This window comes from Paraburkholderia dipogonis (assembly GCF_042680985.1).
GTDB classification, from domain to species: Bacteria; Pseudomonadota; Gammaproteobacteria; order Burkholderiales; family Burkholderiaceae; genus Paraburkholderia; species Paraburkholderia phytofirmans.
The window spans coordinates 268,974-382,969 of record NZ_JBHUFR010000018.1; the positions used below are offsets into that span (position 1 = coordinate 268,974).

106 protein-coding genes and 6 tRNA genes (1 of these 112 only partly in view) are annotated in these 113,996 nt (G+C 62.9%); 58 read left to right on the plus strand and 54 right to left on the minus strand.

Annotated elements, in window-relative coordinates; translation table 11 throughout:
* The 4 genes in view from ACFSNN_RS24865 to ACFSNN_RS24880 are tightly spaced (at most 14 nt apart) and all read left to right on the plus strand, a layout consistent with a single transcriptional unit that may run on beyond the window.
* Nucleotides 1-289, plus strand: the 3' portion of a protein-coding gene (locus ACFSNN_RS24865; RefSeq protein WP_134458114.1) for an NAD(P)H-dependent oxidoreductase subunit E. Its footprint begins 197 nt before the window's first position; 289 of the gene's 486 nt are visible here — the last part of the coding sequence; the start codon falls outside the window, past its left edge; it ends in the stop codon at nt 287-289.
* Complete coding sequence (locus tag ACFSNN_RS24870; RefSeq protein WP_134458113.1) at nt 286-1,848, plus strand: formate dehydrogenase beta subunit; 1,563 nt, start codon at nt 286-288, stop codon at nt 1,846-1,848. Before ACFSNN_RS24865 ends, ACFSNN_RS24870 begins: the two co-directional genes overlap by 4 nt.
* A gap of 14 nt (nt 1,849-1,862) precedes the next feature.
* Complete coding sequence (fdhF, locus tag ACFSNN_RS24875) at nt 1,863-4,811, plus strand: formate dehydrogenase subunit alpha (protein WP_134458112.1); 2,949 nt, start codon at nt 1,863-1,865, stop codon at nt 4,809-4,811.
* Between the two features lie 8 nt (nt 4,812-4,819).
* The gene (locus ACFSNN_RS24880) at nt 4,820-5,071 is read left to right on the plus strand and encodes a formate dehydrogenase subunit delta (protein WP_134458111.1); all 252 of its coding nucleotides are present in this window, start codon (nt 4,820-4,822) and stop codon (nt 5,069-5,071) included.
* A gap of 30 nt (nt 5,072-5,101) precedes the next feature.
* On the opposite strand, the gene ACFSNN_RS24885 is transcribed toward ACFSNN_RS24880, so the two are convergent.
* The 3 genes from ACFSNN_RS24885 to ACFSNN_RS24895 form a co-directional block, all read right to left on the minus strand.
* Nucleotides 5,102-6,826: an FAD-dependent monooxygenase gene (locus tag ACFSNN_RS24885; RefSeq protein WP_134458110.1), complete on the minus strand. Its 1,725-nt coding sequence runs from the start codon at nt 6,824-6,826 to the stop codon at nt 5,102-5,104.
* A 147-nt stretch (nt 6,827-6,973) separates the two neighbouring features.
* Nucleotides 6,974-8,080, minus strand: a complete 1,107-nt coding sequence (locus ACFSNN_RS24890) for a cation diffusion facilitator family transporter (RefSeq protein ID WP_134458109.1) — start codon at nt 8,078-8,080, stop codon at nt 6,974-6,976.
* Complete coding sequence (locus ACFSNN_RS24895; RefSeq protein ID WP_134458108.1) at nt 8,077-8,436, minus strand: ArsR/SmtB family transcription factor; 360 nt, start codon at nt 8,434-8,436, stop codon at nt 8,077-8,079. Before ACFSNN_RS24895 ends, ACFSNN_RS24890 begins: the two co-directional genes overlap by 4 nt.
* Before the next feature lie 137 nt (nt 8,437-8,573).
* Here ACFSNN_RS24895 and ACFSNN_RS24900 point away from each other — a divergent pair, with 137 nt between their 5' ends.
* Nucleotides 8,574-10,421, plus strand: a complete 1,848-nt coding sequence (locus ACFSNN_RS24900; RefSeq protein ID WP_134458107.1) for a tetratricopeptide repeat protein — start codon at nt 8,574-8,576, stop codon at nt 10,419-10,421.
* Nucleotides 10,422-10,534: 113 nt separating this feature from the next.
* On the opposite strand, the gene tcuC is transcribed toward ACFSNN_RS24900, so the two are convergent.
* On the minus strand, nt 10,535-11,836 hold the full coding sequence (gene tcuC, locus ACFSNN_RS24905) for an MFS transporter (protein WP_134458106.1): 1,302 nt from the start codon (nt 11,834-11,836) through the stop codon (nt 10,535-10,537).
* A gap of 303 nt (nt 11,837-12,139) precedes the next feature.
* On the opposite strand from tcuC, the gene ACFSNN_RS24910 reads away from it, so the two are divergent.
* Complete coding sequence (locus ACFSNN_RS24910; RefSeq protein WP_134458105.1) at nt 12,140-12,664, plus strand: GNAT family N-acetyltransferase; 525 nt, start codon at nt 12,140-12,142, stop codon at nt 12,662-12,664.
* Nucleotides 12,665-12,900: 236 nt separating this feature from the next.
* Nucleotides 12,901-14,073: a hypothetical protein gene (locus ACFSNN_RS24915; RefSeq protein ID WP_377764947.1), complete on the plus strand. Its 1,173-nt coding sequence runs from the start codon at nt 12,901-12,903 to the stop codon at nt 14,071-14,073.
* 87 nt (nt 14,074-14,160) lie between these two features.
* Here ACFSNN_RS24915 and ACFSNN_RS24920 read toward each other — a convergent pair whose 3' ends face one another.
* From ACFSNN_RS24920 to ACFSNN_RS24930, 3 genes are all read right to left on the minus strand, one after another.
* Complete coding sequence (locus ACFSNN_RS24920; protein WP_134458103.1) at nt 14,161-14,895, minus strand: DUF2968 domain-containing protein; 735 nt, start codon at nt 14,893-14,895, stop codon at nt 14,161-14,163.
* A 523-nt stretch (nt 14,896-15,418) separates the two neighbouring features.
* Entirely contained in the window at nt 15,419-16,918 is a 1,500-nt protein-coding gene (locus ACFSNN_RS24925; RefSeq protein WP_134458102.1) for a type 1 glutamine amidotransferase, read from the minus strand.
* 150 nt (nt 16,919-17,068) lie between these two features.
* The gene (locus ACFSNN_RS24930; RefSeq protein ID WP_134458101.1) at nt 17,069-18,826 is read right to left on the minus strand and encodes a cation:proton antiporter; all 1,758 of its coding nucleotides are present in this window, start codon (nt 18,824-18,826) and stop codon (nt 17,069-17,071) included.
* A 206-nt stretch (nt 18,827-19,032) separates the two neighbouring features.
* Here ACFSNN_RS24930 and ACFSNN_RS24935 point away from each other — a divergent pair, with 206 nt between their 5' ends.
* From ACFSNN_RS24935 to guaD, 10 genes are all read left to right on the plus strand, one after another.
* Nucleotides 19,033-19,722, plus strand: a complete 690-nt coding sequence (locus tag ACFSNN_RS24935; protein ID WP_134458100.1) for a DUF2848 domain-containing protein — start codon at nt 19,033-19,035, stop codon at nt 19,720-19,722.
* A 7-nt stretch (nt 19,723-19,729) separates the two neighbouring features.
* Entirely contained in the window at nt 19,730-21,079 is a 1,350-nt protein-coding gene (locus ACFSNN_RS24940) for an MFS transporter (protein ID WP_134458099.1), read from the plus strand.
* Nucleotides 21,080-21,225: 146 nt separating this feature from the next.
* Nucleotides 21,226-21,906 carry a GntR family transcriptional regulator gene (locus ACFSNN_RS24945; RefSeq protein WP_134458098.1) on the plus strand — a complete coding sequence of 227 codons (681 nt, stop codon included), beginning with the start codon at nt 21,226-21,228 and terminating at the stop codon, nt 21,904-21,906.
* Between the two features lie 88 nt (nt 21,907-21,994).
* Nucleotides 21,995-23,371, plus strand: coding sequence for an amidase (locus ACFSNN_RS24950; RefSeq protein ID WP_134458097.1), 1,377 nt, complete (start codon nt 21,995-21,997; stop codon nt 23,369-23,371).
* A gap of 123 nt (nt 23,372-23,494) precedes the next feature.
* A complete protein-coding gene (locus ACFSNN_RS24955; RefSeq protein WP_134458096.1) occupies nt 23,495-24,004 on the plus strand; it encodes a disulfide bond formation protein B in 510 nt (169 codons plus the stop codon).
* Nucleotides 24,005-24,392: 388 nt separating this feature from the next.
* Nucleotides 24,393-25,940, plus strand: coding sequence for a xanthine dehydrogenase small subunit (xdhA, locus tag ACFSNN_RS24960; RefSeq protein ID WP_208949504.1), 1,548 nt, complete (start codon nt 24,393-24,395; stop codon nt 25,938-25,940).
* Nucleotides 25,940-28,333: a xanthine dehydrogenase molybdopterin binding subunit gene (xdhB, locus tag ACFSNN_RS24965; protein ID WP_134458094.1), complete on the plus strand. Its 2,394-nt coding sequence runs from the start codon at nt 25,940-25,942 to the stop codon at nt 28,331-28,333. The genes xdhA and xdhB overlap by 1 nt, the downstream gene beginning before the upstream one ends.
* A 96-nt stretch (nt 28,334-28,429) precedes the next feature.
* Nucleotides 28,430-29,446, plus strand: a complete 1,017-nt coding sequence (gene xdhC / locus ACFSNN_RS24970) for a xanthine dehydrogenase accessory protein XdhC (protein ID WP_134458093.1) — start codon at nt 28,430-28,432, stop codon at nt 29,444-29,446.
* A gap of 83 nt (nt 29,447-29,529) precedes the next feature.
* Nucleotides 29,530-30,582: an adenosine deaminase gene (locus ACFSNN_RS24975; protein ID WP_134458092.1), complete on the plus strand. Its 1,053-nt coding sequence runs from the start codon at nt 29,530-29,532 to the stop codon at nt 30,580-30,582.
* 105 nt (nt 30,583-30,687) lie between these two features.
* A complete protein-coding gene (gene guaD / locus ACFSNN_RS24980; RefSeq protein WP_134458091.1) occupies nt 30,688-32,061 on the plus strand; it encodes a guanine deaminase in 1,374 nt (457 codons plus the stop codon).
* Between the two features lie 83 nt (nt 32,062-32,144).
* Here the strand turns inward: guaD and ACFSNN_RS24985 are convergent, their stop codons facing one another.
* On the minus strand, nt 32,145-33,389 hold the full coding sequence (locus tag ACFSNN_RS24985) for an NAD(P)/FAD-dependent oxidoreductase (RefSeq protein ID WP_134458090.1): 1,245 nt from the start codon (nt 33,387-33,389) through the stop codon (nt 32,145-32,147).
* A 136-nt stretch (nt 33,390-33,525) separates the two neighbouring features.
* On the opposite strand from ACFSNN_RS24985, the gene ACFSNN_RS24990 reads away from it, so the two are divergent.
* Nucleotides 33,526-34,254 carry a class I SAM-dependent methyltransferase gene (locus ACFSNN_RS24990; RefSeq protein ID WP_134458089.1) on the plus strand — a complete coding sequence of 243 codons (729 nt, stop codon included), beginning with the start codon at nt 33,526-33,528 and terminating at the stop codon, nt 34,252-34,254.
* A gap of 141 nt (nt 34,255-34,395) precedes the next feature.
* On the opposite strand, the gene ACFSNN_RS24995 is transcribed toward ACFSNN_RS24990, so the two are convergent.
* The 19 genes from ACFSNN_RS24995 to ACFSNN_RS25085 form a co-directional block, all read right to left on the minus strand.
* Nucleotides 34,396-34,839 (minus strand): excinuclease ABC subunit A, encoded by a 444-nt coding sequence (locus ACFSNN_RS24995; RefSeq protein ID WP_012434019.1) that lies wholly within the window; start codon nt 34,837-34,839, stop codon nt 34,396-34,398.
* A gap of 60 nt (nt 34,840-34,899) precedes the next feature.
* Entirely contained in the window at nt 34,900-35,322 is a 423-nt protein-coding gene (locus ACFSNN_RS25000; protein WP_134458088.1) for a signal peptidase, read from the minus strand.
* Between the two features lie 37 nt (nt 35,323-35,359).
* A complete protein-coding gene (locus ACFSNN_RS25005; RefSeq protein ID WP_134458087.1) occupies nt 35,360-36,601 on the minus strand; it encodes a beta-ketoacyl-[acyl-carrier-protein] synthase family protein in 1,242 nt (413 codons plus the stop codon).
* A complete protein-coding gene (locus ACFSNN_RS25010) occupies nt 36,598-37,824 on the minus strand; it encodes a beta-ketoacyl-ACP synthase (protein WP_134458086.1) in 1,227 nt (408 codons plus the stop codon). Before ACFSNN_RS25010 ends, ACFSNN_RS25005 begins: the two co-directional genes overlap by 4 nt.
* A complete protein-coding gene (locus ACFSNN_RS25015; RefSeq protein WP_134458085.1) occupies nt 37,824-38,549 on the minus strand; it encodes a 3-ketoacyl-ACP reductase FabG2 in 726 nt (241 codons plus the stop codon). The genes ACFSNN_RS25010 and ACFSNN_RS25015 overlap by 1 nt, the downstream gene beginning before the upstream one ends.
* Entirely contained in the window at nt 38,546-39,031 is a 486-nt protein-coding gene (locus ACFSNN_RS25020; protein WP_134459118.1) for a hotdog family protein, read from the minus strand. Before ACFSNN_RS25020 ends, ACFSNN_RS25015 begins: the two co-directional genes overlap by 4 nt.
* A gap of 20 nt (nt 39,032-39,051) precedes the next feature.
* On the minus strand, nt 39,052-40,233 hold the full coding sequence (locus ACFSNN_RS25025; RefSeq protein WP_134458084.1) for a beta-ketoacyl-[acyl-carrier-protein] synthase family protein: 1,182 nt from the start codon (nt 40,231-40,233) through the stop codon (nt 39,052-39,054).
* Entirely contained in the window at nt 40,230-42,647 is a 2,418-nt protein-coding gene (locus tag ACFSNN_RS25030; RefSeq protein WP_134458083.1) for an MMPL family transporter, read from the minus strand. The genes ACFSNN_RS25025 and ACFSNN_RS25030 overlap by 4 nt, the downstream gene beginning before the upstream one ends.
* Nucleotides 42,647-43,324 carry an outer membrane lipoprotein carrier protein LolA gene (locus tag ACFSNN_RS25035; RefSeq protein WP_134458082.1) on the minus strand — a complete coding sequence of 226 codons (678 nt, stop codon included), beginning with the start codon at nt 43,322-43,324 and terminating at the stop codon, nt 42,647-42,649. The genes ACFSNN_RS25030 and ACFSNN_RS25035 overlap by 1 nt, the downstream gene beginning before the upstream one ends.
* The gene (locus ACFSNN_RS25040; RefSeq protein ID WP_134458081.1) at nt 43,312-43,743 is read right to left on the minus strand and encodes an acyl-CoA thioesterase; all 432 of its coding nucleotides are present in this window, start codon (nt 43,741-43,743) and stop codon (nt 43,312-43,314) included. The genes ACFSNN_RS25035 and ACFSNN_RS25040 overlap by 13 nt, the downstream gene beginning before the upstream one ends.
* On the minus strand, nt 43,740-45,335 hold the full coding sequence (locus ACFSNN_RS25045; protein ID WP_134458080.1) for an HAL/PAL/TAL family ammonia-lyase: 1,596 nt from the start codon (nt 45,333-45,335) through the stop codon (nt 43,740-43,742). Before ACFSNN_RS25045 ends, ACFSNN_RS25040 begins: the two co-directional genes overlap by 4 nt.
* Nucleotides 45,322-47,046, minus strand: coding sequence for a glycosyltransferase family 2 protein (locus ACFSNN_RS25050; RefSeq protein ID WP_134458079.1), 1,725 nt, complete (start codon nt 47,044-47,046; stop codon nt 45,322-45,324). The genes ACFSNN_RS25045 and ACFSNN_RS25050 overlap by 14 nt, the downstream gene beginning before the upstream one ends.
* Nucleotides 47,046-48,749, minus strand: a complete 1,704-nt coding sequence (locus ACFSNN_RS25055; protein WP_134458078.1) for an ApeI family dehydratase — start codon at nt 48,747-48,749, stop codon at nt 47,046-47,048. Before ACFSNN_RS25055 ends, ACFSNN_RS25050 begins: the two co-directional genes overlap by 1 nt.
* A complete protein-coding gene (locus ACFSNN_RS25060) occupies nt 48,746-49,408 on the minus strand; it encodes a COG4648 family protein (RefSeq protein WP_134458077.1) in 663 nt (220 codons plus the stop codon). Before ACFSNN_RS25060 ends, ACFSNN_RS25055 begins: the two co-directional genes overlap by 4 nt.
* A complete protein-coding gene (locus ACFSNN_RS25065; RefSeq protein ID WP_007180827.1) occupies nt 49,408-49,659 on the minus strand; it encodes an acyl carrier protein in 252 nt (83 codons plus the stop codon). The genes ACFSNN_RS25060 and ACFSNN_RS25065 overlap by 1 nt, the downstream gene beginning before the upstream one ends.
* A gap of 3 nt (nt 49,660-49,662) precedes the next feature.
* Nucleotides 49,663-49,962, minus strand: a complete 300-nt coding sequence (locus ACFSNN_RS25070) for a phosphopantetheine-binding protein (RefSeq protein WP_106283313.1) — start codon at nt 49,960-49,962, stop codon at nt 49,663-49,665.
* Nucleotides 49,937-50,731: a lysophospholipid acyltransferase family protein gene (locus ACFSNN_RS25075; protein ID WP_134458076.1), complete on the minus strand. Its 795-nt coding sequence runs from the start codon at nt 50,729-50,731 to the stop codon at nt 49,937-49,939. The genes ACFSNN_RS25070 and ACFSNN_RS25075 overlap by 26 nt, the downstream gene beginning before the upstream one ends.
* Complete coding sequence (locus ACFSNN_RS25080; RefSeq protein WP_134458075.1) at nt 50,715-51,497, minus strand: beta-ketoacyl synthase chain length factor; 783 nt, start codon at nt 51,495-51,497, stop codon at nt 50,715-50,717. Before ACFSNN_RS25080 ends, ACFSNN_RS25075 begins: the two co-directional genes overlap by 17 nt.
* A 691-nt stretch (nt 51,498-52,188) precedes the next feature.
* Nucleotides 52,189-52,893: a DUF4136 domain-containing protein gene (locus ACFSNN_RS25085; RefSeq protein ID WP_134458074.1), complete on the minus strand. Its 705-nt coding sequence runs from the start codon at nt 52,891-52,893 to the stop codon at nt 52,189-52,191.
* Between the two features lie 227 nt (nt 52,894-53,120).
* Between ACFSNN_RS25085 and pepN the strand changes: the two genes are divergently transcribed.
* The 5 genes from pepN (at nt 53,121) to ACFSNN_RS25110 (ending at nt 58,043) form a co-directional block, all read left to right on the plus strand.
* Entirely contained in the window at nt 53,121-55,817 is a 2,697-nt protein-coding gene (gene pepN / locus ACFSNN_RS25090; RefSeq protein WP_134458073.1) for an aminopeptidase N, read from the plus strand.
* A 203-nt stretch (nt 55,818-56,020) separates the two neighbouring features.
* On the plus strand, nt 56,021-56,302 hold the full coding sequence (locus tag ACFSNN_RS25095; protein WP_012434039.1) for a type II toxin-antitoxin system RelE/ParE family toxin: 282 nt from the start codon (nt 56,021-56,023) through the stop codon (nt 56,300-56,302).
* Nucleotides 56,303-56,318: 16 nt separating this feature from the next.
* Nucleotides 56,319-56,774 carry a HigA family addiction module antitoxin gene (locus ACFSNN_RS25100; protein ID WP_106313856.1) on the plus strand — a complete coding sequence of 152 codons (456 nt, stop codon included), beginning with the start codon at nt 56,319-56,321 and terminating at the stop codon, nt 56,772-56,774.
* Between the two features lie 121 nt (nt 56,775-56,895).
* Nucleotides 56,896-57,912: a class 1 fructose-bisphosphatase gene (locus ACFSNN_RS25105; RefSeq protein WP_106283319.1), complete on the plus strand. Its 1,017-nt coding sequence runs from the start codon at nt 56,896-56,898 to the stop codon at nt 57,910-57,912.
* A 55-nt stretch (nt 57,913-57,967) separates the two neighbouring features.
* Nucleotides 57,968-58,043: transfer RNA gene (locus ACFSNN_RS25110), tRNA-Thr, on the plus strand.
* A 109-nt stretch (nt 58,044-58,152) separates the two neighbouring features.
* Here the strand turns inward: ACFSNN_RS25110 and ACFSNN_RS25115 are convergent.
* On the minus strand, nt 58,153-58,353 hold the full coding sequence (locus ACFSNN_RS25115; protein ID WP_134458072.1) for a hypothetical protein: 201 nt from the start codon (nt 58,351-58,353) through the stop codon (nt 58,153-58,155).
* A gap of 239 nt (nt 58,354-58,592) precedes the next feature.
* Between ACFSNN_RS25115 and ACFSNN_RS25120 the strand changes: the two genes are divergently transcribed.
* Nucleotides 58,593-61,280, plus strand: a complete 2,688-nt coding sequence (locus tag ACFSNN_RS25120; protein ID WP_134459116.1) for an excinuclease ABC subunit UvrA — start codon at nt 58,593-58,595, stop codon at nt 61,278-61,280.
* A gap of 18 nt (nt 61,281-61,298) precedes the next feature.
* Here ACFSNN_RS25120 and ACFSNN_RS25125 read toward each other — a convergent pair whose 3' ends face one another.
* Nucleotides 61,299-62,210: a LysR family transcriptional regulator gene (locus ACFSNN_RS25125; protein WP_208949503.1), complete on the minus strand. Its 912-nt coding sequence runs from the start codon at nt 62,208-62,210 to the stop codon at nt 61,299-61,301.
* Nucleotides 62,211-62,337: 127 nt separating this feature from the next.
* Between ACFSNN_RS25125 and ACFSNN_RS25130 the strand changes: the two genes are divergently transcribed.
* The 3 genes from ACFSNN_RS25130 to ACFSNN_RS25140 all read left to right on the plus strand — a co-directional run bounded on the left by ACFSNN_RS25130 (nt 62,338) and on the right by ACFSNN_RS25140 (nt 64,999).
* Nucleotides 62,338-63,453: an aldo/keto reductase gene (locus ACFSNN_RS25130; protein ID WP_134458070.1), complete on the plus strand. Its 1,116-nt coding sequence runs from the start codon at nt 62,338-62,340 to the stop codon at nt 63,451-63,453.
* 512 nt (nt 63,454-63,965) lie between these two features.
* Nucleotides 63,966-64,115, plus strand: coding sequence for a hypothetical protein (locus ACFSNN_RS25135; protein WP_007180815.1), 150 nt, complete (start codon nt 63,966-63,968; stop codon nt 64,113-64,115).
* A 287-nt stretch (nt 64,116-64,402) separates the two neighbouring features.
* On the plus strand, nt 64,403-64,999 hold the full coding sequence (locus tag ACFSNN_RS25140; protein ID WP_134458069.1) for a chorismate mutase: 597 nt from the start codon (nt 64,403-64,405) through the stop codon (nt 64,997-64,999).
* A 132-nt stretch (nt 65,000-65,131) separates the two neighbouring features.
* On the opposite strand, the gene ACFSNN_RS25145 is transcribed toward ACFSNN_RS25140, so the two are convergent.
* Nucleotides 65,132-66,283, minus strand: coding sequence for an exonuclease domain-containing protein (locus ACFSNN_RS25145; protein WP_134458068.1), 1,152 nt, complete (start codon nt 66,281-66,283; stop codon nt 65,132-65,134).
* Nucleotides 66,284-66,631: 348 nt separating this feature from the next.
* Nucleotides 66,632-66,835, minus strand: coding sequence for a cold-shock protein (locus ACFSNN_RS25150; RefSeq protein ID WP_134458067.1), 204 nt, complete (start codon nt 66,833-66,835; stop codon nt 66,632-66,634).
* A gap of 415 nt (nt 66,836-67,250) precedes the next feature.
* On the opposite strand from ACFSNN_RS25150, the gene ACFSNN_RS25155 reads away from it, so the two are divergent.
* Together ACFSNN_RS25155 and ACFSNN_RS25160 are read left to right on the plus strand one after the other, a co-directional pair.
* On the plus strand, nt 67,251-67,499 hold the full coding sequence (locus ACFSNN_RS25155) for a hypothetical protein (RefSeq protein WP_134458066.1): 249 nt from the start codon (nt 67,251-67,253) through the stop codon (nt 67,497-67,499).
* Nucleotides 67,500-68,029: 530 nt separating this feature from the next.
* Entirely contained in the window at nt 68,030-69,175 is a 1,146-nt protein-coding gene (locus ACFSNN_RS25160; RefSeq protein WP_134458065.1) for a porin, read from the plus strand.
* A gap of 116 nt (nt 69,176-69,291) precedes the next feature.
* Here the strand turns inward: ACFSNN_RS25160 and greB are convergent, their stop codons facing one another.
* Nucleotides 69,292-69,861 (minus strand): transcription elongation factor GreB, encoded by a 570-nt coding sequence (gene greB / locus ACFSNN_RS25165; protein ID WP_134458064.1) that lies wholly within the window; start codon nt 69,859-69,861, stop codon nt 69,292-69,294.
* 120 nt (nt 69,862-69,981) lie between these two features.
* Here greB and ACFSNN_RS25170 point away from each other — a divergent pair.
* Together ACFSNN_RS25170 and ACFSNN_RS25175 are read left to right on the plus strand one after the other, a co-directional pair.
* Nucleotides 69,982-70,058: transfer RNA gene (locus ACFSNN_RS25170), tRNA-Arg, on the plus strand.
* Nucleotides 70,059-70,137: 79 nt separating this feature from the next.
* A tRNA-Arg gene (locus ACFSNN_RS25175) sits at nt 70,138-70,214 on the plus strand.
* Nucleotides 70,215-70,327: 113 nt separating this feature from the next.
* On the opposite strand, the gene ACFSNN_RS25180 is transcribed toward ACFSNN_RS25175, so the two are convergent.
* The 5 genes from ACFSNN_RS25180 to ACFSNN_RS25200 all read right to left on the minus strand — a co-directional run bounded on the left by ACFSNN_RS25180 (nt 70,328) and on the right by ACFSNN_RS25200 (nt 75,341).
* Nucleotides 70,328-70,837, minus strand: coding sequence for a phage protein NinX family protein (locus ACFSNN_RS25180; RefSeq protein ID WP_134458063.1), 510 nt, complete (start codon nt 70,835-70,837; stop codon nt 70,328-70,330).
* A gap of 108 nt (nt 70,838-70,945) precedes the next feature.
* On the minus strand, nt 70,946-73,303 hold the full coding sequence (locus ACFSNN_RS25185; RefSeq protein ID WP_134458062.1) for a RelA/SpoT family protein: 2,358 nt from the start codon (nt 73,301-73,303) through the stop codon (nt 70,946-70,948).
* A gap of 151 nt (nt 73,304-73,454) precedes the next feature.
* A complete protein-coding gene (gene rpoZ, locus ACFSNN_RS25190) occupies nt 73,455-73,658 on the minus strand; it encodes a DNA-directed RNA polymerase subunit omega (RefSeq protein ID WP_006025620.1) in 204 nt (67 codons plus the stop codon).
* Between the two features lie 60 nt (nt 73,659-73,718).
* Nucleotides 73,719-74,399, minus strand: a complete 681-nt coding sequence (gene gmk, locus ACFSNN_RS25195) for a guanylate kinase (RefSeq protein ID WP_134458061.1) — start codon at nt 74,397-74,399, stop codon at nt 73,719-73,721.
* Between the two features lie 18 nt (nt 74,400-74,417).
* A complete protein-coding gene (locus ACFSNN_RS25200; RefSeq protein WP_012434053.1) occupies nt 74,418-75,341 on the minus strand; it encodes a YicC/YloC family endoribonuclease in 924 nt (307 codons plus the stop codon).
* Between the two features lie 210 nt (nt 75,342-75,551).
* Here ACFSNN_RS25200 and rph point away from each other — a divergent pair, with 210 nt between their 5' ends.
* The 7 genes from rph to ACFSNN_RS25235 all read left to right on the plus strand — a co-directional run bounded on the left by rph (nt 75,552) and on the right by ACFSNN_RS25235 (nt 80,720).
* A complete protein-coding gene (gene rph / locus ACFSNN_RS25205) occupies nt 75,552-76,292 on the plus strand; it encodes a ribonuclease PH (RefSeq protein WP_012434054.1) in 741 nt (246 codons plus the stop codon).
* On the plus strand, nt 76,285-76,932 hold the full coding sequence (rdgB, locus tag ACFSNN_RS25210; protein ID WP_134458060.1) for an RdgB/HAM1 family non-canonical purine NTP pyrophosphatase: 648 nt from the start codon (nt 76,285-76,287) through the stop codon (nt 76,930-76,932). The genes rph and rdgB overlap by 8 nt, the downstream gene beginning before the upstream one ends.
* Nucleotides 76,929-78,158, plus strand: coding sequence for a radical SAM family heme chaperone HemW (gene hemW / locus ACFSNN_RS25215; protein WP_134458059.1), 1,230 nt, complete (start codon nt 76,929-76,931; stop codon nt 78,156-78,158). The genes rdgB and hemW overlap by 4 nt, the downstream gene beginning before the upstream one ends.
* 55 nt (nt 78,159-78,213) lie before the next feature.
* A tRNA-Ser gene (locus tag ACFSNN_RS25220) sits at nt 78,214-78,303 on the plus strand.
* A gap of 579 nt (nt 78,304-78,882) precedes the next feature.
* A complete protein-coding gene (locus ACFSNN_RS25225; RefSeq protein WP_134458058.1) occupies nt 78,883-79,101 on the plus strand; it encodes a hypothetical protein in 219 nt (72 codons plus the stop codon).
* Nucleotides 79,102-79,652: 551 nt separating this feature from the next.
* The gene (locus ACFSNN_RS25230) at nt 79,653-80,210 is read left to right on the plus strand and encodes a PAAR domain-containing protein (RefSeq protein WP_134458057.1); all 558 of its coding nucleotides are present in this window, start codon (nt 79,653-79,655) and stop codon (nt 80,208-80,210) included.
* Nucleotides 80,211-80,276: 66 nt separating this feature from the next.
* Complete coding sequence (locus ACFSNN_RS25235) at nt 80,277-80,720, plus strand: T6SS effector amidase Tae4 family protein (RefSeq protein WP_244322815.1); 444 nt, start codon at nt 80,277-80,279, stop codon at nt 80,718-80,720.
* An 877-nt stretch (nt 80,721-81,597) separates the two neighbouring features.
* Here the strand turns inward: ACFSNN_RS25235 and ACFSNN_RS25240 are convergent.
* The 3 genes from ACFSNN_RS25240 to ACFSNN_RS25250 all read right to left on the minus strand — a co-directional run bounded on the left by ACFSNN_RS25240 (nt 81,598) and on the right by ACFSNN_RS25250 (nt 83,749).
* On the minus strand, nt 81,598-82,002 hold the full coding sequence (locus ACFSNN_RS25240) for a RidA family protein (protein ID WP_134458056.1): 405 nt from the start codon (nt 82,000-82,002) through the stop codon (nt 81,598-81,600).
* 176 nt (nt 82,003-82,178) lie between these two features.
* On the minus strand, nt 82,179-82,409 hold the full coding sequence (locus tag ACFSNN_RS25245; RefSeq protein WP_012434062.1) for a hypothetical protein: 231 nt from the start codon (nt 82,407-82,409) through the stop codon (nt 82,179-82,181).
* A gap of 119 nt (nt 82,410-82,528) precedes the next feature.
* Nucleotides 82,529-83,749: a Bcr/CflA family multidrug efflux MFS transporter gene (locus ACFSNN_RS25250; protein WP_134458055.1), complete on the minus strand. Its 1,221-nt coding sequence runs from the start codon at nt 83,747-83,749 to the stop codon at nt 82,529-82,531.
* A 258-nt stretch (nt 83,750-84,007) separates the two neighbouring features.
* Here ACFSNN_RS25250 and ACFSNN_RS25255 point away from each other — a divergent pair, with 258 nt between their 5' ends.
* The 8 genes from ACFSNN_RS25255 to ACFSNN_RS25290 all read left to right on the plus strand — a co-directional run bounded on the left by ACFSNN_RS25255 (nt 84,008) and on the right by ACFSNN_RS25290 (nt 91,440).
* Entirely contained in the window at nt 84,008-84,475 is a 468-nt protein-coding gene (locus ACFSNN_RS25255; protein WP_134458054.1) for a hypothetical protein, read from the plus strand.
* Between the two features lie 156 nt (nt 84,476-84,631).
* On the plus strand, nt 84,632-85,915 hold the full coding sequence (gene hemL / locus ACFSNN_RS25260; protein ID WP_134458053.1) for a glutamate-1-semialdehyde 2,1-aminomutase: 1,284 nt from the start codon (nt 84,632-84,634) through the stop codon (nt 85,913-85,915).
* 69 nt (nt 85,916-85,984) lie between these two features.
* On the plus strand, nt 85,985-87,136 hold the full coding sequence (gene ribD, locus ACFSNN_RS25265) for a bifunctional diaminohydroxyphosphoribosylaminopyrimidine deaminase/5-amino-6-(5-phosphoribosylamino)uracil reductase RibD (RefSeq protein ID WP_134458052.1): 1,152 nt from the start codon (nt 85,985-85,987) through the stop codon (nt 87,134-87,136).
* 15 nt (nt 87,137-87,151) lie between these two features.
* Nucleotides 87,152-87,766: a riboflavin synthase gene (locus tag ACFSNN_RS25270; protein ID WP_134458051.1), complete on the plus strand. Its 615-nt coding sequence runs from the start codon at nt 87,152-87,154 to the stop codon at nt 87,764-87,766.
* Nucleotides 87,767-87,967: 201 nt separating this feature from the next.
* Nucleotides 87,968-89,104, plus strand: coding sequence for a bifunctional 3,4-dihydroxy-2-butanone-4-phosphate synthase/GTP cyclohydrolase II (gene ribBA, locus ACFSNN_RS25275; RefSeq protein WP_134458050.1), 1,137 nt, complete (start codon nt 87,968-87,970; stop codon nt 89,102-89,104).
* Nucleotides 89,105-89,153: 49 nt separating this feature from the next.
* On the plus strand, nt 89,154-89,660 hold the full coding sequence (gene ribH, locus ACFSNN_RS25280) for a 6,7-dimethyl-8-ribityllumazine synthase (RefSeq protein WP_006050161.1): 507 nt from the start codon (nt 89,154-89,156) through the stop codon (nt 89,658-89,660).
* Complete coding sequence (nusB, locus tag ACFSNN_RS25285; RefSeq protein ID WP_012434069.1) at nt 89,657-90,091, plus strand: transcription antitermination factor NusB; 435 nt, start codon at nt 89,657-89,659, stop codon at nt 90,089-90,091. The genes ribH and nusB overlap by 4 nt, the downstream gene beginning before the upstream one ends.
* 152 nt (nt 90,092-90,243) lie before the next feature.
* Nucleotides 90,244-91,440 (plus strand): pyridoxal phosphate-dependent aminotransferase, encoded by a 1,197-nt coding sequence (locus ACFSNN_RS25290; protein WP_134458049.1) that lies wholly within the window; start codon nt 90,244-90,246, stop codon nt 91,438-91,440.
* Nucleotides 91,441-91,547: 107 nt separating this feature from the next.
* On the opposite strand, the gene ACFSNN_RS25295 is transcribed toward ACFSNN_RS25290, so the two are convergent.
* Nucleotides 91,548-92,729, minus strand: a complete 1,182-nt coding sequence (locus ACFSNN_RS25295) for a transglycosylase SLT domain-containing protein (RefSeq protein ID WP_134458048.1) — start codon at nt 92,727-92,729, stop codon at nt 91,548-91,550.
* A 601-nt stretch (nt 92,730-93,330) separates the two neighbouring features.
* On the opposite strand from ACFSNN_RS25295, the gene ACFSNN_RS25300 reads away from it, so the two are divergent.
* Nucleotides 93,331-94,899 carry a UbiD family decarboxylase gene (locus ACFSNN_RS25300; protein WP_134458047.1) on the plus strand — a complete coding sequence of 523 codons (1,569 nt, stop codon included), beginning with the start codon at nt 93,331-93,333 and terminating at the stop codon, nt 94,897-94,899.
* A 53-nt stretch (nt 94,900-94,952) separates the two neighbouring features.
* A complete protein-coding gene (locus ACFSNN_RS25305; protein WP_134458046.1) occupies nt 94,953-95,630 on the plus strand; it encodes a LysE family translocator in 678 nt (225 codons plus the stop codon).
* Nucleotides 95,631-95,712: 82 nt separating this feature from the next.
* Here the strand turns inward: ACFSNN_RS25305 and ACFSNN_RS25310 are convergent, their stop codons facing one another.
* The 3 genes from ACFSNN_RS25310 to ACFSNN_RS25320 form a co-directional block, all read right to left on the minus strand.
* On the minus strand, nt 95,713-96,678 hold the full coding sequence (locus ACFSNN_RS25310; RefSeq protein WP_134458045.1) for a threo-3-hydroxy-L-aspartate ammonia-lyase: 966 nt from the start codon (nt 96,676-96,678) through the stop codon (nt 95,713-95,715).
* A 248-nt stretch (nt 96,679-96,926) separates the two neighbouring features.
* Nucleotides 96,927-97,226 (minus strand): hypothetical protein, encoded by a 300-nt coding sequence (locus tag ACFSNN_RS25315; protein WP_012434075.1) that lies wholly within the window; start codon nt 97,224-97,226, stop codon nt 96,927-96,929.
* Nucleotides 97,227-97,599: 373 nt separating this feature from the next.
* A complete protein-coding gene (locus ACFSNN_RS25320) occupies nt 97,600-97,761 on the minus strand; it encodes a hypothetical protein (protein ID WP_007180743.1) in 162 nt (53 codons plus the stop codon).
* Between the two features lie 237 nt (nt 97,762-97,998).
* Here ACFSNN_RS25320 and ACFSNN_RS25325 point away from each other — a divergent pair, with 237 nt between their 5' ends.
* From ACFSNN_RS25325 to ACFSNN_RS25335, 3 genes are all read left to right on the plus strand, one after another.
* On the plus strand, nt 97,999-98,937 hold the full coding sequence (locus ACFSNN_RS25325) for a Rossmann-like and DUF2520 domain-containing protein (protein ID WP_134458044.1): 939 nt from the start codon (nt 97,999-98,001) through the stop codon (nt 98,935-98,937).
* A gap of 77 nt (nt 98,938-99,014) precedes the next feature.
* Nucleotides 99,015-99,335, plus strand: coding sequence for an EthD family reductase (locus ACFSNN_RS25330; RefSeq protein WP_134458043.1), 321 nt, complete (start codon nt 99,015-99,017; stop codon nt 99,333-99,335).
* A 229-nt stretch (nt 99,336-99,564) separates the two neighbouring features.
* Nucleotides 99,565-100,128 carry a YggT family protein gene (locus ACFSNN_RS25335; protein WP_106313896.1) on the plus strand — a complete coding sequence of 188 codons (564 nt, stop codon included), beginning with the start codon at nt 99,565-99,567 and terminating at the stop codon, nt 100,126-100,128.
* A gap of 69 nt (nt 100,129-100,197) precedes the next feature.
* Here ACFSNN_RS25335 and ACFSNN_RS25340 read toward each other — a convergent pair whose 3' ends face one another.
* Entirely contained in the window at nt 100,198-101,088 is an 891-nt protein-coding gene (locus tag ACFSNN_RS25340) for a hypothetical protein (RefSeq protein WP_134458042.1), read from the minus strand.
* Nucleotides 101,089-101,726: 638 nt separating this feature from the next.
* On the opposite strand from ACFSNN_RS25340, the gene ACFSNN_RS25345 reads away from it, so the two are divergent.
* Both ACFSNN_RS25345 and trmB read left to right on the plus strand, forming a co-directional pair.
* A tRNA-Gly gene (locus ACFSNN_RS25345) sits at nt 101,727-101,800 on the plus strand.
* Between the two features lie 650 nt (nt 101,801-102,450).
* Nucleotides 102,451-103,233, plus strand: a complete 783-nt coding sequence (gene trmB / locus ACFSNN_RS25350; RefSeq protein ID WP_134458041.1) for a tRNA (guanosine(46)-N7)-methyltransferase TrmB — start codon at nt 102,451-102,453, stop codon at nt 103,231-103,233.
* An 80-nt stretch (nt 103,234-103,313) separates the two neighbouring features.
* Here the strand turns inward: trmB and ACFSNN_RS25355 are convergent, their stop codons facing one another.
* From ACFSNN_RS25355 to ACFSNN_RS25365, 3 genes are all read right to left on the minus strand, one after another.
* A complete protein-coding gene (locus tag ACFSNN_RS25355) occupies nt 103,314-104,150 on the minus strand; it encodes an undecaprenyl-diphosphate phosphatase (protein ID WP_134458040.1) in 837 nt (278 codons plus the stop codon).
* An 81-nt stretch (nt 104,151-104,231) separates the two neighbouring features.
* Nucleotides 104,232-104,825 carry a DUF1439 domain-containing protein gene (locus ACFSNN_RS25360; protein ID WP_134458039.1) on the minus strand — a complete coding sequence of 198 codons (594 nt, stop codon included), beginning with the start codon at nt 104,823-104,825 and terminating at the stop codon, nt 104,232-104,234.
* A 107-nt stretch (nt 104,826-104,932) separates the two neighbouring features.
* On the minus strand, nt 104,933-105,268 hold the full coding sequence (locus ACFSNN_RS25365; RefSeq protein ID WP_134458038.1) for a YkgJ family cysteine cluster protein: 336 nt from the start codon (nt 105,266-105,268) through the stop codon (nt 104,933-104,935).
* Nucleotides 105,269-105,491: 223 nt separating this feature from the next.
* On the opposite strand from ACFSNN_RS25365, the gene hemN reads away from it, so the two are divergent.
* The 5 genes from hemN (at nt 105,492) to ACFSNN_RS25390 (ending at nt 108,966) form a co-directional block, all read left to right on the plus strand.
* On the plus strand, nt 105,492-106,877 hold the full coding sequence (hemN, locus tag ACFSNN_RS25370) for an oxygen-independent coproporphyrinogen III oxidase (RefSeq protein ID WP_134458037.1): 1,386 nt from the start codon (nt 105,492-105,494) through the stop codon (nt 106,875-106,877).
* 106 nt (nt 106,878-106,983) lie between these two features.
* Nucleotides 106,984-107,068 (plus strand) — tRNA-Leu (locus ACFSNN_RS25375).
* A gap of 86 nt (nt 107,069-107,154) precedes the next feature.
* On the plus strand, nt 107,155-107,709 hold the full coding sequence (locus ACFSNN_RS25380) for a DUF6538 domain-containing protein (RefSeq protein WP_134458036.1): 555 nt from the start codon (nt 107,155-107,157) through the stop codon (nt 107,707-107,709).
* A 28-nt stretch (nt 107,710-107,737) separates the two neighbouring features.
* A complete protein-coding gene (locus ACFSNN_RS25385) occupies nt 107,738-108,604 on the plus strand; it encodes an AbiJ-NTD4 domain-containing protein (RefSeq protein ID WP_134458035.1) in 867 nt (288 codons plus the stop codon).
* A gap of 89 nt (nt 108,605-108,693) precedes the next feature.
* The gene (locus tag ACFSNN_RS25390; RefSeq protein WP_244322814.1) at nt 108,694-108,966 is read left to right on the plus strand and encodes a tyrosine-type recombinase/integrase; all 273 of its coding nucleotides are present in this window, start codon (nt 108,694-108,696) and stop codon (nt 108,964-108,966) included.
* 6 nt (nt 108,967-108,972) lie between these two features.
* Here ACFSNN_RS25390 and ACFSNN_RS25395 read toward each other — a convergent pair whose 3' ends face one another.
* From ACFSNN_RS25395 to ACFSNN_RS25420, 6 genes are all read right to left on the minus strand, one after another.
* Entirely contained in the window at nt 108,973-109,887 is a 915-nt protein-coding gene (locus ACFSNN_RS25395) for a hypothetical protein (protein ID WP_134458033.1), read from the minus strand.
* 327 nt (nt 109,888-110,214) lie between these two features.
* Nucleotides 110,215-110,574, minus strand: coding sequence for a hypothetical protein (locus ACFSNN_RS25400; RefSeq protein ID WP_134458032.1), 360 nt, complete (start codon nt 110,572-110,574; stop codon nt 110,215-110,217).
* Between the two features lie 214 nt (nt 110,575-110,788).
* Nucleotides 110,789-111,712 carry a DUF4344 domain-containing metallopeptidase gene (locus ACFSNN_RS25405; protein ID WP_166799277.1) on the minus strand — a complete coding sequence of 308 codons (924 nt, stop codon included), beginning with the start codon at nt 111,710-111,712 and terminating at the stop codon, nt 110,789-110,791.
* 175 nt (nt 111,713-111,887) lie between these two features.
* On the minus strand, nt 111,888-112,472 hold the full coding sequence (locus ACFSNN_RS25410) for a recombinase family protein (RefSeq protein ID WP_134458030.1): 585 nt from the start codon (nt 112,470-112,472) through the stop codon (nt 111,888-111,890).
* Between the two features lie 903 nt (nt 112,473-113,375).
* Nucleotides 113,376-113,651, minus strand: coding sequence for a hypothetical protein (locus tag ACFSNN_RS25415; protein WP_134458029.1), 276 nt, complete (start codon nt 113,649-113,651; stop codon nt 113,376-113,378).
* A gap of 3 nt (nt 113,652-113,654) precedes the next feature.
* Nucleotides 113,655-113,951: a hypothetical protein gene (locus ACFSNN_RS25420; RefSeq protein WP_134458028.1), complete on the minus strand. Its 297-nt coding sequence runs from the start codon at nt 113,949-113,951 to the stop codon at nt 113,655-113,657.
* Nucleotides 113,952-113,996 lie beyond the last annotated feature (45 nt).

Consider the following 113,996-nt stretch of genomic DNA (forward strand, 5'->3'; position numbering starts at 1 on the left):
CCGCACCCAGCCGCCCGCGCCCGTCACGGTGCAACTGTGCCGCGCGGAAGCCTGCCGCAGCATGGGCACCGAAGCGCTCGCGCAACATATCGAGGCGCACACGGGTTGCCGCTTCGACGGCGAACATCAGCACGGCGCGGCGGTGGAACTGGAATCGGTGTACTGCCTCGGCCAATGCGCGCTGTCGCCGGCGCTGATGCTCAACGGCACGCTGCACGCCAGAGTCACGCCGCAAAAGTTCGACGCGATCTTCGCGGCCGCCAGCAAGTGCGTGGAGGTGACGGCATGACACGCATCTACGTTCCCCGCGATTCGTCGGCGTTGGCGCTTGGCGCTGACGCGCTCGCACAAGCAATTGAAAACGAAGCAGCACGCCGCGGCCTCGCCATCGAACTGGTTCGCAACGGTTCGCGCGGCTTGCTGTGGCTCGAACCGCTCGTCGAAGTTCAGACCTCTGAAGGCCGCATCGGCTACGCCAATATCGAAGCCGGCGATGTCTGTGCGCTGTTCGACGCCGGTTTCCTGGAAGGGGGCGCGCACGCAAACCGCGTCGGCGTGGTCGACGAGATTCCGTATCTGAAGAAACAGCAGCGCCTCACGTTCGCCCGCATCGGCATCACGGATCCGCTTTCCATCGACGACTACATCGCCCACAGCGGCCTCGAAGGCTTGCGCAACGCGCTGCAAACCGACGGCGACGCCGCCTGCGAAGCGTTGATCGAATCCGGTCTGCGCGGCCGCGGCGGCGCGGCCTTCCCCGCCGGCATCAAATGGCGCACGGTGCGCGGCGCCAAGGCGGCGCAGAAGTACATCGTCTGCAACGCGGACGAAGGCGATTCCGGCACATTCTCCGATCGCCTCGTGATGGAAAGCGATCCGTACGTGCTGATCGAAGGCATGATCATCGCGGGTGTCGTGACGGGCGCGACGGTCGGCCATATCTACGTGCGCAGCGAGTATCCGCATTCGATCGCCATGCTCGAAGCCGCCATCGCCAAAGCGCGTGCCGCCGGCTGGCTCGGCGACAGCGTCCTCGGCTCGACGCATCACTTTGAACTGTTCGTCGCGAAAGGCGCCGGCGCTTACGTATGCGGCGAGGAAACGGCACTGCTCGAATCGCTGGAAGGCAAGCGCGGCATCGTGCGCGCCAAGCCGCCGGTGCCGGCGCTCGTCGGCCTGTTCGGTCAGCCGACGGTGATTAACAACGTCATCACGCTCGCTACGGTGCCGATCATCTTCGCGCGCGGCGCGGCGTTCTACAAAGACTTCGGCATGGGCCGCTCGCGCGGCACGCTGCCGTTCCAACTCGCGGGCAATGTGAAGCAAGGCGGACTCGTCGAACTGGCGTTCGGCGTGACGCTGCGCGAACTGCTCTACGACTACGGCGGCGGCACGGCGAGCGGCCGGCCGGCGCGCGCGGTGCAAGTGGGCGGTCCGCTCGGTACGTATCTGCCGGAAAGCCAATGGGACATTCCGATGGACTACGAGGCGTACGCGGCAGTCGGCGCAGTGGTGGGCCACGGCGGCCTCGTCGTGCATGACGACACCTCGAATCTCGCCGAACTCGCGCAGTACGCCATGCACTTTTGCGCGCTCGAATCGTGCGGCAAATGCACGCCGTGCCGGATCGGCTCGACGCGCGGCGTCGAAGTGATCGGACGGATTCGCAATGGCGATACGTCCACACGACAGGTGCAGTTGCTGCGCGATCTGTGCGACACGATGGTGTCCGGTTCGCTGTGCGCGATGGGCGGCATGACGCCGTTCCCGGTGTTGTCCGCGCTCGATCATTTCCCCGAAGACTTCGGTCTCGCCGACGTATCTCATCACACGCCGAAAGCGGCCTGACCCAGGAGCCCACCATGTCCGACGTGCTCAACTCTCCCACTGGCGGCTGCGGCTCCGGCAACTGCGCGTGTAAATCGCAGGCGCAGCAACAGCGCGCGCCCCGCTCCTTCTTCGACGACACCGATTTCGGCACGCCCGAGCGTCACGCCGATATCGACATCACGCTGGAAATCGACGGCCAGTCCGTCACCGTTCCCGCCGGCACCTCGGTGATGCGCGCCACCGTCGAAGCGGGCGTCAACGTACCGAAGCTCTGCGCGACGGATTCGCTGGAACCGTTCGGCTCGTGCCGTTTGTGTCTGGTGGAAATCGAAGGCAAGCGCGGCTATCCCGCTTCGTGCACGACGCCGGTCGAAGCCGGCATGAAAGTCCGCACGCAAACCGATCGTCTGCAGTCGCTGCGCCGCAATGTGATGGAGCTGTATATCTCCGATCACCCGCTCGACTGCCTCACCTGCCCCGCCAACGGCGACTGCGAACTGCAGGACATGGCCGGCGTCACGGGCCTGCGCGAAGTTCGCTACGGCTTTGACGGCGCGAATCACCTGAAGGACAGGAAAGACGAATCGAATCCGTACTTCACCTACGACGCGTCCAAGTGCATCGTCTGCAATCGCTGCGTGCGCGCGTGCGAGGAAACGCAAGGCACGTTCGCGCTGACCATTGCAGGACGCGGTTTCGAATCGCGCGTGGCGGCCAGCGAGAACGTGCCGTTCATGGAATCGGAATGCGTGTCGTGCGGCGCGTGTGTGGCCGCGTGCCCGACCGCTACCTTGCAGGAAAAGACCGTCATCATGCTCGGCCAGGCCGAGCATTCGGTCGTCACCACCTGCGCGTATTGCGGCGTCGGCTGCTCGTTCAAGGCGGAGATGAAAGGCAACGAGGTCGTGCGGATGGTGCCGCACAAGAACGGCCAGGCCAATGAGGGCCACGCGTGCGTGAAGGGCCGCTTTGCCTGGGGCTACGCGACGCACAAGGACCGCATCACCAAGCCGATGATCCGCGCGAAGATCACCGATCCGTGGCGCGAAGTCAGCTGGGAAGAAGCGCTCACGTATGCGGCCTCGGAATTCCGCCGCATTCAGGCCAAACACGGGCGCGATTCGATTGGCGGCATTACGTCGTCGCGTTGCACGAACGAAGAAACGTATCTGGTGCAAAAGCTCGTGCGCGCCGCGTTCGGCAACAACAACGTCGACACCTGCGCGCGCGTTTGTCACTCGCCGACTGGGTATGGACTGAAGACCACGCTCGGCGAATCGGCGGGCACGCAGACTTTCGCGTCCGTGGATAAAGCCGACGTGATCATGGTGATCGGCGCGAATCCGACCGACGGCCATCCGGTGTTCGGCTCGCGTCTGAAGCGCCGCGTGCGTGAGGGTGCGAAGCTGATCGTCGTGGATCCGCGCCGCATCGATATCGTCGATACGCCGCATGTGAAGGCGTCTCATCATCTGCAATTGCGGCCGGGCACCAACGTGGCCGTCGTGAATGCGCTGGCGCACGTGATCGTCACCGAAGGCCTCGTGAACGAAGCGTTCGTCGCCGAGCGCTGCGAAGCGCGCGCGTTCGAGCAATGGCGCGACTTCGTCGCGCTGCCGGAGAACGCGCCGGAGGCAACCGAGGCCGTGACCGGCGTGCCGGCTCAATTCGTGCGCGAAGCCGCCCGCATCTATGCGACCGGCGGCAACGCCGCGATCTACTACGGCCTCGGCGTCACCGAACACGCGCAAGGTTCGACGATGGTGATGGGCATCGCCAACCTCGCGATGGCGACGGGCAACATCGGTCGCGAAGGCGTCGGCGTGAATCCGCTGCGCGGCCAGAACAACGTACAAGGTTCGTGCGACATGGGCTCGTTCCCGCACGAACTGCCGGGCTATCGTCACATCAGCGACACGGTCACGCGCACGCTGTTCGAAGACGCCTGGAACGTCACGCTGCAGCCGGAACCGGGCCTGCGCATTCCGAACATGTTCGACGCCGCCGTGCACGGCACCTTCAAGGGCCTGTACTGCCAGGGCGAAGACATCGTGCAGTCGGATCCGAATACGCATCATGTGTCGGCGGCGTTGTCGTCGATGGAATGCATCGTCGTGCAGGACATTTTCCTGAACGAGACCGCCAAGTATGCGCACGTGCTGCTGCCGGGTTCGTCGTTCCTCGAAAAGGACGGCACGTTCACCAACGCGGAGCGCCGCATCTCGCGCGTACGCAAGGTCATGCCGCCGGTGCCGGGCTACGCCGACTGGGAAGTCACGGTACTGCTCTCGCGCGCTCTCGGCTACGAGATGGACTACACGCACCCGTCGCAGATCATGGACGAGATCGCGCGCCTCACGCCCACTTTCCACGGCGTTTCGTACAAAAAGCTCGACGAGATGGGCAGCATTCAGTGGCCTTGCAACGAAGATGCGCCGGACGGCACGCCGACCATGCACATCGACAGTTTCGTGCGCGGCAAGGGCAAGTTCGTGATCACGAAGTTCATCGCGACGCCCGAGAAAGTCACGCGCAAATTTCCGATGCTGCTCACGACGGGCCGTATCCTGTCGCAGTACAACGTGGGCGCGCAGACGCGCCGCACCGAGAACTCGCGCTGGCACGACGAGGACCGGCTGGAAATCCATCCGCATGACGCCGAAGAACGCGGCATCAAGACCGACGACTGGGTCGGCATTGAATCGCGCGCGGGACAAACCGTGTTGCGCGCGAAGGTGACGGAGCGCATGCAACCGGGCGTCGTTTATACGACGTTCCACTTCCCTGAGTCGGGCGCGAACGTGATCACCACCGATAGCTCGGACTGGGCGACCAACTGTCCGGAGTACAAGGTGACCGCGGTGCAGGTGATGCCGGTCGAACAGCCGTCGCAATGGCAGCAAGACTATTCGCGTTTCAACACCGAACAGCTCGATCTGCTGAAGCAGCGCGAGCTGGCCAACGCGACATCGGGCAAGTGAGGGCGGCCATGGACAATCAGAACCTGATCGACATGGCCAACCGGATCGGCGACTTTTTCGATTCGATGCCGGACCGCGAGGAAGCGCTCGCCGGCATCGCCGACCATATCCGCCGTTTCTGGGAGCCGCGTATGCGACGCGCGTTGCTGGCTTCGCTCGATGAGCCGGATGCGGGCGGCATCGAGATGTCGGCCATCGTCACGGAGGCGCTTGTTAAACACCGCGAGCAATTGACGCCGGCGGCGCCGACGACAGTGTAGCCAGGGCGCGGCTGCGCAGCCGCAGCCGCATCACAACGCCGCCTGTTCCGGCAGCTCGCCATTCACCGTGAACCACGCTTCGCAATGCCGCAACAGGCCGTGCAAATCGGAGCCGGTGCGTCCGCGCGCGCTGATGTAGCCATCCGGGCGCACCAGATAAAACGACGGCCGCGTGCGCCCATACGATTCGGAAAGCGCCGGGCCGCCATCGCCGTTGGTATCCGTGATGCGCCAGATGCGCACCGCGCCCGGCAGCAATCGCTCGACCTCGGCCGCCACGCGTTCCATTTCCGGGTCCGGCGGCGGCGCATGCTTCGCTGCGGGATCGAGCGGCGTTTCGTCGACGGGCAGCGGCGGCACCAGCAGGAACAGCGAGAAGAACGCCGGATCGTGCAGATCGAAAATGCAGCCGACGCCGGGCGCGCGGCCAAGCGGTCCGTCCACCACATGCACCAGCGCATCGGGCGCGCGCTCACCGGCGCGCGGTCCGCCATCGAGCACGCGTTCGAGCGTCAGCGGACTGCGCCGGTACTGGATCGACAGTTCGCTGATCGTGGCGCGTGCCGCATCGCGCAGCGGACCCAGCGCGGCGAGCACCGGCATCACGCGTTCGCGCAAAAGCTTGAGCGGTCCGTGATCGGCCTCGGCCATCTGGGTGATGAAGCCGGTCTGCCGCAACACGTCACGTTCGATCGGATGACGCTCGGTGTGATAGGTGTCGAGCAGCCGATCCGGCGCCGCGCTCTTCATGACGCGCGCCAGCTTCCAGCCGAGATTGAACGCCTCCTGAATGCCGGTGTTCATGCCTTGCGCGCCGGCCGGACTGTGCACATGCGCGGCGTCGCCCGCGAGAAAGATGCGGCCCACGCGCAGCCGGTCCACCATGCGACTGTTCACATGGAAATACGCGGACCACGCCAGATCCGACACGTCGACGCGCTCGCGCACGCGCCGCGCGATCAGCGCCTTGCACTCTTCGAGCGACGGCGCCGGCACCTTGTTCAACGGCGGTTCGCCCAACACCGCAGGCGTCGCGGCAGGCGCGAGCGCGGCAGGCTCGACCGCATGATCCGCAATCAGGCGATGCCGGCCGTGGCCCATCGGAAACAGCGCCACCAATCCTTCGCCAGACGCGAAGATATGAAACTCGTCTTCGGGCCAATCGGTTTCGGCGTGCAGGTCGGCGAGCAGGAACGTCTGCTCGAAGGTCTTGCCTTCGAAGCCCAGACCCAGCCGGTGGCGGATCGCGCTATGCGCGCCGTCGGCGGCGATCATGTACGACGGCCGCATCGTCTCCGTGTGACCGTCCGCGCGGCGCAGCGTCGCCTGAATGCTGGCGGAGCCTTGCGCGAACATGGTCAGTTCGACGCCGCGTTCGACCGTCACGCCGAGCGTCGCAAGATGCTCCGTCAGCAAGCGCTCGGTCACGGACTGATCGACAAACAGCAGATACGGATAGCGCGTGTGGAGCGGATCGAAATCGAGTTGCGCAAGACGCATGCCGTTCGAAAACAGATTGGCGATGCGCGCGCGATGGCCGAGTTCGAGAAACGGTTCGACCAGCCGATGCTGCTCGAGCAACTCGAGCGTGCGCGCCTGGATGCCGATCGCCCGCGAACACGGGTTCGGTTGCATGGCTTTGTCGATCAGACGCACGGGGATGTGGGCACGCGCCAGACTCATGGCCGCGGCGAGCCCGGTGGGGCCGGCACCGACGATCAGCACCGGCGACGCATCGTTTGCGGCAGCGTCCATGCGGAACTCCGGAAACAACAATGCGTTCTAGTGTACGCCCGCAGGAACTCGCCTTGGAGCGCCGCCGGCAAGCCGCTGACGGTGCGCTGCATCAATCATGCGATTGGCTTGCGCTTGCCCCACGCTTGCTGCGCGTGCCAGTTTGCCTCAATGCGCGTGCGGCGCATGATCCATTGCGCACCGATGGTTCGTGGTGCCAAGGTCGACTTGCAGCGTCGCGTGCTGCATCGAAAAGCGCTCGCGCAGTATGACGACGATGGCGTCGAGCGACTCGTCGCCGGGGTGGCCGGCCGGCATCACCAGATGCGCGCTGAGCGCATTGCCGGTGGTCGACAGGGCCCACACGTGCAGATCGTGCACATCGACGACGCCGGGCTGCCCCGCCAGATAATCGCGGATACTTTGCAGATCGACGCCGGGCGGCACGGCGTCGAGCGCGAGGCGCACCGAATCGCGCAACAGGCCCCACGTGCCGACCACCACGACCGCCACCACGAGCAGGCTCATGATCGGGTCGAGCCACGTCCAGTTGGTGTAGAGAATCACGAGACCGCTCACCGCGACCGCCGCCGAGATGCCGGCATCCGCCGCCATATGCAGGAAGGCGCCGCGAATGTTCAGGTCTTCCTTCTGCCCGCGCATGAAGAGCCACGCGGAAATACCATTGACCACCACGCCGACCGTCGCGACGACGAACACCGCGAGTCCCGCCACTGGCGCGGGATTCATCAGCCGCCCGATGGCTTCGGCGACGATCACGCCGCACGCGAACAGCAGCAGCCCGGCATTGACGAGCGAGGCGAGGATCGACGAGCTGCCGTAACCGAACGTGTAACGCGCCGACGGACGGCGCGTGGCGAGCCACGACGCGCCCCAGGCGAGCAGCAGCCCGAGCACATCGGAGAGATTGTGGCCGGCATCGGCGAGCAACGCGGTGGAATGCGCGAGAACGCCGTAGACGGCTTGCGCGATCACGATGGCGATGTTCAACACGACCGCGAGCGCGAACGCACGGCCGTGGCCTGCGACGGGAGCATGGGCGTGGTGGTGGCCGGCGTGGCCGTGGCTGTGGCCGTGGCCGCTGTGACTGTGGCCGCTGTGCGTGTGGTTGTGCCCACCGTGGCTGTGGCTGTCACCGTGGCTGCTTTCGCTGTGGCTGTGTACGCCTTGCGCCTGACCAACCTGGTCAGCGTGGCCCGAAGTGCAATCGTGGCGGTCTGCCGCGAGTGCGTTTGGAGTTTCCGGTTTCTTCATGACGGTTCCAGTGAATCATCGCCGGCCGGTTCGGCCACGTGTTCGAGCATGCCGGCCAGCATCGCGCTGATGTGGCGGTCGGCGGCGAGATAGAAGACCTGCTTGCCCTGCCGCTCCGCGCGCACGATCCGCGCCGCGCGCAGCAGCCGCAAATGATGGCTTACGAGCGACGACGACAAACCCAACGCCTCAGCAATCGCCCCGACGGCGCGCCGCTCGTCGCGGCAAGCCAGCACGATGCGCAAGCGCGTGGGGTCGCCGAGCAGACGAAACAGATCGGCCAGCGGCACGATCGTGTCGACCGAGCGATCGTCAAAGCTCGCAAACAACGAGGTGGAAGCAAGGGAAGAAGCCATGGCGGGCGGCGCTGCGGAAGAACATATGAATATGTATTCATATGTTACAGATATCGAGACAACCGGTCAAATCGGAGCGCGGTCCGGCGAGTGTGGGAAAATGCGGCCTCTGCCTCACCTGAATGCCATCCCGCGTCATGCAACCTGTATTTGACCGCGCTTTCGCGGCGCATCGTGACGGCCGCCTCGACGACGCCGAGCGCGGCTACCGCGCGACGCTCGACGGCAATCCCGCGCACGTCGACGCGTTGCACCTGCTGGGCGTCCTGCGCCACCAGCAGGGCCAGCACGCCGAAGCCGCCGAGCTCGTGCGGCGCGCGGTGAACCTGCGTCCGGAAGACGCCGCGCTGCAACTGAATCTGGGCAACGCGCTGAAAGCGCTGGGCCAGATCGACGACGCCATCGAACAGTTCCGCAACGCGCTGACGCTCGCGCCGTCGTTCCCGATGGCGCACTACAACCTCGGCAATGCCTACGCCGCCGCGGGCCGTCATGAAGACGCCGCCGATGCGTTCGAAAAGTCGTTGCGGCTGCAACCGGACGACGCTTCGTCGCACAACAATTTCGGCAACGCACTGCACGCGCTCGGGCGCCACACGGAAGCCATCGCCGCGTTCCGGCGCACGCTCGAACTGCGTCCCGGTCACGCCGGCGCGCTCAATAACATGGGCATGTCGCTGAACGCGCTCGGTCGCGCGGAAGAAGCGATCCCGTGTTTCCAGACGGCGTTGGCGGCCGAACCGCGCTTCGTCGCCGCGCACTTCAATCTCGCCAACACCTTCGACGCCACCGGCCGCCATGCCGAAGCCGTCGCGTCGTTCAAGGCGGCGCTGGGGTTGCAGCCGAACCTGCCGCCGGCGATCTTCGGCATGGGTAACGCGCTCGCGGCATTGGGACGCCACGCCGAGGCGCTGCCGTATCTCGAACGCGCCGTCGGTCTCGATCCGCAATTCGCGCTCGCGTGGCTGAGTCTGGGCACCGCGCATCAGGCGCTGGGCGCGCATGGCCCCGCCGTGCGTGCGCTGGATCAGGCGCTGCGTCTTCGTCCCGATCTCGCCTCCGCGCATATGAACCGCGCGCTCGCGTGGCTCGCGCTGCGCGATTTCGCGCGCGGGCTGCCGGAATACGAGTGGCGCCTGCAAACCATGGCGCAGCCGGTGATCCAGACGCTGCCGCGTTGGCACGGCGAGCCGATCGCTGAACGTACGCTGCTGGTTCACGCCGAGCAGGGTTTCGGCGATACGGTGCAATTCGTGCGCTTCGTTCCGCTGGTCGCGCAGCGAGCGGCGCGCGTCGTGCTCGAAGTGCAGCCGCAACTGCTGCCCTTGCTGACTCCGGCCGCGCAAGCCTGGCGCGTGACGCTGATCGCCCAAGGCGCGCCGCGTCCCGCCGCCGATCTGCAATGTCCGCTGCTGAGCCTGCCGCTCGCACTCGGCACGACCTTCGACACCATTCCGCAGCGCACGCCCTACCTCAGCGTGCCACCCGCCTACGGCCGCAAATGGCGCGGCTCGCTCGGCGGCCAGGCCAAGCGCAAGATCGGCATCGCGTGGTCGGGACGCATCCAGCAAAACGAAACGCGTTCGATGCCGCTCGCCGCGCTCGATCCGTTGTTCGCACTCGAAGGCATCGACTGGATCGTGCTGCAGCCCGAGTTGAGCGCCGAGGAACGCATGGCGCTCGACGCGCATCCGCGCGTGGCGTCGATTCATCGCTTCGACAAGCGGATCGGCGACTTCGCGGACACGGCGGCGATCATCGAACGGCTCGACGCGGTGGTGTCGATCGATACGTCTATCGCGCACGTTGCCGGCGCGCTGCGCAAGCCGCTGTGGTTGATGCTGCCGTTCGCGGCGGATTGGCGCTGGTTTGCCGGCGAATCGCGCAGCCCCTGGTATCCGGGCGCAACGCTGGTGCGTCAGCCGCAACCCGGCGCGTGGGGCGATGTCGTCGGCGCCGTGGCGAACGCGTTGCGCAAGGGCTAGCGCACAGGCCGCCCGGCGATGTCAGCCGTTGCCGCCGGGCACAAAACAAAAACCCCGCGTTCCCGAGAACGCGGGGTTTTTTACTTGCCCGAATGACCCGAAAACGGTGAAGCTCAGGCCGTCCGATATTGATTGCGCGATTCCGGCGTGCGATACAGCACCAACGTCGCGATCAACCCGCAAATCGCCGCCGCACCCAGGAACAGACCCGGTGCCGCCTTGTTGCCGGTCGAGTGAATCAACAGCGTCGAGATTGCCGGCGTGAAGCCGCCGATCGTCGTGGCGAGGCTATAGGCAAGCGAGAAACCCGCGGTCCGCACTTCGACCGGCATGACTTCGGTCAGCGCCACGACCATCCCGCCGTTATAGCTGCCGTACAGGAACGACAGCCACAGTTCGACTTCCAGCAGACGCGCGAACGACGGGTCCGCCACCAGCCACTGCAGCGCCGGATACGCGGTGACGATGGTCAGGATAGTGAAGGCCAGCAGCACCGGACGGCGGCCGATACGGTCGGACAACGCCCCCGCGAGCGGCAGCCAGATCAGGTTCGACAGACCGATGCAGACCGTAACGATCAACGTATCGATCGACGACAGCTTCAACACTTCCTTGCCGAAGGTCGGCGTGTACGCAGTGATCATGTAGAACGACACGGTGGTCATGATCACCATGCCCATGCCGCCGAGCACGATGCCCCAGTTCGCGGCCATCGTCTTCATGATCTCGCTCATCTTCGGATGGTGCTTGCGTGCCTTGAATTCTTCGGTCTCCTGCAACGAACGGCGGATCAGGAACAGGAACGGCACGATCAGGCAGCCGATCAGGAACGGCACGCGCCAGCCCCAGGCGGTCATCTGATCAGCCGGCAACAGCTTGTTCAGGAACACGCCGATCAGCGCGGCGAACACCACCGCGACCTGCTGGCTGCCCGACTGCCACGAGCAATAGAAGCCCTTGTTGCCCTTGGTGGCGATCTCCGACAGATACACCGACACGCCGCCCAGTTCGACCCCAGCGGAGAAACCTTGCAACAGCCGGCCGCCCAGAACGAGCACTGGTGCGAGCAAGCCGATCGTCGCGTAACCTGGAATCGATGCGACCGTGAGCGTGCCGAGCGCCATCAAGCCGAGCGTGAGGATCAGGCCTTTGCGCCGGCCGTGATGATCGATGTACGCGCCGAGGACGATCGCGCCGAGCGGCCGCATCAGGAAGCCCGCGCCGAATACCGACAGCGACAGCATAAGCGAGGCGAATTCGTTGCCGCTTGGAAAGTAGGTCTTGGCGATCGCCGAAGCGTAATAGCCATAAACCATGAAGTCGTACATCTCAAGGAAGTTGCCGCTGACGACGCGGAAGACTGTCTTGACTTTGGATTCTTGCGATGTGGAAGTAGCGTGTGTCGCTGTAGACATGACATTCTCTGATGAGCCTGTCGCCACGCGGGAATCGGCGACGGCAGGCAGTTGAAACGATCCACCACGTTTTGGCAGGCGGATGCCTCGGACGGCTGCAAGAGAACGCGCCCGGGGGCGCTGCATTTTCATGCTGAACGCATTCTCGCGGTATCAGGGTAAACGTTGGGACTCACGCGGTGGCCGCTCCACGTAATGTTACCGATGAAGTCGCTGTCGCGAAATGCATACAGTTTCCTTACATAGAATGGCCAGTCGTCGCGATAACATTTGCAGTCAGGCATTCCGTTGATTACTACCCCGATGCGAACCACCCCCGCTCTTTCGCTGCGCCCCGCCACTTTCGTGGATGCCGCGCTCATTGCTTCGATCCACAGCACCAGTTGGCAGGCCACCTATCGCAGCCTGTTACCCGACGCATTTCTCGACGGCGAAGTCACGCGCGAACGCGCAGCCTATTGGGAAGCACGCCTGAGCGCGCCCGGCGGGGAACGCCGCATCGTACTGATCGCCGAACTTGCGGGCGAGCCGACGGGTTTTGTGTGCGTCGAACGTCAGCCGGAGTCCGCGTGGGGCGTGCTGCTCGATAACCTGCACACGCTGCCGGACTATCAGGGCATCGGCGTCGGCAAGCTGCTCATGCAGGCCGCCAAAGACTGGACTCGCGCGCAGGGCGAAGCGCAACTCTATTTGTATGTGCTCGAAGGGAATGCACCCGCGATCGGCTTCTATGAGCGGCAAGGTTGGCGGTTCGTCGGCGCCGAACCGGACCATATGGGCGGCGTGGATATTACAGCGTTGCGCTACGTCTACAGGCTCGATCGATAGGATAAGTGCCATCTGCCTGATCGTTGTCCAGGGTTGACCGATCCTGGACCTATCGACATGTCTTTTCGGAACCGTCCGATCCCGAGGTCGGCGGCGTCCTGGCATCATCCCCGCACCCTGCTGGCTTCACAGTGACCCGCCCATGCGCCCGTGTGCTTTTCCAGAGTACAACGCGGTGTTCGGCGGCGACATACGGCGTGCATGTCTGGCGTTTCACGCGCATCGCACCGAGGCCCGTGGCCCCGCAGATTCCGGGACCGCCGAACGGCGGCCCCTTTAAGAGGCGCTGGAAACCGATGTCCACCATTCCTTTCACCCCGATCCAGGGCTACCTGGCCATGCCGCGCCTGCGTCCGCTGGGTCATGTGCCGGCGTCCTTCGGCCGGGACTGGGCACTGCTCCCGCCAGGTTATAGTTTGCGGGCGGAACTCAAGGCACTTTACGCAGCCATGCTGCGCACGTTTTGCATGAGCGATCAGGCCATTCGCTCGCTTTGCCGATGGTCGCCGTCGGTAGAACGGCGCGCGACCGAGGCACCGGCTCCCGTGTTTGAAAAGCGCGTCGACGCGGCCGCGCAAATCGCCGCAGCCGCTGCGGCCGTACCGCCGATTCTGCCGCGTGTACCCGCAACCGGGGTACGCGGGCCGGGCCATCATTGGAGTGCGTTGGCAGGCGGCGCCTGCGTACTCGGCGGCACTGCGATGCTTGGATGGATCGGGTTCGATCATCTGATGCATCGCGACACCGCCACTCATATGGACTTCGCGGGCAAGGTCTCGTACGAACAAGATTCGCGGTCGGCGAAGGCTCTGCCGCTGGCCGCAGTCACCGCCCGCACGGTGGATAACGCAGCGGCACGCACGTCTGCGGCAGTCGCGGCATCAACGCCCGCGTTCTCGAATGCGGCGCCTGAGTTTGCGCGTGCGTCTCGTCCCGCGGCGGCATCGGTGCCGGTGCCTGCTTCGAATTCAGCGACCACATTGCGCTTCGCTTCGGCCCATGTCGTCGCCGATAAAACCGTCTCACATCGCCGCCAGCCCGTCCGCGAGGAAAGCCGCAAGCAGGTCGAACAAATTCATCCGCGCACGGCGCGGTTAGCCGTCGCAAGCCAATCGCCGCACGCGACGACCAGTGGCACTCAGGTGCAACGCAGCGCGCCCCCAGAGGTTGCAGTAAATGCGTCGCCAAAGCTTTCGGCTGCCGGAGCCTATTCGCCGGTCGCTCCGGCTCGACTCGGCGTCGACGAATACGCGGGCGTATCCATGTTCGCCGCGACACACGTCCGCGACATTGCGCCAATGCCGCGCACCAGTTCGTCAAACAATTCGTCCAGCGCCAGCGGGACTGAATGGATGAACCATCTTTCACAACGACGCCTGACCGATGTTCCGGATCAGTTTGCGAAGTAAGCACGACACGATCACATAGACGTGGCGTAGTACAAAAAAAGCGCGGCCATTCACCCACGAATGGCCGCGCTTTTTGCGTTCATGCATTTACTTCTGAACCGGCAATCCAATTTCAGTTTGCCGCTGCAGTTGCATCACTTCGCCCTGCACCTGGCGCAACTGCGCTTGCGCTCTTTCCTTCTCAGCATGCAGCGCAACCGCTTCGCCTTGCGTTTGACGTTGATAGTCGTTGACCTTGGCCTCTTGCGTGCGAGCCACGTCAAGATCGGCTTGCAGGCGTTTCGCGCGATCTTCGGACATTGCAATCACGTCTTCGATATACGCCTTCTGCGCCTGCAACTGCGTGCGGCGAATCTCGACATCCGCGAGTTGCGCTGTCTGCTGGGCAAAGCCCGCATAGATCGCTTCTGCGCGCGCCATGTCCTCGGTCTTGATCACACGCCAGAAATGCTTGTCCTGAAATAACGCGATGTAGTACGTCATTTCCCGCGGATGGAAAAACAGACTGGCGCCGTAACTGCCGTTATACGTGGTGCGCAGTTCGCTCAGCTTCGCGTCGTGAATCATCTGCATCAGTTCGGCGACATTGCCTTGCGCATCGCTGGCCGTGGGCGAGGTGGGCGACGTCGTCGACGCTCCTGATGCAGCGTTGCGCAGCGCGTCGGCGACGGGTTGCGGCGTCAGGGTATTGATGGCCGGCCGTGTGCCAACCAGCGGCGCGGCCTCGTCGGCTTGTGCGGCCACCACGAACCCGCCCTGCTGCAATAGCGCACACGAGGTCGCGAGCAGCATGGCGCGCCGTATTAATAAGGGATACTTCATACGCGCATGCTCCATGCAAATCCAAAACAGCCGCAGATTATCGCGCGGATTCGCCTTTAAGCGAAGCATTCCAATGTCACGCTGACAGACTTTAAATCGAGATAAATAGCTGACGATTGATTTGACCAAGCCGGCGCGTCATCGCGAAATAAACGCGTGCGGATGAGACGAAAACGCGATGTTCCGTCTCGTGCGGATGGCTTTGAATTTAGGTGCGGGTTATGCGAACTCAGCCGTAAGCAGATTCGCAATATGGAGATAGAGCGCCGTGCAGTGAGATACGCGCAGTTCGGTCAAGAAAAAACTCGCATTCCTGATTATCCATCTCGATAACGAGCTGTTTCCGACTTCAAAAACTGGTGCTGCCGCATGGATCGGCAAGCCGATGCGAAAGTCGAGCGAGAAACGAATCGGAAAACAGCAAGAGAAAAACGCAAGAGGCGCACCGTTGCAAACCACAACGGTGCGCCTCCAACAAACTGCCTGCCCGGCCATCCAATCCCGACTTGCCAGCCAGCGCGTGTTAGAACCGCGTCTCGCGCGCGACACGCAGGAACGTATCGAGCAACGGCGTGCAGTCGAGCAACTCCGGCCCGCCCGCGCGATGAAACTCCGGGTGCCACTGCACGCCCATCACGAACGGCGCGCGCCGGTAGCGCACGGCTTCGATGATGCCGTCCGACGCCGACACCGCTTCGATATTGAGATCGCGGCCGAGCGTCTTGACCGCCTGGTGGTGAATCGAGTTGACGATCGCATCTCGCCGGCCTGGGAACATGTTGGCGAGCGTCGAACCGTCGGGGAAATGAATGCCGTGCCGATGCTGATCGTAGTTCTCGTTGACGTGCGTGGCCGCGGTCGGCACGTCGGTGGCGATGTCCTGATACAAGGTCCCGCCGAACGCCACGTTGATCAGTTGACAGCCGCGGCACACGCCGAGCACCGGCTTGCCCGACTCGACGAACTCATGCAGCAGTTCGAGCTCGTACATGTCGCGCACGCGGTCGCCAGGCCATTCGTGACTGGTAGCCTGTTCCGCGTAGGACTGCGGCGAGACGTCGGCGCCGCCTTGCAGCAGCAGGCCGTCGAGATGCTTCGCGTAGTCGCGCAAGCGGATATTGCTCGGATGCAGCATGCCCTGATGACCGACCGTCGGAATCATGAACACCAGCACGTCGCGCGACATCACCCAGTGCGCGATCGATTCCTCGAGATACTGCAAGGTCTTGCCGCGCAGTCCCTTCGCGCCCGGCTCGGGATGGAAAATACGCGCCGATACGCCGATGCGCAGCGTGCGTTGCGTGATCCGCTGGCCCGCGCGATCGAAAATCTGGCGCGCGCGCGCCGCGACGATGCGGCCAAACACGGTCCACGCCGAATCGTTGTGCTTCAGATAGCGCGGCGGCGACGGCGGCAAGGCGTTGGGCGGCGGCGGGTTCGAGGCCGTGAAGTCAGGCGCCGCGCCGAACCCGGGTGGCGGCGAGCCCGCCCGGCGCTCGGTGGAAGCCGGGATCTCTTCGTTCACTGTCACGTCTTCGACGGCGCCGACCAGTTCGCCGTCCACAGGTTCGCTGCCGCCGACAGTCGGCGACGGTCTCATTGCATGGACGCCGGCGCGGCGCGCGTCCCGTTCATGAACCTCCGCTTCCTGCTTCGCGGTGGATGCGGCGGCGGAGGTGCGTGCTTCGGCGGCATCGCGCTGCCGCGCCTTTTGCGGATCGGTGGGCGTGACCGCCGACGCGCTGTCGGGATCGTCCGTCGACGATCGCACGGCGGCTTCTTCCGCAGCCGGCGTTGCGGTGGACGCAGCGGACGTCGAGGTGGAAGCAACATCCGGCGGCGTCACGTCCTTGATCGGCGACTGGATGGCATCTTCGTGCGAGAGGGGTAGCGAGGCCGCCGGATCGGGCGGCACGGAGCCGGCTATCGACGCGCCGGGCGGAGTGCCGGACGGCGCGGGCGACGCCGAAGGCGGCGTGGAGTTGCCGGGCTTGCCGGCATTTTCAGGTTTGTTTTCGCTCATGACAGTCAGACAGGCGCCTTCCACGCGAACGAATGAATATGCCCTGATTATCCGCTAGCGGGCCAAGCGCCGCAAACCCGCACACAATTGCTCACATTGTTGCGGGCGTCGCGCGGAACTCGATTCGGCGTACTGCGCGGCAAGTCCGACTCAAGGATCCGGCTGCTCTTCGAAAGTTTCACGCAAGGCGATCTGCATGGCCGCGTGGATTTTCACGCACCAGCGCCACACCAGCGCCAGCAGCAACGCGGCGCAAACCAGCACCGCGGCGAGCAGGCCGGTCGGCGGCAGGATGCCGCCGGAAAGCGCCGCGACCAGCAGAAACACGCCGACCATCGAGACCACCGGCACCAGATCGGAAATCGCGTAGCGGATCGCGCTCGTGAAGCGCCCGGCCGTCGCCGGCTGCACGCTGACTTCGGCGAGCAGCAAGGCAAGCGACTTGAGCTTGCGATACACGGCGACGAGAAACGGCAGCGACACGACCAGCGCGGCGCTCCATAACACCACGCGCTGCATCGGCTCGGAACTCAACCAGTGAGCGAGCCACGCGCTGGTATAAGGCGCGCTATACGACACGATCAGAAAAATCGCGGCGACCAGCGCCAGATTGACGGCGATCTGCAGAATGATCCGCCGCGTCATGCTGAACAGCGTGGGTTCGCCGCTTCCCGTGCTCAGGCTGCGCAACCATTGCCCGTACATGCCGAATACGTTTGCGAGCGTGCGCGGCATCGCGTGACCGAGGCGCTGCGTCAGCGGGTCGGCGGCGCGAATCAGATATGGCGTGAACAGCGTGGTCAAAGCGGACACCGCCACCGCGATCGGATACAGAAACGCGCTCGTCACCTTCAGCGTCAAGCCGAGCGACGCGATGATGAACGAAAACTCGCCGATCTGCGAAACGGTCATGCCGACGCGCATCGCCGTGCGCCCGTCCTTGCCTGCGAGGAAGGTGCCGAGCCCGCACGACACGATCTTGCCGACGATCACCGCCACCGTGATCACCGCGATCGGCCACGCGTAGTCGACCAGCACGGCCGGGTTCAGCATCAAACCGATCGTCACGAAGAAGATCGCGGAAAACGCGTCGCGCAGCGGCGCGATCAGATGCTCGATCCGATGCAGATGGCGCGATTCGGCCATGATCGCGCCGATCAGAAAGGCGCCGAGCGCGATGCTGTAATCGAGCTTCACGACCAGCAGACAGAAGCCAAAGCAGAAGCCGAGCACGGAGACGAGCAGCATCTCGTCGCTCTTCGCCCGCGCCACATAGTTCAAGGCGCGCGGGACGAGCAAAATGCCGACCACCAGCGACACCGTCATGAACAGCAGCAGCTTGCCGAGCGTGACCATGGCGACGCCCGCGCTCAACTGCCCCGTCTGCGCGATGCCCGACAGCAGCACCAGCATCGCGATGGCGAGAATGTCCTCGACGATCAGAATGCCGAACACCAACTGCGCGAAGCTCTCGCGCTTCAGGCCCAGTTCGGAGAGCGCCTTGACGATGATGGTGGTCGACGAGATCGCGAGGATCGCGCCGAGGAACAGCGAATCCATCGAACTCCAGCCAAACGCGCTGCCGATCTCGTAGCCGATCCATAGCATCAGCACGATCTCCGAGAGCGCCGCGACGATCGCCGTCGCGCCGACCTTGAAGAGCTTGCGCAGGCTGAATTCGAGGCCGAGCGAAAACATCAGGAACACCACGCCGAGTTCGCCGAGTGTCTGGATGGTCTGCTCGTCGTGGATCAACTGGAACGGCGGCGTGTATGGCCCGATGATCACACCGGCCGCGATGTAGCCGAGCACCACCGGCTGTTTCAGGCGATGGAACAGCACGGTGACGACGCCGGCGAGCGCCATCACGACCGCCAGGTCCTGAATGAAGCCGATGCCATGGTGCATGAATACGTCCCTTACAAAAAGTAATCTTGAAAACGCAGTTTAGCAAACGAACGCGACAACCCGCCTCGCGTCGACGTTCGGAGGACATGGCGCTGCCGCCAAGCCGCGCATCTCCCGCGCGCCTTCCGGAAGAATGTTTTTGACACGCTGGACTCATGTGAAATATCACAATAATATTTGTTGCATATTTTCTTTGGAGTCGAGCAATGCAGCAGGTGTCCTTCAACGTTGTAGACCGTTCCGGCGGCAGCCGCGCCGAGATCGCCGAGGTGAATCGCCTGACCATTGCCGGCTGGGCCGGCCGCGATCAGGCCGCGATCGAGCATCACATCGCCGAATTGGCCGAACTCGGCGTGAAACGGCCCTCCACCACGCCGTTGTTCTACCGCCTCGGCGCGGAACTGCTGACGCAGGCCGAGCAGATCGACGTGGTCGGCGTGAAGTCGAGTGGTGAAGCTGAATGCGTGCTGGTGCAGACAAAGGAGGGCTTGCTCGTCACTGTGGGCTCGGATCACACCGACCGCGAAGTCGAGGCCTACGGCGTGACTGTTTCCAAACAGGTCTGCCCGAAACCCTTGGCCCGCGACGCCTGGCGTTTCGACGATGTCGCCGGCCACTGGGATCAGCTCGAGCTACGCGCTTTCACCGTCGCCAGCAACGGCGAGCGGCGTGTCTATCAGCAAGGCAGCGTGGCATCGCTGCTGCCGGCCGCCGATCTGCTGACACGCGCGCCGCTCGCGCCGGGCGCGGCAATGTTCTGCGGCACGCTGGCGGTACAGGGCGGCATCGTCGGCATGGCCGACGGCGACGCGCTCGAACTCGAATTGCACGATCCCATCCTGAACCGCACGCTGCGCCACGCCTATCGCGTGCGCGCGCTACCTATCGTCGAATGAGGCATCCATGAACTCCCCTTCGCTATCCGCCGCCGACGCGTCTTCCGACGCGTGGCTCGAAGCCGCCGCCTTGCGCAAGATCACGTGGCGCATCATGCCGTTCCTGTTTCTCGTCTACGTGCTGTCGTATCTGGACCGCGTCAACATCGGTTACGCGAAGTTGCAGTTCACCGGCGACCTCGGCCTGACGAACGCGGCGTACGGACTCGGCGCGGGGATCTTTTTCTTCGGCTACTTCGTGTTCGAAGTGCCGAGCAACCTATTGCTCAAAAAGTTCGGCGCGCGCGCCACGATTGCCCGCATTACGATGCTGTGGGGCCTGCTGTCGTGTCTGATGATGTTCGTGCGCACGGAAACGACGTTCTACGTGCTGCGCTTTTTCCTGGGCGTCGCCGAAGCCGGCCTGGTGCCGGGCGTGGTGCTCTATTTGACCTTCTGGTTTCCGTCGGACCGCCGCGCGCGCATGGTGGCCGTGTTCATGGCGGCGATTCCGGTGGCCGGCATTATCGGCGCGCCGTTGTCGGGTTTTCTGATGTCGGCGCTGCACGAAGCGCACGGTTTGCGCGGCTGGCAGTGGATGTTCCTGATCGAAGGCATTCCGTCGATTCTCGCCGGCTTCTGGGCGCTCGCCGTGCTGCGCAACACGCCCGCCGAAGCCGCCTGGCTCACCGACGACGAGAAGCGCGTGATCCTCGGCCGTCTTGCGCGAGAAAACACCGCGGCCGCGGCGGCCGGCGCTGAACATAGCCTGGCCGTGGCGTTGCGCTCGGGCCGCTTCTGGCTGCTCACGCTGATCTATTTCTGCCTCGTTACCGGCAATGCGGGTTTCTCGTTCTGGTTGCCGCAAATCGTCAAGGATCTCGGCGTGACGAACCTCGTCACCAATGGGTTCGTTACCGCGATTCCGTATCTGGCGGCGGGCATCGGCATGATCCTGATCGGGCGTTCGTCGGACATCACCGGCGAGCGGCGCTGGCACTATGCCGTGTGCTGCTTCATCGGCGCAGCGGGCCTGCTCGGCAGCGCCTCGGTGACCAACTCGATTCCGCTCGCCGTCACCGGTTTGTCGATCGCGTATATCGGCATCCTCGCGGGCTTCGGCATTTTCTGGTCGATGTCGACCACCTTCCTGCAAGGCACGGCCGCCGTCGCCGGAATAGCGGTGATCAACTCGATCGCGAACCTCGCCGGCTATGTGAGCCCGTATGTGCTCGGCATCGTCAAGGACGCGACGCATAGCGTGACGTTCGGGCTCGTGCTGATCGCGGGAGCGCTGATCGTCGGCGGGCTGGTCACGCTGATGATGCCGCGCGTGAAGGTGCAGCATGCGGCGGCGGCCGCGCCGAGCCGCGCCTGACGGACGGCGACAGTGACGCAACGCGCCGCACGGTGCGCGAGCCGGAGCCGATGCGGGTCGATCACCCGCTGCCTGCCCGACCCGCGCCGCTATGTGCGCAAAACCTTGCTCTACAATGCGGACGACATCGTCCGCTGCCACTTCACATGACGCTTTTGCAGACCGCCCGCCCTTCCCCGCCCGCCCGCGCGACCGCCGCCGCGAGTCTCGCCGAGCAGGCGTATGCGTTCGTCAAGCGCGAGATCATCACCATGCGCCTGCGGCCGAGCGAGGTGCTCAACGAAGCGGAACTGATGGCGCTGACCGGCATCGGCAGGACGCCGGTTCATCAGGCGCTGCACCGCCTGGTACACGAAGGCATGCTGACCATCATGCCGCGCAAGGGCATCATGGTCCGCCCGGTTTCGCTCGACGACGTGCTGGCGATCATCGACGTGCGTCTCGTCAACGAAAGCTATTGCGTCGAACTGGCCGCGCGCCACGCGCAACAGCACGACTACGACGCGATGCAGGCGCTGCTGGACCGCTCGGCCGTGTGCGTCGCGGCACACGATATCGAAGGCATGATGGATATCGACCGCGAGTTTCATCTGGCGATCTCGGCCGCGTCGCGCAACCCGGTGCTCGCCGACATTCTGCGCGGGCTGCACGAGCGCTCGCTGCGCTTCTGGTTCATTTCGCTGTCCGAGCCGCATCATCTGGAAGACGTGCACGAGGAACATCTCGAACTGTTCGGCCTGCTGCGCGAACGTGACGCCGAAGGCGCGCGCCAATCCGTGCAAAAACATATCGAAGCGTTCCGCGCCACACTCTTCAATCGTATCTGATCGACCGCATTCAAGCCCGCCCATCCAGGCTCACGCATTCAGCTCACCGACCGGCTTCGCCGGGTTCAACCGGACTTCTACCGACATCATGGCCACTGAACTCACGCCCTTTCCGCCACTAGCCCAACTTGCCGCCGACCTCGCCGCCGGACGCACCACGAGCCGTGCGCTCGTCGAGACCGCGCTCGAACGGATCGCCGATCCGGCCGGCCAGGGCGCGGCCGTCTTCATGCACGTCGACGCCGACAGCGCCCGCAGCGCCGCCGACGCTCACGACCGTCTGCGCGCCGCCGGCACTGTGCTTTCGCCGCTCGCCGGCATTCCGGTGTCGGTGAAAGACCTGTTCGATATCGAGGGCCAGCCGACTCGCGCCGGTTCCACCGTGCTCGCCGACGCCCCCGCCGCCAAGGCGGACGCCGTCGCGGTCGCGCGTTTGAAGCGCGCGGGCGCAGTGCTCGTCGGCCGGACCAATATGAGCGAGTTCGCGTTTTCCGGACTGGGTCTAAACCCGCACTACGGCAATCCGCTGTCGCCGTACCAGCGCGGCGTGAAAGGCGACGAGCGGATCTCGGGCGGCTCGTCGTCGGGCGCCGCCGCTTCCGTCGCGGATGGCATGGCGGCCATCGCGCTCGGCACCGACACCGGCGGCTCGATCCGCATTCCGGCGGCGCTGTGCGGCCTGACCGGCTTCAAACCGACCGCCGACCGGATTCCCAAACAGGGTGGCGTGCCGCTTTCGTCGACGCTCGATTCGTTCGGGCCGATCGGCGTTTCCGTGGCCTGCTGCGCGTTGGTCGACCGTATGCTGGCCGGGCTCGAGCCGCGTATTCCGGCCGCCCGTCCGCTGGAAGGCGTGCGCCTCGGCGTGCTGACCAATTTCGTCACGGACGGCGTCGAACCGGCGGTCGCCGCGGCAATCGACACGGCGCTCAAGCATCTGGAAGCGGCCGGCGCGATTGTCACCGAAGTGCGTTTCGCACCGCTCGACCGTTTGCCTGAGATCAACCGCTTCGGGTTCTCGCCGATCGAGGCGTACGCGTGGCATCGTCCGCTGCTGGAAAAGCATCGCGACCAATACGATCCGCGCGTGCTGGTGCGCATTCTGAAGGGCCAGCCGGCCAGCGCCGCCGACTATCTCGACCTGCTCGCCGAACGCGAGGCGATGTTGGCCGAAGCCGCCCGCACGCTGTGGCAACGTTTCGACGCGGTCGTGGCGCCTACGGTGCCGGTTGTGCCGCCGCGCGTCGCCGACCTGGTCGACGACGACGCCTTCGGCCGCACCAACGCGTTGATCCTGCGCAACCCGAGCGTGTTCAACTTCCTCGACACCTGCGCGCTGTCGCTGCCGTGCCATCTGCGCGGCGACGCGCCGGTCGGCCTGATGCTGGCCGGCGCGCCGCACGCCGACGACGCCCTGCTGGCCATCGGCCGCGGCGCCGAAGCGGTGCTCAAGGCGATTCGCTGATCAAGGGACGCCAACGCGCTAGATCGGGAAATACGCCGTAAAAGCAGGATAAGCGGCGGGGCGGGGGTTCGCGCTAGAATCGCGGGCACCCGCCCTTTCCGTTTCGAGACAGCCACACGATCCATGAATAACGACACTGCAATGCTGCGCCGCGAGCGCTCCCTGCTGGTTCTGCTTGGCCTGATCTGCGTCGCCCTCGTGGGTGGCGCGCTGTATCTGCAGTATTTTCTGCACGAAGACCCGTGCCCGTTGTGCATCATCCAGCGGTATTTCTTCCTGCTGGTCGCGATCTTCGCGTTCCTCGGCGCGCGTTTTAACAACTGGCGCGGCGTGCGTCTGCTGGAAGTGCTGGCGGCCTTGTCGGCGCTGGCCGGTATCGTCACGGCCGTGCGTCACGTGTATGTTCAGGCCAATCCGGGCTTTAGCTGTGGCTTCGACGCACTGCAGCCGTTGGTCGACAGCTTGCCGCCCGCGCATTGGCTGCCGGGCGTGTTCAAGGTCGCCGGCCTGTGCGAAACGGCCTATCCGCCGATTCTGGGTCTGACGCTGCCGCAATGGTCGCTGGTCGCATTCGTGGTCGCTTTCATCCCGCTGGTGCTGACGCTGGTTCGCAACCGTCGCCGGATCGCCTGACGGGGTTCTGCCGCCCCGCGTTCGCCACGCTGAACAAGAAACGCCGGATTTCGTCCCGCCGAGTGCGGCGGCGCAAAATCCGGTGTTTTTTCGTCCCGAAGCCCCGCCGTTGCTGGTTTCTGGTCCGCCAGACCATCCATCTCCCCCGTAGCGCCCGGCCCCGTCTGGCTTCTCCTCTTCCGTCCCGATTCACGCAACTTCCCGCCGTAGCGCGAATCGTACTTATCTCATGACCGCTTCCGAATAAGCTTCATGCGACACGGGAAATCTTTTTGGGACAAGGTAATGCTATCTTCGGAACTGGATGGCGATCTACGTGCGCGAGGCCGGCTTTGGCGCGACCCCATGCGTAACGCGCGCCCGGTCCGCAGTGTCTTCTGGATTCGCCATGACAACGCAAACCATCCGCTTTTATCACCAGGGAGCCGTCCGTGAGGTCGCGGGCGTTCCTGCGTCGCGCACCGTGCTCCAGCACCTGCGCGAAGATCTGCATTGCACCGGCACGAAGGAAGGCTGCGCGGAGGGCGACTGCGGCGCCTGCACGGTCGTCGTCGGCGAACTGGACGCGCACGGCGGCCTCGCTCTGAAAGCGGTCAATGCCTGCATCCAGTTTCTGCCGACGCTAGATGGCAAGGCGCTCTTCACCGTCGAAGACCTGCGCGCCGCCGACGGCGCCCTACACCCCGTGCAACAGGCCATGGTCGACTGCCATGGTTCGCAATGCGGCTTCTGCACGCCCGGTTTCGTCATGTCGATGTGGGCGCTGTATGAAAATCAGCCGGCCGCCGCCGGTCTGCCCACCCGCGATGAAATCAACGCCGCCCTCTCCGGCAATCTGTGCCGCTGCACCGGCTACCGGCCGATCGTCGAAGCTTCGCAGAAGATGTTCGACTATCCGAAATACCCGCGCGTAACGCTCGACCGCAAGGCCGTCGTGGATCAGTTGCGCGAACTGCAACGGCGCGACACCTTCGAATACCGTGCGCCCGACACGCGCGGCGCGGCGTTCGGCTCACCCACCTTTCATGCACCCGTCTCGCTCGACGCATTCGCCAAGCTCCGCGCCGATCATCCGCAAGCGCGGCTGCTCGCCGGCAGCACCGATGTCGGCCTGTGGGTCACCAAGCAATTCCGCGATCTCGGCGACATTCTGTATATCGGCAACGTCGCCGAATTGAAGACGATCGAGCGCGACGCGCAGACGCTGACGATCGGCGCCGCCGTCACGCTCGAAGATGCGTATGCGGCACTCGCCGTCGACTACCCCGAACTCGCCGAACTGTGGACGCGTTTCGCGTCGCTGCCGATCCGCAATGCAGGCACGCTCGGCGGCAACGTCGCGAACGGCTCGCCGATCGGCGATTCGATGCCGGCGCTGCTCGCGCTCGGCGCCGAAGTCGTGCTGCGTCACGGTCCGAAAACGCGCACGCTGCCGCTCGACGCGTTCTACCTCGGCTACCAGAAAACGGCGCTCGCGGCCGGCGAATTCGTCGCGTCGCTGCGCGTGCCGCGGCCGGTCGGCAACCTGCGTTTTCGCACCTACAAAGTGTCGAAGCGTTACGACCAGGACATCTCCGCCGTGTGCGCGGCGTTCGCGCTGCACCTCGGCGAACACGGGGTCATCGAGCAAGCGCGCATCGCGTTCGGCGGCATGGCGGCCACGCCGAAGCGGGCCGCGCAAACCGAAGCCGTCCTGAACGGCGCAAGCTGGGACGAAAGCACCGCGCGGCAGGCCATGAATGCGCTCGTCGCCGATTACCAGCCGCTCACCGACATGCGCGCGTCGAGCGCGTATCGATTGAAGGTAGCGCGCAATCTGCTGTGGCGCTTTCACCTCGAAACGCGCGATGACGCGCCGCTCGCCCTCTTCGACGTGAATGCGTTCGCGTTCGAAGCCGGCGCGCCCGACGCCGCCGTTGCAAAGGAGCCGTCGTGATGAACCGGACCGATGCTTTTGTCGAACACGCTGCCAGACAGGTCGCTCACGAGAGCGACGCGGCCATCGGCGTCTCGCTGCCGCATGAATCGGCCGCGCTGCATGTGAGCGGCGAAGCCACCTACACGGACGACGTGCCCGAGTTGCAAGGCACGCTGCACGCGGCGCTCGGCCTGTCGCGCCATGCGCATGCGCGGATCGTATCGATGGATCTCGACGCGGTCAGAGAAGCGCCGGGCGTGATCGCCGTGCTGACCGCCGAAGACATCCCAGGTGAAAACAATTGCGGTCCCGTACTGCACGACGATCCGATCCTCGCGGTCAATGAGGTGCTCTATCTCGGCCAGCCGGTGTTCGCCGTGATCGCCGAAAGCCACGAGCTCGCACGCCGCGCCGCCGCGCTCGCAAAGAGCGACGACGTGATCCGCTACGAACCGCTCGAAGCCATCCTCACACCCGCCGATGCCAAAGCCGCGAAGCAGTTCGTCCTGCCGCCGCTGCATCTGAAACGCGGCGAGCCGGATGCAAAGATCGCCGCAGCGCCGAACCGGATCAGCGGCACGTTCGAAGTCGGCGGCCAGGAACAGTTCTATCTGGAAGGCCAGATCGCCTACGCGGTGCCGAAGGAAATGGACGGCATGCTCGTCTACAGTTCGACGCAGCATCCGAGCGAAATGCAGCAGGTGGTCGCGCATATGCTCGACTGGCCGCAGCACAATGTATTGTGCGAATGCCGGCGCATGGGCGGCGGCTTCGGCGGCAAGGAATCGCAATCGGCCGTGTTCGCCTGCGTGGCCGCACTCGCCGCAAAATTGCTGCGCCGCCCGGTCAAACTGCGCGCCGACCGCGACGACGATTTCATGATCACCGGCAAGCGTCACGACGCGGTCTACGCATACGAAGCGGGCTTCGACGACAGCGGCCGCATTCTCGGCGCACGCGTCGAAATCGCGTTGCGTGCAGGCTATTCCGCGGATTTGTCCGGCGCTGTCGCCACGCGCGCTGTCTGCCACTTCGACAACGCGTACTACCTGTCCGATGTCGATATCGTCGCGCTGTGCTGCAAGACCAACACGCAATCGAACACCGCGTTCCGCGGCTTCGGCGGTCCGCAAGGCGCGCTCGTGATGGAAGTGATGCTCGACAGCATCGCGCGTCAGTTGAACTGCGATCCGCTCGAGGTGCGCCTCGCCAACTACTACGGCATCGGCGAGCGCGACACGACGCCGTACGGACAGCGCGTCGAGGACAACATCATCGCGCCGCTGACAGACGAACTGCTCGGCACCAGCGACTATCGCGCGCGCCGCAAAGCGATCGCGGCGTTCAATGCAGGCAGTCCGGTGCTCAAGCGCGCCCTCGCGTTTTCGCCGGTGAAGTTCGGCATTTCGTTTAACGTGCCGTTTCTGAATCAGGCCGGCGCGCTCGTGCACGTGTACAAAGACGGTTCTGTGCTCGTCAATCACGGCGGCACGGAAATGGGCCAGGGGCTCAACACCAAAGTCGCGCAGGTGGTCGCCAACGAGTTCGGCTTGCCGCTTTCGCGCGTGCGGGTCACGGCAACCGATACTTCCAAGATCGCGAACACGTCGGCAACGGCCGCGTCCACCGGCAGCGATCTGAACGGCAAAGCGGCCGAAGCCGCGGCAAAAACCATTCGCGCGCGGCTCGCTGAACTCGTCGCCAAACAACTCGGTGGCACGGCGAACGACGTGCAATTTGCCAACGGCGAGGTATCGGTGAACGGCGGCGCGATGCCGTTCGAACAGCTGGTCGGCGCTGCGTATCTGGCGCGCGTGCAGTTGTGGTCGGACGGTTTCTACAGCACGCCGAAAGTGCATTGGGATGCGAAAACGCTGACCGGTCACCCGTTTTATTACTTCGCGTATGGCGCGGCGGTGTCCGAAGTCGTGATCGACACGCTGACGGGCGAGTGGAAGCTCGTGCGCGCAGACGTGCTGCACGACGCCGGTCAGTCGATCAATCCAGCCATCGACATCGGCCAGGTGGAAGGCGGCTTTATTCAGGGCATGGGCTGGCTCACCACCGAGGAACTCTGGTGGAACCGCGATGGCCGTCTGATGACGCACGCGCCATCCACCTACAAGATTCCTGCGGTCAGCGACACGCCCGCCGCGTTCCACGTGCAGCTCTATCAGAACCGCAACGCCGAGTCGACGGTGTTCCGCTCGAAGGCCGTCGGTGAGCCGCCGTTGCTGTTGCCGTTCTCGGTGTTCCTCGCGATTCGCGACGCGATCGCGGCCGCGGTGCCGGATGCGCAAGAAGCGCCGCAGTTGCGCGCGCCGGCCACGCCCGAAGCGATTCTCGACGCACTGGACGCCTTGCAGCCGCAACCGGCAACGGAGCCCTCGACCACCGACACGACCGCGTGAAAATATAACCTCAAGGTCTGATGCGACACGAACGCGTGAGACCACACTCAACCGGCCGCACGGACACCCCGCGCGGCCACGTATGGAGAACGCCGGATGCAAGCCTGGCTACCTGACCTGCAACAACTGCTCGCGCACGGCGACGCCGCCGTGCTGGTGACGGTCGCGCGCGTCGAAGGTTCGGCGCCCCGCGAAGCCGGCACCAAGATGATCGTCACGCGCGATTCGGCGAAGCACACCATCGGCGGCGGACACCTCGAATGGAAAGCCATCGAGACCGCGCGCCAGGTGTTGCGCGACGGCATGCGCTCACCGCATATGCGTCGTCTGGAGCGTTTCGCGCTCGGCCCGAGTCTCGGTCAATGCTGCGGCGGCGCGGTGATTCTCGCCTTCGAGCGGCTCGATGTGGGCGACCTCGGCTGGATTACGACGCTGGCGAAACGCGTGGCCGCGGGCCAGTCGACGGTGCGTAGCGTATCATTCGGCCCCGCACCGGATGCGGTGATGCTGTCCGACCCCGAGCCGGGCGTCGACGCCGCTGACTGCCTGCTGTGGGACGGCGCCGGTTTCGACGACAGCGGCGCGCTGCTCACCGAAACCGTCGCGCCTGGCGACTTTTCGGTCGTGCTGTTCGGCGCCGGTCACGTGGGCGCCGCGCTGGTTCGCGTGCTGGCCACGCTGCCGTGCGCGGTTCGCTGGGTCGACGAACGCGACGCGCAATTTCCGCCTGCGGAAACGCTGCATGCGCCAAACGTGAAGATCGATCCGAACGACGCCCCCGACGAAGCCATCGACCAGGCCGCGCCGAATACGTACTTCATCGTGATGACGCACAACCATGCGCTCGATCTCGAGTTGGCCGAGCGCATTCTGCGGCGTGGCGACTTCGCGTTTTTCGGCATGATCGGCTCGCATAGCAAACGCAAGCAGTTCGAACACCGGCTGGCCGCGCGCGGTCTCGATCCGTCGCTGATCGCGCGGATGAAGTGCCCGCTCGGCGTGGACGGCATCGTCGACAAGTCGCCGGAGATCATCGCGATCTCGGCGGCGGCGCAGGTGCTTCAGGCCGTCGAAGCGAACGCGGGCGTGCATCACGCCACGCAGACGGTTTGATGCACGGCATGTCGTCGACAGAACGCCTACGCATCCGGCGCGCGATGACTCCACAAGCGACTCCAACGAAATCCTGACCGACCATGACTACAACGACTGTTACCACCACGACGCTGGCCGAAAAAACCGCGCTGGCACCGAAGGCCGAATTGCACATCCACATTGAAGGCTCGCTCGAACCCGAACTGATCTTCGCGCTCGCCGAGCGCAACGGCGTCAAGCTCGCCTACGACTCGATCGACGCCTTGCGCGCCGCGTACGCATTCACCGATCTGCAATCGTTTCTCGACATCTACTACGCGGGCGCAAGCGTGCTGCTGCACGAGCAGGACTTTTACGACATGACGATGGCGTACGTCGAGCGCTGCCTCGCCGACAACGTGATTCACAGCGAAATCTTCTTCGATCCGCAGACGCACACCGAACGCGGCGTGCCGATCGCGACCGTCGTGGCCGGCATCGAACGCGCGCTCGCCGACGCCGAAAAGCGCGGCATGACGAGCAAGCTGATTCTGTGCTTCCTGCGTCATCTATCCGAAGAAGACGCGCTCGCCACGTTCGAAGAAGCGCTGCCTTTGTTCGAGCAGTACAAGCATCGCCTGATCGGCGTTGGTCTCGATTCGTCGGAACGCGGCCATCCGCCTTCGAAGTTCGAACGTGTCTTCGCCAAGGCGCGCGCACTCGGCCTCAAACTCGTCGCGCATGCCGGCGAAGAAGGGCCGCCGTCGTATATCTACGAAGCGCTCGATCTGCTGAAAGTGGACCGCGTCGATCACGGCGTGCGCAGTATCGAAGATCCGGCGCTCGTCGCGCGTCTCGCGGATTCGCGCGTCGCGCTGACCGTGTGTCCGCTGTCGAACCTGAAGCTCTGCGTATTCGACGACCTGACCAAGCACACGCTGAAGGACCTGCTGGATCGCGGCGTCGCCGTAACGGTGAATTCCGACGATCCCGCGTATTTCGGCGGCTACGTGAATGCCAACTATTTCGCCACCATCGACGCGTTGAAGCTCAACGATGCCGAGGTCTACACGATCATCCGCAACAGCTTCGAAGCGTCGTTCGTCACGCCCGAGCAACGCAGCGAACTGATCGCGAAGCTCGACGCGCACTGGCACCCAAGCGGTCCGCACTGACGGGCCGATGTATCGCAGCCGGCGGCGGCAGGGGTTCACTTGAGAGCCCATGACCGAACCGTCGTCCGGACTGTGCAGCTTCTCACAATCGGAGACGGTTTTTCCATGACTCAATCTGCCAACCCGGCCAAAGCAGCCAAACCGGCCCAAGCGGCATTCCGCGCGCAACTGCTGACCTTTAACGGCGATCCCGCGCAATCGCCTGACGCGGCGGTCTTCAACGAGGACGGACTGCTGATCGTCGAAGACGGCCACGTCGTCGCGGCCGGCGCGTATGCCGCGCTCGCATCGCAACTCGCGCCTGGTACGCAAGTGCAGGAAATGCGCGACAAGCTGATCGTGCCGGGTTTCATCGATACGCACATTCACTATCCGCAGACGGACATGATCGCGTCGCCGGCGCCGGGTTTGCTGCCGTGGCTCGAAACCTACACGTTCCCGACCGAGCGCCGCTTCACGGATCCGGCTTACGCGCGCGACACCGCGAGCTTTTTCGTCGACGAACTGCTGGCCTGCGGCACGACGACCGCGCTCGTGTATTGCACGGTTCATAAGGAATCGGCGGATGCGCTCTTCACCGAAAGCGAAGCGCGCAATCTGCGCATGGTGGCCGGCAAGGTGCTGATGGACCGCAACTGTCCCGAGTTCCTGCGCGACACCGCGCAATCGGGCTACGACGACAGCGCCGAGCTGATCGGCCGCTGGCACAATCGCGGCCGCCAGATGTATGCGCTGACGCCGCGTTTCGCGCCGACTTCGACCGAAGCGCAACTCGAAGCGTGCGGCGTGCTGGCGGGCAAGCATCCGGACATCTTCATCCAGAGCCACGTCGCGGAAAATCACGACGAAGTGAAGTGGGTGGCCGATCTGTTCCCCGGCCACCGCAGCTATCTGGACATCTACGATCACTACGGCCTGCTGCGCCGCCGCGCCGTGTACGGCCATTGCATTCACCTCGACGCGGAAGACCGGCAACGCATGGCGCAAACCGGCACGGTCGCCTCGCATTGCCCGACCTCGAACCTGTTCCTCGGCAGCGGCCTGTTCGACTTCGACAAGGCCGATGAGGCCGGCATGCCGATCGCGTTGGCGACGGACGTCGGCGGCGGGACCTCGTTCTCGATGCTGCAAACCATGAATGAGGCGCACAAGGTCGCGCGTCTGGGCGGCCATCATCTGACGGCCACGCGCATGTTCTATCTGGCTACCGCCGGCGCCGCAGAAGCGCTCGATCTGGCAGACAAGGTCGGGACGCTGAAGCCGAAGTCGGAAGCGGACTTCGTCGTGCTCGATCCGCGCGCGACGCCGCTGCTCGCACGCCGCACCGCGCGCACTGAAACGCTGGAGGAACTGTTGTTTGCATTCGCGCTGCTCGGCGACGATCGCGCGATCTATGAGACGTATGCGGCCGGCAAGCGCGTGCATCGTCGCGATGATGCGCGGCAGAGTGCGTCGGGCGCGGCGAGGATCGCTGCTTGAACTGGTGAGTTACGCGGATGAATAGAGAGCGGCGCTTCGATCCCGAAGCGCCGTTTTCCTTTGATGCTCACCGCGCGTCCAACTCACCGCTGCATGCACACCTCATGCAACGCATTCAACCGACGCACCGGATCAGCCACATACGGATTTGTCTCGTCCCACGCATAGCCCGCCAGCACCGCGCTGATCATGCGACGAATCGACGGCGTCTGGTCCGGATAAAAAATGATGTCCTGCAACGCACCTGAATACCAGCGCTCGACAAAAGCGCGGAACGTATCGATCCCCTTGCGCAACGGCACGTCGTAAGCGGCCGACCAGTCGACCTGCTCCCCGTCCAGTTGCCGGTTCAAGGTCTGCACCGCGAGATGCGCCGAGCGCAGCGCGATCGTCACGCCGGACGAAAACACCGGATCGAGAAACTCGCCCGCATTGCCCAGCAGCGTGTAACCCGGCCCATGCAGACGCTCCACATTCGCCGCATAGCCGCCGATGTGGCGCACCGGCATCAGGAACGGCGCGTTGCCGATCAGGCGGTTCAGCGTCGGCTCCTGCTGGATCAGCCCGCGCAGCTTCGCGTCGCGCCCCGCGTCCGGCACGTCGAGGAAACTCGCCTCGGCGACACACCCCACCGACGAACGGCCACCCGCCAGCGGAATCATCCAGAACCACACGTCGCGATGTTCCGGATGCGTCGCCACGCAGATCTTGTTGCGGTCCGTCATGCCCGCCGGAATGCCGTCCTGCACGTGCGTGAAGATCGCGGCGCGCGTCGGCATGCGCGTCGGCGCTTCGAGGTTCAGCAAGCGCGGCAGCACACGGCCGAAGCCGCTTGCGTCGAACACGAAACGCGCTTCGATCTGATAAGCGTGATCCGCTTCGTCGATCACATCGACCAAAGGCGTGGCGCCCGTGTGAACCGCGCGCACCGTATGGCCGAAGCGCACATCGGCGCCCTGCTCCGCCGCGCAGCGAATCAGTATGTCGTCGAATACCGCGCGTTCGACCTGATACGTGGTGCCCCAACCGGGCGAATGCTTGTCGCGAAAGTCGAACGCGGACGACTGGTCGCGATACACGAAATGCGCACCGTTCTTGTACTGAAAGCCCGCTTCGACCACGGCCCGCAGCATGCCGGCCTCTTCGAGGTAAGCCATGCTTTGCGGCAACAAACTCTCGCCGATGGAAAAGCGCGGAAAATGCTGGCGTTCCAGCACCAGCACGGAGCGCCCGGCTTTGCGCAACAACGCTGCCGCAACCGCGCCTGCCGGCCCAGCACCGATGATCACGACGTCGACGGTCGTGCGCTTTGACGAATGTGTACTCAAATTTGCCTCAATCGTTTGGCTTGCCCGGAGCAGCGTTTCGCTGCATCCTTACGTCTCGTTACAACTTCGCTTCAAGGCCCCGAAGGATGTCTTCGGGGCGGGCACAACAAGAACGCTATTTCGCCGGGAGCCCAGCGTGTCGCCATCCGAAACATCCAGTGTGCCTTTCGTGCCGGAAACGGCGTTCGGGATCTGGTTCCTGCGTACCTATACCTGGGAACATCATGTGCTGCGGGTCGCGATCAACGACCTTAAACGCCTGATCGACACACCCTTGCCCGAGGCGCCGGTGATCGTCGACGTCGGCTGCGGCCAGGGCATTTCCTTCCGTTTGCTCGCCGATGCGTTCAAGCCGCGCCGCCTTGTCGGCATCGACTTCCACGAGCCTTCGTTGACGCTCGCCGCGCAGGCGGCAAACGCCTGCCGCGACAAGCTGGCGGATATCGAATTGCTGCACGGCGACTGCGCGAAACTGCCGCTGCCCGACGCGAGCGCCGATATCGTGTTGTGCCATCAAACTTTTCATCACCTCGTCGAGCAGGACCGCGCGCTCGCCGAGTTCCACCGCGTGCTCAAGCCGGGCGGCGTGCTGCTGTTCGCCGAATCCACCGATGCGTACATCAAATCGTGGGTAATCCGGCTGCTGTTCCGTCATCCGATGCACGTGCAAAAGAGCGCCAGCGGCTACCTCGACATGATCCGCCGCGGCGGCTTCAACTTCAGCGAGCGCAACGTGTCGCTGCCCTACCTCTGGTGGAGCCGCGCAAAAGACTTCGGTCTTCTCGAACGGCTCGGCCTGTCTCATCCGCAACCTGGCAAGCGTCGCGAAACGCTGGTCAACGTCGCCGCGGTCAAAGCCGGTTAATACGTATCAGGGCGCGTAGCAAGGCACGCAGCAAAACACGCGCCTGATGCGATAAAACAGCGCGAGGCGGCGTACACACCGCCTTCCCGCTTGCCTCGCGCGCATGCGTGCTACTCCGCGCCGGCTCGCGCGAACCCACGCTTACTTGCGCAACGTCACCACTTCACCCGTCAACGCGACGCCGGCAACCACGGCGCCCGCGCCGCACGTGTACTCGGTGGCGCTTTCACGCAACTCGTTCTTGTAGTTGCTCTTGATGTTGATCACCGCGTTGCCGCCTTCCTTGCGCGCGCGTTCCTGCAACTCGATCACCGCCGAGAGGAAAACGTGCTGGCAGGCTTGCAGATCGCTCTTGCCGAACGCGTTGGTCTTCTTGTTGGTGGCGAATTCACCCATCGTCTTCACGACTGCCGGATGACGCTGGCCGGCGAAATACAGCCCGATGTCTTCGCTCACTTTGCCCGGTTCGCTTTGCAGGGCCTGCTCGACCGGAAAGTAGCTGACCGTATCGCGAGCGAAGGCCGGTGCAGCGCTCAGCGTGGCAAACGAAGCAAACAATGCGGCAAACAGCAGATGACGTTTCATTGAGACTCCTTGGTGGTTGTTGTTGCTCTGTGAGTTCTTTTTCAATCAGCCTGGTTCGGCTCAGTTCGATTCCAGCACGACGAGTTGACCGCTTACCGCAATCGCGGCGGCGCTCGGACTAACGCCGCAGGTGAATTCGGTCGACGAGCTGCTCTCGGTGCTATGAAAACGCGTCGACACATCGATTACGGCATTGGCGTGGCGTTCGCTGGCCGCCGCGCGCAGTTTTTGCACGGCTTCGGCGAGCGCTGCGTGACAGGCGTCGTCGGGGCCGGCGACCTTGCGCGCGATCCGCACGGAATACGACACGTCGCCCAGCCGGTTCCTGACCGCCGGGTGGTCCTGTTGCCCGAAATACACCGGCACGTTGCCGCGCGATTCGCCGCCGGCCGCGGCGAGCGGCAGCGACTTCACCTGCGTCGCGCAACCCGCCAATGTCAACGCCATGACTGCCAATGCGCCCAGTACACCTGTTCTTTTCATTTTTCTCGCCTTCGTTTTTGAAAAAGTCGCGGCCGTTTCAGCCGCCCTGCCATGCCCGGAACACCAAACTCGCGCAACTTCCGCCGAACCCGTATGACACCGACATCGCCGTGCCGATGCGCGCCTCGCGCGCCGTGCGCACGAGCGGCATACCGTCGAGCGCGGGCTCCGGCGTGTGGATATCCGCCGTGCCCGCGATAAAGCCGTCGCGCATCATCAGCAGCGTGTAGATCGCCTCGTGCGCGCCGCACGCGCCAAGCGGATGGCCGGTCATGCCCTTGGTCGACGAAAACGCCGGCACACGATGATCGAACGCCGTGCCGAACACTTCGTTCACCGCGTGCAGTTCTTCGAGGTCGCCGAGCGGCGTCGACGGTGCGTGCGTGTTGATGTAGTCGGGACGCTTGCCCGCTTCGTTCAGCGCGCCGCGCATGGCCCGCGCAATGCCCGCCGCGCGCGGCGTGACCATGCCGCTGCTGTCCGTGCAGTCGCCGAAACCAGTCAACTCCGCGTAGATGCGCGCGCCGCGCGCGAGCGCATGATCGAGCGACTCGAGCACCAGCACGCCGCCGCCCGACGCGATCACGAAGCCGTCGCGCTCGGTGTCGTACGGACGCGAGGCACGCTGTGGCGTGTCGTTGAAGCGGCGCGACAACGCGCCCATGGCGTCGAACATCAGCGTCATGTTGTCGTGCAGCGACTCGCTGCCGCCGGCCAAGACGATCTGCTGACGGCCGGTCTGAATCAGCTGCATCGCCTGGCCGATGGCGAGCGCCGAAGTCGTGCACGCCGACGACGGCGAATAGCTCACGCCTTCGAGCCCGAACACCTGCGCGACATTGGCCGACGCGGTGCTGCTCATCGCGTGCGGCACGACATAGGGCGGTACTTTCTCGACGCCGCGCGAATTGGCGACCGCCATGGCCGCGTCGTAGCTCAGCATGTTGCCGACGCCCGAGCCAATCACTGTGCCCACGCGCGGCGAACGTAGCGCCTGAGCGTCGAGCCCGGCGTCGCCGATCGCCTTGCGCGCGGCATGACAGGCGAAGCGCGCGGTGTCGCCCATGAAGCGTTCGAGCTTGCGCTCGAACGGCGGCTCGTGCGCGACCGAGGCGACGCCCGCCACCTGTGAGCCGAAACCCCGCTCGCGCCACGCGTCGATCCGCTCGATCCGCGAGCGGCCCGTGCGCAAGGCAGCGGACACTTCGTCGAGCGTATTGCCGAGACACGACACGATTCCCATGCCGGTCACGACCACGCGTTGCAACGCCACGCTCATCGAACGCGCCTGAAAATCAGCGACGTGTTGATGCCGCCGAACGCGAAGTTGTTGCTCATCACGTATTCGGCGTCGATCTCGCGGCCCGCGCCGACAATGTAGTCGAGCGGCGCGCAAGCCGGGTCAATATTTGTCAAGTTCAAGGTGGGCGCATACCAGTTGCGTTTCATCATCTCGATGGTCCACCACGCTTCCAAAGCGCCGCACGCGCCGAGCGTGTGGCCGACATAACTCTTGAGCGAACTGATCGGCATGCGCGCGCCGAAGGTCTGCGCGGTCGCATGGCTTTCGGCAATGTCGCCTCGATCCGTCGAGGTGCCGTGCGCGTTCACATACTCGATCGCTTCGGGCGGCAGTTGGGCGTCGTCGAGCGCGAGCCGCATTGCGAACGCCATGGTTTCGGCGGTCGGCTGGGTCATATGCGCGCCGTCCGAATTGCAGCCGAAGCCGACAATCTCCGCGTGAATCCGCGCGCCGCGCGCCACCGCATGTTCGTATTCTTCGAGCACCAGCGTAGCCGCGCCTTCGCCGACCACGAGGCCGTCGCGCGCGGCGTCGAACGGACGCGGCGTCAGATGCGGCTCGTCGTTGCGCGTGCTGGTGGCGTACAGCGTGTCGAACACGGCTACAGCCGGACCCGACAATTCCTCGGCGCCGCCCGCGAGCATGAGTGTCTGCTTGCCGCTCTGGATCGCTTCATACGCGTAGCCGATTGCCTGGCTGCCCGACGCGCACGCGCACGAGGTCGGAATGATCCGTCCCTTCAGATCCCAGAACAGGCTGACGTTGACAGCCGTGGTGTGCGGCATCATCTGCACGTAGCTGTTCGACGTGACGTCGCCCATCGAGCCGGTTTCGAGCATCGTGCCGAACGCGCGGATCGGCTGCACCGAGCCCGACGACGAACCATAGGCGACGCCCATGCGGCCGTCCTTAATGGTGGCGTCGTCGGCGAGGCCCGCGTCAGCGAGCGCCAGTTCGCTGGCGCGCACCGAGTACATCGACACCGGCCCCATCGAACGGGTTTTCTTGCGCGGATAGTGCGCGGGCGCCGTGAAATCCGGCAGCGGACACGCGAGCCGCGTATGCAACGATTCGAAGTAATTCCACTCGGGCATGCGGCGCACGGCGTTCACGCCGCTCTTCAAGCGCGTTTCGATCACGTCCCAGCTATCGCCCAACGCCGTGACGCCGCCCATGCCGGTTATGACGACGCGTTTCATCAGATCATCCCGCCGTTGACGCCGATCACCTGACGCGTGACATACGAGGCCGCATCCGACATCAGGAAGCTGACCACGGACGCCACCTCGGCAGGCTGGCCGACGCGGTTCATCGGCACCGTCTTGAGCGCCTGTTCGAGCGGCATTTCATCGAGCATGCCGGTCTCGATCAGCCCCGGCGCCACGCAATTGACGGTGATGTTGCGCGAGGCCAGTTCGACGGCCAGCGCCTTGCTCGCGCCGATCAGGCCGGCCTTCGCCGCGCTGTAGTTGACCTGGCCGCGGTTGCCCATCACGCCGGACACGGAAGCGATCGTGACGATGCGGCCGCCCTTGCGGGCGCGCACCATCGGCATGGTCAATGGATGGACGACGTTGTAGAACGAGTCGAGACCGGTTTCGATCACGATGTCCCAATCTTCTTCGGTGAGCGCGGGGAACGCGGCGTCGCGGGTCACGCCCGCGCTGCACACGATGCCGTAGTACGGCCCGTGCGCCGCGACGTCCGCTTCGAGCATTCCGCGGCACACCGCGCGCTCGCGCACGTCGAATTGCAGCACGCGCGCCGTGCCGCCCTGCGCGGCGATGCCCGTTGCCACCGCATCGGCTTCGCTGCGTCCCGTGCGGCAATGCACGGACACCGCGAAGCCGTCGGCGGCCAACTTGTACGCAATCGCGCGGCCGATGCCGCGGCTTGCGCCGGTAACGAGAACACGCCGGCTCATGAACTGAAACTCCCTTCGATGAATGACTGAAAATCGCGCGGTTGAAAAACCTTGATGACGGCTTCGGCGCACACCGCGTCGCCGTGCCGGATGGTGCATTCGTAGGCGCCATGGCCCTCTTCGCTGCGCAGCAGTTCCGAGACGTGCACCGATAAGCGCGCGCCGCCCGCGAACGACGGCCGCAATGCCTTGTAGCTGCGCGAGCCGAGCAGCACGCCAGGGCGCGCGCGGCCGCCGCCGCGCATGGCCAGCAAGGCGACATGCGCGGCGATCGTCTGCGCCATCAGTTCGATGCCGATCCACGCGGGCATAGCGCCGTCGGCGTCGGCATACCAGGCGTCGGCGCGCACCGTGGCGTGCGCGCTCAGCGTTTCCTCACTGAATGTATCGACCGAATCGATCAGCAGCATGGTGCCGCGATGCGGGATGATCGCTTCGATTGGCTGCCGGAGCAGTTCGTCAACGGTGGGCGTCGGGTTCATCGCGTGGCTCATTGTGCAACTCATCGGGCAAGAACGAGGCTGACATTGCTGCCGCCGAACGCAAACGAATTGCTCATCGCGTATTGCGCGCCGCCTCGCGGCATGAAGCGTTCGCTAACGACCAGGTCCAGTGCGGGCAACGCGGGATCCGCCTCGCCGTCCCACAGATGACGCGGCAGCGGCACATTGTCATGCGCCAGCGAGAGCCACGTGAAGGCGAGTTCGGTGGCGCCCGCGGCGCCGAGCTGGTGGCCGGTCAACGGCTTGGTGCCGCTCGTCGCCACGCCTTGTGGAAACACGCGCGACATCAAACCCGCTTCCATTTCATCGTTCTTGCGCGTGGCGGTGGCATGCAGATTCACATAGCCGATCGCCGACGACTCGATGCCCGCATCGGCCAGCGCCGCGCGCAAAGCGAGTTCGCCGCCCACGCCTTGCGGGTCCGGCGACGAAATGTGATGCGCGTCGCTCGATTCGCCGACGCCCGCAAGCCGCACCGCCGCTTCGTCGCGGCTCATCAGGAACACGGCTGCGCCTTCACCGACGTTGATCCCGCAGCGGTTGCGGCTCATCGGATTGCTGCGCACGTTGCTGGTCGATTCGAGCGATGCGAAACCTTGCACCGTCAGCTCGCACAACGAATCGACGCCGCCCACCACGACGGCGTCGCACAGTTGCAATTGCAGCAGCCGGCGCGCGGACGCGAAAGCCTTCGCGCTCGACGTGCACGCAGTCGAGATGGTGAAGGCCGGACCATGCACACCCAGCACGGCGGCGGCGAACGGCGCGGCCGTGCCGATTTCCATTTGCCGGTAGTTGAAGTTCACGGGCAGATCGCCCGCTTGCGCCTGATAGACGAACGCCGCTTCGGCGGCCTCGATGCCCGACGTGCTGGTGCCGAGCACCACGCCGATGCGATGCGCGCCGTAGCGTTCGCGCGCCGCCTCGACAGCCGGCGCGATTTGCGTCAGCGCGGCGAGCAGCAGGCGGTTATTGCGGCAGTCGTAACGGGCGAGTTCGGCGGGCGGCGCGAGCTCCAGCGGCGCGAGCACGCTGCCGACGAACGCCTCGCCGATCCCCGTATGCGCGTTCGCCATACCCGGCGAACGACAGGCGGCGAGCGCCGGGACAATGCTGTCGAGGTCGCCGCCGAGCGCGTTGATCATGCCGAGCGCGTGCAAATAAACTGATGGCGCTTTCATGCGGCCCTCCTTGATTCCGATGGCATGCCGATCGGTGCGAGCAGCACCGAGACCGCGATGCCGAGCGCGAGCGTCGCGCCGAAACTCTTCAGCGCGGGCATCGCGCTCATGCCGAGCATGCCGAACGACAACAATGTCGTAGCCGCCGACAGCAGCACGCCCGTCCACACCGCGCCGAGATCCGCGTCCGCGCGCAGGCAGCCTTCGCGTAGGAATACGGCATAGTTTGCGCCCACGCCGAGCACGAGCATCAGCGCGAGCCAGTTGAACAGATTGAGCGGTACATGCGCATAGCCGAATACGGCCAGCGTGACGCCCACCGCGAGCAGCACCGGCAACGTCACGGCGATGCCGCCGCGTACTTTGTATTTCAGCATCAACAGAACGAGCACGAGTGCGAGCGCGCCGCCGAGCCACCAGCCGCTGTCCACGCGATACGCGCCAAACAGCTTCGACACGCTGGCGGCCTTGTCGACGAACACGACGCCGGGCAAGCCTTGCGCGGCCGCGATCAACGCGGGTTCGTTCTGCGGCGTCACGCCCTGCGGGATGACGACCGCCGCATAGGCTTTCGTCGACGAATCGACTTCGCCGAGCCAGAGGTGTTTGTACGGTTGCGACCACGGCGTCGCGAGCCACGTATCGATCGCGAGCGGCGCTTGTGGTTTCGCGTACGCGGCGAGCCAGGCGTCGGCGACTTCGTCCTTGAAACCGGCTTGCAGGAGCGTGGCGCGCAATGCGGCGCGGTCGTTGAAAACATGCTGCGCGAGCAACGCGCGATCTTCATTCTGCTGCTTCGCGGACGGCACGAACTGCGCAACCGACTGATAGCTGCCGACCTTGTTCGCGGTGCCGTTCAACGCATCCAGTTTCGTACCCAATGCTTCCGCGCGTTGCAACACGACCTCGGGCGTCTCGCCGCGCACGACGAAAAACTGCGCGCTGTTATCCACGCCGACAGCCGCACGCACTTTGTCTTCCTGTGCGACGAGCGCCGGATCGCGCTGGATCAGCAGATGGATATCGTCGTCGCTGGTCAGGCGCAGCCAGCCGGGAATCGCCAGCAGCAGCAACAGCGCTGCCACGAACCACGCCCGCCTGCCGCCGATCGTGCGATGCCACACCGTCAGCACGCGCGCCGCACCTGCAAAGACGCGCTTCGGGCTGCGTTTGGGTGCGCGCGTGAGCAACGCGGGCAGCAGCCACAGCACGGACGCGAACGCCGTCGTAATACCGGCAATCGCGAAACAGGCGATCTGCTTGAGCGCGGGAAACGGCACCCATGTGAGGATCGCGTAGCCGAGCAGGCTCGTCGCAAGCGCCACGCTCAACGCGGGACGCACCGCGCGCGCGCCGCGCCGTGCGTCCCAATCGCGTTGCGCGCCGAGATACACGACGAAGTACTGAATCGAATAGTCGACGGCCTCGCCGATCAGGCTCGCGCCGAACACGAGCGTCAACAAGTGCAGCTTGCCGAATACCAGCATCGTCACCGCCAGCGCGCAGACAATGCCAAGCGCGGTGGACACGAAGCCGAGCAACAACAGACGCGGCGAACGGAACACCCACATCATCAGCAGCGCGATGCCACATAGCGACGCGACGCCGATCAGATGCACTTCATGTTCCGACGCGCTGCGTGCCGACTCGGCGTAGAACACGGCGCCGGTTCGCGCCACGGAGACATCCGGGAACGATTGTTTTAACGTGCTTTCGCCTTGAGCGAGCGCCGCGAGCACTGCGTGCTGCGTTTTGGTTTCGTAAGCGGAGCCCGGTAGCGTCGCGACGATCAGCACGCTGGTGGCGGCACCTTGATGCGCGACCAGCATGTTGTCTTCGAGTTCGAGATTCGACGTAGCGAGCGGCAGGTCGCCGAGCCAGTGTTCGAGCCAGCCGAACGGATCGTCGGCGAGCGGCGTGGTGAGCCCGCCGCGCAGCGGGCTGTAGATGCGCTGGGCGAGCGCGTCGTGCAGCGTGGTAGTGACCGCACCGCCTGCGCCTCCCGCGAGCGCGGCGCGATCCGACGGCACCAGCAAGCCGAAGCGGTAAGGCATGTACAAGGCCGCGATCTGCGATAAATCGAACGGCGGCAACTCGGCCGTCACCGAACCGAACGCGCCGCTCTTTTGCAACGACGCGCCCAGTTGTTTCGCCGCGGCTTTCGCATGCGCGTCGTCGTTGCTGGTGACGAGAAAAACGGTGCGGTCGCCAAGCGCGCTCGCCAGTGTATCGACCGCCTTTTCGGCGACTGGGTCGGCCTCGGTCGCTGGCAACAGCGCGAGCAAATTGGTTTGCAGCGGCGACGGTCCCGCGAATCGCCAGCCGCAATACAGCGCCGCAACGAGCGCGAGCAGCAGCCACGCGGCGCGCATGCCCCACGCCTGTTTCGCGGATCGCTGTTGCAGCATGTCCATTACGGCGCCCCGAGCAGACCGCGTTCAGCCGCGGTGAGTTCGGTCACGGCCGCGCTCTTCGTGAATTCGAGCTGGGTGAGGTCACCGTTCGCGAGCGTGATGCGCAAGCGCTGCAGATAGTCGCCGCCGTTCATCTCCAGACCTTTGATCGACTGCGCGATCTGCGGCTGATTCGGCGTGAGTTGCATACGCCATTGCGCGGCGCTGCCTTCTGCTTGCACGTCAAATTGCGAGTACAGCGCCGATAGATCGCCGCCGAGCATCTTCGAGACTTGCGCGACGCCGCGCGTGCCTTGCGCGCTGTGAGCCGTGACGCGCTGGCCGTTGGCGTTGACTTCGCTCACGCCGGCATCGGTAATCACGTAGGTGGCTTTGTATGGCGTGTCGATCTGCCAGATCACCCCACGTTCGCGGAAGAACAGCAGCGAGCCGGTGCTCACGAGCGGCTGCTTCATCGCGGAGAGCGTTTGCGTCTGCGTGAATTGCGCGCGCACGCCCCTGGCCTGCGCGAGATGCGCGGCGATCTGCGAGACGAGCGCGGGATTGCCGGGCGCGGCTTCTTTCGTCGATGCGGCCGACGCAGCCGATGCAGGCTCCATCCCTACGACTGTCGCGGCGAGTACGCTCAGCGCGCTCAGTGCGCCCGCGATCACAGCGCGCAAATTCATCGTGCCCATACGCGCTCCAGCTTCTCGAACACGACCGGCGGCGAGACGAACTGCAACTCCTGGGTGGCGGCATCGACCGCGACCTGAATCGTATAACCCTTGGTCAGCCGCGTACCGGTCGCGCAATCGACGATTTCATAGCCTATTTTCAGGCGGTTCTCATGTTCGAGCATTTGCGTCCGGACTTCGATCTGCTGACCGTAGGTCGCCGGCTTCACGTACTTCAGATGCGCCTCCACGATCGGCCACAGATAACCCGATGCCTGCATCTCGCGATAGTCGTAGTCGAACGCGCGCAACAGCGCCGCGCGGCCAATCTCGAAGTACTTCAGATAATGGCCATGCCAGCACACGTTCATCGCGTCGACATCGTGGAACGGCACTTCCACCGTCGCGCTCGCGCTCAACACTTTGCGGGAACCGGTCATGCGCTCGGTCCTCCGCGAGAGTCGCTCGCCAGATCGCACGCGGCAATGCGCGCGGTCAGCGCGCGCAGATCGTGTTCGAGCGCGCGGTCTTCGTCGACGAACGGCGACTGCGCGCCCACGCTGTCCATGAACGCCCGCAGCGGCGCCGGCATCGGCGTCGCGCTATCGATCTTCAAGCGCAGACGCGCCGCTTGCACCGTCGCGAGCGTATGCGCGGCGGCGACCTGTTCGGTCAGTTCCAGCACACGCAGACAGTCGCGCGCGGCGATCGTGCCCATGCTGACCTTGTCCTGATTGTGCGCCTCGGTGGAGCGCGAAAAGACGCTCGCGGGCATCGTGTTCTTCAACGCCTCGGCAGTCCATGCGGACGACGAAATCTGCACCGCCTTGAAGCCGTGATTAATCGCGGCGCGCGCGGGCGCCGCGCCCGACAGATTGCGCGGCAAGCCGTTGTTGAAGTTCACGTCAACCAGCAATGCGAGCTGCCGGTCCATCAGGTCGGCGAGATTGGCGACCGCGACCTTCAGCGAGTCCATCGCGAAGGCGATATGGCCGCCGTAGAAGTTGCCGCCGTGCATAACGCGTTCGTTGTCGGGATCGATCAGCGGGTTGTCGTTCGCGCTGTTGAGTTCGTTCTCGACATCGCGGCGCACCCACGAAAGCGCATCGCGCGCCACGCCGATCACATGCGGCGCGCAGCGAATCGAATAACGGTCCTGCAGACGGTGGCCTGGCGTGTCGTCGCGGCCGGACAGGTCATCGCGAATCCATGCCGCGGCTTCGGCCTGGCCGGCATGCGGCTTCACTTCGAAGAGCATCGCGTCGAAGTGCGCGGCGCGGCCGTCGAGCGCGACGGTGCACAGTGCGGTCAGACGCGCGGTGAGCCGCGTCAGATGATCGGCGCGTGCGAACGCGAGACAGGCGAGACCCGTCATCACGGCCGTGCCGTTCATCAGCGCGAGTCCTTCCTTCGGCGCGAGCGTGAGCGGCGCGTGACCGAGTTCGGCCCACACTTCGCGCACGTTACGCAGATGCCCTTCGAACATCACGTCGCGCTCGCCCGCGAGCGCGGCGGCCACATACGAGAGCGGCGTGAGATCGCCGCTCGCGCCGACCGAGCCTTCCGACGGAATGCGCGGCAGCACACGGTGATTGACCAGATCGGCAAGACGTTCGAGCAACACGGGACGCACGCCGGAAAATCCATAGGCGAGCGAGTTAAGGCGCGCGGCGATCACCGCGAGCGTTTGCGCGTCGTCGAGATATTGGCCCATGCCACAGCCGTGATAGCGCGTGAGTTGCAGCGGCAAGGCTTCGATCAGTTCCATCGGCACGTCGACCACGCAGGCGTCGCCGTAACCGGTGTTGACGCCGTACACGGTCGCGCCCGCGGCCAGATGCCGGCGCAGGAAATCCGCGCCGCGCTGGATGCGCGCGCGCCATGCCGGATCGTCGCTCAAAGCGACCGGCGCGCGATGCTGCGCAATCGCGACGACCTCTTCGATCGTCAGCTTGCGCCCGCCGATCACCACCGCCGCGTCGCTCACATTGGCGCCCGCGTTCGGCACATCGATCAGATCATGTTCGGCCATTCGCGCCTCGCTTGGGGCTGGCCCAGAAATCGAAGAAATTGAACCATTGATAAGGTGCCTTGCGGCAATAGTGTTCGAGACGCACGGCATAGCGCTGCGCCCACGCGGCGAGATGCTGCGCGCGTTCACGGCGTGGCAGTTCGATACGTTCGGCGAACGGTTCGAAATACAGACGGTAGCCGTCGCGCTCTTTCAGGCAGAAGAACAGGTAGACCGGGCAGCCGAGCGCATGCGCGAGCACGTAGGGACCTTGCGCGAACGGCGCGGCCGAGCCGAGGAATTGCGCCTCGGTCGTGCGGCCCGCTTCGTGCGCGGGCACGCGGTCGCCGACGATCACCAGCAGCTCTCCGGCATCGACGCGCTCCTGCATCATCATCGCGGTCTCGGGACCGAAGTCGCTGACTTCGAGCAGATGCTTCGCGAACTCGCTATTGGCCGAGGCCAGGACGCTATTGAAGCGGCGCGCGTGTTCCGTATAGACGACCGCCGTCACCTTCGCATAAGCGCCCTGCGCGGCGAGCGCGCGGGTCATCTCCAGATTGCCAAGATGCGCGCCGATCACGAGCGCGCCTTTGCCGCTCGCCACCAATGCTTCGAACGCCGAAGGATCTTCGAATTTGACGTCGGCGTTGTTCACGCGCCCTGACCATGCCGCGAGTTTGTCGAAGCCCGATTGCGCGAACGCCAGCATATGACGATAGGCGGACAGCCAGCCTGGACGCGGTGTGTCCGCGTGCGGCGCAGCCTCGCCGAGATGCTTGAAATAGTTGCTGGATGCTTCGCGCGCGGCGCGGCCCGTCAGCAGAAAATACGCGACGATCGGATGCAGCCACAACGCGGTAAAGCGCCGGCCGAACAGCGTGCAACTCAGCGCGAGCAGCGACATGCCCAGATGGCTGCCGCGTTCGGCGATGCGCCACCAGTCCTGTTCGTTTTCTTGACCCTGCTCGCCCGCACGTGCGGAGCGGCGCGGCATGAGCTTGTGCGCGAGCAGCATCGGCAGACGCCACAGCATGCCGAACACGAGCCGCGTATGACTGCGGCTGATGCGCACGTTGTCCCACAGCACGTCGAAATGCGAGACGCCGTCGTTCGCGTAGGTGACGCGCGTTGGAATCGAGCGGAATGCCGCGCGCCGCCAATACAGACGCACGAGGATCTCGATGTCGAAGTCCATGCGCGTCGGCAGCCGCACGCTGTCGATCAGATCGCAGGCCAGCGCCAGCGGATAAAGGCGAAAGCCGCACATCGAGTCGCGAATCGTCAGCGAAAGCGTTTCGATCCATACCCATACGTGCGTCAGATAACGGCCGTAGAGACGCGCTTTCGGCACGCTCTCGTCGTAGACCGGACGGCCGAGAATCACCGCGTCCGGTTCGGCGCGCGCCGCTTCGATGAAACGCGGCACGTCGGTGGCGTCGTGCTGGCCGTCGGCGTCGATCTGCAACGCGTGCGTGTAGCCCGCCTTGCGCGCCGCGCGCAATCCCGCCATCACGGCAGCGCCTTTGCCGCCGTTCACCGGCAGACGCAGCAGCGTGAGCCGCCCGGCGTACTGCTGCGCGAGCGTGGCGAGCACCTGCTGGGTAGCCTCGTCGCTGCCGTCATCGACGACGAAAAACGGCAGGCCGTGCACCGCCAGATGCGCGACGGTCGAGCCGATCGCGTCCTTATGGTTGTAGATCGGAATGACGATGCATGGGGAGAACGTCATCACGCGGCCTCCCCGTAGACGATCACGCCCGACGCGCATTCACGGCCGTTCATGCGATAAGCAAACTGCACGCGCCGGCGCACCGCATCGTGCACGAGCGTGAGCTTGAGCACCGCGCCCGGCGAGACCGGCGCCATGAATTTCAGACGATCGATCGACGCCAGCCCGCGCACGCCAGGCACGCGCTCGGCGGCCAGACGCATCGCCCAATCGACCTGGACGACGCCAGGCAGAATCGGCAGGCCGGGAAAGTGGCCGGCGAAATGCACGAGCGTCGGCGGCACGCGCAACTCGTAGTGCAGCGTGTCGCCGCTGCGCGCTTCGGCGAGCACTTCCATGCCTTCGCTACGCGGTTCAAACGCGGCCGCCACGGCAGCGACCGGCAGTTTGCCGCGTGCGTCGAACGGCAGCGTGACGCGAAAACGCCAATGGCGCGGCAGCACGACGACATCGAAATATTCGGCGAGATGCCGGCGCAGGACTTTCGCGAGCGCCACGCGGCCTTCGTCGCGCAAAGCCGCGCCGCCCGCTTCGGTCAGCGCCACGACCGCGCCGACGCGCTCGCGCGAGGCGCCTTCAAGCGGCACGATTGCCGCTTGCGCTACATACGGATGTAGCGCGAGGCGCGCTTCCAGTTCCGGCAGCGAGACGCGTTTGCCGTCGAGCTTGAGCACGCGGTCGAGCCGGCCTTGCAGGCGGAAACGGCCCTCGGCGTCGAAGGCGATCTTGTCGTCGGTGCGATGCCAGCCGGCGTGATCGAGATGCGGCGAGCGGACGTTCAGCGCGCCGTCGTCGTCGCGGCGCACTTCGATGCCGGACACCGGTTGCCAGGCGTCGGTCTTATCCTGGCGCCGCCACGCGATGCCGCCGGTCTCCGTGCTGCCGTAAATTTCAAGCGGCGCGGCGCCGTACGCGCCGGCGTATTCCTGTGCAGCTTCGAGCGCGAGCGGACCGCCCGATGAAAAGAACGCGCGCGGCGCCGGCGTCAGGTCCGCGAAACCGGGCAATGCGGGCCAGCGCGACAGTTGCGCGGGGGTCGAGACGATCACCGCCGCGCCGCATTGGCCGATCTGCGTTTGCAGATGCAACGGCTCGATGCTCACCGCGCGATCGAATGCGCGGCCGGCTGCGAGCGGCCATAGCACGCGGAACAGCAAACCGTAGATGTGGTGATGCGGCACGCTTGCGAGCATCGTCGCGTCGCCGGCCAGCGCGCCCCACTGCCTTTCGAGCGTGTGCACTTCGGCGTTGAATTGAGCGAGCGTCTTGCGGATCGGCTTGGGGCGGCCGCTGCTGCCTGAGGTGTAGAGCGTGAGCGGAGCTTGAGGGTCGATCGGGTAAGCGGCGCGGGATGTGTGCGCTGAGGCTTCAGCAGCAAATGCGAACGGCGGCAAATCCGCATCCGTCAGCACCACTTCATACGCATCGGCAAGATCGGCGAGATAACCCGGCGTCGAGTTGGCCGGAATCACCGGCTCCCTGCCGCACGCGAACAGCGCAAAGAGCGCGCAGGCGAAATCGAACGGATCGTCGATGCACAGCGCGTAGCGTTGCGCGTCTCGCGTTTGCACGAGCGCGATCAGGGCGGCGACGCGTGCGCGAAACGCCGCGCGATCGAGCAGCGTGGCGCCGTCCCGGCATACGGGCGCATGCACCGCGGCGGCGTCGTCGGCCACCGACAGCAGATCATGCAACGCGATCATGCCGCCTCCGAGCGTGCCGCGCGCGGCAGCACGACCAGATAACGCCAGATGACCTCGGCCACCAGCAGCACGCCGATCAGCACATAGGCGATCGCGCCGTTGTAGAGCGACCAGCTCGCCCGGCTCCAATACAGCGCCGTGTACGCGGAAAACACGCCGTTCAGCGCGAAGAACGCGCACCACACCTGGGTCACGCGCAGCGTATGGCGCACCGCGCCCGGCGGCAGATTCGGATTGCCGAGGCGCGCGAATTTTTCGATCATCGACGGCCCGCGCACGAGCGTCGCGCCGAACGCGATCAGCAAGCCCAGATTGACGAGCGACGGATAAAGACGCAACAGCAGCTCGCTATTGGTCAAGACGATCGCCGCCGACGCGCAGCTCAGCAAGCCGACCACGGTCCAGTCGATGGAGGAGAGCCGCCGCAGCGAGGTCGCGACCGGTCCGCTGCCGGCCCAGCGCTGCAACCACAGGATAGCGAACAGCATGCAGCCGACGTAGCGCGGCGTGTCCCATTTCCACGCGCACAGAATCAGCGCGGGGTACGCGAGCTTCAACAGCACCTGCACGACGGTTTTGCCCAGATGGCGCTCAGTGCCGGGCGAGGCATCGGCGGCCCGGTCCGCCGCCGCTTGCGTTCGCGAGCGCACGGCGGACATCAGCCTTGTGCCGCCAGCAGCGATTCGACCGCACCGATCACATCGCCGACGGTGCGCACCGACTTGAACTCTTCCGGCTTGATGCGGCGCCCGGTCATTTCCTGCAGTTTGATCGCGAGGTCGACGGCGTCGATGCTGTCGAGATCGAGGTCTTCGAACAGATGCGCCTCGGGCGTGACGCGCTCGGGCTCGATAGCGAAGTTCTCTTTGAAGATGGCGCGGATGCGCTCCAGAATCTCTGCCTCGGACACGGTTTATTCCCCTTTTCTGGTTGTTTCGTTCACGGCGTGCACCGCTTCGCGCTGGCTCGCCACCAGCGCCGCCAGCGTGCTGATCGAGCGGAAGTGTTCGCGCGTGCGCTCGTCGTTCGCCGCGATGGTCAGTTGGTATTGTTTGCGCAGCACGATGCCGATTTCGAGCGCATCGATCGAATCGAGACCGATGCCGTCGGTATCGAACAACGGGGCATCGTCGTCGATATCGGCCGGGCTCAGGTCTTCCAGATCGAGAGCTTCGATCAGGAGCTGTTTAATTTCCAGTTTTAAAGAATCCATAATCGAACAGGTGCTGGGTAATGTGGGCTTCGACGGCGCTCGTCACGCTGCGCGCCGCGAGAGCCGGTGGGGTGTCATGGGCCGCGAGCTGGTCGACGCCGAGCGGCTCAAGCACGTTCACGCGCATTCTGAACGCGCGCGCCGGCACGTCGTACCAGCGCATCTGCTTGGTGAATGCCGGCGGGTCGCAGTCCATCAGCACGGGGACGATCGGCGCGCCGACCTTCAGCGCCATGTGCGCGAAACCGCGAGAAAACGCGTGCAGCCGATTCGGCGCGGGGCTGCGCGTGCCCTCCGGAAAAATGATCATGGTATAGCCTGCGGCCAGTTGCTTCGCGCCGGCCTCGACGAGTTGCGCGGGATCGGCATTGCTGACGTATTCCGCCGAGCGCACGATGCCCCAGAAACACGGATTGCTCCAGTGCGCGTTTTTCACCACGCAGCAGGCATGCGGCGTGAGCGACAGCAGCACCATCACGTCGAGATAGGTCGGGTGATTGGCGACCACGATCGCCGGGCCGCCCGCGCGCAACGCCTGCACGCCCGACACCTCCAGTTCCATCACGCCGATGCGTTGCAATACCGCGACCAGCGCGCGGAAAAACCAGTGAATCACGCTCGTCACCGCGAATTGGCGCGAGGCGCGGTGCGGCCAGACCCAGGCAAGCGGAAACACCACCACGGAAAACAGCACGCCGCACACGCCGAAGACCACGAAAGCCATGCCGGTCGCGCAGAATCGCCAGAAGTAATCAAGCCGCTCGGTCATGCCACCTCCAATGCCAGGTGGCGCCGGTGTTTTGCCAGGCGGCGGGCAGGCCGGTTTCCAGACAGTGCTGCAGCGCCTGGCTTTGGGTCGCGAAGAGGGTTTCCGGGGCGGCGCTTTTTGTGCCGTCTGTCCCGTCTGTCCCGTCTGTCCCTTCCATCCCGCCTGTTTCGCTTGCGCGGGTTGCGTTCAGCGGCGCGGAGTCTGACTGGCCTGCGCGCGACACCCAGCACTCCAGCTCGCCCGTCGCTGATTCGCTATCGAGCAGGATTGCGATCGCGCCGCCCTGCACTTCGTCTTCGATCGTGCCGTATGCCGGATCGGCCGGTTCGTCCGCGTAGACGAGCAGCGTCGGCGAATCCGGCTGCGTGGCATATTGCGCATGGGCTTCCAGAAGCGCGTAACCCAGCGTTTCCGCACCGGCGGAGATCGCACTCGCCGCGGAGCGGTCGCCGCGCGCAATGCCGAACACGCCGGTCATGGCATTGAGCACCGAGAGGCTGAAGGCGGTCGGCGAGACCGGCTCGCCCGCGCTGATAGCGCGCAAGATATCCGTGGTGCGCCGCAATTCGCCGTGCCGCGACGCGAACACGACCCGCACCGCATCTCTCGCGACACAATCGTGCGCAACCTTCAGCGCCACTCTGGACAGAGTGCTCAGGCGACGCCGCACGATCGGCTCGATGAAGCCGATATCGGGTGCGGCAGATGCGGCAGCAGGCCAGCTAGACCAGCGAGCGACCGGAATGGTCCAGTGCAGATCGGGCATATCGGTGTTCGCGCGTAGAAGCGAGGAGAGGCTGAAGCGCCTGACGGAATACGGCACCGTCACAGCGTGTACGCGCCGCGCGGACCGGCAATCTCCAGCCGGGGTCAATCCAATCTTCTTATATAGGGTTCAGCGGATTAACGGCACTTGGCCCTGATTATTTAGCCGCCTTTGTCAATTCGTCCGAAGGATTGTCGTGGGCGTCCTATGGTCGCCGGAATCATACTGAATATTCTCGGATAAATCAGCTTCGAAAGACGTATCCATCTGTATCCGTCTCTCTCAGGCGACGCCCGCATGACAAGCCATGGCACCGGCCTCCGGCGCCGTTTTCCGCCTCGTGAACGGACCGCTCTGCCCATCAGCGGCGCGGGTTGCCGCCGATTCGGGCTGGGAAATATCTCGCCGAAAGACGGCAATGCTTTCAATTTACTTTCTTAAAAAGTGTTTCATATTGGAAGGCGCTTGCGTTGTTAGCCGGCCTCATTTTGAATTCGTGGCGCACCGGCGACTCGGGGCTACTGTTCAAGCAATGCAAATGGGGTCGTGCAGATGCCCGATGGCGATATCGGGGCGTGGCGCGTTGCGCTCCCCGGCGTGGAAAAGCAGAACGGCCCAGCAGGGTGACCTGCCGGGCCGTTTATCTACCACCGACGCCGCCGTTTGACCGCACCGCCAGCCAAGGTACTCTTTACTGAACGACCTTCGCACCGGACGCCGGCACCGGCGCGGCGGCAGGCGCCGTGCCGGTCGCCACCATTTCGTTCGATTGGCCGCCACTCTTATCGACCGGAATCTTCACCGTATGAACCACGCCGTTGCCGAGCGGGAAATCGGCCAGCGCGCTACGCGCCAGATACGGCATGGCCCGAACCAGCGACGACTCGCCGCCCGTATTGCGCGCTGTCACGTTGTAAACCTCCTTGCCGCTCGCACGCTCGGTTATCCGCACGCCCAGCAAGTGGGTGAAGATCGGATAGCTCTGGTTCACGTAAGTGGCCGGGAATGCGCCCCACGGGCCCCACGGATCGAATGGCCGGCCATAGCCCCAGTACGGCGCCGGCCACGGGTTGTAATACACCGGCTCCGAGACCGTCACCATGTCCGAACGGATTCCGTAGGCCAGTCCGACCAGATAGCGCGCCTGCGCACTGTCGACCTGACGGAACGAATGCGTGGCGAGTTCGTTCGCGACCAGGCGCTCGTAGGTGGTGAGTTCAAGGTTGTTCTGCTGGTCCGCCGCTCGCGTGAACGCATAAGTTCGGGTGGCGTCGTTGCCGCTCCAGTCGGAGAAGGCTGTGACCTGAGTGGTGACGTAGGTCGTGCAGCCGGACAGCAGTACCATCAGTGCGCCTAGCAGCAGCGCGGCGTGACGGGTCCATCGATCGATTTTCATGGTCTACCTCGTGAAGCTTCCAAGTTGCCTTTGTATTGTCCGTCAAACCCGGCCCCGTCGACGCACAAGCTTTCCCGCACGCGGGCGCCCGATAATACGCTGACCGGCCGACTCGGTAAAAAGTTCGCTCCGCACAATTCGCCGAGGCTTTGTACAATGGCTCGACATGCCCGGCCCGCACGCCAGAAGCGCGCTCGCCGGCTCGAGTTCCAACACTACAGAACGCCATGGCCGATACCGCAACGCCCAATGTGATTCGCCGCGCCGACTACGCGCCGCCCGCCTTCCTGATCGACACCGTCGCACTGGAGTTCGATCTGGTCCCCGAACGCACGGTCGTCCGGAACACGATGCGCGTGCGTCGCAATCCGGAGGCGTCGCGTGCCGCCCACCTGGAGCTGATGGGCGAACAACTGGAGTTCGTCGGCGCCGAGATCGACGGCCAGCCGTTCGCCAATGCCCACGCGCACGAACACGGCTTGCGGCTCGACAACGTGCCGGATCAGTTCGAACTGACGCTCACGAGCATTTGCAATCCGGCTGAAAACACCACGCTGTCGGGCCTTTACGTGTCGGGCGGCAACTTCTTCACGCAGTGCGAGGCCGAGGGCTTTCGCCGCATCACGTACTTCCTCGACCGTCCGGATGTGATGGCGACCTTCACGGTCACGCTGCGTGCCAGCAAAGCCGATTATCCGGTGCTGCTGTCGAACGGCAATCTGCTCGAAGAAGGCGATTTGCCCGACGGCCGCCACTTCGCGCGCTGGGAAGATCCGTTCAGAAAGCCGAGCTATCTGTTCGCACTGGTCGCGGGCAAGCTGGTCGCCCTGGAAGAGCGCGTGAAGAGCGGCTCGGGCAAGGAAAAGCTGCTGCAGGTGTGGGTCGAACCGCACGACCTGGACAAGACCCGTCACGCCATGGATTCGCTGATCCATTCGATCCGCTGGGACGAGGAACGCTTCGGGCTCGAACTCGATCTGGACCGTTTCATGATCGTCGCGGTGAGCGACTTCAACATGGGCGCGATGGAGAACAAGGGGCTCAACATCTTCAACACGAAGTACGTGCTGGCGAACCCCGAAACGGCCACCGACACTGACTTCGCGAACATCGAGGCCGTGGTCGGCCATGAGTATTTCCACAACTGGACCGGCAACCGCGTCACGTGCCGCGACTGGTTCCAGCTGAGCCTGAAAGAAGGCCTGACAGTGTTCCGCGATCAGGAGTTCTCGGCCGACATGGCAGGCGGTGCAACGGACGAAGCCGCGCGCGCCACCAAGCGCATTGAAGACGTGCGCGTGCTGCGCCAGATGCAGTTCGCCGAAGACGCAGGCCCGATGGCGCATCCGGTGCGCCCGGAAAGCTACGTCGAGATCAACAACTTCTACACGATGACGGTCTACGAAAAAGGCTCGGAAGTCGTGCGCATGTATCAGACGCTGTTCGGCCGCGACGGCTTCCGCAAGGGCATGGATCTGTATTTCAAGCGTCACGACGGCCAGGCCGTGACCTGCGACGACTTCCGCCACGCGCTCGCCGACGCGAACGGCCGCGATCTCACGCAATTCGAGCGCTGGTACAGCCAGGCCGGCACACCGCGCGTGTCCGTGCGAACGCAATACGATGCCGCGCAGCAACGCTACAGCGTGACGCTCACGCAAGGCTACGGCGAAGGCGCGCCGGCCGCGCGCGAAACGCAAAAAGGCCCGCTGCTGATTCCGTTCGCGATCGGTTTGATCGGCAAGGACGGCCGCGACCTGCCGCTGCAATTGCAAGGCGAAAACACGGCCTCGGCCTTCACCACGCGCGTGCTCGAATTCACTCAGACCGAACAGACTTTTACGTTCGTCAACGTGACGCAGGAGCCGCTGCCCTCGCTGCTGCGCAATTTCTCGGCGCCGGTGATCGTCGAATACGACTACTCGGCGGAACAGCTCGCGTTCCTGCTGGCTCATGACAGCGACCCGTTCAACCGCTGGGAGGCCGGCCAACGGCTCGCCACGCGCGAATTGCTCACCCTGGCTGGACGCGCCGCCACCGGCGTGCCGCTGCAACTCGACGACTCCGTGGTGGCCGCGTTCGCCCGCGTGCTGACCGACGAAACGCTCTCGCCATCGTTCCGCGAACTCGCGTTGATGCTGCCTTCGGAAGCGTATCTCGCCGAGCAGATGGCCGAATCGAATCCGGCGGCCGTGCACGCCGCGCGGCAGTTCGTGCGCAAGCGTCTCGCCAACGCGCTCAGGAGCGACTGGCTCAAGGTGTACGAGCAACATCGCACGCCGGGCGCTTACGAAGCCACGCCCGAAGCGTCGGGTCATCGCGCGCTGAAGAATCTCGCGCTGTCGTATCTCGCGGAACTGGACGATCCGGCCGAGGCCGTGCGTCTCGCGTCCGCGCAGTACGATGTGGCGAATAACATGACCGACCGCTCGGCGGCGCTCTCCGCGTTGCTCAATGCGTCGGCGGCGAATGGCGGCAGCGCCGAGGCGCAGCAGGCGCTGGACGACTTCTACCGGCGCTTCGAAAAGGAGCCCCTCGTCATCGACAAATGGTTCGCCTTGCAAGCCACGCAGCGCGGCAGCGCGCAGCGTCCAGTGATCGAGATCGTGCGTAAGCTGATGACGCATCCGGCCTTCAACCTGAAGAACCCGAACCGCGCGCGCTCGCTGATTTTCAGCTTCTGCGGGGCGAACCCGGCGCAGTTCCATGCCGAAGACGGCTCGGGCTATGCGTTCTGGGCCGATCAGGTGATCGCGCTTGACGCCATCAATCCGCAAGTGGCCGCGCGCCTCGCCCGCTCGCTGGAACTGTGGCGCCGCTTCACGCCGACGCTGCGCGACGGCATGCGCGCGGCGCTGGAGAAAGTGGCGTCTCAGGTGAAATCGCGCGACGTGCGCGAGATCGTGGAGAAAGCGTTGGCATGATGCTCGCCTAAGCACAGTTGTCGCATCGAAAAGCCGGCACGCGTTGCCGGCTTTTTTTCGCCCTGGATTTTCTGAAGGCGCGACGCGGCCGCGCGCGGCAATCACGTTAGCCATCCGGACGACTGTTCGACTTGCGCTAAAGGGATGAAAGTAAACGCATTCATTTAACGGTTTACGTTTAACGCAACGCGTTATATCATCCCATGATCACGACATTCGGCGACAAAGCTACGGCGGGAATCTTTCAGGGCAAGTTCGTGTACTCATTGCCGCTTCACATGCAGGCGCTCGCGCGCCGCAAGCTGTTCATGATCGACGCCGCGGAATCCATCCGCGACCTGCATGCACCGCCCGGCAACCGGCTCGAAGCATTGCAGGGTCAGCGCAGCGGGCAATGGAGTATCCGGATCAATGCGCAATGGCGCATCTGCTTTCATTTCGTCGAAGGGGAGGCGCTGAATGTCGAAATTGTCGACTATCACTGATTATTGGGAGACCGGCATGGTCATCAAACGCTCCGATCTGGGCAGCATCGATTTCTCTGACATCGACACCGGCGACAGCATCCCGGAAGGTCATCCGGGCGAAATTCTGCGCAGCGAGTTCCTCGAACCGCTCGGCATGTCCGTCAACGCGCTCGCGCTTGCGCTGCGCGTACCGGCGCCGCGCATCAACGACGTCGTGCGTGGCAAGCGCGCCATCTCGGCAGACACGGCGCTGCGGCTCGAGCGCTACTTTGGCGCAAGCGCGCAGTTCTGGCTCAATCTGCAAATCGCCTACGACCTGCGTGTCGCCACGGCGGCGGCCGGCGAGCAGATCGAGCGGGAAATCGAACCCATGCCGAAGGCTGAACGTCCGAAAATGCCGAAGGTTTCAGCCGAACACGCCCGCGCCGCCGCGCTCGCGGCGAGCGTGAGCGGCAAGCTCACAACCGGCAAGGCACGCCGCAAAGCCTGAATTTCGCCACGCACCGGCATGTCCTGCGCGATCGCTGTGCAAGGTTCGCGCGCAAAAGCGCGGAAGCGACACAACGAACGGTTAAAATCAGAATATTCCTCAAGCCTTCCCGGAGTACAGCATGGCTTTGCAACGTCGTACCACACTCACGAAGTACCTGATCGAACAGCAGCGCGAAACCAACAATCTGCCGGCCGATCTGCGCCTTTTGATCGAAGTCGTCGCGCGGGCGTGCAAGGCAATCAGCTACCACGTCAGCAAGGGCGCGCTGGGCGATGCGCTTGGCACAGCGGGCAGCGAGAACGTTCAAGGCGAAGTGCAAAAAAAGCTCGACATTCTGTCGAACGAAATCCTGCTCGAAGCGAACGAATGGGGCGGCAATCTCGCCGGCATGGCGTCCGAGGAAATGGAACAGTTCTTTCCGATCCCGGCGAACTATCCGAAGGGCGAATATCTGCTCGTGTTCGATCCGCTCGACGGCTCGTCGAACATCGACGTCAATGTGTCGATCGGCACGATCTTCTCCGTGCTGCGCTGCCCGGATGGTCAACAACCCACCGAACAGTCGTTCCTGCAGCCGGGCACGCAGCAGGTCGCCGCGGGCTATGCGGTCTACGGTCCGCAAACCGTGCTGGTGCTGACCACCGGCAACGGCGTGAACTGCTTCACGCTCGACCGTGAACTCGGCTCGTGGGTGCTCACGCAAAGCGATATGCGTATTCCGGTCGAAACGCGTGAATATGCGATCAATGCTTCCAACGAGCGCCACTGGTATCCGCCGGTCGAGCAGTACATCGGCGAATTGAAGGCTGGCAAAGACGGTTCGCGTCAAAGCGACTTCAACATGCGCTGGATCGCGTCGATGGTGGCGGACGTCCACCGTATCCTGAATCGCGGCGGCATCTTTATGTACCCGGCCGACAAGCGCACGCCGGACAAGCCGGGCAAGCTGCGCCTGATGTACGAGGCGAATCCGATGGCCTTTATCGTCGAGCAGGCGGGCGGCGCCGCGACCAACGGCGAAAAGCGCATTCTGGACATCCAGCCGAAAAGCCTGCATGAACGCGTCGCCGTGTTCCTCGGCTCGAAGAACGAGGTGGACCGGGTTACGCGCTACCATCTCGAAACAAAAAAGTGAGCCGAGGGGCTTGCCAAGCTGACAAAGAAGTCCCTATAATCTCGTTTCTCCTGATGCCGGAATAGCTCAGACGGTAGAGCAGCGCATTCGTAATGCGAAGGTCGGGGGTTCGATTCCTCTTTCCGGCACCATCAAGATTCAAGCAAAAAGCCCAGTCCTCGCGACTGGGCTTTTTTGCGTTTCCGCACGTGCTTTGGCAGGGTCCACGCACCGCCATCTCGCAATCAACCGCCCTACCACTCACCCACGAAAACCAGGCCGATCGAACTGCGCTGTCACGCCGAGATTGCGTGCCAAAACGGAATTTTCCGCGCGGGCCGGCTCCGGCTGATGAGCGCCGTAGGCCGCGACCGCCTCTTGCGGCGCCGAAGAAAACCACAAAATCCGGCCGGCACACTCGATTCCGACCTGACGACCTTTCCAGTACACAGCGTTTTCCATGGCGAACTCTCTGAGGGACAAAGACTGCCATCTTCCGCGCCGGCAGCGGCGCGTCCGTTAGCCACCGCACTCTGCGCGCGGATAGTCGCTTCAATGATAGGCGGTGATTTCCGGGTTGACGGGGGTGCGTGCGCCACACTTTCACTGGCATCATCGCCACTTCATCATCGGGCATGCTCCGTGCAACTTCATTGGCGTCGCCCGACGCGCCGCGCCATGCTTATTCGCTACTCATCGATATGGACGCCATCCGCAACAAAGCTCGCTCGACACCGCCGCCTTCCGACGAACCCGCTTTCTCCGGCTTCGTGCGCGTGCGCGGCGCGCGCGAACACAATCTGAAAAACATCGACGTGCAGATTCCGCGCGATGCGCTGGTCGTCTTCACCGGCGTGTCGGGATCGGGCAAATCGTCGCTGGCATTCGGCACGTTGTATGCCGAAGCGCAGCGGCGCTATTTCGAATCGGTCGCGCCGTATGCCCGGCGCCTGATCGAGCAGGTCGGCGTGCCTGAAGTGGACGCGATCGAAGGCCTGCCGCCCGCGGTCGCGTTGCAGCAGCAGCGCGGCACGCCGAGCGCGCGCTCGTCGGTTGGCAGCGTGACCACGCTGTCGAGTCTCGTGCGTATGCTCTATTCGCGCACCGGCGACTATCCACCGAAGCAACCCATGCTGTTCGCCGAGGATTTCTCGCCGAACACGGTGCAAGGCGCCTGCCCGACTTGCCATGGACTCGGCCGCGTGTACGAGGTCACGGAAAAATCCATGGTGCCGGACGACTCGCTGACCATTCGCGAGCGCGCAATCGCGGCATGGCCACCCGCGTGGCACGGACAGAATCTGCGCGACATTCTGGTGACGCTCGGCTACGACGTCGATAAACCGTGGCGCGATTTGCCGAAAAAGGATCGCGACTGGATTCTCTTCACCGACGAACAGCCGACCGCGCCCGTCTACGCCGGTCTCACGCCGAAGGAGACCCGCGCCGCGCTCAAACGCAAGGACGAACCGAGCTATCAGGGCACCTTCACCGGTGCGCGCCGCTACGTGCTGCACACGTTCGCGAACACGCAAAGCGCGCTGATGAAAAAACGCGTGTCGCAATTCATGATCGGCAGCGTCTGTCCGACCTGTCATGGCAAGCGGCTCAAGAAGGAAGCGCTGTCGGTGAAGTTTGCCGGGCTCGATATCGGCGAGTTCGCCCAGTTGCCGCTCGCCAGACTTGCCGAGATGCTCGAACCGATCACGCGCGGCGAATGGCCCGAGCCGGACGGCGCACATTCTGGCAAAGGCGCCGGCAAAGGCAGCGTGCTCAGCAAGAACGCCATGCGCGATGCCGTCGACAAACGGGTCGCCGCAGGCGGTTCGGCGCACAAAGCCGCGCCCGACGTGCGGCGCACGCCCAACCTGTCCGAGGAAAAACGCGTCGCCGCGCAGCGCATTGCCGCCGAGTTGCTCGAACGCCTGAGCACTCTGGTCGATCTGGGTCTGGGCTATCTCGCGCTGGAGCGCAGCACGCCCACGCTGTCATCCGGCGAACTGCAGCGCTTGCGGCTCGCCACGCAGTTGTCGTCGCAGTTGTTCGGCGTGGTGTATGTGCTCGACGAGCCGTCGGCCGGCCTGCATCCCGCGGATGGCGAAGCGCTCTTCAGCGCGTTGCAGAGTCTGAAGGCCGCGGGCAATTCGCTGTTCGTCGTCGAACACGATTTGCAGATGATGCGGCGCGCCGACTGGCTCATCGACGTCGGTCCCGCAGCCGGTGAAGCAGGCGGCCATGTGGTTTATAGCGGGCCGCCCGCCGGCCTCGCGAAGGTCGAGGCTTCGCATACGCGCCGGCATCTGTTCGCGCCGCCCGAGCCTGTCGCGCGCGCGACGCGCGAACCGGCCGGCTGGTTAAAGCTCGCCGGCATCACGCGCAACAATCTGCACGGGCTGGACGCCGCGTTTCCGCTCGGCTGCCTGACCGCCGTCACGGGCGTGTCGGGCTCGGGCAAGTCGAGCCTCGTGAGCCAGGCGCTGCCGGAACTGGTCGCCAGCCACCTCGGACGCGTCTTCGAAAACCCGGACGACGACGAGCAGGACCCGTTGCTCGCCACGGCGAGCGCGCCGACCGGCGGCCGCATCGCCGAAGGCATGGATGCACTGCGGCGGCTCGTGCGCGTCGATCAGAAACCGATCGGGCGCACGCCGCGCTCCAACCTCGCCACCTACACGGGCCTCTTCGACCACGTGCGCAAGCTGTTCGCCGACACGCCGCTCGCGCGCAAACGCCGCTACGGCGCGGGCCGCTTCTCGTTCAACGTGGCGCAAGGCCGTTGCCCGACGTGCGAAGGCGAAGGCTTCGTCAGCGTCGAGTTACTGTTCCTGCCAAGCGTCTATGCGCCCTGCTCGACCTGTCACGGCACGCGCTACAACACGCAGACGCTGGAAGTCACATGGCGCGATAAAAACATCGCCGAGGTGCTCGGCCTGACCGTCGACGCCGCCTGCGATTTCTTCGCCGACGAAGCCAGCGTGATGCGCGCGCTAAAAGTGCTGCGCGATATCGGCCTCGGCTATCTGCGGCTCGGTCAGCCGGCCACCGAATTGTCCGGCGGCGAAGCCCAGCGCATCAAGCTCGCCACGGAGCTGCAACGCGCGCAACGCGGCGACACGCTGTATATCCTCGACGAACCGACCACCGGCCTGCATCCCGCCGATGTCGACCGGCTGATGGTGCAACTCCAGGGACTCGTGGATGCCGGCAATACCGTCGTCGTGGTCGAACACGACATGCGGGTGGCCGCGCAAAGCGACTGGGTCGTGGATGTCGGCCCGGGCGCCGGCGACGCCGGCGGCAAGATCGTGGCGAGCGGCACGCCGGCTGAGATCGTGCGCGTAAAGGAAAGCCGCACCGCCGACTATCTGCGGCAGCACCTCGCAGGGTGAAAGAAAGAAGCGTGCGCGCTAGCGAGCGCCGCGCTTCTCTTTCAGGAAGTCGATCAGCGCGCGCAGTTTGAGCGGCATTTGCGCCCGACTCGCCGTGTAGAGATAGAAACCCGGAAAGCTCGGACACCATGCGTCGAGTACCCGCACGAGGCGGCCATCGGCGAGCTGCTCGCGTATGAAGTCCTCGATAACGTGCAGCAGGCCCACGCCCTGTTCTGCCGCTTGCACCATCGTGCGCAGGTCGTTCGTGACGAGCGCGCCGCGCGTCTCGACTTCGAACACGCGCGCCGGATCGTCTGGCGGCGCGAACTCCCATCGATAAATACCGCCGCTCGACGCAAAGCGGTAGCGCAGGCAGTCATGCGCGGCGAGATCGGCTGGCGTCGCGGGCAGCGCATAGCGCTCGAAATAGGCCGGCGAGCCCGCCACCGCAATGCGAATCTCGCCGCCCAACGGCACCGCCACCATGTCCTGCGCAACCCGTTCGCCGAGCCTGATGCCGGCGTCGAAGCCTTCGCCGACGACATCGGCCAGGCCGTCGTCGAGCGTCAGGTCGAGACGGATCTGCGGATAGCGGCGTGTGAATTCCGCAAGATGCGGCTGCACCAGCAACTCGCTCGCGACCCGCGGCAAGTTGATGCGCAGATTGCCCGCGGGCTGGTCGCGGGTTTCGTCGAGCGCCTCGAAGGCGGCCTCGAGTTCGCCCAGCGCAGGCCGCACGCGCGCGAGAAACTGCGCGCCGGCTTCGGTCAGCGCCACGCGCCGCGTCGTCCGGTTGAACAGACGCACGTTCAATTGCGTTTCGAGCGAACGGATGCTTTGCGAGAGCGCCGAAGCCGTCACGCCGGTCTCGGCGGCCGCATGCGTAAAGCTGCCGTGACGCGCCACGCTCACGAACGCCATCAACGCCGGCAACTGCGCAGGATCCATCGCGGCCCCCATTATTAAGTCGGACTTCACAATCCTTGCAGACAAGCGGCATTTTTCCACGAAAAGAATCGGCGCACGATGGAGCCATCGATTCAATTTTTCTACGACACCGCCCAAGGAGACTGACATGACGATGAACCGCTATACCCTGCTCGGCCGCTCAGGCTTGCGCGTCAGCCCGATCGCGCTCGGCACGATGACTTTCGGCACGGAATGGGGCTGGGGCGCCGAGGAAAAGTCGGCGCAGCGGCTGTTCGATCTCTACGTGGATGCCGGCGGCAATTTCATCGACACCGCCGACCTCTACACGGAAGGCACCAGCGAAAAATGGCTGGGCAAGTTCGTCGCGGCGCGCGGCCTGCGCGAGCGGCTGGTGATCGCGACCAAGTACGGCTACAACGCCGAGTCCGGCAACCCGAACGCGGGCGGCAACCATCGCAAGAATCTGCTGCGCGCGCTCGACGGCTCGCTCAAGCGGCTCGGCACCGACTACATCGACCTGTACTACCTGCACACGTGGGATCGCGTCACGCCGGTAGACGAAGTGATGCGCGCCATGGACGACGCCGTGCGCGCCGGCAAGATCCGCTATGTCGGCTTGTCGGATACGCCCGCCTGGTTCGCCGGGCGCGCGCAGACGCTCGCCGACTGGCGCGGCTTCGAACCGGTCGCCGCCATGCAGCTTGAGTACTCGATGATCGAACGCAACGCGGAGAATGAATTCGCCGATCTCGCCGCCAATCTCGGCATGGGACTCGTGCCATGGAGCCCGCTCGGCATGGGCGTGCTGTCCGGCAAGTACCGGCCTTCGCAGAGCGGCGCGGCAGGCGGTTTTTCCGGTGACGGTCGCCTCGCGAGCATGGCCAGCGCGCCGCCGCCGGGATTCGACAAACTGACCGAGCGCAACTTCCGCATCGTGGCGGAACTTGAGTCGGTCGCCCAACTCGCCGGCCGGCCGATGGCGCAAGTCGCGCTGAACTGGCTGCATCAGAAGCGCGGCGTGTCGAGCATCATCGTCGGCGCGACGCGGCCGGAGCAGTTGCAGGAGTCGCTCGCTTCGCTCGACTTCACGCTCGCATCGGAATTGATCGCGCGGCTCGACGCCGTGTCCGAACCGGCGCGCCCATTCCCCTACTACATGTTTGCGGACGGTCATCAGGCCAGGATTCACGGACAGGTCGAAGTGAGTGACAAACCGGCCGGATATTCCGCGTCAGTGAAAATCCCAGCACCGACGGCGTAAAAATAGCGTCTGACGAAAGCCCAGCGTTCGCTGCCGAACGTTGGGTTTTCTTATTCAGGCAAAAAATCTTAAAAAGTGTTTTCAGTCGTCAACGAAACGGGAGAATCGTTCGTTTACAAAAGATTAGAGGGCCGAATGGCGCGGATTGATCGATGGCAATTAACGAACGTTCGGCCTCTTAAGTAGAAAATCCTGTCGGTGCGGCAGCGCACAAAGATTCGCGACGATTGGTTGTTATCGGCCAATATGAATGTGGAGTGCGCGAAAACAACGACTGGATGCTGTACGGCCCGCAGGATAAGGCCGTGAGGGAAATGGCGCGGAGTATTGGATTGCCTGGAACGGTGACGGCGAAATAAGGCTATTAGCAGTCAACCGATAAATTCTATTCAAACATTCCGTTCCATTGTTGACCTGTGCCGTTAAAGCAACAAACAACATGTAACCCGCATCAGCACGCTCGTGCAAAACGGGGACCGAGGCAGATAATCGGTTTGTAAAGGAGAGAGATCATGGATGCCAAACCACCGAAAGTTCCGACCCCGGATAAAGTCTTTTGCCCGGATCCGGAACCCGCTGGCGTCGAGTTTCTGGGTGCTGAGCTGCCGGAGCACGTTCGCGCCTTTTTCGACGAACAACGCAAGTCGTGCGATTCGAAGTAACTGTGCCGTGGTGCAATGCAGCATTGACGTCCGCGCGTCTGGCGCGCGGCGGTTGTTTGCATACGTTTCACCGCTCGTTTTCTGCTCGATTCGTGACGCGGGGTCAGTCCGTCTGATTCGGATGACGCTGGGCCGTATGGCTCGACGTCTGTTTTTGCTCGTCCGTTTTCGCTCACCCTGCCGGGGTCGACGTCCGACGGTTTTCCGTCGGAAGACAGACGCACGTTCGGCGCATCGTCTATTCTTCTGATTTTTCTTCCGCGGCCGCTCGGCTGCTGCCATTTTCCATGAATCGTTCTTATCGCTTCGGCGCGTCATGCATGCTCGCGCTGCTGGCTGCTCTTGCATTCGCGCCCGCTCCCGCCATCGCGGATGGTGACGACACCGCGCTCACCAATCTGATCGCGCTTGCCTCGCAGCGCCTCGCGCTGGCGGAACCCGTGGCGCGCTGGAAGTGGGCGAATCACCAGGACATCACCGACACCCCGCGCGAAAACGCCCTCCTCGCCGATGTCGAGAAGCGCGCTGCCGCGGCGAACGTCGACCCGGCGTTTGCCCGTGCTTTCTTTCAGGACCAGATCGACGCCAGCAAGGACGTACAAAACGCGCTGTTCGCCACGTGGCGCCGCAGCCAGCCGCCGCAAGGACCCGCGCCCGATCTGGCGACCAGTACAAGACCGCAGTTGGACCGGCTGACACAATCGCTCGTGGCCGGCCTTGCGCGCGTTCAGCCGTTGCGCGCGACATCGGATTGTCCGTCGCGCGTCGCGCAATCGCTGGCTAACTGGAAGTCGCTGACGCGCTACGACTCGGCTCATTCGAGCGCGTTGACGCGCGCTCTCGGACACGTGTGTGAAACGGGCGGCGTGGGCGCAACGGGTTAGTTCGAGTGGGATGAAGCGCGCAGTTTGAGACTGGTGAATGGCCGCCGAAGCGGCACGCGCGCTTGAACTCGCTTTGAACAGCGGGCTATCGGTTGAAACCAAAGTCGCTAAAAACCAAACCGGTGAGCGCCTTCAGGCAAGACTCGCCACCGCCGCTCCACGCGACACGCTCAGCGGCATCACACGCAAACCGCGGGCGAGATGGCTCTGCAAGATGCGATACGTCGACAACTCGAACGGACCCACTGCACCCGACGCATGCAACTCCGCCGCCAGCGCGAGCGATGCCGCGTGGCCCACGTAACACCAACGGTCCACGACATGAAACGCGCGCGCCTGCGACGCCTCCTCACGCTCCTCGAATACGATCGGCCCGTCGAACGGCCAAGGCGCGTCAGGAGGATCGCCCTTCGCGACACGCGGCACCCGGTTATGGCCGGGGCGCAGCGTCGCGATCCACTGCGCCTCCGCGAGCATGGCGCCCAATTCTCCGCCGGTCGCGCGCCATTCGACACGCCGCACCTGCTGCGCAAGCCGGATATCTTTGGATGAGCGCCGCTCGCCGGTTAAATGTGAGCGCAGCCGCTGGCGCACGCGCACGCTTCGCCCGACATACAGCGGCAAATCCTCTTCCCCGTAGAACGCGTAGACGCCGCAACCGGCCGGCGCGGTATCGAGCAGATCTTCAGTGATCTCGCCCGCAAGCCGGTAGCGCCGCGTGGTGCGCTCGATCTGCGTACGCAATATGTCGAGCGGCACGAGGCCGTGCAGACGTTGCCAGAACTGCCAGATGAGATCGGCGTCGGCGAGCGCGCGGTGGCGGTCGGACGGCACGAGCGCGTGACGCTCGACCAGAGCGTCGAGACCGTGACGCTTTTCCGCTGGAAACAGCGCGCGCGACAGGCGCACGGTGCACAGCACGTCCGGATCGAACGCCAGTCCGACCCGGCGAAACTCGCCGCGCAGAAATCCGCGATCGAAGCTGGCGTTATGCGCGACGAACAGTTTGCCGTTCAGACGCTCGAAAAGCTCCGGCGCGATCGCATCGAAGGTCGGCGCGCCCCGCACCATCGCATTCGTGATGCCGGTGAGCTGCTGGATGAACGAGGGAATCGGCTGCTGAGGGTCGACCAGACTGCTCCAGCGCGACACGCCGGCGGATCCGATTTCGACCACACCCACCTCGGTGATGCGATGCTCGGCGGTCGAGCCACCCGTGGTTTCAAGGTCGACGAAGACGATCGGCCCATCCAGGGCCGGTTCCGGCAAAAACTGTTCAGACATGGAAAAGGAGACTTTGGACGCGTGGCTTTGCGGCAAGTATGCACCAGTTGGCGGCCGAGTACCCGAATGGCATCGCATTACGTCAAGTGAGTTGGGCGCGATGCTCTTGTTTCCGCATAAGCCACGGCCTCTCGCAAAACCCGAAGTCATTTCGTTTTTGCGACGGACACAGAGGTAGGATGGTGAAGCTTTTGAGAGATTTTGGCTGGCCGTTCAAATCACTCCCCAGCGGATATTTAAAACCAGTCGCCTCGGCCAAATGACATCAGACATCAAAAAGCCCTCGTATTTAACGAAGGCTTTCGTTCACTCTGCCGCGCGACCATGCGCCGAGCCGCGTTGACTGGCTTACAGCGGCTGGATGTTCGCCGCCTGCTTGCCCTTCGGGCCGGCCTTGACGTCGAACGAAACGCGCTGATTTTCCTTCAGCGATTTGAAGCCTTCCGCGCGAACCTCCGAAAAGTGCGCGAACAGATCTTCGCCGCCAGAATCCGACGTGATGAAGCCAAAGCCTTTAGCATCGTTGAACCATTTGACGATACCGGTTTCCATTTCCAGTTTCCTTCGATGATTTATTAATTATCGGGCATTACCCTGAAAACCGAATATCGGACCCACGCCATGTAATCCGATCTGGCGGGCGAAATTCAGCATTGCCGTTATACGGGGAACGAAGAATTGTCGTCAAGCGAATTTTCGATATACGGTTATCACGCCGCACGATCAGCCTTAGCTTATCGGCTTGAAAATGTAGATCGCATATAGATATGCGAATTTGAATAATCAGACCGAGTCAATATTACTCAATTGGCAGCCGGGATGCGCTTTAGCGGGAAAATTTTCAGGCTATTGCCGAAAAATGTAACAAAAGATGTTTTCCGTAAGTGTTTTTCCGACTTGCTGCACCACATGCATAGCGGGATGATTGATTTCGGTAGTGGTAGTAACGCGCATTAGGGAGATTGCCATGTTGTTCAATCAAATCCGCAGCCTCTTTACGTGGCTGATCCACTCGCACGCAAAGACAGCTTCAGAAGAATCTGCCCCAATCGCGGACACGCCGTCGATCTTCGAAATCGATCCCATGTGGCACGGCGATCATTGGCAAAACCTGCTGTCGTCCCCCATGGACGCGCGTCGCTATGTGATGGAAGACTGGAGCGTCTCAATAGCGGACGACTGGAACGAAGTGGACGGCGCGGCGCCCGCCCACTGAGCGCGTCGTCAATCGGCGCAGCGCAGGCGAAAAAAAAGCGCGACTGGAAAAGTCGCGCCGACAAAGGTTTGGAGATCTTTTTCGTCAACGAAAAAGCCTGCTTCGGAAAGCAGAAACTTCAGTATAGCGGTTCGGTTCCAATTCGATTATTCGCATAAACAACAATCATCTGTTGCGGCAATAACAACAATCTCATTTTACGTTTTATTACGTTGTTTTTTTGCATCGATTCGTGTCGCGAATCAGCAACGCAACGCTTCCCGCATCTCGCCCATAACTTCTGAAAATCGCTGAAAGCCTTTATTGATAAGGCTTCAACGGTGTTCACGTATCATTTCTCAACGCGTAATACTTTATTGCGGAAATCGGAACGTCTATTACACGAAGTGTCTCTCTACACTCTGCCTAACCGGAAACCAGCGCGATTTTGTTCAGCGCGCATCTCACTCGGATTACGCCTCTCGCAGCGCCCGCGTGAAGGTCTCCTTAAGCCTGGGTTCAATGCCCACTCTCGCTCTCGGAGTTACAAGATGAAAAAGACACTCATGGTCGCGGCCCTCACGGGCGTTTGCGCAACCGCTGCGCATGCACAAAGCAGCGTCACGCTGTACGGTTTGATCGACGCCGGCATTACTTATACGAACAACCAGCATGGCCACAGCAACTGGCAGGAAACCAGCGGTTCAGTGAACGGCAGCCGGTGGGGCCTGCGTGGGTCGGAAGATCTGGGCGGCGGTCTCAAGGCCATCTTTACGTTAGAAAACGGTTTCGGTATCAATGATGGCACGCTCAAGCAAGGCGGCCGCGAATTCGGCCGTCAAGCGTTCGTGGGTTTGACGAGCGACCAGTTCGGCGCCGTCACCCTGGGCCGTCAATACGACAGCATGGTCGACTACGTCGGCCCGCTGGCCCTGACCGGCACGCAATACGGCGGCACGCAGTTCGCCCACCCGTTCGACAACGACAACCTGAACAACTCGTTCCGTGTCAACAACTCGGTCAAGTACCAGAGCGCCAACTACGGCGGCTTCAAATTCGGCGCGTTGTATGGCTTCTCGAACCAGGCGGACGGCTTCGCGAACAACCGTGCTTATAGCGCGGGCGCGTCGTACAACTGGGGCGGCCTGAACGTCGCTGCCGCTTACCTGCAATTGAACAGTAACGGCGCGACTGGCGCGGCGGCGGCGTTCAATTCGGGCGGCGCGGTGTCGAGCGACAACACGTTCTTCGCCGGCCGCCAGCAAACGTGGGGCGCGGGTGCCAACTACGCGTTCGGCCCGGCAACGGTCGGCCTCGTGTATTCGCAGACGAACCTGTCGAGCCTGGCCGGTATCGGCGCCGGCGCATCGGGTCAAAGCAACGGCATCGCCTTCGGCAACAACAGCGCTCATTTCCAGAACTTCGAAGCGAACGCCCGTTATGCACTGACGCCGGCCGTCAGCATTGCCGGTTCGTACACGTACACCCGCGCTAGCCTGGCTGGCACCCGTCCGCACTGGAATCAGTTCAACCTGCAAACCGCGTACGCGCTGTCCAAGCGTACCGACGTATATCTGCAAGGCGAATATCAGCAAGTCAACGAAAACGCTGTCGTGGATGCCGACATCAACGGTCTGGCCGCTTCGGGCAACAACAAGCAAGTCGCTGTGACCGCAGGTCTGCGTCACCGCTTCTAAAGCTGCGGGTAACACCCGTGAGCTCGAAGGCGCCGTTCGCGGCGCCTTTTTTTATGCCTCGTCAGCAGCCGGGTTGAATGGCAGGAAGCGGACGGAGCAGCCTTCAGCGAGGTGATTCAACCGCCCGTATCCGGCGGCGGATATTTGACGTCGAGTATGTCGATCGGCTGCGGGCCGGCAGGCGTGTACAACGTGACGGTATCGCCGACTTTCGCCTTGAGCAGCGCGCGCGCAATCGGCGAGATCCAGCTGACGTAGCCGATATCGAGATCGACCTCATCGATGCCGACAATCGTCACAATATGCGCCTCGCCGTCCTCCGCTGCATACTCGACGGTTGCACCGAAGAAAACCTGGTCGACATTCTCCTGCTTGCTGCTGTCGACCACTTCCGCGAGGTCCAGGCGTTTGGTCAGAAAACGGATGCGCCGATCGATTTCGCGCAACCGGCGCTTGCCATAGATGTAATCGCCATTCTCGGAGCGATCGCCGTTCGAGGCCGCCCACGACACTAGTTTGACCACTTCCGGCCGGTCCACGTCGATCAGATGCAGCAGTTCGTCGCGCATGCGCCGATAGCCGGCGGGCGTGATGTAGTTTTTCGTGCCAGCGGGAACGTCCGGCTGGGCGACGTCGAGATCGTCGTCATTCTCTTCGCTCGACTCTTTGACAAAGGCCTTGTTCATGATGGTCCGGTAACTGCAGCAAGCGACTGCCTATCAAGGGTACACGATCACGACTATGAGACAAATCGCAGTTACATGCTTCCCTTTTTCGAAACCTTTGCTATAATCTCGTTTCTGCGTGCGGCTGTAGCTCAGTTGGATAGAGTACTTGGCTACGAACCAAGGGGTCGTGGGTTCGAATCCTGCCAGCCGCACCACTTATTCGAGGGCCTTCCTCCGGGAAGGCCCTTACGTTTTACCCCAGTTTCAGTGCAGTAAGCATCACCCGTTTAGCGTGCGGCTGTAGCTCAGTTGGATAGAGTACTTGGCTACGAACCAAGGGGTCGTGGGTTCGAATCCTGCCAGCCGCACCACCTATAGAGGGCCTTCCGATCGGAAGGCCCTTTGTTTTTTGTTCGTCGGTTTGCGTCTCAGCGTATGACGCAACACCCTGCCATCGAGGTCGGTGCTCGCCCGACACGAACCGCTATCGCGGCGCCGACTGAATATCTCCGATCTGCCCATCCGGGTTCGGCACATCGCCGAAAGACGCTGCTGTTGCCGCCTGCTCGCCGCCGATTTCCCGCTCGCCAATGGGTTGCGCCCGATCGCCGGTCAGCGCCTGCGCTTCATGCAGCACGTCCGCCACGGTTTCGCCGTAACGGCTCTCGACGAATGCTCTCAGCAAGGCAATCCGCAACGAGTCGCCCTGCCCTTCCACGGTTCGGTGTCCGCCTTCGAATTCCGCGATGCAGTGCGCCGCGCCCTGGTAGCTCCGCTCGCGCACCTCGAGTCGCTGCGCGCGCTCCAGCACTGCCGCCGCAGCTTCCCACGAGGTGGATGGCGTAAAACGGCCGTCCCAGAGACGTCCGCGGTCATTGCCGCGAACTGCAACGGTTTCGCCGCTATCGGTAAAGTAGATTTCGCGCACGAAGTCGTGCAGGCTGCGGGCAACCCAGTAATCGAGTGCCAGGCCGTTGAGGTCGGATACGTTCACGAGTGTTCTCCCTGAGATTCAGGTGAGACTCGCCCGTAGCCGCCGCGTTCAGATTTGAATGATGCGGATGAAAACGCCCCGAGGCCAGCCCGAGGCGTCCTGAGACGATCAGTAATCCGCACGCTCACGGTCGATGCGCATCCCGCCGTCGTGACGGTGATGGCCTTCCTCGCTCGGCCGCTCACGCGCGATGCGCATGACGTCCGGGTTAGTGCGCACCCGACGCATGACGTTGGCCAGATGGACGCGGTCGCTGACCTGGATCACGAAGCGCAACACCGTGGATTCCTGCGACAGGTCTTCGTCCATTGCAATGTGGACGATGTTGGCATCCGCCGAGGTGATATCCGCCGCCACGCGAGCAAACACGCCCTTGGTGTTCTTGACCAGCACCTTCACGGCGACATCGAACAGACGCCCCGGCTGCGGCGCCCAGGCGACGTCGATCCAGCGGCCCGGATCGCGACGGTGGATTCGTTGCGCGACGCGGCAATCGGTAGTGTGGATCGCCATACCGAGGCCGATGCCGATATAGCCCATGATGTCGTCGCCCGGAATCGGACGGCAGCACGCGGACAGCTGCACCGACATGCCCTCGGTCCCGGTGATAACCACCGGCGGCGCATGCGGCAGATCGGAGTGCGAGCGCGAGCCGTCGTCGTCGGCGTCGCGGCCGCTCATCAGCACTTCGATGCGTTTGGCCATGACCGCCGCGACACGCCGGCCCAAACCGATGTCCGCGAAAATTTCCTGACGGTTCTTGTTGCCCGTCCACTGAACGAGCTTTTCCCACGCTTCCGGCGTCACGTCGGACAGCGCGAACCCGTAGCCCTTCAACGCCTGATCGACGAGGCGCTCGCCGAGCTGCACGGACTCGTTCAGACGCATTGTCTTCAGGTAATGGCGGATCGCCGAGCGCGCCTTGCCGGTGCGCACGAACCCAAGCCACGCCGGATTCGGCTTCGAATACGGCGCCGTGATGACTTCGACGATATCGCCGCTCTTCAACTCGGTGCGCAGCGGCAGCAGTTCATTGTTGATCTTCACCGCGACGCACTGGTTGCCCAGGTCGCTGTGAATCGAATAGGCGAAGTCGAGTGCCGTGGCGCCGCGCGGCAGCGCCATGATCTTCGACTTCGGCGTAAACACGTAGACCGCGTCGGGGAACAGATCGATCTTGACGTGTTCGAGGAATTCGCTCGAATCGCCCGCTTCGCTCTGAATGTCGAGCAGCGATTTCAGCCACTGGTGCGCGCGCTTCTGCACGTCGTTCAGGTCCGCGCCGCCGTTCTTGTACAGCCAATGCGCGGCCACGCCCGCCTCGGCGATCTCGTGCATCTTGCGCGTGCGCACCTGGAACTCGATCGGCGCCCCGAACGGGCCGACCAGCGTGGTGTGCAGCGACTGATAGCCGTTCACCTTCGGGATCGCGATGTAATCCTTGAACTTGCCCGGCACGGGTTTGTACAGCGCATGCAGCGCGCCGATGCAGGTGTAGCACTCCAGCGCGCTCTCGACCACGACACGGAAGCCGTACACATCGAGCACTTGCGAGAACGACAGCTGCTTGTCGCGCATCTTCTTGTAAATACTGAAGATGGTTTTCTCGCGGCCGGTGACCTCGGCGTCGAGCTTCGCGTCGGCAATGGCGCGCTGCACCGATTCGAGAATCTTGCCGACCACTTCGCGCCGGTTGCCGCGCGCCGCCTTGACGGCTTTTTCGAGCGTGGCGTACCGGTGCGGATTGAAGTTCGCGAAGCTCAGGTCCTGCAGTTCGCGATACGTATTGTTCAGGCCGAGCCGGTGAGCGATCGGCGCATAAATATCCAGCGTTTCACGCGCCACGCGACGGCGCTTTTCGGGCGGCACCGCGCCCAGCGTGCGCATGTTGTGCAGCCGGTCGGCGAGCTTGACCAGAATCACGCGGACGTCGCGCGCCATCGCGAGCAGCATCTTGCGGAAGTTTTCCGCCTGCGCTTCTTCGCGATTACGAAACTCCATCTTGTCCAACTTCGACAAGCCGTCGACCAGCTCGGCGACCTTCGCGCCGAAACGCTCGGCGAGCTCGGCCTTGGTCACGCCCTGATCTTCCATCACGTCGTGCAGCAGCGCCGCCATGAGCGCCTGGGCGTCGAGATTCCAGCCGGCGCAGATTTCCGCGACGGCAACCGGATGCGTGATGTACGGCTCGCCGCTCTGGCGGTACTGGCCGAGGTGGGCTTCGTCGCTGAAATGGAAGGCCGACTTGATGTCCTTGATCTCTTCCGGCTGCAGATAGCCGGACAAGGCGGACGTCAGTTTGGCGATGGAGACGACATCATGCCGGCGCGGTTGCTCCGGCGTGGCGGTCGGCCCGAACAGGTGGCGAAACGACTGTTCGAGGACCGCGTCGATGTATTTCCGTGCAGACGAGGGCGAGTCGGCGTCGTGTTCCACTTCCGTGGCGGTGGGCGGGGTAGCACTCATGGTCGCCTCCGTAGCGGTTAGGGTTGGACGCCGGTCTGCACGTTGATGCAATTACTTGCGGTGGAACGGTGAAGCAAAAAAAGCAGTGAAGCAAAAAGCGGTGAAGCAAACGCGTGCGGCAAAAGCGCAATCGAAAACAGAACAGTGCGCCTTAAACCGGCACCTTCTTCAGCATTTCGACGCCGACCTGGCCGGCTGCGATTTCGCGCAGTGCGACGACGGTGGGCTTGTCGCGGCTTTCGATCTTCGGCGTGTGACCTTGCGCGAGCTGACGCGCGCGGTAGGTTGCGGCAAGCGCGAGTTCGAAACGATTCGGGATCTGTTTGAGGCAGTCTTCGACGGTAATGCGGGCCATGTTGGGTTCCTTCTCAGTATGTTGCTTATTCTACCTTATGTGCTCGGCTGACCGCCGCGCTCACGCATGTGGCAAGTGAATGCCGAGCTGCACGAAAAGCTGCGTGTGGCGCGCGTATTGCGAGGCGAAGCGCGAACGCGTCGCGGCCACCAGACATTGCAGTTCGCTGAGCGCGCGCTCGAACTTCTCGTTGATCACCACGTACTCCGCTTCCGCGGCGTGCGCCATCTCGCTGCCGGCCGCCAGCAGACGGCGCGTGATCACGTTCGGCTCGTCCTGACCGCGCTTTCTCAGCCGCTCTTCCAGAGCTTCCAGCGACGGCGGCAAGATGAAGATTTCGACCGCGTTATGAAACTGCTTTTTCACCTGCTGCGCGCCCTGCCAGTCGATTTCGAGCAGCACGTCATGGCCGTTCTTCATCTGGTCTTCGATCCACACGCGCGAAGTGCCGTAGTAGTTGCCGTGCACTTCCGCGCTTTCGAGAAACTCGCCGGCATCGTGACGCTTCATGAAATCGTCGACGGTGGTGAAGTGATAGTGCTCGCCGTCCTGCTCCTTCGGACGCGGCGGGCGCGTCGTGTACGAGATCGACAGACGGATCGCGTCGTCGCCGGCGAGCAGCGCGTTCACGAGCGTCGACTTGCCCGCGCCGGATGGCGCGACGACCATGAACAGGTTGCCGGGATAAGCACCGGCGTACGGGTTGCGCGGCGTTTCGCGCGGGTGGTGATGGTCGGTCATGTCGGTGGTGCTCCAGCCTTATTCCAGATTCTGTACTTGCTCGCGCATCTGTTCGATGAGCAGCTTCAGGGTCATCGACGAATCCGCCAATTCCTTCGCGGCAGCCTTCGAACCGAGCGTGTTCGCTTCGCGGTTCAGCTCTTGCATCATGAAGTCGAGACGCTTGCCGACCTTGCCGCCCTTCTGAATCACGTGACGCGTTTCGTTCAGGTGAGCCGTGAGGCGCGACAGTTCTTCGGCGATGTCGATACGGATGCCGTACATCGTCACTTCCTGACGAATCCGCTCGTTGATTTCCTCGCGCGAGACGATCGTCGCGGCGGTATCCGGCGCGGCAATGCCGAGCGCTTCCTGCAAGCGCTCGACAATCTTCTGCTGATGTTTGGCGATCAGTTCCGGCACGAGCGGCGTGATCTTCGTGACGATCGCTTCCATTTCCGTGACGTTGGCGAGCAGCATGGTCGCCAGTTGCGCGCCTTCGCGGGCGCGCACGTCGATCAGGTCGGTGATGGCCTGCTTGCCGCACGCGAGCACGGCGTCGCGCAGCACTTCGGGCGCCACGCCGCTTTCCGCCAGAATGCCCGGCCAGCGCAGAATCTCGCCGGTGCGCAGCCGCTCCGCTTCCGGAAAGGTCGAGAGCACCGTGCGCTCGAGCACCGCGAGTTGCGTAAGCGCGTCATGATTGATCGAACCCGCGTTGGCGGACTGTTCGCTGCGTTGCAGGTTGATACGGATATCGACCTTGCCGCGCGACAGCTTGTTCATCAGCATTTCGCGCAGCGTGGGTTCGCACACGCGCACGTCTTCCGGCATGCGGAAGTTCAGATCGAGAAAGCGCGAGTTCACGGTGCGCAGTTCGACCGATACGCTCACGCCGCCTGTGCCCGAGGCCGCGACGAGTTCGCGCGTGGCGCTCGCATAGCCAGTCATGCTGTAGATCATCGTATTTCTCGCGATTGTGGCCATGCGTTCGACGATGGCCGGAGAGTCGAATCGCCCGGCGTGTACGAGACGCGGGGCGGGGAAACGGCATTATCCCATTTTTGGCGATAGGTCCCCGTGGAGAGCCCCGGCACACGCGGGCAGCCGCCCCGCCCGATCGGCTGTAAAATCGCGCTTTCCCTCCTGCTTTTCTTCCTGACCGATCCCAACATGACCAACGACACCCAACGCCCCAGCGGCCGCCAGGCCAATCAGCTGCGCGACGTGCGCATCACGCGCCATTACACGAAGCACGCGGAGGGCTCGGTGCTGGTCGAATTCGGCGATACGAAAGTGATCTGCACGGCGAGCATTGCCGAGAGCGTGCCGTCGTTTCTGCGCGACCGCGGGCAAGGCTGGCTCACCGCCGAATACGGCATGTTGCCGCGTGCCACGCATACCCGCAGCGACCGCGAAGCCGCACGCGGCAAACAGACCGGCCGCACCCAGGAAATCCAGCGGCTGATCGGCCGCGCGCTGCGCTCGGTGTTCGATCTGGAGAAGCTCGGCGCGCGCACGCTGCATATCGATTGCGACGTGATCCAGGCCGACGGCGGCACGCGCACGGCCAGCATCACCGGCGCGTTCGTGGCGGCGCACGACGCGGTGGCGAAACTGCTGGCCACGGGCCGCATCGAAAGCTCGCCGATCACGGATTACGTCGCGGCGATTTCGGTGGGCGTGTACGACGGCCTGCCGGTGCTCGACCTCGACTACGACGAAGACTCGCAATGCGACACCGACATGAACGTCGTAATGACGGGCGCGGGAGGCTTTGTCGAAATTCAGGGCACCGCTGAAGGCGTGGCATTTTCCCGCGACGAAATGAACGCGCTGCTGGATCTGGCGAGCGACGGCATCAATACGCTGATCGCGAAGCAGAAGGCGGCGTTGGAGCAAAAGAGTGAGTGAGGTTTTTCAACGCAATGGCTCAGCCGATTCAGGTGCGCCGTTGAAAAAAGTCGTGCTGGCGTCGAACAACGCGGGCAAGCTGCGCGAGTTCGCGGCGTTGCTCGGCGCGGCCGGCATTGAACTGATCCCGCAAGGCGAATTGAACGTGCCGGAAGCCGCAGAGCCGCATCCGACCTTCGTCGAAAACGCGCTGACCAAGGCGCGTCACGCGTCGAAGCTGACCGGCCTGCCCGCGCTCGCCGACGATTCGGGCCTTTGCGTGCGCGCGTTGCGCGGCGCACCGGGCGTCTATTCGGCGCGCTACGCGCAGCTTGCCGGCGGCGAGAAGAGCGACGCAGCGAATAACGCCCGCCTCGTCTCGGCGTTGGAAGGCGAGACCGATCGGCGCGCATATTACTTCTGCGTGCTGGCCCTGGTGCGTCACGCGGACGATCCCGAGCCGCTCATCGCCGAAGGCCGCTGGCATGGCGAAATGCTGGACGCGCCGCGCGGCGCGAATGGATTCGGCTACGACCCGTACTTCTTCCTGCCGTCACTGAACGCGAGCGCGGCCGAACTCGAACCGGCGGTGAAGAACGCCAGCAGCCACCGCGCGATTGCGTTGCGGCAGCTGCTCGCGCGTCTGACGGAGGAAGCGTGATTCCGATCAAACCGGCGCCCGCCGATATCGGCAACGGCGTCATCAAAGCCTTCACGTCGCCGGGCAGTATCCGGCTGACATCGCTGCCGCCGTTGGCGTTGTACGTGCATTTTCCGTGGTGCGTACGCAAGTGTCCGTATTGCGATTTCAACTCGCACGAATGGAAAGGCGACACGTTCCCGGAGAACGAGTACCTCGACGCCTTGCGCGCCGATCTCGAGATGGCGCTGCCGCTGGTGTGGGGGCGGCAGGTGCACACAGTGTTCATCGGCGGCGGCACGCCGAGTCTGCTTTCGGCGGCAGGGCTCGACCGCATGCTGTCGGACGTGCGCGCGCTGCTGCCGCTCGACGCCGACGCGGAAATCACACTCGAAGCCAATCCCGGCACGTTCGAAGCCGCCAAGTTCGCGCAGTTTCGCGCGAGCGGCGTGAACCGGCTCTCCGTCGGCATCCAGAGTTTCAATGAAGCGCATCTGAAGGCGCTCGGCCGCATCCACGACTCGGCGCAGGCGCGCCATGCAGTCGAAGTCGCCGCGACTACCTTCGACAACTTCAATCTCGATCTGATGTTCGCGCTGCCGGGGCAGACGCTCGCCGAATGCCACGCCGATGTCGAGACGGCGTTGTCATTCGCGCCGCCGCATTTGTCGCTGTACCACCTGACGCTCGAACCGAACACGTTGTTCGCGAAGTTCCCGCCCGCCCTGCCCGACGACGATGCATCCGCCGACATGCAGGACTGGATTCACGAGCGCACTTCCGCCGCGGGCTACGAGCGTTATGAGGTGTCGGCGTATGCGCGGCCGCATCGGCAGAGCAAGCACAACCTGAACTACTGGCGTTTCGGCGACTATCTCGGCATCGGCGCGGGCGCGCATACGAAGCTGTCGTTTCCGAATCGCGTGCTGCGCCAGGCGCGCTACAAGCATCCCACCACGTTCATCGAGCGGGCGTTGGCCGGCACGGCAGTGCAGGAAGAGCACGAAGTCGGAACGCGCGATCTTCCGTTCGAGTTCATGCTGAACGCGCTGCGGCTGGTGGAAGGGTTTCCGGTGCATCGGTTCATCGAGCGCACGGGCATGTCGATGACATCGATCGAGCCGGCCTTGCAGGAAGCCGAGCGGCGCAAGCTGATCACGCGCGACCACGAAAAGATCGCGCCTACGCCGCTCGGCCAGGCGTTCCTGAATGATTTGCAGGAGCTGTTTCTGAAAGATCCGCAGTGATTGTGGATCGACCGGGCGCCGCAGCGACGTTTTTTCAGGTTACAATTTAGGGCTTGGAGGTGTGGCCGAGTGGTTTAAGGCACCGGTCTTGAAAACCGGCGAAGGAGCAATCTTTCCGTGAGTTCGAATCTCACCGCCTCCGCCAGGACAAAATGCTGAAGCCCCGTAAATTCAAAGATTTACGGGGTTTTTGTTTTTCTCGGCCCATTAATTGCCCATCACACAGCACAAACCCATGTTCCGTCAAGCGTTGCGGCTTTTAGCAGCCCCGGCCTAACTACCGCAGCGGTTCGCTGGAATCCGGCTGTATCTGCTGCCTTAAGGGAGGTCGCATTGAGCAAGCCGGAGGAAGATGATTCCTGTTCGGCAGTTTGCGCGTGTTATTCGGTATATCCGATAGGCGAGGCAGCAGCGCTATGGAGTGGCGTCGCTCCTGAATACGTGAAACAGGAATTGTGGACGGCTGTACCGGTGGGAGAGGTGAAAGAACTCGCTCGGGCCGTCTTGCGGCATCCCGACCTGCCGGGTCTTGAGCAAACGCCATTCCCCATTTCTATAAAAACAGTTGATGCCTTGCGCGCCGTCAGGCTGGCCGCACAGGAACGTCTCGTCCGTGCGAGCCGACGATCGCCCGAAGCGCCGTCAGACCTCCAGAAGGTCAGAAGCGCGAGCATGTCGCCGTGCTTACCTATGGTGAAGCGCTTGAGAGAAACGGAGGCGCGGCGTGACTGTTTCCCTATATACCGATTGCGGTCACAACACCGCCGCGCTGGATATGACCGTAATCCGCATCGACCAGTTACGCGCCCTTGCAGGGCTGCTGAGTCTTAAGGATGTGGCCGAGGAGTTTGCCGGTCTGCCATTGCAGGGACAGGCGTCGATCTTTGACCTGTTCGAGGATGGCCTTGGCGGCGTGCGCGCAGTATTAGCTCGCGATAGGTAGCCGCACATTCGCAACGCCGCAGTGACCTGAAGCCGACCGTTATGGTCGGCTTTTTTTGTTGACAGCATAACAAGGATGCTACGCATCCCTGAATTCATACCCGATGAATATTCCATTGAGGCGCGAGCGGGCAAAGCACTGTGCCACGTCAACAAACAGCAGCCCATGACCTGTTTTCAGAGTTGTCCGATGTGGCTGTCGGCCAGTCATGCGAGGTAATGCCTTGCCGTGTCAGCGGGTCGGTTTCCGCGCGATGCGGCGGAGTGACTTAATCAGGACAGGAGACTTGAAAATGCCGGATCAGCAGAAAAACGAAGCGATATATGACGAACAGGGCCGCGCCGCCGCGTGCGTGAGGCTCGACGGCTATCCGTATCTGACCGAGACACCAGACGGCCAGATGCACGCGTGACGCCTTGATGCGGATCAACAGCTACCGCGCATTGATGCCCGCGAGAGTAGCGACGACTACACGGTGTATTGGGGCGATAAAGCGCTCGCCGCGATGATATGGCGCGCATCTAGTACCACATGGAACAGGAAACGAAATCATGATGCGTCGAATCGCCGTAGTCGGTGACAGGCTGGAACGCGGTGGCGAGATACTGCCCTATGCGGGTCCGGTCTTTACTATGGGTGATGCGGGTCGCCAGGTCGCCCTCATCGGAGGAACGGCTTACTGCGAAGCCTGCAAGAGCGCCGGCACGATTGCGAAGGCCGGCGGCCCCCGGCGTATTGACTTCATGGGTGAAACCGCCGCTGACCGCGATATCGTCCTTTGCAAATGCCCGTCTCCGTCGCATATTCTCGCCACACTTTCCGGCGAGTCGTGGTGTGACGACATGGCCGAATCATTGGGTGAGGTGGCGTCGAGCCGCACCGTCAGCGGCGGTGTCGCGTCAGTCGCAATTGACGCATACGACGAGCAGATCAGAGCGACTGGGCGCGGAGCATCCGAAGGTTATCCGTATTTCATCGAAACAGCGGACGGGCGGACTTTCTCAGGGCGATCGGATCAAGGCGGTCACCTGCCGCGCGTCCACTGTGACGCCGCCGACGATTACACCGTTCATTGGGGCGATGCAGCCCTTGCAAAACAGGAAGTCTGAATAATGCCCAACAAGAGGACAATAGTCAGAACCAACTCGACGCCTAACTCCCTTAAGGAAGTGCAGTTGAACGCTGTTACCTTTGCCGAGTTGTGGGCAGCATATCCCCACTCTGATCCGTGCACAGACCCGTCCACGGGAAAACCAGCTTTTGAGGATGAGTGTGCCATTCGCTTCGGCACATGTCTGGCTGAAGTGGGGATCACCAATAAGTCGTTCAAAGGGGAGAAGTGCTGGTTTCACGGTCACGCACCAAGTCACATGCTTCGGGCCAAGGAAGTGGCGGAATGGCTTCAGCGTCGTCCTTTCGCCGGTTGCCCGCTTACAGTAACGGTTACAGGTACAGGCTGGCAAGATAGCGTGAAGGGTAAAACGGGAGTTATCTTCTTTGGGAGTTACTGGCGGCGCAATCTGAAAGAAAAAATCCGACTGGCGATCACATTGATTTGTGGAACGCAGATCGCCTTACGCCCAGTTCTGAAACGACTCTTCGGTTCACATTCGGTATAAACAAGGTATGGAATCCGCTATCCGTTTTAGGCGTCGGCCCAGAAAATCTTTACTCCAATCTTGCTGACTCGAAATCGATCCTATTCTGGGAAATCACGTGAGGACGGCGTTCATATTCGCGCTCCTGTTTGTTGCTGGCGCCATAGGGGGCGGCCTTGTGGGGCTTTATATCGCTCTACCTTCACAAGCCCTTGAATGCGGAGATGCATGCGGCACGCGAGCGCTGGTATTTGCCTCGCGTTGTGGTTTAATTTTTGGCTTTCTGCTTGCAATCGTCGGCGGTGTAGTGACAAAGAGGTATCGCGCCAGGCAGTCTGGCAGGCCATGACAAATCGCCGGTCCGGACAAGGTGGATAGGCGATGTCGTGTAACCGTCCGAATACTTAACCGTCGACTAGCGCGCTGCCCGGAAGTCGAGCAGGCCGTCATGCTCGTTCAGTCGCGTCGGCGGCGCGCAAGCGGGGCCTTCCTGAATTTTTCGCCCGAAAAGGAAAAACGCCTGACTGTCGCGGGCTTTTCCACGGATGTAAAACCTCAACATGCACCGACATGTTTTGCCCACGCTTCCATCATCGGGTGGCGCTGATCCAAACAGGTCAGTGCAGTGATAGGCCGCCTCAATCTTGTTTGCGACGGCATGCGCGAGCGCCCGCTCGGCCAAATCGCGCGCATAACCCTGCTCGCTGGCCCAGCCCCGAAACGAGCTTCTAAAGCCGTGTGTAGTTGCGCGCTACCACTGGCGCAGGCAGCGCGATACGATGCACCTCGTTCGCTTTCATCCGGTCTGCGGGAATCGACGGCATTCATGCGGTTCGTTGAAACCACACCACTGCCGAGCACGCGCCCACACTCAAGACACCCGCTCAGTAATCAAAAGCTAAACCAGCGCGGTCGCCTCGACCTCGATCTTGAAACCGTAATGCAGCTGCGGGACCGGCACTACTGCGCGTGCAGGCCGTGCTTCACCGGCCCAACGCGCGTAGATCTGATTGAAGCTCATCCAGTGCTCGACATCGACAATGTAGACGCGCACCTGGACCAGTTGCGCAACGCTGCTGCCGGCGCTTTCGAGCGCGGCTTGCACGTTGGTCAACACCTGTTCGGCCTGAACCTCGAACGAGGCCTCGGATAGCTTGTCGCCTTGCGCCGTGATCGGCAATTGTCCCGAGACGAACACGAAACCATTTGCGACCGCGACATGGCTGTAATGACCGCCCGGCTGCGAAAGCGTAGCGGGATTGTCCATATACGGCAGATGCGGGTCGTGCTGGCTACCAGCCATGAATATCACTCCAGATGTGACGATGGCACATGACACTGCGTGCGATTCATCCGCACGACAGCATCCCGTTTTGCAAAAGCGATGAGCGATCACACGAGCAGCTATGCAACGCTAGCGCTGCCCGCGCGAAGCACAGCACCTCACATCAACACGCTTTTACAAATGTGCCGCACACATCACACGCCAAGCAACTCGAGCTTCTCGCGCGCATCCGCGCAACGGCGGTTCAGATCGCGATGCATCAACTGACTGTCGAGCAGCGTTGATACATCAGACAACCCGAAATCAAAGCGCAAGACGTATTCGATGTCTGTGTAATCGTGATAGGCGCCGCTGTCCGCCAGCTTCTGCGCTTCGGCGAAAGCAGCATGTTGCCGTTCGCCGTTCATCAAATCTCTGATCGCCATGAATGCCGCTCCGAGGAACAGTGGGTCCATCATAGCAACGGAAATTCAAACCCACGGTCGCGCGCACGCAACACCTGGTGTTTTCCGTAGACGCCACGCGGCTTGCGCTTTGTCAGTCCTCACACGGCAGCGACAGGCACCTTGGTCCCGTGCCACCTGACAACCAGAATCCGGCCGAGATAACACAGCAAGCCCGCCACGCCCACCGTCACGCCCATGCCCTTGGGCGAACCGTCCTGCCAGAGTCCGACGGCAAGGCTCGACAACGCGCCGAGCGCCAACTGCACGGCGCCGAACACAGCGGCCGCGGCGCCGGCATTCTGCGGGTAGCGATGCATCAGATCGGTCGTGCAGTTGGCGGACAGAAGGCCGACCACGCCGACCACGAAGAACAGCCCGAACACGATCGACCACAGACCACCCCAGCCGGTCAGCGACACGAGACAGACAAACAGCGACGCAATGCAGCTCACGGTCGCGGCAAAAGAAATGATCGGCAGCGAACCGAGCCGGCCGACGAGCCGCGTATTCATGAAGTTGCCAAACATGATGCCGACGATATTCAGCGCGAACAGGAAGCCGTAATGCTGCGCCGACACATGGAAATATTCGATGTAGACGAACGGCGTCGCGGTGATGTACGCGAACATCGACGCGAACGCCATGCCGCCGCACAGCATATGCCCCCACGCAACCGGATCGCGCAGCAACTTGCCATACGCGCCGAACGACTTCAGCAACGCCGAATGCGCGCGCTTCTCACGCGGCCACGTTTCCGGCACCTTGAGAAACGCAGTGATCGCGCACACCGTGCCAAACAGCGTCAGCACGATAAACACCACGCGCCAGCCGCCGAGCAGCAGCAACTGTCCGCCGATGAGCGGCGCGAGCAACGGTCCGATCGACGTGACGATGGCGAGCATCGACAGCACGCGAGCGGCATCGGTCGGGCCGTGGGCGTCGCGTGCGATGGCGCGCGCCAGCACCGAGGCGGCGCCCGCGCCCAGCGCCTGCACGAAACGGAACGTCACGAGCGAGCCGATCGAGAACGACATCGCGCAGGCGACGCTGGCCAGCGCATACATGACGATGCCGCCGAGCAATACGGGCCGGCGGCCATAGGTATCCGACAGCGGACCATAGAGCAGCATACCGATCGAAAAGCCGAACATGAAGCTGGTGAGCGTCGTCTGCGCGGCGCCGGTGCCGATGGCGAACGCCTGCGCGATGGTCGGCAGGCTCGGCAGATACATGTCGATGGAAATCGGCCCGCATGCGGCAAGCGCACCGAGCAACAGAATCAGCCGGCCATCGGGCCGGCTTCTGGTGACGTGAGACATGGAAGTCCAGATGAAGCGCCGCACCGTCATCGGCAGCGGAACAGGTGAAACGGGGAAAACAGCAACTTGACGGCCTCAATTGTACGCGACGGTTAACGCAACAGCCGTGCTCTGAACCAAGTCGTAAGGACGCACGTTTGGAGTTGACAACTCGCGGCAGCCACGTTTCCGATCGGTTAAGCTGCCGCCTGAACGCTTTTGGCGCTGCGCAAATCTTTGCGCGGCGCCCTTCCCGACCATTCCGTACGCGACCACGCGATGACCGCATTCCTGCTGATCTGGAGCCCCAAGAAATGGCCATGGCCCGAGTTGCCCGACGTGGCCAAACGCGTGGCCGCGGGCGTCGCGGTGGCCGACGCGTGGGGCTGCGGATTTGCCCGCGGCATCCTGCCGGGCGACCGCGTGTTCCTGCATCGCGTCGCGCAGGAACCGAAGGGTATCTTCGGCTCTGGCTACGTGACGCGCGCACCATACGAGGTCCCCGATCCGGCCACGAAACGCGGCTACCGTTTGTGCATCGACTTCGTGTACGACTGGCTCGTCGATGCACACGAAGGCGTGGTGATTCCGCGCGAGATGTTGCGCACGCATCCTTTCTCGGTACAGACGTGGGACGCGCAGAGCTCAGGCACCGTGATCAAGCCGATGGCCGAAGGCGCATTGGAAAAGCGCTGGGCGGAACTGACCGGCAAGCGCAAGCCGCCGAAGTTCGACACGCCGACGTGACCCACGCACAAAACCAGGCAAGCGCCGCGCTGCGCAGGCGCACCCCGAAAACCTGTTCACGCTGACTCCGGTACAATTTCCCCACCTATCCCAGCGCCGCGCGACTCGCCGACAGGCCACCCGCGTTGCTGCGCAACTCCAATTCCAGTCATCGCCATGTCCAGAAACGAAACCCTTTTTGAACGCGCGCAACGCACCATTCCCGGCGGCGTGAACTCGCCGGTGCGGGCCTTCCGCTCGGTCGGCGGCACGCCGCGCTTTATCGAGCGTGCGCAAGGTCCGTACTTCTGGGACGCGGACGGTCAGCGTTATATCGACTACATCGGCTCATGGGGCCCGATGATCCTCGGCCACGTCCACCCGGAAGTTCTCGAAGCCGTGCAGCGCGTGCTGGGCAACGGCTTCTCGTTCGGTGCGCCGACCGAATCGGAAGTGGAAATCGCCGAGGAAATCTGCAAGCTGGTCCCCTCCATCGAACAGGTCCGCATGGTGTCGAGCGGCACCGAGGCGACCATGAGCGCGCTGCGCCTTGCGCGCGGCTTCACGAACCGCAGCCGTATCGTCAAGTTCGAAGGCTGCTATCACGGCCACGCGGACAGTCTGCTGGTCAAGGCCGGCTCGGGCCTGCTGACCTTCGGCAATCCGACTTCGGCGGGCGTGCCGGCGGATATCGCCAGGCACACCACCGTGCTCGAGTACAACAACGTCGCTGAGCTCGAAGAAGCGTTCAAGGCGTTCGGCAACGAGATCGCCTCGGTGATCGTCGAGCCGGTGGCCGGCAACATGAACCTCGTGCGCGCTACGCCCGAATTCCTGCAAGCCTTGCGGCGCCTCTGTACCGAGCACGGCTCGGTGCTGATTTTCGACGAAGTCATGTGCGGCTTTCGCGTCGCCCTGGGTGGCGCGCAAGAGGTCTACGGCATCACGCCGGATCTGACGTGCCTCGGCAAGGTGATCGGCGGCGGCATGCCGGCAGCGGCTTTCGGCGGCCGGCGCGACATCATGGCCCATCTCGCGCCGCTCGGCGGCGTCTACCAGGCGGGCACGCTCTCGGGTAACCCGATCGCGGTCGCCGCCGGCCTGAAAACGCTGCAACTGATCCAGGCGCCGGGCTTTTACGACACGCTGGCCGCGCGCACCACGCGCCTCGTGCAGGGTCTCGCGAACGTGGCGCGCGAAGCCAAGGTGCCGTTCGCGGCCGATTCGCTGGGCGGCATGTTCGGCCTCTACTTCACGGACTCGATCCCGACCAGCTTCGCCGAAGTCACGAAGAGCGACGTGCCGCGTTTCAACGCGTTCTTCCACAAGATGCTCGACGCCGGCGTGTACTTCGCGCCGTCGGCGTATGAAGCGGGCTTCGTTTCGATCGTTCACGACGACGCAATCGTCGACGCCACGATCGACGCCGCGCGCGGTGCGTTCGCGTCGCTCGCGGCCTGAAGCCCGCGAGAAACCAACCGCTAAAACCGAACCCATTACAGCCTAGCCACCGTACCCGACCGGACACCGATGTTTTCGCAAACCGATTTCGTCCATATGGAACGCGCTCTCGCGTTGGCCAAGCGCGGCATGTACACCACCGACCCGAATCCGCGGGTCGGCTGCGTGCTCGTCAAGAACGGCGAGGTGATCGGCGAAGGCTTTACGCAACCTGCCGGTCAGGATCATGCCGAGATCCGCGCGCTGAAGGACGCGCGCTCGCGCGGTCACGATCTGCGCGGGGCCACGGCCTACGTGACGCTGGAGCCATGCAGCCATTTCGGGCGCACGCCGCCGTGCGCGAATGCTTTGATCGAAGCCCAGGTCGCGCGCGTCGTCGCGGCAATGGAAGATCCCAATCCGCAGGTATCCGGACGCGGTCTCGCCATGTTGCGCGACGCCGGTATCGAAGTACGCTGCGGACTGCTGGCCCACGAAGCGCACGAACTGAATATCGGCTTCGTCTCGCGCATGACACGCGGCCGCCCGTGGGTGCGCATGAAAGTGGCGGCCTCGCTGGATGGTCGCACCGGCTTGCCTTCGGGCGACAGCCAATGGATCACCGGTGAAGCGGCGCGCGCCGACGGCCACGCCTGGCGCGCTCGCGCGTCGGCGATTTTGACGGGCATCGGCACGGTCAGGGAGGACAATCCGCGCATGACGGTGCGGGCTGTCGATACGCCGCGCCAGCCGCAACGCGTACTGATAGACAGCCAGCTCGACGTGCCGCCAGATGCACAGATTCTGGCCGGCGCATCCACGCTGATCTTCTGCGGCAATCTGGATGGGCGACATACCGATCGTGCCGCCGCGCTGCGCGATCGCGGCGCGGAGATCGTCCAATTGGCGAACCCGGCCGGCAAGGTCGATCTGCCCGCGGTGCTCAAAGTGCTCGGCCAGCGCAATGTCAACGAACTGCATGTCGAGGCGGGCTACAAGCTGAACGGCTCGCTGCTGCGCGAAGGCTGCGTCGACGAATTGCTCGTGTATCTCGCGCCGAGCCTGCTCGGCATGGATTCGATGAGCATGTTCAATCTGAGCGCGCCCGAAACGCTCGAGGGCCGCGTCAAACTGAACTTCCATGCGATCGACCGGATCGGCGAAGATGTGCGGATTCTCGCGCGCTTCATGCCCCAACCCGGACCCGGCAACGAGCCCGCGACCCCACCCGTTTCGAAATGATCGAGGATTAGTACGATGTTCACAGGAATCGTCGCGGCCGTGGGCCGCATTGAATCAGTCAAGCCGCTCGGCACGGACGGCGACGCGGGCGTGCGCCTGAACGTCGAAGCCGGTGGCCTCGATCTCGACGACGTGCAGCTCGGCGACAGCATTACGATCCAGGGCGCCTGCATGACCGTGGTCGCGAAGACCGCCCACTCGTTCGAGGTCGACGTCTCGCGCGAAAGCCTGAACTGCACGGCGGGCCTCGGCGAGACCGGCGAAGTCAATCTCGAGAAAGCGCTGCGCGCACACGACCGGCTCGGCGGCCATATCGTTTCCGGCCATGTGGACGGCCTCGGCACGATCACGCATTTCGCGCCGGTCGGCGAATCGCACGAACTGCGCGTGCTGGCGCCGCGCGAGATCGGCCGCTATCTGGCGTTCAAAGGCTCTATCACTGTCAACGGCGTGAGCTTGACCGTCAACTCGGTTAAAGATCGCGACGATGGCTGCGAATTCTCGATCAACCTGATTCCGCACACGGTCGAAGTGACCGCGCTCAAGCGCCTGCGTGAAGGCACGCAGGTGAATCTGGAGATCGATCTGATTGCGCGATACGTCGAGCGCATGCTCAACGCGCCGAAATAACAGGCCGCAAGCCCGGCTACGCATGGGCTGGTGGCGGCGCCTCGCCGCCTTCGGCCGGTTCATGCGGCCATCGTTTTCAACGAGCATAGCAACGGCCGACGGCTCATCGCCAGTCGGCCAAATGGCCTATGCCGTTCGGCGGAGGCGACTTGGGCCCGCGCGTGGCGTAAAATACGCGCTTTCTTCGAAACTCTCGCCAACATGACGCTCGCCTCCACTCTAGAGATCATTGCCGAACTGAAAGCAGGCCGGATGGTGATCCTCGTCGACGAAGAAGACCGCGAAAACGAGGGCGACCTTGTGATCGCCGCCGAATTCGTCACACCGGAAGCGATCAACTTCATGGCCCGCTACGGCCGCGGCCTGATCTGCCTGACGCTCACGCAGGAACGCTGCAAGCTGCTGAATCTGCCGCTCATGACCTACCGCAACGGCACGCAGTACGGCACCGCGTTCACGGTCAGCATCGAAGCGGCCGAAGGCGTTACCACCGGCATTTCGGCGGCGGACCGCGCCCGCACGATCGCCACCGCGGTAGCGCCGGACGCCAAGGCCGAGCACATCGTGCAGCCGGGCCATGTGTTCCCGATCATGGCCCAGCCCGGCGGCGTGCTGGTGCGCGCCGGCCACACCGAGGCGGGCTGCGACTTCACCCAGCTGGCCGGGCTCACGCCGGCTGCGGTGATCTGCGAAGTCATCAAGGACGACGGCACGATGGCGCGCCTGCCTGACTTGATGGAATTCGCCAGCGAACACGGTCTGAAAATCGGCACGATCGCGGATCTGATCCACTATCGCAGCCGCACCGAGTCGATCGTCGAGCGGATTTGCGAACGCACCATGCAGACCGCGCACGGCGCATTCCGCGCGGTCATGTATCTCGACCAGCCGAGCGGCCAGCCGCATATCGCGCTGGTGCGCGGCACGCCGTGCACGGATCAGGATACGCTGGTGCGCGTGCATGAGCCGCTGTCGGTGCTGGACCTGCTCGAAGTCGGCGAATCTACCCATTCATGGACGCTGGACGCGGCCATGAAAGAAATCGCCGCGCGCGACTGCGGCGTGATCGTGCTGCTGAACTGCGGCGACTCGAAGGACCATCTGATCGACGTTTTCAAGGCGTTCGACTCGAAGGAAAAAGCCGACGCGCTCAAACGCCGCCCGGTCGACTTCAAGACGTACGGCATCGGCGCGCAGATTCTGCGTGAGCTCGGTGTCGGCAAGATGCAGGTGCTGTCGAACCCGCGCAAGCTGGGCAGCATGTCGGGCTACGGTCTCGAAGTCACGGGCTTCGTGCCGATGCCAGGCGGCGAGGCACAAGCTCCGCAACACGGCTGACCCGACCATTCACGCGCTTCGCGCCCACTCAAAACACTACGGAATTCACATGGAAATCGGACAATACCAACCGAACCTCGACGGCGACGGACTGCGTATCGGCATCGTCCAGGCGCGCTTTAACGAGCCCGTTTGCAATGGCCTCGCAGACTCCTGCATTGAAGAACTCGAACGCCTCGGCGTGACCGGCGAAGACGTGCTGCTCGTCACCGTGCCGGGTGCGCTGGAAATCCCGCTGGCACTGCAAAAGCTCGCCGAAAGCGCGCAATTCGACGCTCTGATCGCGCTCGGCGCGGTGATTCGCGGCGAAACGTACCACTTCGAACTGGTCTCGAACGAAAGCGGCGCGGGCATCACGCGTATCGGCCTCGACTTCGGCATTCCGGTCGCGAACGCGGTGCTGACCACTGAAAACGACGAGCAAGCCGTCGCGCGCATGACCGAAAAGGGTCGTGACGCAGCGCGAGTGGCCGTCGAAATGGCGAATCTCGCCGTCGCGCTCGAACAACTCGGCGGCGACGACGAGGAAGAAGACGAAGAAGAGGAAGAGGCATGAAGAGCGCACGCCGACGCTCCCGCGAACTGGCCACGCAGGGGCTTTACCAGTGGCTGCTGTCGGGCTCGCCCGGCGGTGAAATCGACGCGCAACTGCGCGGCGCGCAAGGCTTCGACAAGGCCGACCACGAACATCTGGACGCCATTCTGCACGGCGTGATCCGCGATTCGGAAGCACTCTCCGCGGCAATCGCTCCGTGTCTGGACCGCCCGATCGAGCAGCTCTCGCCGGTCGAACGCGCCGTGCTGCTGGTAGCCGCGTTTGAACTGAAGAATCACGTCGACATTCCTTACCGCGTGGTCATCAACGAAGCGGTCGAGCTCGCCAAGACGTTCGGCGGCGCGGACGGCTACAAGTACGTGAACGGTGTGCTGGACAAGCTGTCGGCACAACTGCGCGTGGATGAGACGCAGGCGGCTCGCAAGCGTTGAGCGCAAGGCGCGATGACTGGCAGCTCGATTGCCGTCATGCGCCTCGCTGAATGAAAGCGGCGCGAATGAATCGCCTGCAAGGGCGCCGTTTTGCGCATAAGCACTCGCGTCGAACGTCGTCCCGCTTTTGCTTCTGAACTGGATTTGATCGTATGAACTCCGTGACCGAACCCTTGGTGCGGCTTGCCGCGCGTGTCGACGCCATCCAGCCTTTCTATGTGATGGAACTGGCCAAGGAGGCCGCGCTTCTCGAGCGCGACGGCCGCGACATCATTCATATGGGCATCGGCGAACCCGATTTCACCGCGCCCGAGCCGGTCATCGAGGCGGCGGCGAGCGCACTGCGCCGTGGCGTCACGCAATACACCAGCGCGCTCGGTCTGCACGCGCTGCGCGAAGCGATCTCGGCGCATTACGCCGACTTCTACGGCGTCGACGTGGATCCGGCGCGGATCGTCGTTACCGCAGGCGCATCGGCCGCATTGCTGCTGGCTTGCGCGGCGCTCGTGGATCGCGACGACGAAGTGCTGATGCCCGATCCATGCTATCCGTGCAACCGCCATTTCGTGATTGCCGCCGAAGGCAAGCCGGTGATGGTGCCTAGCGGCCCGGCCGAACGTTTCCAACTCACCGCCGCCGACGTCGAGCGTCTCTGGAACGAGCACACCCGTGGCGTGCTGCTGGCGTCGCCGTCGAACCCGACCGGCACGTCGATCGAACCGGCTGAACTGGAGCGCATCGTCAAGGCCGTGCGGGCGCGTGGCGGCTTTACCATCGTCGACGAGATCTACCAGGGGCTGAGCTATGACGCGAAGCCCGTGTCGGCGCTCTCGTTCGGCGACGACGTGATCACCGTCAACAGCTTCTCGAAGTACTTCAACATGACGGGCTGGCGCCTGGGCTGGCTGGTGGTGCCGCCCGGCATGGTCAGCGCCTTCGAAAAACTCGCGCAAAATCTGTTCATCTGCGCGTCCGCGCTCGCCCAGCACGCGGCGCTCGCCTGCTTCGAGCCGGAAACGATCGCGATCTACGAAGCGCGGCGCCAGGAATTCAAGCGTCGCCGCGACTTCATCGCGCCGGCGTTGGAATCGCTCGGTTTTTCCGTGCCGGTAATGCCCGACGGCGCATTCTACGTGTACGCCGATTGCCGCACGGTCGCGCATGCCGCGGCCGGCGACAGCGCGGCGCTTACTAGGGCCATGCTGCACGACGCGGGCGTGGTATTGGTGCCGGGCATGGATTTCGGTACGCACGCGCCGAAGGAGTACATCCGGCTGTCGTATGCCACTGCCTATCCGAAGCTGGAAGAGGCCGTCGACCGGCTGGCGAAATTGTTCGGCAAAGCCTGAGCGAAGCAGCTCATTCTCAATCGCCAGACGAAAAAAAGGACACGCCAGATGGGTGTCCTTTTTGGTTGCCGCTCCTGCATGGAGCCGCCAGTTCTACGCTTCCAACCTCAAGCGCCCAACTCCGACGCCGATGCCACGTGCTTCGTCGCGTTGGCGCTCGCATCGTCCTGCTCGGCGGAAACCGGCGTCTTGACCGGTGTCGCCGCGCTCAACTGATGGCTGCCTTCGAGCGTCACCTGCACGCGCTTGCCATTGCTGCTGGCGGGCGCAGCCGTATTGGTCGACGCCGTCAAAACCGGCGCCTGCGGTGCGTTGATCGGCACCTTGCGGCCACGCGCCACGTCACGCAGACGGGCGCGCTCAGCCATGACCTTGGCGCCGTAGCCGCCGTCGTCCGGCGAGGTCGAGCCGACGTACAGACGCAAACCGCCCGGCAGCGACCCGCCACGTGCGATGCAATCCTTCAGCACCAGCGCACCCACCTTGATGTTCGCGACAGGTTCGAGCGCCGCGCTCTGACCGCCGAAATACTGGAATTTGTCCGAGTGCACCTTGGACATCACCTGCATCAGGCCTTGTGCGCCGACGCCGCTCTCGGCGTACGGGTTGAAACCCGACTCGATTGCCATCACTGAAAGCAACAGCAACGGATCGAGACCGACTTCGCGGCCGGTGTCAAACGCCGCCTTCACGAGCTCGCTAACGGGCTCCTGAGCGACGCGATAGCGCCGTGCAAGAAATGATGCAACCAGGTCTTGCTCGCGGGTCGAGATGAGGACGCGGTCGTCGCGTGCGTCGGCGGATACGCGTTGTGACGGAATCAGGCTCGCCAGCGCGGTAACGCTTTGCATGGTGCGCGGGTCGAGGCCGTTCAGCGCTGCGACGCCCATGCCGGTCGAGCCGCCGGTGTCGAATGCGTTGTCAAAGCTGGAGTTGCCTGCGGTGACAGTGTTGCCGTTGTTCGTGCCGTTCACGGCATCGGGGGCGTTCGAGTTGGCGCTCAGCGAGTCGTCGGAGGACGCGCGCGCTGGCGGTCCGAAAGCCGGCAGCGGATTGCCCTGCAGCAGACGGGCGGGACCGGCCTGTACAGCGGCGGAGATAACCGGCATCAACTTGGCGGCTAGCGTGCCGCGCAGGGCCGGCATCAGCCACAGTGCGACTGTCAGCACCACCGCGATACCGCCGACGATGCTGAACAGGTGATGACTCATTCGCGTCCCGCGACGCAGCGCACCACGCACAATTTGCGCGATACGCTCATCGGGACGCCACGATAACCAGGCGTTCATTCAGATCTCCCATGTTGCATGATCCGCGAACCCCGCCGGATGAAGAGGCGGTGAGGCACGTTCGCAGAGTCAAGACATCGCGCGCTCTGTCTGGTTAGGGCAGCAGCGACGTCGGGAAAACGGCAAATACCGTTTGTGGGGAGCCGTCCTGAAAGAGGACCGCGGCATGTCAAAAAGCATGCGGACGGTGGCTCCCACGCGAAAAACCAGCGTCAGTTGGCGCTGGCGAGGACATCAATAAGACCGTTAGATACCGTGCAGGGACTCGGTAAGCGGTGACGCGTTGCGTCTGATGGGACCGGGGGCAGTGGTAAAAAGGTTCACGCCCTGCAACCAATGTGGACGGATTCTATGCAGGGTTTTATAGATCGTCAACACTATAGATAGGCAAATGTATAACTAATTGTAATAATGAACAGTGTTCAGACCGTCCAAAACCGCGCGGCGCGCGCCTTTTGAGCAATCTCGATTCCTCCGCCTCACCTAGGTCGTTTGGCTGAGCTACGTGCGGCTGCCAACACAGGTAAAATCGACAATCGTTCTGGCGCCGTTAATCCGCGCCCCCCCTTTCCGCCGCCTGCGCGGCACTGAACCGCACCAGATGAAATACAAAGACCTGCGCGATTTCGTTGGCCGTCTCGAGACGATCGGTGAACTGCGCCGCATCTCGCAAAACGTCTCGCCTGTCCTGGAAATGACCGAGCTGTGCGACCGCGTGCTGCGCGCCGGCGGTCCGGCTTTGCTGTTCGAAAGCAAGGCACAGCATGAGTTCCCGGTGCTCGGCAACCTGTTCGGCACGCCTCGGCGGGTCGCGCTCGGCATGGGTGTGGATGCGCAAGCCGGCGAAGGCGACGGCGCCGCGCTCGAATCGCTACGCGACGTGGGGCGGTTGCTCTCCGCATTAAAGGAACCGGAGCCGCCGAAGGGCCTCAAGGACGCCGGCAAACTGTTCTCGCTCGCGAAGGCGGTGTGGGACATGGCGCCCAAAACGGTGAGCGCGCCGCCCTGCCAGGAAATCGTCTGGGAAGGCAACGACGTCGACCTCGCCAGGCTGCCTATTCAGACGTGCTGGCCCGGCGATGCCGGCCCGCTAATCACATGGGGCCTGACCGTCACAAAAGGCCCGAACAAGAGCCGACAAAACTTAGGCATATATCGCCAGCAATTGATTGGACGTAACAAACTGATTATGCGATGGCTCGCGCATCGCGGCGGCGCGCTCGATTTTCGCGAGTTCGCGCTGCAGAACCCGGGCAAGCCGTATCCGGTGGCCGTCGTGCTGGGCGCCGACCCGGCGACGATCCTCGGCGCGGTCACGCCGGTGCCCGATGCGCTCTCCGAATACCAGTTCGCCGGGCTGCTGCGCGGCGGCCGTACCGAACTGGCTAAGTGCATCACGCCGGGCGTCGACGGCTTGCAGGTGCCGGCGCGCGCCGAGATTGTGCTCGAAGGCTTCATCTATCCGCAGGAAGGCGCGCCTTCGCCCGCTCCCACAGGCGCGCCGCCGCGTCCGGTGAAGGGTGCGTCCGCGGCCTATGAACATGCGCTCGAAGGCCCTTACGGCGATCACACCGGCTACTACAACGAGCAGGAGTGGTTCCCCGTCTTTACGGTCGAGCGCATCACCATGCGGCGCGACGCGATCTACCACTCCACCTACACCGGCAAACCGCCCGACGAACCGGCCGTGCTCGGCGTCGCGCTCAACGAAGTGTTCGTGCCGCTGTTGCAAAAGCAGTTCAGCGAGATCACCGACTTCTATCTGCCGCCCGAAGGCTGCAGCTACCGCATGGCCATCGTGCAGATGAAGAAGAGCTATCCCGGCCACGCCAAACGCGTGATGTTCGGCGTGTGGAGCTTCCTGCGGCAGTTCATGTATACGAAGTTCATTGTCGTGGTCGACGAGGACGTGAATATCCGCGACTGGAAGGAAGTGATCTGGGCGATCACCACCCGCATCGATCCGGCGCGCGACACGGTTCTTGTGGACCGCACGCCGATCGACTATCTGGATTTCGCCTCGCCCGTGGCCGGCCTCGGATCGAAGATGGGCCTCGACGCGACCAACAAGTGGCCCGGCGAAACCGATCGCGAATGGGGCCGCCCCATCGTGATGGACGACGCGGTCAAACAGCGCATCGACACCTTGTGGAACGAGTTGGGCCTCTGAGGCAAACCGTACGACGAGACTGAAATAACAAAGCTATCGGAGCCGTTGCGCGGATGCATGCTTTTTCGATGATGTCGGATGGATTTTTTCTGTCGCTATCGCTGTGTCTGGACATCGGTCTCGTGAACGTCGCCATGATTTCCCTGACGCTCTCGCATGGCTTCAAACCGGGCTTCTGGCTCGGCCTCGGTTCATGCATCGGCGATCTGATTTATGCGGCGCTCGCGCTCGCGGGCATGGCGGCCCTGCTGCAGTTCGAATCGGTGCGCTGGGTGGTCTGGATCGGCGGCGCGGGGATCCTGCTCTTCCTGACCTGGAAGATGGCGCGTGAAGCGATGTTCCCGGCGACGGCGCCCGCCGTGGCGGGCGAGGCGGACGCGAATGCGCCGCATCTGTCCGTGTGGCGCGGTTTCTTGCGCGGCGTCTTGCTGGCGATGTCGTCGCCTTCGGCGATTTTGTGGTTCGCCGCGGTCGGCGGCGCGCTGATCGCGAAGGCCGGCGCCAAGAGCGTGACGACCGCGCCGGTGTTTCTCGGCGGATTCTTTCTCGGCGGCCTGTGCTGGACGATCTTTATCTGCGGACTCGGCAGCCACGGGCGCAAACGCGCGGGCACCGGTTTGCTGCGCGCCTGTCACGTGCTGTCCGCGCTGCTGTTTGCGTACTTTTCGTATAGCGTAATAGTCAACGGATATCGCGATCTGATCGTGCAAACCGCGCACGTGGCAAGCTGACGTGAAAACGGCTCGCGCAGGCGAGCCGTTTCGATTGAGCGCCAAGCCAGGCGAGCGCGAAAGCGCCTGCCTGCACGATGTATCAGGCGAGATACTGCGCGAGCTTTTCCAGGTCGACGTTGCCGCCGCTCACCACCACGCCGACACGCTTGCCCGTCACCGGCACGATGCCGTTGAGCACTGCGGCTGCGGCGAGACAGCCTGTCGGCTCGACCACGATCTTCATGCGCTGCGCGAAAAAGCGCATCGTCTCGATCAACTGAGCGTCGCTGACCGTTTCGATCTGCGCGACCAGCTTGCGAATAATCGCGAACGTGTAGTCGCCGAGATGCGTGGAGGCGGCGCCGTCGGCGATCGTGCGCGGCGTGTCGATATGCACGATCTCGCCGCGCGCCAGCGACTGCTGACCGTCGTTGCCCGCCTCCGGCTCGATGCCGATCACCGTGCACGCCGGGCTCAATGCCGCCGCGGACAACGCGCTGCCGCTAATCAGCCCGCCGCCGCCGAGGCACACGAACAGCATGTCGAGCGGGCCGGTTTCCTCGATCAACTCCTTCACCGCCGTGCCTTGCCCGGCGATCACGTGCGGATGGTCATACGGCGGAATCAGCGTCATGCCGCGCTCTTCGGCGAGCCGCCTGCCGATCTCTTCGCGGTTCTCCGTGTAGCGGTCGTAGGTGATCACTTCACCGCCGTAGCCCTTGGTTGCCGCGACTTTGGCCGCGGGTGCGTCCTGCGGCATGACGATCGTCGCGTGGATGCCGGCCAGGCGTGCCGACAAGGCGATCGCCTGAGCATGGTTACCCGACGAATACGTCAGTACGCCGGCCTTGCGCTGCTCCGCGTCGAAATGCGAGATCGCGTTATAGGCGCCGCGAAATTTGAAGGCGCCCATGCGCTGAAAATTCTCGCACTTGAAGAACACCGACGCCCCGGTGCGCTCGTTGAACGTGCTCGAGGTTAGAACGGGAGTGCGGTGGGCGACGCCGTCCAGACGCGCAGCGGCGTCGAGTACGTCGTCGAAAGTGGGAGCGGGAAGCGCTTGCATCGGCGAAACTCTCCAGAGCGGTGGCGAAATAGCCATTCTCCCAGCTTCGACCGAGGTTTGGAACGTCACGTGAGCAGTGAGCTGCTGTGGTGGCGACTCTTCGCCCTGTTTTGCGGGCGCGAATTCAAACCGCCACTCCGGCAAATGCTCCAGATTGACTGCATGAAAAGCCGCCAACCCAATACAAACGGCGTAACCCGGCGGTCAGGCCGGCGTTACGCCGTCAACAAAACTGCTACGTGCCGCGATTAACGGCGATAGTAGCCGTGACCGTAATAACCGCGGTAATAGCCGTGGTGATAATAAGGGCGCCCATAACCACCGTAGTACCCGCCCACCACGACTGGCGGCGGTGCATAAACGACGGGCGGCGGCGGCGCATAAACCGGCTGCGGCGCGTAATACACCGGCGGCGGCGCGGCATAAACCGGGTAAGCCGGCGCAATCGGAACCCCGATACCGATACCGACAGAAACGTGCGCCTGAGCGGCACCCGCAAGTCCCAAGCCGAGTGCTGCGGCAACGACAAACGGAACGATCTTTTTCACTTTTATTCTCCTAGCGCGGCCCACCAAGGTCGCCGACTTCGCATGCCCTGCATGCTATGAAATCAATGTATCGAAAAAGACCGCGCCTATCTGTTCGCATTTGTTGCAAATTGCAATCGGCGGCAAGACGTCGCAACTCCCACGGACGCCATAAGCAACTCATGGGCTTCGCAATGCGCTGAAAACTCAGGGTTTGCGCGTGACAAAACGCCAGCAACGCGCCGCAATTCGTACAGGAGCGCTTGAAGCATTCGTCTCACGGTAATCTTTGATTACAAATTAGCTTCGATCCTGACAGCGTCCCATTGCGCGCTAAAACGAAAAATGCCCGGCCGACAGACCGGGCATTTTCTTACCTGCAAGGGCCGCGACGTCAGCCGACCTTCACATACGCGAACTCGCGGGACACGCTGGGCGGGACATAGGCGCCGCTGATCCGCACGCGCGGCGTCAGGCGCTTTTTCTGGTCCCACCAGCGACGGCGCTGTGCATGCGTCAGGAACCGCAAGTGCTTTCGGTAAGAAAAAATATTCATCGTGAACCTCCCGAATCTGACTGCGAGACGAAATACCCAGAACAGCAACTGCCAAACCGGCTCTGAAGAATTGTGAGCAGTTTTCTTGCCCGTGGGGCGCATGCCGCAGGATGACCGGCAGGGCGCACCATATCGCGGCCGCACTGATCAAGGGAAAGCCGACCTTCAGCCGCGCCGCGAGCCTGGCGGATGCGCGATACTTCTGCTTTCCCAATGTTCCGTCTGGAGCAGGCACCCATGTCCCAGTCCTCTCTGCCGCGTCTCGGCTTTATCGGTGCGGGCCGGCTCGCGCGTTGCCTCGCGCTGAGCTTTTCACGCGCCGGCTATCCGGTCACGGCGGTGGCGAGTCGCTCGGCGACTTCCGCCGGCCGGCTCGCCAGTCAAATCGAGCATTGCGCGGCACTGGAGAACCCACAACAGGTTGTCGACGCCGCCGATATCGTCTTTTTAGCTGTTCCCGATGACAGCATCGGTACGTCAGCGCACACACTCCGGTTCAGCGCGGACGACGCGGCCGGCGCGCACGGCAAGGCGCTCGTGCACTGCAGCGGGGCTTCGCCGGTCGAACTGCTCGCCCCGGCACGCGATCAGGGCGCCTCGATCGGCGGTTTTCATCCACTGTACCTCTTTAGCGGCGAACTCGCCGATCTGGAGCGCATCGCCGGTTGTTCCGTGACGATCGAGGCCGAAGGCGCCCTGAAGGACACGTTGACGGCGCTCGCCGTCGCGCTGGGCTGCCATCCGCTGTCGATTCCGGCGGGCGGTCGCATGCTCTATCACGCCGCCGCGCACTACGCCGCCAGCTTCGCGCTGTGCAGCCTCGCGGAATGCGTCGCGCTGTGGCGCACGCTGGGCTTTGCCGAAGACGACGCGCTGCGCGCGCTGCTGCCAATGCTTTCCGGCACGATCGAAACCGCGCGCGACAAGGGTTTGCCCAACGCGCTCGCGGGCCCGGTATCGCGCGGCGACACAGGCGTGGTTCAGAAACAGCTGGCGCTGCTGGAAGCCCTCGGCGGCGACCACGCCGCGCTGTACGGGCTGATGTCGCGGCGCGCGGTCGGACTGGCCGAACGCCGCGTCACGCCGCCCGCCGCGATCGACGCCATCTCCGAGGCCGTGGAAGAATCGCTCAACCGGTCGCTGAATCAGGCCGCGGCAGGTGCAAGCGTCAAGTAAGCCGTGATAATGTGACGTCCGGCGCCGCGCGCAATGCGCGAGCGCCGCGCATCGGGACCAACAGACGAGAACGCACAATGATCAAGGTCAGCATCCTCTATCCGTATCGGGAAAACGGCCACTTCGACGTGGACTATTACTGCGTCACGCATATGCCGCTCGCGGCGAAGCTGTTCGGGCCGTCGCTAAAGGGCTGGTCGGTCGACGTCGGCATCAATGCCGGCCCGCCTGGAACGTCGCCGCCGTATGTCGCCGCAGGCCACTTCCTGTTCGACAGCGCGGACGACTTCTACAAAGTCTTCAAACCGGCTTCCGAGCAATTGGTGGCCGACATTTCCAACTACACGGACGGTGGCAACGGCGCGATTCTGATCAGCGAGATCAAGATTTCCGTGTGATGCCACGCGGAAGCGGGACGAACCGCGGCCTTTAATACAGTGAGCCGTTGAGCGCAGCAGCCCGCAAATCGTGGCATCGCAACACGACGCGTCCGCTTCAAATACGCGTAACGCGCCCGAGTGCGGAAAGGGCGCGGGAAATTCATGTGAAACCGCCGGCGCGTCGTTCGGAAAGCGCCGGCACCCTGCGGCCGGTCTGCGGCCGTCATTCGAAGGATAAGGACACGAGATGTTTGGCGATATCGCCCGTTTTCTGCTCAATACCGTCTTCACGCTGTTCGGCGCGGCGCTGTTGCTGCGCGCATGGCTGCAGGTCGTGCGTATGCCGCCCTACAACCCCGTCACGAACGCCGTGCTGCAAGTCACCAACTGGATCGTGCTGCCCCTGCGGCATATCTTGCCGAGCACGCGCAAGATCGATTGGGCAAGCCTTGTCGCAGCCCTCCTTGCGGCCATCGTATATGTGGTGCTGATGGTGGTGCTGACCGGCGCCGATCCGCTCACGCTGTTGCCGACGTTGCTGATCGTCGCGGTGCTGACGCTGATCAAGTGGGCGCTGAATCTGATCATCTGGTTGACGATCCTGATGGCGCTGCTGTCGTGGCTCAATCCACGCTCGCCGGCCATGCCGATTCTGTACCAGCTCACGGCGCCGTTTCTGAACCCGCTGCGCCGCGTGGTGCCGCAACTCGGCGGCATCGACCTCTCGCCGATCCTGCTGTTCGTGATCGTGCAGGTGCTGCTGATGGTGGTCACCCGCGCGGCCGTTCAACTGACTTACTTCGTGATCTGAACGCTTAGGTAGCGAACATTCAGAAGCCGCCGCCCATCAAACAGGCGGCGGCTTTGTTTCATGCGTCGCTTATTGTTTCGTCAACTGACCGTAGGCGACCGTGGTGTTGGTCGCTGTCTTGATCATGAAGAAAATCGTGCGGACGTACAAGTTGCTGCCCGTGATCGGCAGGAATGTAATCGCGGCATTGCCCGTATATGTCGCGCCCGATTTCAACGTGCAGGATGCGGTCGTGCCGGTCACGCTCAACGTATAGAGATTCTTGCTCGACGATGGCGTGGCGAGCAGCAACGTGCCGGAGACCGGGCAGTTGCTCAATGTCCCGCTCAGCGTGCCGTCGTTTGCAATCGTCAGCGACGAGCCAGTTTCCGCCCACGTACCCGCGACGCTCGACTGGGTAACCGCGAGCGCATTCGCCGCGTCGTAGTTCCAGGACAGGTTCACCGTGTTGCTGTTCTCGACATAGCTGCCGGTGAACGTCTGGTTATTCACGAAAGTGCCCGAGCCGGAGGTCGTCGGATAATAAAAGCCCCCGATGAAAGCCGTGCCCGAGGTGAGCGTCCAGTTCGGCGCGCTGGCCGCGACGACGCCGAAGAATTCCGACAAGCCGATTCCGCTTACCGTATTCAGGTAAGAGATGTTGCCTTGCGGATCGACGAGCGCCGTGGTCTTGTCGACGCCGAACTGGCTAGTCCAGACCCCTTCCACACCGTTGCCCGTGGCCGCAGCCGAACCGCTCTGCGGACTGGACAGACTCGGCAGTTGCTCGCCGCTGAGGGAGGACGAAGAAGCCGGCGCGCTAGCCGGAGCGGGCGCGCTAGCGACAGCCGGCGCCGAAGCGCTGCCGGCCGAAGGCGCCGCCGCCGAATTTCCCCCGTCGCCGCCACCGCCGCCACACGCTGCAAGGGCGAGCGAAGCGAGCAGGGACAACGTCAATTTAGCTTTGATTTTCATATCCATTTTTGTTTTTGGGCGAGTGTGCCGTCAATCAGATTGGCACTGTCACGCCTTTGGTCGTTTTGATCTCGATGTTTGCCGTCAGCGCCAATTCGTTGAATCATTCCAAAAATCCACTTGACAGAATCGAATCGAATGAATTTTTGTAACATTTTGAAAGGACGCTAAAGAAGTAAACGGCGGCATTCCGACAAGCTTTAGTATTTATTCGAACTTTTTGGGAAACCGCTCAATCGATTCTGACGAAATATCATGCATAACGAATTAAAAAATCGAAGCAGGAAGCGCGTATCTATTTGATTGGCCTTGTATTTATATGGGCGTCCAGCGGCATTCAATTTCCCCGATCTGGGTGGCAATCGAAGCGCTAATCGGCTGGTTCCGAAGTGTGCGCGGTAGCGGGCGGTGCCTGCCAACGGTGACGTCGCTCCATGCGCGTCAAATAGCAACCGTAAGGGAGATAGTCAACCGAACGGGCAAGCCACGCAATGAACCGCCGAATAGGGCCTACCTGGTGTGGCAAGTCGGCGCGTCGTGGCGCGGAACACCGCGCACGCTCCCGCAGCGAGCACGCGCCCACGTGGGCCTCAAACGTCCACGTTTGCCAAATCGCGTGAAACCCGCGTAGAATGGCGTGCTCTGCGGGCGTCGTATAATGGTAATACCCTAGCTTCCCAAGCTAGAGCCGTGGGTTCGATTCCCATCGCCCGCTCCAGATACTTTCTGATCAGCTCTTGGGCAACCGGGCAAATTCGCGAAAGGATCTGACTCCACCGCTCTTCTCGCTCCTACGTAAAAAGCCCTTCCTGACCGTCAAATCCGGCATTCGGTTCGCTCGCGCAAACGGGCAGAGAAAAACGTCGAGTAACGACGCCGCCGCGAATGGCATCTCGTAACCAAGTGCACGCCAGAGGTAGTTGGAATGACGGCAAAACCGCCGGCGACGACACGCATATTCGCTGATGATCGTTACTCGCCAGATAATTGCCCTCAGGAAACACCTTACAAACCGATTAAATCGATTGCACGGGCACCTGCGTCATTTAAATGTAATATTCCCACCCACATCCATGCTCTTGCGGCCCGCAGTCCGTCTGGACGCACCCTTTTCGGTTGTGCTACCTTACGCGCACTTGCAACGCCCGCTCCACTTTCCGCTGACGCCTTCAGCAGAATCCAGCACGAGCCGCCTCCATGAAGGCGGCTTTTTTGTCATAGCGCGGCTTGCCGCAGCGCCCCGTCAACCTCGCACTCACCAGCCTTGTCTACCGGAGTTCGCCGACCCGTACCACGCGAGCACCGGCGGCCACCGCGCAGCACGCGAGGCAAGCCGCGAAGCCCTTCACCCTTGTAGCAGCATCGACGATGATCCACGATCCAAACGACGCCGGCCTGCCGGATGACCTCCCGACGCCCTCCAGCGAAACCGAACACCAGTCGGACGCCGACGGCAACGCACCGCAAGAAGCCCTGCATCGGCGCCGCATCCGCAGCTTCGTCACGCGCGCCGGCCGCGTCTCGACCGGCCAGCGCCGCGCCATGGACGAACTCGGCCCGCGCTTCGTGGTGCCCTTCGCGCCGCAGCAGCCTGACTGGAACGCCGTATTCGGCCGCGAGGCGCCACGCGTGCTAGAAATCGGCTTCGGCATGGGGGCAACCACCGCCGAGATCGCCTCGCACCGTCCCGGCGACGATTTTCTCGGCGTCGAAGTCCACGAGCCGGGCGTCGGCGCGCTGCTGAAACTGATGGGCGAACAGAACCTGTCGAACATCCGCATCATTCAGCACGACGCGGTCGAGGTGCTCGAGCAGATGATCGCGCCGGATAGCCTCGACGGCGTGCACATCTTCTTTCCGGACCCGTGGCACAAGGCGCGCCACCACAAGCGCCGGCTGATCCAGCCGAAGTTTGTCGCGCTGCTCGTATCGCGCCTGAAACCCGGCGCCTATCTGCATTGCGCGACGGACTGGCAGAACTACGCCGAACAGATGCTCGAAGTACTGGGCGCCGATCCGGCGCTGGAAAATACCGCCGACAGCTACGCGCCGCGTCCGGAGTACCGTCCGGTCACGAAGTTCGAACGCCGTGGATTGCGGCTCGGACACGGCGTGTGGGATCTCGTCTTCCGCAAGCGCGGCGCCGCATAAGCGCCCGGCGAAATTGCCACGCAACGAAAAAGGTCCGCAAACGCGGACCTTTTTTCATGGCTCAAGCGAAACGCACGCGCTCACTCTGTCCAGCTCAACGCGCCGCTATAACCAACCAGCAGGATCAGCAGTCCGAAGCCGATGCGATACCACGCAAACGCGGTGAAATCGTGCGCGGCGATGTAGCGCAACAGCCAGCGCACGCAGGCAAAAGCGCTGACGAACGCCGCCGCGAAACCGATCGCGAAGGTGCCGAGCGCGTCGACGGAGAGCAGGTGCCAGTCTTTGTACAGCTCGTAAACGGTTGCGCCGAAAATGATTGGAATCGCAAGGAAGAACGAAAACTCGGTAGCGACGCGCCGGTCGAGACCGAACAGCATCCCGCCGATGATCGTCGAGCCCGAGCGCGACATGCCCGGAATCAGCGCGAAGCATTGCGCGAGGCCGACTTTCAGCGCGTCCAGCGCGCTCAGGTCGTCCACGCTTTGCACGCGCGCTTGCGTCTCGCCGTGCGCGCGCTGACGCGCCTCCGCCCATAGGATCACGACGCCGCCCGCCACCAGCGCGAACGCGACCGGCACCGGCGAGAACAACGCCGCCTTAATAGATTTCTCGAACAGCAAGCCGAGCACGATCGCTGGAATCGTGGCGATGATCACGTTCAGTGTGAAGCGGCGCGCATCTGGCCGGCTCGGCAGACCGGACACCACACTGCCGATACGGCGGCGGAATTCCCAGCACACGGCGAGAATCGCGCCGAGCTGGATCACGACATCGAAGGTTTTCGCGTGCTCATCGGTAAAGTTCAGCAGACTGCCCGCGACAATCAAATGCCCGGTGCTCGACACGGGCAAAAACTCCGTCAATCCCTCGACGACGCCCAGAATCAGCGCCTTGCAAGCCAATAGCCAGTCCATCCCTGCCCCTAATCGCTGTAGTTAGTCGGAACGAACAGGGCCGGCACGAAAAGCGCGCGGCCCTGCCGGCCGCGCGCCGCGTCATTTTTCGACGATTTGCACGCGTATGCCGTTTGTAAGGATGGTGATTGTACCGGGTTCGTAATTCACTCCGGCAAATTGCAGCTGTTCGGGCTTGAATGTGTAGATCGGATAGTTGGTCAGCAGCTGCGTGGCGAGCACTGCCGCCGCCGCATTGATCTGCTGCGTATAGGCCTGCGCCTGTCCGCTCACGCTGACGTTGTCGACGTTCGGCGACTTGAGCACGACCGATTTGCTGGCGGCGTCGTAGGCCAGTTCGCTCGACAGCGTGAACACGCCGTCGACCGGCTGCGGCATGAAGGGACTCACGAGACGTGCATCGAGCTTCACCGAGACGCGGTTCGCGTCCGGCAACAAACCGACCACCGGATTAGTCAGCGCGACATCGAACACTTGCGAAACCGTGCGCTGATACGGGAATTTGCGCTGCACCGCGTCCTGCACCTGCTGCTGCGAGAACGTGTAATGCGAAGGTATGAACGGAAAAGTCGAGGTTGCGCAGGCCGACAGCGAAAAGGTGATGCCGAGCGCGCTACAGCCCGTCAGCGCGGCAAGCAGGAAGCGGCGCCGGGGCGGCGCAGCGGGTCGAATCATGCGAAATCTCCTGTGGAAATCTGTTCGGGCATGCGATTGCGGTATTCGTTTTTTGGCTAGTGGTTTTGCGGTTTGCGATTTGCGCCTGACGGCGATTTGCTTGCGCGTTAGGGCTGACCCGCCGGTTGTGCGTTCGGTCGAGTCTGCATCTCGAGCTGCGTGAGCCATGCGAGCGCCTCGCCGCGATTCGTGCCGCACATTTCCATCTGCGGTTGCAGACCGGAGCAGCATGCCGGCCGCTCAGGCTGACCGAAGATCGCGCAGCGCAGATCGTCGCCGAGTTGCGCGCAGCGCACGCCCGCCGGCTTGCCGTTCGGCATGCCCGGAATCGGACTCGAAATCGACGGCGCAATACAGCACGCGCCGCAATCGGGGCGGCACGCGTGACCGGCCACGTGGAACGGAGACTCGCGCTTCACGGCGCTGTTCGACACATCACTCACGACATTTTTTCCTGAACCCAAAAACGGGCAATGCACTATCAGACCCGCATTGTGCCACCGCATTCCATGCGACCTTTTTACGCAATCGGGCGAATGGTCACTCGCGTAAACTCGAAAAATCTTAAAGGCCATGCGCAAGGGGCGCCCGCGGATCGATCTGGTCGCGCGAATCGCGGCGGTCCGCCTCTTTCCCGATGGCCGCCAGCCAGCCTTCGAGTCCCTCATGTCCATCGACAGCACGCTGTTCCGCCCTGACCTGCTCGCCAAATACAGCGCGAACGGTCCACGGTATACGTCCTATCCGACCGCCCTGCAGTTCCGCGACGAGTTCGATCCCGCCGACTATTTACGCGCCGCCGCCGACCCAGGCGCGTCGGCCACGGATCTCTCGCTGTACTTCCACATTCCGTTTTGCGACACCGTGTGTTTCTACTGCGGCTGCAACAAGATCGCCACCAAGAATCGCGCCCATGCGCGTCCGTACCTCGATCGATTGAAACGTGAAATGGCGTTGCAGGCGGCGTGTTTCGACACGCGGCGCCCGGTATCGCAATTGCATTGGGGCGGAGGCACGCCGACTTTTTTGTCGCACGACGAAACCGCCGAACTGATGGCCGCCACGCGCGAGCACTTCAAACTGTTGCCCGACGCCGAAGCCGAATATTCGATCGAAGTCGATCCGCGCGAAGCGTCGCCCGATACCATCGCGCATTTGCGCAAGCTGGGTTTCAACCGGCTGAGCCTCGGCGTGCAGGACTTCGATCCGGTCGTGCAGCAGGCGATCAACCGCATTCAGCCGCTCGAAATGACCGCCTCGGTAATGCAGGCCGCACGCGACACCGGCTTTCACTCGATCGGCGTCGATCTGATTTACGGACTGCCGCATCAAACGGTCGAGAGCTTCAGCCGCACGCTCGACACGATGCTCGCGCTCGCGCCCGATCGTCTCTCGGTCTTCGCCTATGCGCACATGCCGCAGCTCTTCAAGATGCAACGTCAGATGGACCCCGCCACGCTGCCTTCACCTGAAGTGCGACTCGCGATCCTGGAGCGTGTGGTCGAGCGTCTGACAGGCGCGGGCTACGTATACATCGGCATGGATCACTTCGCGCTGCCCACCGACGAACTCGCGCGCGCGCAAGCGCAGCGCACCTTGCATCGCAATTTTCAGGGCTACAGCACGCGGGCGGAATGCGATCTGATCGGCTTCGGCGCATCGTCGATCGGCAAAGTCGGCGACGTGTACGCGCAGAACGCCAAGGATTTGCCGGGCTATGCCGCGGCGATCGATGCGGGCACGCTTGCCATCGCACGCGGCGTGCGCTTCTCTGCCGACGACCGTCTGCGCCGCGACGTGATCACGCAACTGATGTGCAACCTGGAATTGCGCTTCGACGAATTCGAAGCGGCGTATGGCGTCCGCTTCGCCGAGACATTCGAGCCGGAACTGGAGCGTTTGCGCGGCTTCGAGCAGGACGGTCTGGTGTCGCTCGAAGCGGGCAAGCTCGAAGTGCGGATGGCCGGCCGCATGCTCGTGCGCAACATCGCAATGGTGTTCGACCGCTATCTCGGCCAACAGACACTCGAACGATTTTCCCGCACGGTTTGAAGCCCTTGCAGCGGATGAAAGCAACTGGCTTGCCCGTCGCCGAATTTTCGGCCATAATCTGCGTCTTCGCCGCGCGCCAGCTTCTGACGCGTGCGCTGCAAGACCTGCCCAGGTGGTGAAATTGGTAGACGCAGGGGACTCAAAATCCCCCGCCGCAAGGCGTGCCGGTTCGATTCCGGCCCTGGGCACCACGATTTTCTCGCAAAGCCATACGCAGCAAGCCTCCCCGGCTTATCAGAGCGTGTTTCTGTGGTAACTTATGTGGTAGTTACCAACCATGCAGATACGCCTCGGCGCACTTACGCTCATCTTGAAGCACAGCTACCAACGCGGAAATACCTTCTATTTCCAGCGGCCCATTCCCCGCGACCTACAACAGCACTACGGCAAGAAGCTCGTAAAGATCAACCTCAAGACATCTGACGTTGCTCTCGCGGCGCGGAAGATTGACGCCCTTAACGCGCAGTTTGAAGATGACTGGCGCATGCTCAGGGCTGATCCAGAGTCGTCCCTTAAGGCCACACGGAAACACGCTGAGGCGTTCTTGGCATCATGGGGCATCGTGCCCGGTACAGCCCGTGATGAAACCACGGAGACCGCCCTTCAGTTGCTCCATGACCATCTGGAGAAGAAGCGGGAGGCCCACGCCAATGGCGATGAGGAGGTCTACCGGGAAGCGAGTGGAGCTGAGTTCCTTACAATGGTTGAATCCACCGCCGTGCAGATGGCAGCCGGAACCTTGGCGGATTCGCTAAGCGATGCCCTAGAGTTGTACATCAAGGGCTACAGCTTGCGCATCAAGCATCAATGGCTGGAAAAGGCTATCGGATAATGGCGTCAACTTCGCAGTAGGAAAAACCGTGAGCTCAGCACGACCGCGATTCTCTGACCGTATAGGTGCTACCAAAACACCTGCGATTCTTCAAACAGATGAAATGAGCGCACCGCTTAGGGCGTCGATCTGGAATGTCATCCATACCCTATTTGACTCGCCATCGTATGAGAAGTGGGTGAGTCTGGCGCGCGCGGCGAGCGTTAGTTTCACAAAGACGCCAATAGATGAGTTACCCCACTATGCCTTACAGCAGAAACAGTGGATGCGCAAGCGCTATGACGCCATGAAATGGCACGAGGTGTATAACTTCGCGGAATTCGTGGTTGACTCTGCCAACCAGATTATCCGTGGCGGGAGCGGGCAAAACCCATTCCTAATGGAGGCGTTCAACAGCGTACTGGAGCGGGAGAGCTCCGGCTACCGCTTTGTCGCGGGAGTTCTCTCGCCCATCACAAACAATGCAGAGATGAGCGCTGTAGAAGATGCAATTCAATCAACCGAAAGCGCTGCGTTGAATGGGGCTAACGAGCATCTGAGAACAGCTATCGCACTGCTCGGTCAAAAACCCGAACCGGATTTTCGGAATGCCACGAAAGAAGCAATCAGTGCAATCGAGTCCGTCGCGAAGGTCTTGGGCACGTCCTCAGCACAAGGACTTTCGGGTGCCTTGGCCGACCTGAACAAGAAAGTCGAGATTCACCCTTCACTACGTAACGCCTTCGTGAAGCTTTACGGATATGCGAGCAACGAGGAAGGAGTGCGGCATTCACTCGGTGACGAAGCAACCAACGTGGGCTTTGATGAGGCAAAGTACATGATAGTGGCTTGCTCAGCCTTTATGAATTACCTTATATCGAAAGCAGATGCGGCTGGTCTGCTGACTGGTCGATAGCATTTTGGCGGCCGTCGCTTATAGCTGATGTGTTGCGCCAGTGGAACGCAATTACGCTACAGCCGTTCCGCACTATATCCAGCCGCGCCGTGGCAGCTCTCCACTCCCTGAATCCCGCCCGTACAGGTCGTGTATTTACCGTCCATGAAAACTGGATCACGAAGCGGTTCATCACTGCACGAACCGAATGCGAACTGCCCAACCTCCGATTCCACGACCTAGGCCATGAGGCGGTCTCCCGGCTCTTCGAGAAGGGCTTCAACATGATAGAGGCGTCAGCCGTGAGCGGCCATAAGACTCTTCAGATGCTCAAGCGATACACGCATCTGGACCCTAGGAGTTTGGCGGCGAGGCTCGGATAGCCAACCTTACAGGTTCGGCTCCAGTGCGCCTGGCTCCTTGGGCACCATCGGAACGCGGGCGTCAACAGCGACGGCGAAACGAGTTGCGAAATCCACTGCGAAAGAAAAGTCCTCTGGAGTGAACGGGCCTATGCCCAGCCAAGGAGTTCGCTTTAGCGTGCCATCTCTCTTCTGCACAATGCCCGGAACCAGCCCTTCAAAAAGGTGCAACTCATTCACATCAAGCGATAGCGCAAGCATCAATGACACCCGATTTGAGGATGCCGTCAGCTTTTCAACATACCGCTTTAGATCATTTGACGCCTCTTCTCCAATGGCATCGTATACTGAAAGGGGTATACCGATAAGCATTTGCGCCCCGCCACGATACTTTACGGATGAGAGGATACGGGCGGCGGAAATCTCAAAAGCTTCTGCGCATAGGCCACATACTTCTTCGAAGTCCTCCCTCCGCAGTGCCTCTTCGGCCGCCTTAATTTTAAACTTCACCACATCAAAAGAAATTAGGTTTGCTAGCGAGATGTTCGCGAACGTCAATGCAAAAAACTGCTCAATCGCCAAGTCTAAAAATTGTTTTACATATTCGACCAAACGAACCGCATCCATCTGATTGGGCGAGAGCCCATAGTGCTTAAAATTCACGCGGGCTTTGTTGACTTCCAGCAGCTGCGCCCGGCGCGGCACCTTTTTTCGAGAATCGTTCACCGCCGCACTATCGATGTAGTCCATCAATTTTGCGAACTCGTCTTGCAGCTTACCTGTTTGAACGGGAACGCTCTTTACAATCGCACGCAAGCACAACTCTGCCGCGTCCTGAGCAATCGACACGGCCAGCCCTTGGCTCACGGCCCCGCCCTTCGCAAGATACCGTTCTGCTTCCCCGTAAAGCTGCTTACACAACACTAGCTGATTGATTTCCAAACTTTGTACCCCATTGAAAGATGCGCGCTTACGAGCCCCTCTTATGGAGCCCCGGATCAATATACTTAAGATAGATAGCTGAGCTGGTAGCGATGTACTGGTAAGGGGTAGCATCCACTCACCCACACATCCATCAACAAAGAGAGAAACCCAGCAGAGTGACCAGTGGGCCACTGAAGATTAGCTGAACATTGCCCACTGGGCTCCGTGCTGGCTGTCTCTCAACACTCCCGGCTCACTGCCCCGGTATTACCTGTGTACTGGGTGAACACAGCCTGCATTACTTCCTCGATCTGGTCTGCCTGGTCTTCCCTCACCAGGACAGCATCATGGATTGGTATCCAAAGCACCGTTGAAGGTGCTCTCACGGAGCTTGTCAATCTGCCCACGCGTGGTGTCATTGAGCTGCCTGAGGTTTGTCGCCTTGGCGAGTAGCTCAGCGTTATCAATGAGGTCTTGCGAAGTGGCAGTGCCAGCGCTCAGCTTCGATTGCAGGCCTGACATTGCCGCACGCTCGTCCTGGCTCAGGAGCTTTTCGCTGGCTGCCTGCTTCATGATCTGGTCGAAAGTCACATCCTCCAGCTTGTGAATCGGAGCACCGTTCAAGAACATCGCGAGCTGGTAGTTGCCATCCTTGCTGTAGATGAGACCCACGGATTGCTGAGGCTCAACGGGAATGCCAAGCACGGCCCCTGCTGCGCGAGATACGGGCCCCGGACCATCGTGAATGCCATACTTCTCACGAGCCTTCGCGATATAGCTAACAGGTATTGATTTAGGCGCTTCGGGCACCCCCACCGAGGTCTAGCGCGATGGCCGCCTAGCTTCCCGGCTAGCAGCCTTTTGACGAAGCGTCGGAACTTACTCTGCGGTGACTGCGCCTGCACCCACCGAGCAGTGGCTATTGAGCGCGTTGAGCAGCTATCGTGTAGGGCGCGAGCATACGACTCCACCGTTCGCGAAGTTCCGGCAGCCTTTTGAGATCAGCCTGCATATTCCGAGCGCGTTGGATAGAAATACTATGTCTGTCGCCTTGCGTGAGTTGCTGCATCGCCTCTGCGACGGAATTGCGGCTTTCTAGCCACGCAGTCATTTCCTGAACCGAACCGCCTGTGTCCCCTAAAATCACGACAGCAAACTCATCTGCAACATCTTCATTGTCCCAGCCGGGAAGCCCCCAGAGCCTCAACAAGGTATGCGCCATTTCGTGAGCCTCGACCGCCCAGAGTGCTGCGGGATGAGCGCCCAGTTCATTAACCAGTTCGGAGCAAATCACGATGTCAGGATTGGACCACGCGTTGACCGTTCCACAGGGCTTGACCTGAACACTGAACTTTGGGAACACGTAGACCTGCTCCAGAGACCGGATGGGTAGCTCTACGATTTGCTTTATGGGTTCTCGGACTTTCGCAGGCCGCATTCCGAATCGAACCACCTGGTAAACAACCCGAGTCGGCACGCCTGAGGCAGAGGTAATCGCAAGCACTCCGTTTTTCGTGCTGGCTGCGGCGGGAAACAGCTGATTCGTCATACTCCCCGCAACTTGATTGAACGATGCGCGGCTACTGAAGTCGCCACCCCGGTCAATCTCAACCGTGTCAATGTACTTGACGACTACGGGGTGATCCGCCTTAAACGTGAGCATATACCGGTCATGGTACGGGGTATCCATCAAGGGAATAGCAATCGGCTTGTTCGATATTGTCTGGTCCCCGACTGCGTCAATCGCGCTGTACTTCTCAGACACCGTTACAGGGACTTGCGCCGACGTGGGAGCGGCAACAATTAGCGAGGTGATAAGTCCCAGCAGGAGTCTGAATGACATCTTATTCATTTTGGGTAGATAACTAGAGTCGCATGAATGTTTTCGGAAGCTCTAAACTTCCGGTAGCCACCTTGCTTTATCGGCACGAAATCCGATGACTAAAGCCCTCTCCCCCGCGCGCAAACAGAAAAGCCAAGGAATCAAGCCTTGGCTCTTGCAGCACATGCGTCACCGTTCAAATTACACTCGCTTTGCCGCGTAGTCTCATTATGGTTTGACGGCTCGTATTGAAGTCACGCGCCAGCGCAGCCACGGCATCCCCTTGAGCCAACCTGCGGGATACTTCCGCCTGCTGTTCGCTGGTCAGGGCCGATGGCCTGCCAAACTGTTTCCCCTCAGCCTTAGCGCGGCTGATGCCTGCGTTGGTCCGTTCAATCAGTAGGTCCCGTTCAAACTCCGCTACCGCGTTCAATACCTGCATGGTCATCCGCCCAGCGGCACTGGTCAGGTCAACACCACCCAATGCCAAGCAATGCACCTTTACGCCTAGTTCGCTCAGTGCCTCAACCGTTGCGCGCACGTCCATCGCATTGCGCCCCAAACGGTCCAGCTTGGTCACCACAAGGATGTCACCCGATTCCATGCGGTCCATCAGGCGGGTAAAGCCTGGGCGCTCGGAGGCAGCCACTGAACCGCTGATAGACTCCTCAACAATTCTGCGCTTGTCGATGGAGAAACCAGCACGCTCAATCTCAAGGCGCTGGTTCTCAGTGGTCTGGTCCGTGGTGGACACTCGACAATAGGCAAAGACACGGGACATGTTGGACACCTGTACGAAAGAGATGTCCGAATCTTAGAGCATGTCCGAATAGTTTACAAGCCCACTTTCGTACACCCTTGCCAGCCCATGTACGAAACCGAACGCTTTTGGACATTCAAGTTGACGCAGAGCCTACCGACAACCAGTTACCGGGTGGATGAGTGGAGCGCGCCCCGCCCTATGCGAAAACAAACAGCCTCTACTTTTGGGGATAGCGATGCGGAGAGTAGCTGCAATAACAGCGGTGGCGCTGTCCATCGGGTGTGGCGTGGCCAGAGCACAGGAGCTGCCCAGCGATACAGACCTCAGAGCAGCCTATTGTTTGACGCTCGCCAACGCAGATATCAATGTGTATCGGCAAGCCCTGAGCGATGACCAAGCAAAGCCCACAATGACCACACAGGGCGTGCGAATGGTTCAGCAGCTACTAGCGAGTAGCCAAGAGCGGGCTGGGAGACTTCAGCGATATCTACTGCCACGCCTAGGCCATCTGGACCCGCTCCCAATTGCCACGGCCAATGCGCAAGCGAAGCAGGACCAAACAAACGTCATCGCTTCGGCTGATCGATGTATCGCAGCCTGTAATGGCGCTCCTGATGTCTCAGCATGTATGAGGACTTGCGGGGGTGATGCTCTCATCCACGTGCAGAGATGCAACCAGGTTGATTGGCTGCCTTACTGATTTCGCTAACGAGATGCGCGCGCCCACGTCAGGGTATCGCGCGCGCTACCTGATGCGCGTCTAAGGGGCCGCGCGTCGATGCCCATGCGTGGAAACGGGAGGGCCACAGGGGGGAATCCGCTGCGGGACTTTATCAGATGGGTCCAGAGATTTTTGTGGCTAACATTTGAAGGCCTACATCGTTCGCATCGAAAGCCAGTCATCTGCCCACGCTTGGCTTACTAGTGAGCCAAATGATAATGTGCGGTCAACCACTGGGCTGCCAAGGTGCCCATACATCCTGCCGCGCTGCCGATGACCAGCGCTAGCCAGTTAATCCATAGCCACTTCACGAATTGCTTCCACCGTGGAAGCTGTGACTGCAAGGGAGCGATTCCAGCGACATTCGCGACGGCGGTTAGACCATCAACGTTCTTCGCTTTGAGCAGTTCATCCTTGCTTGTCGAATTGCCCTCAAGTTCCAGGTGTTTCGAATCTTCAATTTCAAACATCGCCACGAGTCATCCCCTCTTCTTAAGGGAGTGGACAAACTCCTGAACCAACCCGGCGGCGCGGGATAATCGACCGGCTGAGGAAGTTGCCGCTTGACGCTGTTCTAGATGCTGATTATCACGGGCAGTAAAGCCGTCCACCCGAAGCGCCCGGACGGGAGCGGTGACGTCTATGAAAGCAGATGAGCTGACAGTGACCTTCTCGCAATCAACCATGTCAATACCACGGTCTGTGCCTTCAAATGTACTCTCTTCAAAGCTCATGTTGCGGCAGCCAACCATTACTACTCCAGTGGTCTTTCGCATATCGCTCCCCGTTTGTGCCAAGTAATAATGCCATAAACACTGGCG

Bases quoted from the DNA above. Each gene is read 5' to 3' on its own strand.
- ACFSNN_RS24870 (WP_134458113.1), top strand. From the start codon at position 286: ATGACACGCATCTACGTTCCCCGCGATTCGTCGGCGTTGGCGCTTGGC.
- fdhF (WP_134458112.1), top strand. From the start codon at position 1,863: ATGTCCGACGTGCTCAACTCTCCCACTGGCGGCTGCGGCTCCGGCAAC.
- ACFSNN_RS24880 (WP_134458111.1), top strand. From the start codon at position 4,820: ATGGACAATCAGAACCTGATCGACATGGCCAACCGGATCGGCGACTTT.
- ACFSNN_RS24885 (WP_134458110.1), bottom strand. From the start codon at position 6,826: ATGGACGCTGCCGCAAACGATGCGTCGCCGGTGCTGATCGTCGGTGCC.
- ACFSNN_RS24890 (WP_134458109.1), bottom strand. From the start codon at position 8,080: ATGAAGAAACCGGAAACTCCAAACGCACTCGCGGCAGACCGCCACGAT.
- ACFSNN_RS24895 (WP_134458108.1), bottom strand. From the start codon at position 8,436: ATGGCTTCTTCCCTTGCTTCCACCTCGTTGTTTGCGAGCTTTGACGAT.
- ACFSNN_RS24900 (WP_134458107.1), top strand. From the start codon at position 8,574: ATGCAACCTGTATTTGACCGCGCTTTCGCGGCGCATCGTGACGGCCGC.
- tcuC (WP_134458106.1), bottom strand. From the start codon at position 11,836: ATGTCTACAGCGACACACGCTACTTCCACATCGCAAGAATCCAAAGTC.
- ACFSNN_RS24910 (WP_134458105.1), top strand. From the start codon at position 12,140: ATGCGAACCACCCCCGCTCTTTCGCTGCGCCCCGCCACTTTCGTGGAT.
- ACFSNN_RS24920 (WP_134458103.1), bottom strand. From the start codon at position 14,895: ATGAAGTATCCCTTATTAATACGGCGCGCCATGCTGCTCGCGACCTCG.
- ACFSNN_RS24925 (WP_134458102.1), bottom strand. From the start codon at position 16,918: ATGAGCGAAAACAAACCTGAAAATGCCGGCAAGCCCGGCAACTCCACG.
- ACFSNN_RS24930 (WP_134458101.1), bottom strand. From the start codon at position 18,826: ATGCACCATGGCATCGGCTTCATTCAGGACCTGGCGGTCGTGATGGCG.
- ACFSNN_RS24935 (WP_134458100.1), top strand. From the start codon at position 19,033: ATGCAGCAGGTGTCCTTCAACGTTGTAGACCGTTCCGGCGGCAGCCGC.
- ACFSNN_RS24940 (WP_134458099.1), top strand. From the start codon at position 19,730: ATGAACTCCCCTTCGCTATCCGCCGCCGACGCGTCTTCCGACGCGTGG.
- ACFSNN_RS24945 (WP_134458098.1), top strand. From the start codon at position 21,226: ATGACGCTTTTGCAGACCGCCCGCCCTTCCCCGCCCGCCCGCGCGACC.
- ACFSNN_RS24950 (WP_134458097.1), top strand. From the start codon at position 21,995: ATGGCCACTGAACTCACGCCCTTTCCGCCACTAGCCCAACTTGCCGCC.
- ACFSNN_RS24955 (WP_134458096.1), top strand. From the start codon at position 23,495: ATGAATAACGACACTGCAATGCTGCGCCGCGAGCGCTCCCTGCTGGTT.
- xdhA (WP_208949504.1), top strand. From the start codon at position 24,393: ATGACAACGCAAACCATCCGCTTTTATCACCAGGGAGCCGTCCGTGAG.
- xdhB (WP_134458094.1), top strand. From the start codon at position 25,940: ATGAACCGGACCGATGCTTTTGTCGAACACGCTGCCAGACAGGTCGCT.
- xdhC (WP_134458093.1), top strand. From the start codon at position 28,430: ATGCAAGCCTGGCTACCTGACCTGCAACAACTGCTCGCGCACGGCGAC.
- ACFSNN_RS24975 (WP_134458092.1), top strand. From the start codon at position 29,530: ATGACTACAACGACTGTTACCACCACGACGCTGGCCGAAAAAACCGCG.
- guaD (WP_134458091.1), top strand. From the start codon at position 30,688: ATGACTCAATCTGCCAACCCGGCCAAAGCAGCCAAACCGGCCCAAGCG.
- ACFSNN_RS24995 (WP_012434019.1), bottom strand. From the start codon at position 34,839: ATGAAACGTCATCTGCTGTTTGCCGCATTGTTTGCTTCGTTTGCCACG.
- ACFSNN_RS25000 (WP_134458088.1), bottom strand. From the start codon at position 35,322: ATGAAAAGAACAGGTGTACTGGGCGCATTGGCAGTCATGGCGTTGACA.
- ACFSNN_RS25005 (WP_134458087.1), bottom strand. From the start codon at position 36,601: ATGAGCGTGGCGTTGCAACGCGTGGTCGTGACCGGCATGGGAATCGTG.
- ACFSNN_RS25010 (WP_134458086.1), bottom strand. From the start codon at position 37,824: ATGAAACGCGTCGTCATAACCGGCATGGGCGGCGTCACGGCGTTGGGC.
- ACFSNN_RS25015 (WP_134458085.1), bottom strand. From the start codon at position 38,549: ATGAGCCGGCGTGTTCTCGTTACCGGCGCAAGCCGCGGCATCGGCCGC.
- ACFSNN_RS25020 (WP_134459118.1), bottom strand. From the start codon at position 39,031: ATGAACCCGACGCCCACCGTTGACGAACTGCTCCGGCAGCCAATCGAA.
- ACFSNN_RS25025 (WP_134458084.1), bottom strand. From the start codon at position 40,233: ATGAAAGCGCCATCAGTTTATTTGCACGCGCTCGGCATGATCAACGCG.
- ACFSNN_RS25030 (WP_134458083.1), bottom strand. From the start codon at position 42,647: ATGGACATGCTGCAACAGCGATCCGCGAAACAGGCGTGGGGCATGCGC.
- ACFSNN_RS25035 (WP_134458082.1), bottom strand. From the start codon at position 43,324: ATGGGCACGATGAATTTGCGCGCTGTGATCGCGGGCGCACTGAGCGCG.
- ACFSNN_RS25040 (WP_134458081.1), bottom strand. From the start codon at position 43,743: ATGACCGGTTCCCGCAAAGTGTTGAGCGCGAGCGCGACGGTGGAAGTG.
- ACFSNN_RS25045 (WP_134458080.1), bottom strand. From the start codon at position 45,335: ATGGCCGAACATGATCTGATCGATGTGCCGAACGCGGGCGCCAATGTG.
- ACFSNN_RS25050 (WP_134458079.1), bottom strand. From the start codon at position 47,046: ATGACGTTCTCCCCATGCATCGTCATTCCGATCTACAACCATAAGGAC.
- ACFSNN_RS25055 (WP_134458078.1), bottom strand. From the start codon at position 48,749: ATGATCGCGTTGCATGATCTGCTGTCGGTGGCCGACGACGCCGCCGCG.
- ACFSNN_RS25060 (WP_134458077.1), bottom strand. From the start codon at position 49,408: ATGTCCGCCGTGCGCTCGCGAACGCAAGCGGCGGCGGACCGGGCCGCC.
- ACFSNN_RS25070 (WP_106283313.1), bottom strand. From the start codon at position 49,962: ATGGATTCTTTAAAACTGGAAATTAAACAGCTCCTGATCGAAGCTCTC.
- ACFSNN_RS25075 (WP_134458076.1), bottom strand. From the start codon at position 50,731: ATGACCGAGCGGCTTGATTACTTCTGGCGATTCTGCGCGACCGGCATG.
- ACFSNN_RS25080 (WP_134458075.1), bottom strand. From the start codon at position 51,497: ATGCCCGATCTGCACTGGACCATTCCGGTCGCTCGCTGGTCTAGCTGG.
- ACFSNN_RS25085 (WP_134458074.1), bottom strand. From the start codon at position 52,893: ATGAAAATCGATCGATGGACCCGTCACGCCGCGCTGCTGCTAGGCGCA.
- pepN (WP_134458073.1), top strand. From the start codon at position 53,121: ATGGCCGATACCGCAACGCCCAATGTGATTCGCCGCGCCGACTACGCG.
- ACFSNN_RS25095 (WP_012434039.1), top strand. From the start codon at position 56,021: ATGATCACGACATTCGGCGACAAAGCTACGGCGGGAATCTTTCAGGGC.
- ACFSNN_RS25100 (WP_106313856.1), top strand. From the start codon at position 56,319: ATGGTCATCAAACGCTCCGATCTGGGCAGCATCGATTTCTCTGACATC.
- ACFSNN_RS25105 (WP_106283319.1), top strand. From the start codon at position 56,896: ATGGCTTTGCAACGTCGTACCACACTCACGAAGTACCTGATCGAACAG.
- ACFSNN_RS25115 (WP_134458072.1), bottom strand. From the start codon at position 58,353: ATGGAAAACGCTGTGTACTGGAAAGGTCGTCAGGTCGGAATCGAGTGT.
- ACFSNN_RS25120 (WP_134459116.1), top strand. From the start codon at position 58,593: ATGGACGCCATCCGCAACAAAGCTCGCTCGACACCGCCGCCTTCCGAC.
- ACFSNN_RS25125 (WP_208949503.1), bottom strand. From the start codon at position 62,210: ATGGATCCTGCGCAGTTGCCGGCGTTGATGGCGTTCGTGAGCGTGGCG.
- ACFSNN_RS25130 (WP_134458070.1), top strand. From the start codon at position 62,338: ATGACGATGAACCGCTATACCCTGCTCGGCCGCTCAGGCTTGCGCGTC.
- ACFSNN_RS25135 (WP_007180815.1), top strand. From the start codon at position 63,966: ATGGATGCCAAACCACCGAAAGTTCCGACCCCGGATAAAGTCTTTTGC.
- ACFSNN_RS25140 (WP_134458069.1), top strand. From the start codon at position 64,403: ATGAATCGTTCTTATCGCTTCGGCGCGTCATGCATGCTCGCGCTGCTG.
- ACFSNN_RS25145 (WP_134458068.1), bottom strand. From the start codon at position 66,283: ATGTCTGAACAGTTTTTGCCGGAACCGGCCCTGGATGGGCCGATCGTC.
- ACFSNN_RS25150 (WP_134458067.1), bottom strand. From the start codon at position 66,835: ATGGAAACCGGTATCGTCAAATGGTTCAACGATGCTAAAGGCTTTGGC.
- ACFSNN_RS25155 (WP_134458066.1), top strand. From the start codon at position 67,251: ATGTTGTTCAATCAAATCCGCAGCCTCTTTACGTGGCTGATCCACTCG.
- ACFSNN_RS25160 (WP_134458065.1), top strand. From the start codon at position 68,030: ATGAAAAAGACACTCATGGTCGCGGCCCTCACGGGCGTTTGCGCAACC.
- greB (WP_134458064.1), bottom strand. From the start codon at position 69,861: ATGAACAAGGCCTTTGTCAAAGAGTCGAGCGAAGAGAATGACGACGAT.
- ACFSNN_RS25185 (WP_134458062.1), bottom strand. From the start codon at position 73,303: ATGAGTGCTACCCCGCCCACCGCCACGGAAGTGGAACACGACGCCGAC.
- rpoZ (WP_006025620.1), bottom strand. From the start codon at position 73,658: ATGGCCCGCATTACCGTCGAAGACTGCCTCAAACAGATCCCGAATCGT.
- gmk (WP_134458061.1), bottom strand. From the start codon at position 74,399: ATGACCGACCATCACCACCCGCGCGAAACGCCGCGCAACCCGTACGCC.
- ACFSNN_RS25200 (WP_012434053.1), bottom strand. From the start codon at position 75,341: ATGATCTACAGCATGACTGGCTATGCGAGCGCCACGCGCGAACTCGTC.
- rph (WP_012434054.1), top strand. From the start codon at position 75,552: ATGACCAACGACACCCAACGCCCCAGCGGCCGCCAGGCCAATCAGCTG.
- ACFSNN_RS25230 (WP_134458057.1), top strand. From the start codon at position 79,653: ATGATGCGTCGAATCGCCGTAGTCGGTGACAGGCTGGAACGCGGTGGC.
- ACFSNN_RS25240 (WP_134458056.1), bottom strand. From the start codon at position 82,002: ATGGCTGGTAGCCAGCACGACCCGCATCTGCCGTATATGGACAATCCC.
- ACFSNN_RS25245 (WP_012434062.1), bottom strand. From the start codon at position 82,409: ATGGCGATCAGAGATTTGATGAACGGCGAACGGCAACATGCTGCTTTC.
- ACFSNN_RS25250 (WP_134458055.1), bottom strand. From the start codon at position 83,749: ATGTCTCACGTCACCAGAAGCCGGCCCGATGGCCGGCTGATTCTGTTG.
- ACFSNN_RS25255 (WP_134458054.1), top strand. From the start codon at position 84,008: ATGACCGCATTCCTGCTGATCTGGAGCCCCAAGAAATGGCCATGGCCC.
- hemL (WP_134458053.1), top strand. From the start codon at position 84,632: ATGTCCAGAAACGAAACCCTTTTTGAACGCGCGCAACGCACCATTCCC.
- ribD (WP_134458052.1), top strand. From the start codon at position 85,985: ATGTTTTCGCAAACCGATTTCGTCCATATGGAACGCGCTCTCGCGTTG.
- ACFSNN_RS25270 (WP_134458051.1), top strand. From the start codon at position 87,152: ATGTTCACAGGAATCGTCGCGGCCGTGGGCCGCATTGAATCAGTCAAG.
- ribBA (WP_134458050.1), top strand. From the start codon at position 87,968: ATGACGCTCGCCTCCACTCTAGAGATCATTGCCGAACTGAAAGCAGGC.
- ribH (WP_006050161.1), top strand. From the start codon at position 89,154: ATGGAAATCGGACAATACCAACCGAACCTCGACGGCGACGGACTGCGT.
- nusB (WP_012434069.1), top strand. From the start codon at position 89,657: ATGAAGAGCGCACGCCGACGCTCCCGCGAACTGGCCACGCAGGGGCTT.
- ACFSNN_RS25290 (WP_134458049.1), top strand. From the start codon at position 90,244: ATGAACTCCGTGACCGAACCCTTGGTGCGGCTTGCCGCGCGTGTCGAC.
- ACFSNN_RS25295 (WP_134458048.1), bottom strand. From the start codon at position 92,729: ATGAACGCCTGGTTATCGTGGCGTCCCGATGAGCGTATCGCGCAAATT.
- ACFSNN_RS25300 (WP_134458047.1), top strand. From the start codon at position 93,331: ATGAAATACAAAGACCTGCGCGATTTCGTTGGCCGTCTCGAGACGATC.
- ACFSNN_RS25305 (WP_134458046.1), top strand. From the start codon at position 94,953: ATGCATGCTTTTTCGATGATGTCGGATGGATTTTTTCTGTCGCTATCG.
- ACFSNN_RS25310 (WP_134458045.1), bottom strand. From the start codon at position 96,678: ATGCAAGCGCTTCCCGCTCCCACTTTCGACGACGTACTCGACGCCGCT.
- ACFSNN_RS25320 (WP_007180743.1), bottom strand. From the start codon at position 97,761: ATGAATATTTTTTCTTACCGAAAGCACTTGCGGTTCCTGACGCATGCA.
- ACFSNN_RS25325 (WP_134458044.1), top strand. From the start codon at position 97,999: ATGTCCCAGTCCTCTCTGCCGCGTCTCGGCTTTATCGGTGCGGGCCGG.
- ACFSNN_RS25330 (WP_134458043.1), top strand. From the start codon at position 99,015: ATGATCAAGGTCAGCATCCTCTATCCGTATCGGGAAAACGGCCACTTC.
- ACFSNN_RS25335 (WP_106313896.1), top strand. From the start codon at position 99,565: ATGTTTGGCGATATCGCCCGTTTTCTGCTCAATACCGTCTTCACGCTG.
- ACFSNN_RS25340 (WP_134458042.1), bottom strand. From the start codon at position 101,088: ATGGATATGAAAATCAAAGCTAAATTGACGTTGTCCCTGCTCGCTTCG.
- trmB (WP_134458041.1), top strand. From the start codon at position 102,451: ATGATCCACGATCCAAACGACGCCGGCCTGCCGGATGACCTCCCGACG.
- ACFSNN_RS25355 (WP_134458040.1), bottom strand. From the start codon at position 104,150: ATGGACTGGCTATTGGCTTGCAAGGCGCTGATTCTGGGCGTCGTCGAG.
- ACFSNN_RS25360 (WP_134458039.1), bottom strand. From the start codon at position 104,825: ATGATTCGACCCGCTGCGCCGCCCCGGCGCCGCTTCCTGCTTGCCGCG.
- hemN (WP_134458037.1), top strand. From the start codon at position 105,492: ATGTCCATCGACAGCACGCTGTTCCGCCCTGACCTGCTCGCCAAATAC.
- ACFSNN_RS25380 (WP_134458036.1), top strand. From the start codon at position 107,155: ATGCAGATACGCCTCGGCGCACTTACGCTCATCTTGAAGCACAGCTAC.
- ACFSNN_RS25405 (WP_166799277.1), bottom strand. From the start codon at position 111,712: ATGTCATTCAGACTCCTGCTGGGACTTATCACCTCGCTAATTGTTGCC.
- ACFSNN_RS25410 (WP_134458030.1), bottom strand. From the start codon at position 112,472: ATGTCCCGTGTCTTTGCCTATTGTCGAGTGTCCACCACGGACCAGACC.
- ACFSNN_RS25420 (WP_134458028.1), bottom strand. From the start codon at position 113,951: ATGCGAAAGACCACTGGAGTAGTAATGGTTGGCTGCCGCAACATGAGC.